Origin of the sequence: Pseudomonas sp. PDM22 (genome assembly GCF_014851965.1) — a bacterium.
Taxonomy (GTDB): Bacteria; Pseudomonadota; Gammaproteobacteria; order Pseudomonadales; family Pseudomonadaceae; genus Pseudomonas.
Genome location: NZ_JACVAR010000013.1, coordinates 1 through 105,437 on the forward strand (window position 1 = coordinate 1; position 105,437 = coordinate 105,437).

The following is a 105,437-nucleotide window of genomic DNA, read 5'->3' on the forward strand; positions in this document are numbered from 1 at the left end:
TAGCCCCAGAAGACTCTGGCAGCGGCTAACAGCCTGTGGTCGATATCGTCGCATGCACCTTCGGGGCTCAATTCCAAATGCACCTCTGGTGTAAGCCCTTTGCTGTTTTCACACAGCCTGGACCCATAGCGGACGCACGCAGGCGGCTCGCCCAAGGCTGCGTCGGTATATGCCCGCTTCTGGCGGGAAACGGACGTCCGCAATGTGACCTGCTGTAGCCAGAGTTCACCTGCTCAGCCCAACTGCCCTAGTCTCCCTAATTCCACCAGCGTCTCGACAACGCACTTGACCTTCGGCCGCAAATGGGCCGCCCTTGGCCAGACCGCATGGACGTCGATCAGATCCTGGGTGAATTCATCCAGTACTGTCACCAGACGCCCTTCGGCGATGTGTTCTCGTACCAGTGACTCCGGAATCTGGCACAGCCCCAGACCGGCAAGCGTTGCGTCGACAATCGCATCTCCGTCACCGAGCTGGTGCGTCGCCGGAGGGCTGAATCGTTGTGCCGCCCCCTCGATTGAAACCCGCCAGGATAAGGGCTGGTCGCGCCGATACCCTACGATACCCTGATGAAGCTCGAGGTCATCGAGAGTGACCGGGGTGCCGCGCTTATCGAGGTACTTCGGCGCGCCGCAGATCACCCAACGCTGACTGGTCAAGCGGCGTGCGATCAATTCAGTCGAGTCCTTCGGCTCCCCGAAACGGATCGCCAGGTCAACGCCTTCCTCGATCGGATCAATGAGGTGATCGGCAAATGTCATCGTGAAATGCAGATCGGGATACCGACACCCGATCTCCAGCAGAATCGGCATCATGACCTTGCGTCCGAAGACCACCGGCATGTCGATGCGCAGGCGACCGGATGGACTCATGGCACGGGCCCCCAGGCTGTTCTCGGCGGCGCCTATTTCCTCCAGGGCAGCGGAGCAGGCCGCGAAGTAAGCCTGACCGTCGGCAGACAATGTCACTCGCCGCGTCGTACGGAGAAACAGCTTTACCCCCAACCGCTCTTCCAGGCGGGCAATCGACTTGCCGACCGCAGATTTGGACACGCCCAACTGCGCAGCGGCGTCCGTGAAGCTGTGTGCGCGAGCCGCCACCACGAAGGTGGTGATTCCGCTCAACGATTCGATGGGGAGCATGGGAAGTCTCTGTAGACCTGAAGTCTACATAGTGACAATAAGTAGCGCGTTTATCGAGCTGAAAGTCATCCATAGAATCTCGAGCACGCGCTGGCCGGCTCTCCATCACCTGGTCGGCTCTCACTCGTTTATGGAGACACTATCAATGCCCCTCGCTATCTGGGCCCTCGCGATCGGAACGTTCGGGATCGGCACCACCGAGTTCGTCATCGCCGGGTTGTTGCCGGAAATGGCGGCCGAATATGGCATCACCATCCCACAAGCCGGGTACCTGGCGACCTCCTATGCACTGGGCGTCTTTCTCGGCGCACCGTTGTTGATCATTCTGGGCGGACAGCTGCCGCGTAAACGGATGCTCGCGATCCTGATGGTTCTCTTCGTCCTGGGAAATCTCATGACGGCCGCCGCGACGAGTTTCCCAATGGCACTGCTCGGCCGAGTGATTACCTCGCTGACCCACGGGGCCTTCATTGGCATAGGTTCGATCCTCGCCGCTGAACTGGTAGCTCCCAACAAACGGGTCAGCGCGATTGCCTTCATGTTTTCGGGTATGGCGCTGGCCACCCTGCTCGGTGTGCCTGCCGGCACCTGGTTGAGCCAGTTCATTTCCTGGCGGGCGACGTTCTACGCTATCACCGCTATCGGCATCATCGGCTTGCTAGCGGTGGTCTACATGATTCCCGATGTCGGCGGGAGCAAAGGTGCAAACGTTCGTCAGGAGCTGGCAGCGTTCAAGAACTCCAGGGTACTGCTGGCAATGGGTATCACCGTTCTCGGCCCAGCTTCGTTCTTCACCTCAATCACCTACATTGCGCCCATGATGACGGAAGTCGCCGGCTTCTCTGAGTCCGCAGTTGTATGGCTGATGATGGCCTTCGGCATCGGTCTGTTTGCCGGGAATTCTCTCGGCGGGCGCTTTGCCGATCGCTCACTGATGCCGCTGCTCTACATCACACTGCTCGCTCAGGCGATCGTCCTGTTCGTATTCGCTTTTACCGCTCACAGCCAGTGGATGTCCGTTTTGTGCATTGCGCTGATGGCGGGCTTTGGCTTCGCCACCGTGTCGCCGATTCAGAAGCTGGTTCTGGATAAGGCAGCGGCTGCGGGAGCTCCCACCCTTGCCGCCGCCGTGAACATCGGCCTCTTCAACCTGGGCAATGCCATCGGCGCCTGGGTAGGGGGCAGGGTGATTAGCGCGGGTTTCGGCCTGGTTGCCCCGAATTGGGCCGGCGGACTGTTGTCCCTCGGCGCTCTGGCACTGGCCCTGGTATCTGGCGTACTCGACAGGCGCGAAGCCATGGGCCTTCCGCAGCAGGCTTGATCGAGGATTGGCGAGGGCCTTCGACAGAGGGGGAGTGCCCTTTACTGCTGAACAAGTGTTCAGCTATAAGGGTATTTCTGAGCTCATGGCGCGCCGAGCGTCGGCGGAACACCACAGCTTTCTTCCCCAAGGGCGGTTAACTCCGCCTTTCCCAGCTCTTCGCTGAACCGGAGTGCCCATGCGTAACCAGCTCTTCAGAACTCGCATTACCGAGATGCTCGGGATCCCTCATCCCATTCTTTGTGGCGGTATGGGGCCTGGGGTGTCAGACGCCAACTATGTCGCGTCGGTGGTCAACGCAGGCGGGATGGGATTTGTGGTTGCTGCCGGCTTCCCCGATCTGGAGGAATTCCGCGAACAGCTTCGTCGGTGTCGCAGCCTCACCTCGGGCAAAGGGTTCGGGGTGAATCTCTACCTTTCTGGCCAGGCCGGCGCAACCGAGCGCTTGCGTCAGCAGATGAGGATTCTTGCCGAGGAAGAAGTCCTCTGTGTCGAGACATCGGGTGGTAGCCCGGAAGCTGTTCTACCGGCGCTGCAGGAAGCGGGCATCAAGGTTCTGCACAAGGTTCCGGCGGTTCGCTACGCGCGCTCAGCCGCGCGTCTTGGCGTGGATGCGGTGATCGTCGTTGGCAACGACTGCGGCGGCCATCCAGGAACCTACGGCATCAGCAGCATGGTTCAAGCCGCCCATGCACCGAAAGAGGTTTCCATCCCGGTGGTTATCGGTGGAGGGATCGGCACCGGAAGCCAACTGGCGGCGACGCTGTTGATGGGAGCCGAGGCCGTCCTGATGGGGTCGCGGATGCTGGTAGCCGAGGAGCTGTGGATTCACCGCCAGTACAAGGAGCGACTGGTGCAAAGCGATGGCACAGAAAGCATCATCGTGAAGACCGGCCTGCGGCAACATCACCGAGTCCTCAACAATGACAGCGCCAAGGCTGTTGCAGCATTGGACGCAGCGGGAGCGAGCGATTTCGAAAGCTATCGCCCTCACGTCATGGGAGCGCTGACCACTCAAGCCTACAAGACCGGGGATAGCCGCCAAGGCATGCTCGATTACGGCCCGTCGATCGTATTTGCCGACGCTGTGCAAAGCGTGGAAGCCATTTTTGACTCGGTGCTCGATGATGCGCGCCATGCGATGCGGCGCCTTGAAGGTCTGCGTTGCAATGGGTGAGCGAACACATCTCCAATCTGGGGTTTCAAGCTGCCAAGGAGTGGCGGGAGAATCCGACCCATAGCGGACACTGGCAGCTCAGACCGGAAGCCCCATTTTTGGGATTGGCCCGAAGCGGTCAGTGCTTCTGCTCTACAAAATGGTTTGACTGCCACGCAAATCGGCGCTGGACCGAACGTGTATCTCCGTCCGGACAACTCTGTTCAGTGAGTTTGAACTCGAGCGTTGTCTTGGAAGTACCTTCGTTCTCCACGTTGACGGAGTCGATGTTAGCTGCCACACCGTTAAGCACACGTTCACCACACATGCCGACCCCTGGGTCTTGCTTCACGTAGAACAATTCTTCCAGCTCAAACGCTTTCCCTTCCTTTTTGGGCTTGAGGTAGAGCACTTCGTAGATGGCGTCCCAATCTCCTCCATGCAGGCTATCGGTCCGAAGGAGTGCAAAATGTTTCTTGTTAGGGCCGTCAAACTCAAGCGGAACTGAAAGATTTTCCCTGCGATACCGATCTGCGAAGGCGTATGTACCATTGCTGGCGTTGAAATAGTACAAGCCCTGCAAGACCCGGCCGGTGTCGATTAGCGTGACCAGAAACTCTCTATCGTTGAGACGGAAGCAGAGCGTGGGTTGGCGCTCGTCCGAATGGGGGAGGTAGAAGTCATTCAATTTGCGGAAGGGGGGCGTGGTCAGGGCCGTTTCGCACGGTTGAAACCAGGAGCCGGCATTAGCGGTACTTGAAAGCAGCAGCATTGATACGACTACTGCGCGAGTAAATCCCTTCATGGTCGTTATCCTTTCTGACCTAAAGTCCCAAGAAGCAGAACATCGACTTCCGCACAGCAAGACGCGTAGCAAGAGATCATAGCCGTGAAAAGGGGGAATCAGTTCCATCTCCGAGCGTCCGCTTCTGGCCGTTATCTGCCTGCTGAACCGGCTATGTATTGTCAGATCAGGACTCTGGAAAGCGCAGCCATGAAGCTCGGTTACTGACATGGACATGCTTCTGTCTGGCCGGTTCGAAGGTGCTGTCCAGCGTGCCAAGGGCTATGGAAATCCAATCGGAAAACTCCCCTTGGCTCGTTGACCAGAACAGCGAAGAACCACAGTTGGAGCAGAACTGACGCAGCGTACCGACCGACGACGAATAGGATCGGATGCCCTCCGCACCAGCCAGAATTCGCAGATCCCCGCGCGGCACGCTGCCGTAGCTGGCAAAGGCCGCTCCGTGGCTTTTTCGGCATTGGCTGCAATGGCAATGGCTGACAGCCTTGGGTGCCGTGGTCGCTGCATACCTGACCGAGCCGCACAGGCAGCTCCCCTGGAAAGTTTCATCCATGTTGTTCGTCGTTCCTTGATGAAGGCGGCAGCTGGACTGCGCCCTGGGTGCAACAGATGGAATGCCGGTCTGTCGAGGGGCGGCCATACGGGCAGCAGAGGGCACTCAGTGGAGGGTGGGGAAGCGCACCTTCACCAGCTCCTGCGCCTGCCAGGTCATCTGGTCGAGCAGGCGGTCGCGTTTCTTCTCGGCCTCGCGCATCGCCTTGCTGCCGTTCTGCTTTACCAGGTAGGTGTGGATCTGCCGCACTTCCTTGGACTGGTAGATCGGCGCCAGGTCCTGCACGGCGACCATGCCGTCGGAGCGGTGGGCGCGGGTGTTCATCAGCACATGCGGCCCCTGAGCGGCGAGGACCTGGAAGCCCATCGCCTCGAAGACCGGCACCTTGCCCGCCGCGCAGGCCAGTTCGGCGTGGGGGCGGTGTGCGGTCATCTTCTGCAGCATGGCGCGGGCCATGCCCCGGCGGCGGTGGCTGGCCTGGACGGCGAGGTAGGCCAGGGTGCAGGCCCCGGCGTCGTCCTGGCTCGGCAGGTAGAGGGCGAAGCCGAGCACCTGCGACGGGTCTTCGTCGTCGAGGGCGAGGATCAGGCGTGCGGGACTTTCCGGGGAACCGTCCATGGCCTGCAGGTACAGGTGTACCTCGAAGCCGATCACATACTGGTACAGCTGGAACAGCGGGTTGCTCGGCGTCAGCGGCACCGGACTGATGTCGCTGAAATAGTCCACCACCATCTGCAGCACCTGGCTCTTCAGGGATTCGGGAGGAGAGGTGTCGAGGATGGCGAGGGTGAACATCTGCAGCGGGCTCCGGGAAATCGGTGTGGGCGCCATTGTAACCTCCGCAGGCGCCGACCGATTCATCCGCCCGGCATTCAGCCCTGCCAGCCGCCACCGAGGGTCTTGTACAGGGTCACCCGGTTGACCTGCTCGGACAGCTCCAGGGTGATCTGCGTCTGCTGCGCCGAGTACAGCGAGCGTTGTGCATCGAGCACCTCGAGGAAGCTCTGCGAGCCCTGCTTGTACAGCGCCAGCGACAGGTCGTAGCTCTTCCTGGTGGCCTGGGTCAGGCTGCGCTGGGCGTTGAGGCGTTCGCTGATGTGGCCGCGTACCGAGAGGGCGTCGGCGACTTCGCTGAAGGCGGTCTGCAGGGTCTTCTCGTACTTGGCAACGTCGATGTCGCGGGTGATCTTTGCCGCGTCGAGGCTGGCGCGGTTGCTGCCGGCGTTGAAGATCGGCAGGTTGATCGACGGGGCGAAGCTCCAGGCGCGGCTGCCGGACTTGAACAGCCCTGACAGCTCGCTGCTGGCACTGCCGCCGCTGGCGGTCAGGGTCACGCTGGGGAAGAACGCCGCACGCGCGGCGCCGATGTCGGCGTTGGCGGCCTTGAGCGTGTGCTCGGCGGCCAGTACGTCGGGGCGGCGTTGCAGCAATGTCGAGGGCAGGCCGGCGGGAACATTGACCAGCAGCGCGGCGTCGAGTTTCGCATCGCCCGGCAGCAGGCTGTCGTCGAGGCGCTCGCCCACCAGCAGCTCCAGTGCGTTGCGGTCCTGCTCGACCTGGCTCGCGTAGTTGGCCGCGTCGGCGCGCGCCGACTCCACGGTGCTCAGCGACTGCGCCAGGCTCAGTCCGGACTGGCCGCCCAGGCCGTGGCTCTGCTGTGTCAGCTCGTAGGTCTTCTGCTGGCTGGCGTAGGTTTCTTTCGCCAGGCTCAGCAGTTGCTGGTCGGCGGCCAGGGTCATCCAGGCGCTGGCGACTTCGGCCACCAGGCTGATCTGCGTGCTGCGCCGGGTCTGCTCCAGGGACAGGTAGTCCTCCAGCGCGGCGTCCTTCAGGTTGCCCAGGCGACCGAACAGGTCCAGCTCGTAGCTGCTCACGCCGAGGCCGACGCTGTACTGACTGCTGACCGCGTTGCTGCCATCGGACACCGAGCGCTGGCGGGTGCCGTCGGCGGTGGCGGAGACCGCCGGGAACAGCGCCGAACGCTGGATGCGGTACTGCGCCTGCTGGTACTCGACGTTCAGCGCTGCGACGCGCAGGTCGCGGTTGTTGGCCAGGGCGCGGGCGACGGTGTCGCGCAGGCGGGCATCGACGAACAGCTCGCGCCAGGCGATATCGGCGCTGGCCTGGCCGGCCGGGGTAGCGGTGGACCACTGGCTGGCCACCGGGGCGTTCGGGCGTTGATAGTCGGGCGCGAGGTTCACGCAGCCGCCGAGCAACATCGCCAGGACCAGGGGAATCGGGGAAAGACGCATCAGGCTTCTCCTGCAGCGGTGACGTCGCGGGTGGCATTGCGGCGCGAGGCCACGCGCTGCACCAGCACATAGAACAGGGGGATGAAGAACAGGCCGAGCAGGGTGGCGGCGAGCATCCCGCCGAGCACGCCGGTGCCGATGGCCTGGCGTCCGCCGGCACCGGCACCGCTGGAGAGAGCCAGCGGCAACACGCCGAGGATGAAGGCCAGGGAGGTCATCAGCACCGGGCGCAGGCGCACCCGCACCGCCTCCAGTGTGGCCGCCAGCAGGTCCTGGCCGCGCTCGTGGTTCTCCTTGGCGAACTCGACGATGAGGATGGCGTTCTTCGCCGCCAGGCCCACGGTGGTCAGCAGGCCGACCTGGAAGTAGACATCGTTGGACAGCCCGCGCAAGCCGGTCAGCAGCAGCGCGCCGAGGATGCCCAGCGGCACCACCAGCATCACCGCGAAGGGTACCGACCAGCTCTCGTACAGCGCGGCCAGGCAGAGGAACACGAAGAGGATGGAGATGGCGTAGAGCAGCGGCGCCTGGTTGCCGGCGAGGCGTTCCTGGTAGGACTGGCCGGTCCAGGCGTAGCCGATGCCTTCGGGCAGCTGGGTCATGATCTGCTCCACCGCCGCCATGGCGTCGCCGGAGCTGACGCCGGCTGCCGGTTCGCCCACCAGCTCGTAGGAGCCGAAGCCGTTGTAGCGCTCCAGCAGCGGCGAGGCGGTGCTCCAGCGGGTGCTGGTGAAGGCCGACAGCGGCACCATGGCACTGCTGGAGTTGCGCACGTACCAGTCGCCGATGTCCTCGGCCTGCATGCGCTTGTCGGCATCGCCCTGGAGGTAGACCTTCTTCACCCGGCCGGCGTCGAGGAAGTCGTTGACGTAGCTGCCGCCCATGACTGCGCTCAGGGTGTCGTTGATGTCACCGGAGGCCACGCCCATGGCGCCGGCCTTGCGGTCGTCGATGTCGACGTTGAGCTGCGGGGTGTCCTCCAGGCCCTGGGCGCGCACGTTGGCCAGGCGCGGGTCCTTGGCCGCCAGTTGCAGGAAGGTATCTCGGGCCTTGAGCAGCTCGGCGTGGCCGAGGCCGGCGAGGTCCTGCAGCTGGATGTCGAAGCCGGAGCTTTCGCCCAGGCCCTGGATCGCCGGCGGCGAGATGACGAAGACGTTGGCGTCGAGGATCTTCGACAGCGCCATGTTGGCTCGACGGGCCACGGCAGCGGCGCTGTGTTCGTCGCCCTGGCGCTCGCTCCAGTCCTTGAGCTTGATGAAGCCGCGCCCGGAGTTCTGCGCGTTGCCGCCGTTGCCCAGGCCGCGCACGGTGAGCACCGAGGCGACTTCCGGCTGCTGCAGCATGTACTGCTGCACCTCGCGGGTGACGTCCTGCAGGCGCTCGTCGGTGCCGCCCACCGGCAGGGTCATCATCATCATGAGCATGCCCTGGTCCTCGTCGGGGAGGAACGCGGTGGGCAGCTTGTGGAACATCACACCCACGCCGCCCAGCACCAGCGCATAGATCACCAGCGCACGCAGCGGCCGCGCCAGCACGGCGCCGACGCCGCGCTGGTAGTCACGCGAGCCGCGCTCGAAGGTGCGGTTGAACCAGCCGAAGAAGCCACGGCGTGGTTCGCCGTGCTTCGCATCGGGCTTGAGCAGGGTGGCGCACAGCGCCGGGGTGAGGGTCATGGCGACCAGCACCGAGAGCGCCATGGCGGCTACCATGGTCACCGAGAACTGCCGGTAGATCACGCCGGTGGAGCCGCCGAAAAAGGCCATCGGCACGAACACCGCCGAGAGCACCACGGCGATGCCGATCAGCGCGCCGCTGATCTCGCCCATGGACTGGCGAGTCGCTTCGCGGGGCGACAGACCTTTCTCGGCGATGATCCGCTCGACGTTCTCCACCACCACGATGGCGTCGTCCACCAGCAAGCCGATGGCCAGGACCATGCCGAACATGGTCAGTGTGTTGATCGAGTAGCCCATCAGTGCGAGCACGCCGAAGGTGCCCAGCAGCACCACCGGCACGGCGATGGCCGGGATCAGGGTGGCGCGGATGTTCTGCAGGAACAGGTACATGATGAGCACGACGAGGGCGATGGCCTCGAACAGCGTCTTGACCACTTCCTCGATGGAAATCTTCACGAAGGGCGCGGTGTTGTAAGCCACTTCGCTGCGCAGTTGCAGCTTGCTGGGGAAGAATTTCGCAAGCTCCTCGAGCTTGGCCTGCACGGCTTCGGAGACGTCCAGCGCGTTGGCGCCGGTGGCCAGGCTCACTGCCAGGCCGCCTGAGGGCCGGCCGTTGTGTTCGGCGACCACGTCGTAGCTTTCGCTGCCTAGCTCCACGCGCGCCACGTCCGCCAGGGTCACCACCGCGCCATTGCTGGAGTACTTGAGCACCAGGTCGCGGAACTGCGCGGCGGTCTGCAGTTTGCTGCGCGCGCTGATGGTCGCGTTGAGCTGCTGGCCGGGGCGGGCGGGCAGGGCGCCGAGCTGGCCGGCGGAGGTGTCGACGTTCTGCGCGGTGAGCGCGCTGCTGACGTCCGAGGGCATCAGCGAGTACTGCTTGAGCTTGTCCGGGTCGAGCCAGATGCGCATGGCGTAGCTGGAGCCCAGGGTGGTGACTTCACCCACGCCGTTGACCCGGCTGATCTGGTCGTACAGCGTGCTGGAGATGAAGTCGCTGATGTCGGTGGCGCTGACCTCGGGGTTGTCCGAGACCAGCGAGACGATGATCAGGAAGTCGCTGGCCGAGTTGCGGATCTCGATGCCCTGTTGCTGCACGGTTTCCGGCAGGCGCGCCTTGGCCTGCTCCAGCTTGGTCTGCACCAGCATCTGCGCGGTGTTGACGTCGGTGCCGGCCTCGAAGGTCAGGGTGATGGTGGCGCTGCCCGCCGAGCTGCTGCTGGATGACATATAGGTCAGGCCGTTGAGCCCGGTCATCTGCTGCTCGATGACCTGGGTCACCGAGTCTTCCATGGTCTTGGCCGAGGCGCCGGTGTAGGTGGCGTTGAGGCTGATCTGCGGCGGCGCGATGTTGGGGTACTGCGCCAGCGGCAGCTGGTAGATGGCGAGGATACCGCCGAGCATCACCAGGATGGCGATGACCCAGGCGAAGATCGGCCGGTCGATGAAGAAGCGTGCCATGGCTTGGGCCTCAGTCGGTGCTGTCGTTGCGGGCGGTCAGGCTGGTGTCGCCGGCCTTGCCGTTCTTCCAGTCAATGGCCTGCACCGGCTGGCCGACGCGGACCTTCTGCAGACCCTGGACGATCAGCTGGTCGCCATCCTCCAGGCCCTTGCTCACCCACCAGCGGTTGCCCACGGCACGGTCCAGGGTCAGCTCGCGCTGCTCCACCTTGCCGTCCACCACGACCAGCGCGGTAGCGCCGCCGCGTTCGTCACGACTGACGCCCTGCTGCGGCACCAGGATAGCGTCCGGTTGCACGCCCTCCTGCAACGTCGCCTTGATGTACATGCCCGGAAGCAGCAGGCCGTCGGGGTTGGGCACCAGGGCGCGCAGGGTCACGCTGCCGGTGCTCTCATCCACGCTCACGCCGTTGAAGGTGAGGGTGCCGTCGTGGGCATAGGTGCTGCCGTCCTCCAGCTGCAGGCTGATGCGCGCGGCGTCTTTCTCCTCGGCGCGCGTAAGCTTGCCTTCGGCCAGCTCGCGCTTGAGGCGCAGCAGGGTGGTGCTGGGCTGGGTGAAGTCGACGTAGATCGGGTCGAGCTGCTGCACGGTGGTCAGCGCGGTGGTCTGCTCGGCGGTGACCAGCGCACCGGCGGTGACCGACGAGGTGGACGTGCGACCGGCGATGGGCGCATTGATCTTCGTGTAGCCGAGGTTGATCCGCGCGGTGCGCAGCGCGGCTTGCGCCGATTGCAGGCTGGCGCGGGCTTCGAGCAGCGAGGCCTGGGCGCTTTCGTTGTCCTCGGCGCTGATGGCGTCGATCTTCACCAGCTGCGCGTCGCGCTTGGCTTTCAGCTCGGCCGCCTTGAGCGTGGCGCGTGCCGAAGTGACGCTGGCCTCGGCCTGGGCGAGGGCGGCCTCGTAGGTCTGCGGGTCGATCTGGTAGAGCGCCTGGCCGGCCTTCACCGTCGCGCCTTCCTCGAACAGGCGCTTGAGCAGGATGCCGCCCACCTGCGGGCGAATCTCGGCGACCAGGTGCGCGCTGGCGCGGCCGGGCAGGGTGGTGCTCAGGGCCTGGGGCGCGCTGGCGACGTGGTACACCGCGACTTCCTGCACGGGCAGGGTGGGGGCGGCGCTCTCATCGCGGCAACCGCCGAGGACGAACAGGCCGGTGCCCAGCAACAGGGCACGCGACAAGGGGGAAAACGAGGGGAAGAAGGAGGACATCCGTGGGACTCCGGACCGGAATGATTTTCACGATCCAGGCTGCTCGGCAAATGTGCAGCCATTGTGCAGAAAAGTGGGAGATTGCCCGTGCTGCCTTGCCCCATGCGGGGTGCCGCGCTTCAATGACGGCAGTTTCGATTGCCCCGGCGGTGCCATGAAAGTCAGTCTTTCCAGCAAGTTCTTCCTGGCCATGCTCGCGGTGTGCGCCTTCGCCGTGCTGGGCATGGTGTTCGCCGCCTACCTGAGCCTGAAGTACGGTTTCCTCGGCTACCTCAACCAGCAGGCCGAGGAACGCATGGAGCGTATCGTCCCGCGCATCGAGCAGGCCTACGCGCAGAACGGCAGCTGGGACTTCATCCGCCGCGACCAGGACCAGTGGTTCGAACTGCTGCGCCCGGACGACATCAAGGACGACAAGACCTTCGACCCCAGCCTGCTGACCGTCTCCGACCTCACCGGTGCCTTCGTCCGCTTCGCCCTGCTGGACGAGCAGCGCAAACCGATCATCGGCTACCGCGCCGCCGCCGGCGACATGCTGCTGCGGCCGATCAACTTTGAAGGGCGCGTGGTCGGCTGGATGGCCCTGGCACCGCTGCAATCGGTGACCAGCGTCGGTGACCGGCGCTTCCAGCTCAACCAGCTGCGCTCCAGCCTGCTGGTCGGCCTGGCCTGCCTGCTGGGCACCGCGATCATCGCCTGGTGGCTGAGCCGCGCGCTGCTGCGGCCGATCCGCGAGGTAGCGCGCGCCACGCACCAACTGGCCGCCGGCGACTATGCGATCCAGGTGCCGGTGCGTTCGCAGGACGAAGCCGGGCAACTGGCCGGCGACTTCAACCGCATGGCCACGACCCTGGCCGGCAACGAGCGCATGCGCCGCGATTTCATGGCCGACATCTCCCACGAACTGCGCACGCCGCTGGCGGTGATGCGCGCCGAACTGGAGGCGATGGAGGACGGCATCCGCCCGCTGGACGCCACCGCGTTGCGCTCGCTGCAGGGCGAGGTGGGCGCGCTGACCAAGCTGGTGGATGACCTGTTCGACCTGTCCCTGGCCGAGGTCGGCGGGCCGACCTACCGCCGCGAGCGCATCGACCTGCGCGTGCTGCTGCCGGTGGTGGCCGAGGCCTTCCAGGCGAGCTTCGCCGAGCGCGGCCTGACGTTGCGCGTGGAACTGCCGGAGCAGCCGTTGTGGGTGCTGGGCGACGAATCGCGCCTTGGTCAGCTGCTGCACAACCTGCTGGAAAACAGCCGCCGCTACACTGACAGCGGCGGCCAGACGGTGCTGCGCGCGGTGCACGACGGCGAGCGGGTGCTGGTGCAGTGCGAGGACAGCGCGCCAGGTGTGGACGCGGCTTCGCTGGAGCGCCTGTTCGAGCGCTTCTACCGTGCCGAACGGTCGCGCAACCGCGCCAGCGGTGGCACCGGGCTCGGGCTGGCGATCTGCCGGGGCATCGCCGAGGTGCATGGCGGCAAACTGAGCGCCAGGGCCTCGGCGCTGGGCGGTTTGCTGCTGACACTGGAACTCCCGGTCGCCGGAGGTGAAGCGTGAGCCAGGGACAGATCCTGCTGGTGGAAGACGAACCCAAGCTGGCCGCGCTGGTGGGCGACTACCTGCGTGCCGCGAGCTTCGAGGTGGAACATATCGCCGACGGCCAGGAGGTGGTCCCGGCGGTCCGTGGCAAGCACTACGACCTGATGCTGCTCGACCTGATGCTGCCGGGCCGCGACGGCCTCGACATCTGCCGCGAGCTGCGCGGCTTCAGTCGCCTGCCGATCATCATGATGACCGCCCGTGTCGACGAGATCGACCGTCTGCTCGGCCTGGAGCTGGGCGCCGACGACTACATCTGCAAACCCTTCTCGCCGCGCGAGCTGGTGGCGCGGGTCAAGGCCGTGCTGCGGCGTACCGGCACCCAGGCGTCGAGCTTCGGGCTGGAGCTGGATGCGCGCACCTTCCACGCGCGCTACCAGGGCATCGCGCTGGACCTCACGCCGGTGGAGTTTCGCATGCTTGCCGCGCTGGCGGCGCGGCCGGGGCAGGTGCTGTCGCGCGACCAGCTGATGAACCACATCTACCAGGACCACCGGGTGGTCGCCGACCGCACCGTGGACAGCCACGTGAAGAACCTGCGGCGCAAGCTGACCGCCATCACCCCGGCGGTCGATCCGATCCGCTCGGTGTACGGCGTCGGCTACAGCCTGGAGTGCGAGTAGACCGGCGGGCAGATCGCGACTTGTTTTCCGGCCATCCGGGTCAATGCTCCATCGGGTCGCCAGCGGCCAATCGCCTGGCGGCAGGCAGGCCGATGGGCGAGCTTCCCTGCGCTTGATATGCATCAACCGGACTTCGCCCCGGCCGAGCACACTGGTCGGGTCGGCCGGTTGCCGCGATCCAGCGGTCCGCGCCGTCTCCGGCCATGTGCACCCATGGCGCATTCCGAGCAAGGAGAAAGAGCGATGGCAATGATGAAAGCGGCGATCTTCGTGGAACCCGGGCGAATCGAACTGGCGGACAAGCCCATCCCGGAAATCGGCCCCAACGACGCGCTGATCCGCATCACCACGACCACCATCTGCGGCACCGACGTGCACATCCTCAAAGGTGAATACCCGGTGGCGAAGGGGCTGACCGTCGGCCACGAACCGGTGGGGATCATCGAGAAGCTCGGCAGTGCCGTCAAAGGCTACCGCGAAGGCCAGCGGGTCATCGCCGGGGCGATCTGCCCGAACTTCAACTCCTATGCCGCACAGGACGGCGTGCCCTCGCAGGACGGCAGCTACCTGATCGAGAGCGGCCGCTGCGCCTGCCACGGCTACAAGGCCACCGCCGGCTGGCGCTTCGGCAACCTGATCGATGGTACCCAGGCCGAGTACGTGCTGGTGCCGGATGCCGAAGGCAACCTCGCGCCGATCCCGGACAGCCTCACCGACGAACAGGTACTGATGTGCCCCGACATCATGTCGACCGGCTTCAAGGGGGCCGAGAACGCCAACATCCGCATCGGTGACACCGTGGTCATCTTCGCCCAGGGGCCGATCGGCCTGTGCGCGACGGCTGGCGCACGCCTGCTGGGGGCCTCGACCATCATCGCGGTGGATGGCAACGCACACCGGCTGGATATCTCCCGCAACATGGGCGCCGACGTCACCCTGGACTTCACGCAGTGCGACGTAGTGGAAGAGGTGATGAAGCTCACCGGCGGCCGCGGCGCGGATTCATCCATCGAGTGCCTGGGCCTGCCGAGTACCTTCGAACAGGCGATGAAAGTGCTCAAGCCGGGCGGGACCCTGTCGAGCCTGGGCGTTTATTCCAAGGACGTGCAGATTCCGCTGTCCGCCTTCGCCGCCGGCCTGGGCGACCACCGCATCAACACCGCGCTGTGTCCCGGCGGCAAGGAGCGCATGCGCCGGCTGATGAGCATCATCGAGTCGAACCGCGCCGACTTCGGCTCGCTGGTGACGCACCACTACGCGCTCGACAACATCGTCGAGGCCTACGACCTGTTCGCCCACCAGCGCGACGGCGTGCTGAAGATCGCCATCAAGCCCTGAAGGGGACACGGGGATGAACTTCTGCACGCAGAGGTCATCCCCTCGGCGTTCAGCCCGAATTGCGCAGGGCAGGGCAAATCCAGTATTGTTGAGAACGATTATCATGTTTAACAAAACTGGACGTTCATGGACAGCGAGCGGGCATTCGAAAGGGATGTTGAGCGGCTTTACATTGCCCACCATGGCTGGCTGAAAGGCTGGCTGCGTCGCCGCCTGGGCGAGCAAGCCGATGCCGAGGACCTGGCCCAGGACACCTTCGTGCGCGTGATGCGTTCGCGCAGCGCCATCGCCGACCTGCGCCAGCCGCTGGCCTACCTCGCCACCATCGCCAACAGCCTGCTGATCAACCGCTGGCGCCGCCAGGCGGTCGAGCGTGCCTATCTGGAAGCGCTGGCCGCGCGGCCTGAGGCGGTGGCCCCTTCGGAGGAAGAGCGCCTGCTGCTGATCGAAGCGCTGGTGGAGATCGACGAACTCCTGCAGGGCCTCGCGCCGCAAGTGCGGGAAATCTTCCTGATGTCGCAACTGGACGGCCTGACCTACCCGCAGATCGCCCTGCGCCTGGAGCTGAGCGTCAACCAGGTGCAGAAGGCGATGAGCAAGGCCTTCACCGCCTGCTACGCGTGCCGGTTCGAATGAGCGCCATGTCCCGCGACGGCGATTCCCGGCCGATTTCCGATGTCATCCGCGACCAGGCGATTGCCTGGTTCACCCTGGCTCAGTCGGGCTGCATGAGCGAGGCCGAGCAGCGCCAGTTGCTGCTCTGGCGTGAGGCCGACAGCGAGCACGAGCGTGCCTGGCAGCGCCTGAGCAGCATCCCGCTGGGCCTGCAGCGCCACGCCGGGCGGCTGGCCGACCCGCTGCTGCGGCAACTGGCCGGGCGCCGGCACTACGACGAAATGGACCGGCGCAAGGCGCTCAAGGTGCTGGTCGGCTTCGGCCTGCTCGGTGGCCTGGCCTGGCAGGGGCGCGATACGCCCTGGGTGCAGGGCGCCATGGCGGATTACCACACCGCAACCGGCGAACGTACGCAGCGCACGCTGCCTGATGGTACGCAGCTGTGGCTCAACACGGCCACGGCGGTCGATCTGCATTACACCGACCGCGTTCGTGAGCTGCGCCTGCGTTACGGCGAGATCGAGATTCTCACCGCCCGCGACAGCGCCGGGCGGCCGTTGCGGGTCGTCAGCGGCGACGCCGTGCTGCAACCGCTGGGCACGCGCTTTCGCGTCCGTCGCGAGAACGACGGGCGCGGCACTCTGCTGGCGGTGACCCAGGGCCGTGTAGCCGCCAGTTCCCTGGCCGGCGGCGAGGCGAGGGTGATCGAGGCTGGCTCGCAAGCCCGCATTGGCGCGGCCGGCGTCAGCGCTCCGCAGGCGCTGGATGTGAACGACGGCGCCTGGGTCGACGGCTACCTGGTGGCCGAGCGCATGCGCCTGGCGGACTTTCTCGCCGAGCTGGATCGCTATCGCCCCGGCCTGCTGCGCTGCGACCCCGCCGTTGCGGGCATTCGCCTGAGCGGCTCCTACCCGCTGGGCGACACCGACCAGGTGCTGGCGATGCTGCAGGACAGCCTGCCGGTGCGCATCCAGCGCCGCACGCGTTACTGGGTGACGGTGGGCCCGCGTTAAAGCGGTGAAGACCGCCAGATCGCGCCAATGAAAATAATTCTCGAAAAGTCGGCAGGTTTTTGTTTCTCGCTTGGCCTAGGGAGAAATCCCTGCTCGCACCTGCGGGCCAACAACGAGAAACGGACCCCCTGCCCATGACGCTTCACCCCATTACCCGCGCCCTGCGCCAGTCGCTTGGTCTGGCCCTGCTGTCCTGCTCCACGCTCACCCTGCTGCCGGCCATGCCGGTGCAGGCCGAATCCACCGCTACCCGCACCCAGCAGTACGCCATCCCCGCCGGCCCGCTGGACCAGGTGCTCGGCGAGTTCGGGCGCCGCGCCGGCATCCCGATCTCGGTGAATGCGGGCCTGACCGAAGGCAAGCGCAGTGGCGGGTTGAACGGAGAGTACGGCGTCGAGGACGGCTTCGCCCGCATCCTGTCGGGGACGAATCTGACGGTGCGGCGCCTGGACAACGGTGGCTACGGCCTGGTGCCGGCGCCGTCGGACGCGGTGCTGGAGATGGATGCCACCACCGTCTCCAGCCAACTGCTGGACCCGACCACCGAGGGCACCAACTCCTACAGCGCCCGCGCGGTGAGCATCGGCAAGGGCGCGCACAGCCTGCGCGAGACGCCGCAGTCGGTCACCGTCCTGACCCGCCGCTACATGGATGACCAGAACATCACCACCATCGATCAGGCGATGGAGAAGACGCCGGGAATCGCCGTGTACGAGTCGCCCATGGGCGGCAAGTATTTCTATTCCCGTGGCTTCATGATGCAGGGGCAGTACCAGTACGACGGCGTGCCGCTGGATGTCGGTGGCGAGTACGTGCAGGCCAACAGCTTTTCCGGGGACATGGCCTTCTACGATCGCGTTGAAGTACTCAAGGGCGCGGCGGGCATGATGAAGGGTTCGGGAAGCTCCACCGGCGGGGTGAACTTCGTCCGCAAGCGTGGCCAGGGTGTGCCGCAAACCAGGCTGTCGCTCTCGGCCGGCTCGTGGGACAACTATCGTGGCCAGGTGGATGTCGGTGGGCCGCTCAACGAGTCCGGTACGCTGCGCGGTCGCACCGTGGTGGCGTTGCAGGATCGCCAGTATTTCTACGATGTCGGCAAGCGCAACGACCAGATTCTCTATGGCGCGCTGGATTACGACGTCAGCCCCGACACGACGCTGGGCCTGGGCGTCGCCTACGAAAAGCTCGACGCGACGCCCTGCTGGCACGGCCTGCCGCGCTACAGCAATGGCAAGGACCTGAAGCTCAGTCGCTCGACCTGCCTGGGCGCATCCTGGAACAACTGGGAGAGCGAGCGCACCACGCTGTTCGCCGATCTGTCCCAGCAGCTGAATGAGGACTGGGCCTTCAAGTTCGCTGGCGTCTGGACGCACAACGACCAGAACATGAAATACGCTCTGTCCGAGACCTCAGGCGGCGTTGCGCCGGGCGCGACCTCGGCGCCTTCCTCGGTGTATTCCGGGCTGTTCGACTACGACCAGACCGACTATGGCTTCGATGCCTACCTGGATGGCAAATTCGATGCCTTCGGCCTGCAGCACGAACTGACAGTCGGCGCCAACGCCAGCCGCGCCAAGACCCATGACCGCTGGGCATTGATCAACATGTCGAGCCTCTTGGGCGCTACCCAGGACCCGTTCCACCCCAACCCGCACATTCCCGAGCCGGCGGATGATTTCTATGCCCCCAACTCCTACCGTGGCGGCCCGATTCCCACCGAGTCGGACACGAGGCAGTTCGGCACCTACGCCACCCTGCGCCTGAAGCTCGCCGAGCCGCTGACCTTCGTCCTTGGCTCGCGTGTCAGCTGGTATCGCAACAGCCGCGATTCCTACACCCAGGCCTGGGACTACTGGCAGCACGACCGCAGCCAGGAAAACGGCCAGGTCACGCCGTTTGCGGCGCTGATCTACGACCTCAACGACCAGTGGTCCGTCTACACCAGCTACGCGGATATCTTCCAGCCGCAGAGCACCTACACCGACGAGTCCGGCAGCCCGCTGCAACCCAAGACCGGGGCCAGCTACGAACTTGGTATCAAGGGGGAGTTGCTGGACGGCCGCGTCAACACGGCACTCAACCTCTTCCGCACGGTCGAGGAGCATCGCGCGGAAGCCAACTACGACACCACCTGCCTCGGCTCCTCCGACGGCTACTGCTACACCGACGTAGGCAAGGTCCGGGCGCAAGGCTTCGAGGCGGAAGTCAGTGGCGAGGTCATCGACCGGCTGCAACTGCTGGCCGGCTACACCTACACCCAGACCAAGTACCTCAACAGCGCTGAAGAAAACCCGCAGGAACCGACCTTCACCACCACCTATTTTCCGCGCCACCTGTTCCGCGCCTGGGCTGACTACCAGCTGGCCGGGGAACTGGATCGCTGGAACGTGGGCGCGGGTGTGACGGCCCAGAGCGACGTATCCGTGCGCAGTGGGAACGTCACGTCGGTGCAGTCGGACTACGCCATCTGGAATGGCCGCCTGGGCTATCGCATCGACGACCACTGGACCGTCGCGCTCAACGGCAACAACCTGTTCGACAAGAAGTACTACCAGAGCGTGGGGGCCGTTTCCTGGGGCAACTTCTACGGCGAGCCGCGCAACTTCATGGTCACGCTGCAGGGTGCTTTCTGACGCGGGGGCTGAACCCGGGTCATGCGCTGTATTGACCTCAACCTAGGTTGAGGTCCTAGAGTCCGTCCGGGCCTGCCTGCCGCCGCTGTTTCCGGCGGCGGGCCGGCGCATTCGGCACATGACCGCACAAGGACCCGGTATGGACACCCACACTTCACTGATGATTTTCCAGGCCACCTGCTTCCTGGGTTTCAGTCTCTGGCTGAGCATCGCACTGATCAACAACCTGCACGCCTTCTCCAGCTCGGTCGCAGCGGTCGGCGCGACCATGGCGATGGCGCCGCTGCGCCAGCCTCCCGCCATCGACTTCCCCTTGCTCGCGCGCGCACTGGCCTCGCCGGCGCTGCATCGCCTGGCGCTGATCGTCGTCGTCCTGCTGCAGGCGGTTGCGGTGCTGGCTGCCTGGGCTGGCTGCTACGAGCTGCTGCTGGGCGACGGCGTCGACGCCGCCAGGCCCTGGCTGAACCTCGGCCTCAGCGCGGCGCTGGCCTTCCTCTTCGCTATGCTGCTGGGCGGCCTCTGGTTCGGCTACTGGATCCGCCAGGAGGGGCTGCAGCTGACGCACCTGGTGCTGGTCGTCTGGGTGCTGCTGAACTTTCTCGTCCTCAACCTTCGCTGGAACTAGCCGGGACGGCTGCTACGCGAAAGCCCCCTCGACGCGATTGCGCCCGGCAGTCTTGCCACGGTAGAGCGCGCGGTCAGCCTGCTGCAGGTACTCGTCGAGCGCCTGCGTGCCGGTGAAGGCTTCCGAGACGCCGATGGTGGCGGTGCAGCGGATCGGCTGGTCCGGCGTCGCGCCCGGTACTTCGCTTTTTTCGATGGCCGCGCGGGCGCGTTCGGCCAGTTGCAGGGCGCCTGTCCTGTCCATGTCCAGGCCGACGAGGACGAACTCCTCGCCGCCCAGCCGGCACGTCAGGTCGCCTTTGCGAGCGGTGGCCTTGAGCACCTGGGCCACATGAGACAGCACGAGATCGCCGACCTTGTGGCCGTGGTTGTCGTTGATCTGCTTGAAGTGATCGATGTCCACGATCAGCAGGTAGGCAGGCCCGGCGTTGCGGGAGCGGAAGTGCGCTTCCAGCCCCTCGACCAGCCCGCGGCGGTTCAGTAATTGCGTCAGCGGGTCATGGGCGGCCATGGTGCGCAGCTCATCCGTCAGGCGCCGCAGCACCAGCCAGACGGCGCAGGGCGGCAGCACGGTGCCGAGGAATGACATGTAGAGGTAGAAGACTTTCTGGAAGCCGCTGTTCATGTCCAGCGCCGCCAGCCCGTCTTGGAGGATCATCACGAACTTCGCGGCGTTCAGCGCACAGATGCCGCCAATCAGTACGGCGAACACGATCATCTCGACGCGCAGGTCCCGGGCGACGTTCTGCCGGGCATAGAGCACTGCCACGGCCATGCCCAGGAACAGCAGGGCGCACGAGCCCGCCAGCAGCGCGTGCCGCGCTTCGCTTCCGAGGGTGGATTGCACCGTGAGCTGCAGCGCCGTGTAGAGGGCAGCCAGCGTGAGCAATGGCCGCCACACGGCGGTCGGTCGATCGAAGAAGCGCAGGGCGCCAAGGACGTAGGCGACAGGGGCGCAGAGGGTCATCGTGTGGTTGACGACACTCATCGCCCCCCAGTGCGCCGGGCCGCCGAGCAACTGCAGGATGTAGGCGAGCCCCAGCAGGAAATTGCCCAGGGCGAAGACTTCCATGCCCATTTTCTTGCCGTTCAGCCGGGTGCTGATCAGCAGGAACATGACGCTGAAACAAAGCAGGTGCACGCAGAGCATGCTGAGGATGACAGTGGTGACCATGGGTTCGCGTCAGTGAAGGCGTAGCAAAGGGAGCCGGGCAGCGGAGCTGTGGCGGGCGCGGACCCGGCACTCCAGGCCGCCTCTGGCGTACTCGGCGGAGTCGTTCGGGGCCAGGGCACCTAACCATATGTGTAGCGGGAAGGCAATCCGCCAGCACGGTATGCCAATGGAGGTGGTTCTCACGAGTCTGTCGACAGTCCGGACCGGGGGCTACAGTTCACTGTCGAGGGCGATACCGGGGGATGGGCCAGGAACCGGGACGTTCCGAGCAGTCAGAGCCACTGACCCTGGAGAAAGGGCATGCCCAAGAAAATCATCATTTCCTTTGACGGGACCTGGAATACCCCGGACGCGAAGTCCGAGATCAAGGGCAGTAAAAGTACCAACGTCTGGAAGCTGCATGCTTCCATCCTTCCCGCGGACAGCAACGGCACCCAGCAGGCCAAGTGGTACGACAAGGGCGTCGGCACCGCGTGGTACGACCGCCTGGCCGGCGGGGCATTCGGCGTGGGGCTTTCAGAGAATATCCTCGACGGCTACCGGCAACTGGTCAGTACCTACGAGGCCGGCGATCAGGTCTATGTGTTCGGCTTCAGCCGGGGCGCCTACACGGCCCGCAGCCTGGTGGGGCTGATCCGGAACGCCGGGCTGCTCAAGCCCGAGCACATCAACCTGACGAACGAGGCCTACGGGCTCTACCGCACCCGCGACGAGGGCGCCGACTCCGAGCGCGCCAGGCTGTTCAGGGGCAGCTTCTCGCGGGAGATCACCATCCACATGCTCGGCATCTGGGACACCGTGGGCGCGCTGGGCGTGCCGCTGGAGTCGTTCGACTGGTTCAACAAGGCCTACTACGAATTCCATGACACCGAGCTCAGCTCGATCGTGCACAACGCCTTCCACGCATTGGCCATCGACGAGTGGCGCAAGAATTACCAGTGCACGCTGTGGGACCCCAAGAGCAAGCCCAACCAGCGGGTGGAACAGGTGTGGTTCTCCGGCGCCCATGCCAACGTCGGCGGCGGCTATGCGGACAACAGCCTGTCGGATATCGCGCTGGTGTGGATGATCAACAAGGCCATCGAGTGCGGGCTGGCGGTGGACACCGGCAAGACCCCGAGCCTGCCCACCACGACCCTCCCCATCACCAACTCCTACAAGGAGTTCCTCGGCGGCGCCTACAGCCAGTTCACCCAGCCGCATTACCGGGATATCGGCAACACCTCGTTCGGCCAGGAGGCGATCGACCCGAGCGTGGAGGAACGCCTCAAGCACGACGCCCAGTACAAGCCGAAGAACACCGTGGGTGGACATCTCACCGGCAATTTCACGCCGGTGGGCAAGATTCGCTGAGGGAGAGGGCGTACCGGGAGGGTCGCCTCAGCGCTTTACGCAGACGAACAATGCGTTGCCCGAGGTGCCCTCCCAGGGCGTGATGCGCTCGTAGTCGTGCTCGAAGACCTGCACCTCGAAGAGCGGCTCCAGCAGGTGCTGCAGCTCGGCGAAAGTCAGGGCGACCATGGCGTGTTCGTCCTGCCAGGCCTGGGTCTCGCCGGCGCTGGTCTTCTCGATGCTCAGGCGTAGCGCCTGGCGCTCGCCCGCGCCGCCGTAGTACCAGCCCGAGCCGAAGATGAACTGGCTACCCTCGTGGTCGACCGAGTGGCGCACGAAGGAGCTGTTGTCGATCAGCGCCTTGTCCACGCTGTTGAAGCAGAACACGCCGCCGTCCGCCAGTGCCTGGTGCACGCTCGCCAGGCACGCCTGCAGCTCTGCCACGCCGGGGTTGTAGTGGATCGAGTAGAGGAAGCAGGTGATCAGGTCCAGCGGCTCGTCGACGCGGAAACTCGCCATGTCGTGGCAGCTGAAGCTTGCCTCGGGGCAGCGTTGCTGGGCGATGTCCAGCATCGGCTGGTTGATGTCCAGCCCGGCGCTCTGGTAGCCGAAGTCGAGGAAGTGGCGCACGTGCGGCCCGGTCCCGCAGGCGAGGTCCAGGTGCCGGCGCCCCTGGTTGCCGAACAACCGGTGCAGGCGGCGCACGCAGTGGCTCTGCGCCTGGTAGTCGATGTCGGCGCACATCAGGTCGTAGTAGGAGGACAGGTCGGTGTACAGCGCGTTGGAGGACATAGGCAGCCAGACAGGGAGTTCGCCGGAGGTTTCGGCGCGGCATGGTACATCAGCCGTGGGTCTTCTCCGCTGAAATCGGACTGACGCGAAAGCCCCGTCCCGCACGAGCGGGGCGGGGCTGTCCGGCGCTGGCTGTCAGTAATCCCAGAAGCCGGCGATCCAGCGGAAGGCTTCACCGTCGATGGCCACGCGCCCCACCGAGGGGAAGGGCAGGTGGGTGGCGACGAACAGTTCGCCACTGGCCGCCGCCTCGCGCAGCAGGCGCACCCGCACGTGGACCGACTCTTCCGGGTCGTGTTCGAAGCCGTTGTGCCATTCCGGATGGTCGAAGGCCACCGGGAACAGTGCATCACCGGCAAAGGTCAGGCGCTCGCCGGCAGAGTCGACGTAGACGATGCAGTGGCCGGGGGTGTGGCCGCCGGTGAGCTTCGCCACCACGCCCGGCGCTACCTGGAGCTCGTCCTCGAAGATGTGCAGGCGGCTCTCGTAGTGGGCCATGAACTCGTTGGCGGTGCGCCGCAGGACGTCCGGTACCGGCTGCGGCATCTCGGTCAGGCTGAAGTCGGGGATCTTCCAGAAATCGACTTCGGTGGCCGTGACGTGGATACGCACCTCGGGGCTCAGGCCGTTCTTCACGGTGTCGGTGAGCAGCCCGCCGATGTGGTCCATGTGCATGTGGGTGATCACGATATCGGTGATCGACGACAGCTCGATGCCGGCATCCTTCAGGCGCTTGGGGAACTGCCCGGCGCGGGGGAAACCGGGGAACTGGTTGCCCAGGCCGGCGTCGACCAGGATGGTCTGCTCACCGCTGCGCACCACCAGCACGTTCAGTGCCCAGTCGAACATGTCCGGGCCCAGGTACATTTCCTTGAACCACGCCGCGCGCTCTTCCGGCGTGGCGTTGGTCGACATGGTTTCGGTCGGCAGCGGCAGCACGCCATCGCTGACCACCAGCACGTCGATCTCGCCCACGCGCAAGGCGTAGCGCGAAGGCACCAGTTCCTGGGCCGGGGTGGTGGCATCGGGCTGGGCGAAGGTATTCAGGTGCATGGTCATGGTGGTTCTCCTGTTGCTTGTTAGGTCGAGTCCATCAGGCGAGTGGCACTCCCTCGGAGCGAGGGAGTGCGGGCAGAGCAGCGATCAGGCCACCGGGATCAGCGGGTCGGCGGCGGCCAGGGCGGCGCGGCGGTCGGCGGCCGGCGGGTAGATCCAGACAGTGTTGATCTGCGTCTTGAGTTCCTTGGCCTCGGCCTTCACCAGCTTCAGCTGGCGGTCCCAGCCTTCGGTGTACACGGCGCCCCAGGCGCCCAGGTCGAGGCAGGTGACGTACTTGGGCTGGCGGTACTGGGTCGGGGCGACGCCCAGCAGGTCGGCGGCGGCGTTGTTGCCGGCGTGGCGTCCGAGGCTGATGGCGTGCTGGCAGGACATCGCGGCGAAGTTGCCGATGTCGTCGGTGGCGGCGTAGGCGACGTCGCCGGCGGCGAAGACGTTCTGCAGTCCGCGCACCTTGAGGTTGCCGTCCACGTGCAGGCGGCCCTGGCCGTCACGTTGGGCAGTCAGCTGTTCGGTCAACGGGCTGGCGCGGAAACCCACCGTCCAGATCACCGTGTGGCTCTCGATGTGGCGGCCGTCGGCGAGGGTCACGCCGTTGGCGTCCACGGAGGCGACCGTGGCGCCGGTGATCCATTCGATGCCCAGGCTGTCGGAGGCCTCGATGATCGATGGGCGGATGCCTTCGCCCATCACCGCGCCGATGCGCTCGCCGCGATCGACGATGACCACGCGGACGTCCTGGTCCTCACCCAGTACCGCACGCAGGCGGGCCGGCATTTCGGTACCGGTCTCGATACCGGTGAAGCCGCCGCCGGCGATCACCACGGTGTTGCGTGCGCGGCTGGCCGGCTGGTTGCGCAGCGACATCAGGTGGCTTTCCAGGTGCGCCGCCGATTCGATCTGGTCGACGTCGAAGGCATGTTCCTTCAGGCCCGGCACCGGCGGGCGGGACAGCTGGCTGCCGCTGGCCAGTACCAGGCGGTCGTAGCTCAGCTCGCCAGTGCGGCCGGTTTCGTCGCGGTAGCCGACCTTGCGGGACTGCTCGTCGATGCTCTCGGCGGTGCCCTTGACGAAGCGCACGCCCACGGCCTCGAACAGCTCGGTCAGCGGAGCGAACATGCTGTGCACATCGGGCTCGTAGAAGCGCGGGCGGATGCGCAGTTCGGCCTGCGGCGCGAGCAGGGTGATCTCCACATCGTTGTTGCCGTGCATGTCCAGCAGGCGGGCGGCGCTCAGAGCGCTCCACAGTCCACCGAAGCCCGCGCCAATAACCAGAAGTTGCTGTTTCATCATGTGCTCCTGACTCGAATGGATGAATTGCCTTGAAGTCACTGCTTCAAGTTCGGCGTGACGCTGACGGGTAGTTGCAAACTTCGGTTTGCGTTGTTCCGTCTGCAGTCGTCCGCTGTGAATCCATGCTAGGGAGGAGAACTTCCGGGCGCACTTCTACATCGGTGTGCGGGAATTACGCATGTGTGGAAGAGAACTATACGAAGGTATCGAGGGGGAGCCGCGCGAAGTACTTTGCAGGGCAGTAATCAGGGGGTGGGCAGTAACTTGGCGGGGGAGTTGCGCGTTCAGGATTTCAGCAGCAGGGCAGTCTCGATGCAGTCCAGCAATTGTTCGGCTTCGAACGGCTTGGGCAGGCAGGCGATCACGCCAGGCATGTCCGTGCTGATGCGCGGCCGCTCGCCGGGGTAGGCGGTCATGAAGATCACCGGAAGGTCCAGGCCACGGCTGCGCAGCGCTTCATAGAGTTCCACGCCGCACATGCCCGGCATCTGGATATCGGAGATCAGGCAGCTGGCCAGTTCCGGGCCGTCGGAGCCCAGGAACTCGCGGGCTCCGCCATAGGTGCGCGCCAGGTAGCCGGTGGCGCGCAGCAGGCCTTCCAGCGCGGTGCGAAGGGATTCATCGTCGTCGACTACTGCAATGACAGCCTTGTTGCGCATTTGCGTCTTTTGCATCCTCTGGGGCGCTCGTGGCGGCGCCTGCCGTACTTGCAAGATACGCCCTCGGACAAGGTGGAGAAGTATACCTAGGTATAGTCGGGCAACACCTGGGTATGGATATTCCGGCTGGCAGTCTGATCTCGATGATATTTGCGTCGACAAGTTTGTCGGAGCAATACCCAGGTATCGGTCCGGATAACCAACGGATGGTGATAGTGCACCCATGTACAACTGACTCAGCGGTTACGCCTGAATAATCTGCAATCACATCGCAAGCCTGGAGAAGTGAACGGGCCCAGCGAAAGGCTGTTCGAGAGCAACTTCACCAGGCGGGCTAACCCATGAACAGAAATGACCTGCGGCATGCCGATATCAACTTGCTGGTTGTCTTCGAAACCATGATGCGCGAGCGCAACGTGACCCGGGCGGGTGAACGCCTGTTCCTCTGCCAGACCACCGTCAGCAGTGCGCTGAACCGCTTGCGGACGATGTTCGACGACCCGCTGTTCATCCGCAGCGGGCGGGCGATGGAGCCCACCGCGCGGGCCGAGGAAATCCACGTGCGCCTGGGGCCTGCCCTGGAAGGTATCGCGCTGGCCCTGAGCTGCGCGCGGGAGTTCGACCCGCGCACCAGCGAAGAGACCTTCCACGTCGGGCTGTGCGATGAAGTCGAGTACGCGTTGTTGCCCCGGCTGATGCAGCAACTGCGCGCCGAAGCGCCGAACATCACCCTGGTGGTGCGCCGGGTGGACTCCTGGCAGCTGCCGCAACTGCTCGTCGCCGGGGACATCTCCCTGGGCATCGGCCAGGCCCAGGAGCTGCCGGCCAGCGCCCATTGCCGCAGCCTGCGCCCGGTGCAGCCGATGCTGCTGCGCGCGGATTCGGCGGCCGGGCCGGTGAGTCTCGACGAGTTCTGCCGCCGGCCCCATGTGGCGGTGTCCGCGCTGGGCAAGGTGACCGACGACGTCGACCGCGCGCTGGCGCGTCATGACCGGCAGCGCCGGGTGGTGCTGGCAGTGCCGCAGTTCAGCGCCTTGCCGGCGCTGCTGGCCGGTAGCGACATGCTCGCGATTGTGCCCGACTACGTGGCCCAGGCGATGGCGCGGGTGGAAGGCCTGCGTGCCGAGTACGCGCCGCTGCCGCTGTCGAGCCCGGACCTTTCCATGGCCTGGCGCGGCACCAGCCATGCCGACCCGCGTGAACGCTGGCTGCGTGGCTGCTTTGCCCGCTACCTGGAGCAGCAGCCGGAACGTTCGCTGGCGCTGGCCGTGGCTTGAGCGAGGCTCAGCGGCTGAAGCGGCTGCGGTAGTCGCGCGGGGAGATCGACAGGTGGCGCTGGAAGGTGCTGCGCAGCCGTTCCTCGTCGCTGAAACCGCAGGCGCGGGCGATCTGCCCGATGTTGCGCGAGGAGTTTTCCAGCAGGCGTTTCGCCGCTTCCAGGCGGAACAGTTCGATGGCTTTGGCCGGTGTGCGCCCGGTGCGTTCCTTGTACACGCGGGAGAAGTTGCGCAGGCTCATCTTCGCCTGCTCGGCGAGGCGTTCCACGGTCAGTTCCGGATCCCCCAGATTCTCCGCCAGCCACAGGTGCAGCTCGTCGAAGGCCGGGCTGTCCTGGGTCTGCAATTGCAGCAGGGTGCTGTACTGCGCCTGCCCGCCGGGGCGCTTGAGGTAGACCACCAGCTCGCGCGCCGCCTGCATGCTGACCTCGCGGCCGCAGTCGGCTTCCACCAGCGCCAGTGCGAGGTCGATGCCGGCGGTGACCCCTGCCGAAGTCCAGACCGCGCCCTGCTGGATGAAGATTGCGTCGGCGTCCACCTCCAGGGCCGGGAAGCGCTGTTGCAGGGTGTCGCACAGGGCCCAGTGGGTCGCCGCACGGCAGCCGTCGAGCAGCCCGGCCTTGGCCAGCAGGAAGGCGCCGCTGCACACGGAGGCCACCCGCCGCACTTTGGGCCCCGCGTGGCTCAGCCAGGCGGCCAGTTCACCGTGGCTGTCGAGGGTTTCGCCGATCTCCGGGGCGCCCGGGACGACCAGGGTGTCGACCTCGGCGAGGTCGAGTTCTGCCAGCGCGCTGGTGTCCACCGACAGTCCCTCGACGGTGCTCACCAGCCCGCCGCGCAGGCTTGCCGTCAGCAAGTGATAGCCGGGAAGGCCGCGCTGGGCCAATGCCTTGCTGGCGGCCCAGAACACGGTCTGGGCGCCGCTCAGGTCGAGCAGGCCCATCTGCGGGTAGGCGACGAAGGCGACGGTGATCGGCGTCGTTGCGGGGAGCGGGTAAGGAGGAGTGGAGGCACTTGCCATCGGGGTTCTGCCTGTTCGAGTGGCCGGGTTTCAGCGTTGCGCAGGTGTGGCCGATATTCAGGGGTTTCTGGCCTGGCGGCGCTTCGCTTGGCCAGGCTAGCCTTGCTCGCAGCAGCGTCATGGCGTACGCCATGGTGCGCGTTATGGCCAATATCCCGAAGGTACTGTTCCGGCCCCATGACCATTGGGCTGGCATTTTGCCGCGGGCCCCATCATGGACTAGATTTTTTGACCTGCACACCGCGAGTGTCGCGGTCCCCCAAGGAGGCAAGATGAGCTCGTCGGCGCATTCCAATCCGCCGCAAGGCCCGAAGGAGCCGGTGGTCTATGTGGTCGATGACGACGAGTCCATGCGCCTCGCCCTCGATGGCCTGCTGCGCTCCATCGGCCTGCAGGTGCAGACCTTCGATTCCACCCAGGCCTTTCTGTCCTTTGCCCGGCGTGACGTTCCCAGCTGCCTGGTTCTCGACGTGCGCCTGCGCGGCGAGAGCGGCCTGGCGTTCCAGGAGCAGATGGAGAAGAGCGGGGTGCGCATGCCCATCGTGTTCATGACCGGCCACGGCGATATCGCCATGACGGTCAAGGCCATGAAGGCCGGCGCCGTGGACTTCCTCGCCAAGCCCTTCCGCGACCAGGACATGCTCGACGCAGTGGCCAGCGCCCTGGCCCGCGATGGCGAGCGGTTGCAGGCCGAGCAGTCCGGCGCGGCGCTGCGCCAGGCGTTCGAGGCGCTGACCCTGCGCGAGCGCGAAGTGCTGCGCTTCGTCGTCGCGGGGTTGATGAACAAGCAGATCGCCGCCGAGCTCAACCTCAGCGAAGTGACCGTGAAGGTGCACCGTGGCCAGGTGATGAAGAAGCTGGCCGCGCGCTCGGTCGCCGATCTGGTGCGCATGGCCGAGGCGTTGGGCGTCGAGCCGTTGCAGCGGACGACCTGAAGGCCGTCTGCAATACAGTCGCTGACCGCCACTCGGGGGCAGCAGAATCCCTTCAGAGGTTGCCGAGCCGATGGCCAGCAAACAGAAGATCCTGTGGGACGACGGTGAGCGGGTGTTCTGCCGCGCTCGCCCATCCGGCGACGAAGGCGCCAGCGTGCTGCTGGTGCGCCCGGCCGCCGAACATCCGTTGCCCGCCACGCTGGAACGGCTGGCCCACGAGTACAGCCTGCGCGATGAACTGCACAGCGCCTGGGCACTGCGCCCGCAGGCGCTGCACCGCGAAGGCGGCAAGACCCGCCTGCTGCTCGATGACCCCGGCGGCGAGCCGCTGTCGCGCCTGCTGCGCCAACCGCTGGAAACCGGCACCTGCCTGCGCCTGGCCGTGGACATCGCCGTGGCGCTACGCCACCTGCACCAGCGCGGTTTGGTACACAAGGACCTCAAGCCCAACCACATCCAGGTCAACTGCACTGATGGCCAGGCACGCCTGACCGGCTTCGGCCTGGCCTCGCGGCTGCCGCGCGAGCGCCAGGCGCCCGAACCGCCGGAGACCATCGCCGGCACCCTGGCCTACATGGCGCCGGAACAGACCGGGCGGATGAACCGCTCCATCGACTCGCGCAGCGACCTCTATGCCTTTGGCGTGGTGCTCTACCAGATGCTCACCGGCACGCTGCCGTTCACCGCCAGCGACCCGATGGAATGGGTGCACTGCCACATCGCGCGCAAGCCGCTGCCGCCCGGCGAACGGGTTGCCGGCGTGCCACCGATGCTCTCGCAGATCGTCCTCAAGCTGCTCGCCAAGACCGCCGAGGAGCGTTACCAGAGCGCCGCCGGCGTCGAGCACGACCTGCGTCGCTGCCTGGACGACTGGCAGCGGAGCGGGCGCATCGAAGCCTTCAGCCTGGACGAGCAGGGCACGCCAGATCGCCTGCTGGTGCCCGAGAAGCTCTATGGCCGCGAGCGTGAGGTGGAGGTGCTGGTCGAGGCCTTCGCGCGCATCGTCGCCAGCAGCACGCCGGAGCTGGTGCTGGTGTCGGGCTATTCCGGGATCGGCAAGTCCTCGGTGGTCAACGAGCTGCACAAGGTGCTGGTGCCGCCGCGCGGGTTGTTCGCTTCCGGCAAGTTCGACCAGTACAAGCGCGACATTCCCTACTCGACGCTGGTGCAGGCCTTCCAAGGGCTGGTGCGCACGCTGCTGGGCAAGAGCGGCGACGTGCTGGAGGGCTGGCGCAGCGCGCTGCTGGAAGCGCTGGAGCCCAATGCCCGGCTGATTACTGACCTGATTCCCGAGCTGCGGCTGATCATCGGCGACCCGCCGCCGGTGCCCGAGCTGGAGCCGCAACAGGCGCAGCGCCGCTTCCTGCTGGTGTTCCGCCGCTTCATCGGCGTGTTCGCCCGCGCCGATCACCCGTTGGCGCTGTTCCTCGACGACCTGCAATGGCTGGATGCAGCGACCCTCGACCTGCTGGAAGACCTGCTCACCCATTCGGAACTGCGCCACCTGATGCTGGTGGGCGCCTACCGCGACAATGAGGTGGATGCCAGCCATCCACTGACGCGCAAGCTGCAGGCCATCCGCCAGGCCGGTGTGCGCATCGACGAGATACGCCTGGCGCCGCTGGCTCGCGCGCATATCGAGCAACTGATCGCCGAGGCCCTGCGCTGCCCGCCGCCGAGCATCGTCGCGCTGGCCCGGCTGGTGCAGGACAAGACCGCCGGCAACCCGTTCTTCGTCATCCAGTTCCTCCAGGCACTGGCCGAGGAAGAGCTGCTGACCTACGACCACGAGGCGCGGCGCTGGCGCTGGGAACCGGAGCGCATCCACGCCAAGGGCTTCACCGACAACGTCGTAGACCTGATGGTCGGCAAGCTCGCGCGGCTGCCGCTGGAGACCCGCCAGGCCCTGCAGCAGCTCGCCTGTCTGGGCAACGTGGCGCAGATCGATACCCTGGCGACCGTCCTCGACCTGCCGCCGGCGAAGGTCCACGCGATACTCTGGTCGGCGGTGCGCCAGGAACTGGTGGAGCGCCTGGAAGGCGCCTGCGCGTTCGCTCACGACCGCATCCACGAGGCAGCGTACTCGCTGATCGCCGAAACGGCCCGTGCCGAGGCGCACCTGCGCATCGGTCGACTGCTGGCCGAGCAGACGCCGGCGGAGCGGCGCGAAGAAGCGATCTTCGAGATCGTCGGCCAGCTCAACCGCGGCGCCCGGCTGATCGAAGCCCGCGCCGAGCGCGAACAGCTGGCCGAGTACAACCTGCTGGCCGGGCAGCGCGCCAAGGCTTCCAGCGCCTACAGCTCGGCGCTGGCCTATCTGCGCGCCGGCATCGAACTGCTCGACGGTGATTGCTGGCAGCGCCGCCACGACCTGTGCTTCGCCCTGGAGCTCAACCGCGCCGAGTGCGAATTCCTCACCGGCCAGCTGGTGCAGGCCGACGAGCGCCTCACCGCGCTGACGCCACGCGCAGCCACCACGGTGGAGCAGGCGGCGGTGGCCTGCCTGCAGATGGACGTGTGCCTGTTGCAGGACCGCAGCGACAGGGCGGTCGCCGTGTGCCTGGCCTACCTGGAGGCGGTCGGCATCCACTGGTCGGCGCACCCGGACGACGAGCAGGTGCGCGAGGAATACCAGCAGATCTGGACGCAGCTGGGCGAGCGCAGCATCGAACAGCTGATCGACCTGCCGCTGATGGAGGACGCCGCCTCCCTGGCGACCCTCGATGCCCTCGGCAAACTGTTCGCCCCGGCGCTGCAGAGCGACGCCAACCTGGCCAGCCTGACCATCTGCAAGGCCGTCAGCCTGAGCCTGGAACGGGGCAACTGCGACGCCTCCTGCATGCTCTATGCGAATGTCGGGCGCGTCGCCGGCCGCCGCTTTGGTGACTACGAAGCCGGCTACCGCTTCGGCCGCCTGGGCTGCGACCTGGTTGACCGGCGCGGGCTGAATCGCCATGAAGCGCGCACCTACCTGTGCTTCTCGATGTTCGTGGCGCGCTGGATGCGCCCGGTGCGCGAGTGCCGGGAGCTGCTGCGCCGGGCGTTCGTCGCGGCCAATCGCGTCGGCGACCTGGCCTACGCCGCCTACGCCGGCAACGGCCATATCGCTGATGTGCTGTTCCTCGGCGAGCCGCTGGCGCAGGTGCATGAGGAGGCCGGGCAGGGCCTGGCCTATGCGCAGAAGGTGCGCTTCGGCCTGGTGGTGGATTTCATCAGCACGCAGCTGGCGCTGATCCGTACACTGCGCGGGCAGACCCCGACCTTCGGCAGTTTCGACGATGAGCTGTTCGACGAGGCGCGTTTCGAAGCGCACCTGGACAGCACGCCGGGCCTGGCTCTGGCAGCGGCCAAGTACTGGATACGCAAGCTGCAGGCGCGCTGCATGGCGGGCGATCACGCGGCGGCCATGCACTGCGTGGCGCGGGCGAAGGCGCTGTTGTGGGTGGTGGAGACCTTTACCGAGGAGTCCGAGTACCACTTCCACGCGGCGCTGACGCTGGCTGCCACTTTCGATTCCGTGGCTGTCGATGAGCAACCTGAGCGCCTGCGAGAACTGGCCGTGCATCACGCGCAGTTGCAGGAGTGGGCCCGGCAGTGCGGCGAATCCTTCGCCTGTCGGGTGGCGCTGGTGGGCGCGGAAATCGCACGGGTCGAAGGGCGGCTGGTCGATGCCGAGCTGCTTTACGAAGAGGCCATCCGCCAGGCGCAGGACAACGGCTTCGTGCAGATCGAGGCGCTGGCTAACGAGCTGGCGGGGCGCTTCTACGGTGCACGCGGCCTGGCCAAGATCGCTCGCGTCTACCTGCAGGACGCGCGTTACGGCTACCTGCGCTGGGGCGCCGATGGCAAGGTGCGGCAACTGGAGGGGCGCCATCGCTACCTGCGCAACGAGGAGCCCGCGCCCGGCCCGACCGCGACCATCGCCACCCCGGTGGAACACCTGGATCTGGCCACGGTGCTCAAGGTTTCCCAGGCCGCCTCGGGGGAGATCGTCCTCGAGAAGCTGATCGGCATGGTGATGCGCACGGCCATCGAGCAGGCCGGCGCCGAGCGCGGTGTGCTGGTCCTCGCCGAAGCGGGCGAGCCGCGCATAGCGGCGCTGGCGACTGTCGGTGACGGCGCGATGCTGTTGTGCAACGAACCGATCAGCGCCGCCGCGCTGGCGGAAACGGTGCTCTACCAGGTGCTGCGCACCGGCGAGAGCCTGTGCCTGGAAGACGCCACGGTCGATCCGGGATTCACCACCGATCCCTATGTCAGCCAGCACGGCGCGCGTTCGATCCTCTGCATGCCGCTGATGAACCAGGCCAAGCTCACCGGTGCGCTGTACCTGGAGAACAACCTCTCGGCCGGCGTGTTCAGCCCGGCGCGGATCGCCGTGCTGCGACTGCTGGCCTCGCAGGCGGCGATCTCGCTGGAGAACGCGCGCCTGTATCGCGATGCCGCCGAGCGCGAGGCGAAGATTCGCCGGCTGGTGGACGCCAACATCATCGGCATCATCGTCTGGAGCGCCGGAGGCGAGATAGCCGAAGCCAACGACGCCTTCCTGCGCATGGTCGGCTACGAGCGTGACGACCTGCTTTCCGGCCGCGTGCGCTGGCACGACATGACCCCGCCCGAATCCCTGGCACTGAGCCAGGCGCACCTTGCCACGGCCATTCGGACCGGGCATGCGCAGCCCTTCGAGAAGGAGTACATCCGCAAGGACGGCAGCCGCGTGCCGGTGATCGTCGGCCTGGCGGCCTTCGAGGCCAGCCTGCAGGAGGGCGTGGCCTTCGTGCTCGACCTCACCGAGCGCAAGCAGGCCGAGGAGCGCGTGCGCGAGGGCGAACGGCGCTATCGCGAGGTGCAGACGGAACTGGCCCACGCCAACCGTGTGGCGACCATGGGCCAACTGGCGGCGTCCATCGCCCACGAGGTGAACCAGCCGATTGCCGCCACGGTGACCAATGCCAATGCCGCCTTGCGCTGGCTGGGTGCGCAGCCGCCGGAGCTGGGCGAGGTCAGCCAGGTGCTGGGGCGCATCATCAAGGACGCCAACCGCGCCGCCGAGGTGCTGGGGCGCATCCGCCAGCTGATCCGCAAGACCCCGCCGCAGAAGCAGCCGGTGGACGTCAGTGCGGCGCTGCGCGAGATGGTCGAGTTCACCCGTGGCGAGGCGGCCAAGTGCGGCGCCGTGGTGCGCGTCAGACTCGCTGACGGCCTGCCGGAAGTGGAGGGCGACCGGGTCGAGTTGCAGCAGGTGATGCTCAACCTGATCGTCAATGCCCTGGAAGCCATGGGCAGTGTGCCCGCCGGCGAGCGCCACCTGCTGGTCAGCTCCGAGTACGACGAGGGTGGCGTGCGGGTGAGAGTCTGCGACAACGGACCGGGGTTCGCCGAGAACAACGCGGACCTGATCTTCGCGCCGTTCTACACCACCAAGGCCACCGGCATGGGCATGGGCCTGTCGATCTGCCGCTCGATCATCGACAGCCATGGCGGTCGTCTCTGGGCCAGCGCCAACCAGCCTCGCGGCGCGGTGGTGCAGTTCACCTTGCCGGCGCATCCCGCAACGGACGCCTGAAAAAGCGAAAGGGGGCTTGACCTTGACACTAGCGTCAAGCCCCCAGAGTGCTCCCCATCGGAGGTCGACATGCAAATCGGAGAGCTGGCCTTGCGCGCCGGCGTCAGTACACGCGCGCTTCGCCACTACGAGTCGAAGCAGCTGATCGAGTCGTCGCGGCTGGACAATGGCTATCGCGACTACGCCGCGTCCATGGTGCAACGCGTGCTCTGGGTTCGCGAGCTGCTCGAGTGCGGCTTCAGCACCCGGCAGATCCATGGCTTGCTGCAGTACCTGGAGGAGGAAGAGGACAGCGAAGGCTTCCTCGCCTGCCTGCAGCAGCACCTGGAAAAGCTGGTGGCCCTGGATGCACTCCAGGCTCAGCTGGCCGAGCGCCGCGAACGTCTGGCAGAGAAGATCGAACGCTATCTGCCGCTGCAGGACGGCCTGCTGCGCGCTCCCGATCTGCGACCTCCTGAACGAGCCGATTCACAAGCCACGTTGGAGAGATGATGGGAAAGCTAAGCAACAAGGTCGCCCTGGTCACGGGCGGCAACAGCGGTATCGGCCTGGCCACCGCGCAACGGTTCGCCCTGGAAGGCGCCAAGGTGGTCATCACCGGGCGCCGTCGGCAAGTGGTGGAGGAGGCGGTCGGGCTCATCGGTGAAAACGCCGTGGGCATCTGCGCCGACGCCAGCCGGCTGGAGGACCTGGACGCCCTGTACCGGCAGATCGGCGAACGCTTCGGCCGCCTCGATGTGCTGGTCGCCAATGCCGGCGTCATCCGTCCGGCACCGGGCGATCAGGTCGATGAGCAGCAGTTCGACGAGCAGTTCGATATCAACGTCAAGGGCGTCTTCTACACCATCCAGAAAGCGCTGCCGCTGCTGCGTGACGGAGGCTCCATCGTGCTGGTGTCGTCCATCGCCCACCTGAAGGCGCTGGAGGCCCACGTGGTCTACGCGGCGACCAAGGCGGCGGTGCGCTCCTTTGCCCGCAGCTGGGCGGCGGAACTCAAGGGCCGCAACATCCGCGTCAACTGCCTGAGCCCCGGCCCGGTGCTGACCCCGATCATCGGCAAGATGGGTATCGGTGAGGCGCAGTTCGGTGAGTTCGAAAAGCAACTGGCGGGGTTGATTCCGCTGGGTCGGCTCGGTCGCCCGGAAGAGCTGGCAAACGCTGCGCTGTTCCTCGCTTCGGACGACAGCAGCTTCATCACCGGCGTCGACCTGTGCGTCGATGGCGGGCTGTCGCAGCTCTGAATGGAAAAAGCCCCGGGGCTCTGTGCCCCGGGGCTTTTCCTTGCAGCGGTGTCAGCCCTTGATGAAGGCCAGCAGGTCTGCGTTGATGGTGTCGGCGTGGGTGGTGCACATGCCGTGGGGCAGGCCGGGATAGGTCTTCAGGGTGCCGTGGCGCAGCAGCTTGATCGAAAGGCGCGCGGAGTCGTCGATGGGGACGATCTGGTCGTCTTCACCATGCAGCACCAGGGTCGGCACGGCGATCTGCTTGAGGTCCTCGGTGAAGTCGGTTTCCGAGAAGGCCTTGATGCAGTCGTAATGGGCCTTGGCGCCGCCATTCATGCCCTGGCGCCACCAGTTGTCGATCACCGCTTCGGAGACCTTGGCGCCCGGCCGGTTGAAACCGTAGAAGGGGCCCGCCGCGACGTCGCGGTAGAAGTTCGAACGGCTGGCGGCGAGTGCCTCGCGGAAGCCGTCGAAGACTTTCAGCGGCAGGCCGCCGGGGTTCTTCGCGGTTTGCAGCATGAGCGGCGGCACCGCGCCGATCAGCACCGCCTTGGCGACACGGCCGGCACCATGGCGCGCGACGTAGCGGGCAACCTCGCCACCGCCGGTGGAGTGGCCGATGTGCACGGCGTTCTTCAGGTCCAGGTGCGCCGCCAGTTCCGCCAGGTCAGCGGCGTAGGTGTCCATGTCATTGCCTTCGGCCGTCTGCGTGGAGCGACCGTGGCCGCGGCGGTCATGGGCAATCACGCGGTAGCCCCTGGCGAGGAAGAACAACATCTGGTTGTCCCAGTCATCCCCCGAGAGCGGCCAGCCGTGGTGGAACACGATGGGCTGCCCGCTGCCCCAGTCCTTGTAGAACAGCTCGGTGCCGTCGCGCAGGGTGAGGTAGCCCGAGCCTTGTTCCTTGCGGCGCGCGCCCGTTGCGGCCGGGGCCTGGGCAGCGCTCGCCTGGCCCGCCAGCAGGGGGACGGCCACTGCCAGGGTGGCGGCGGCTACACCGGCGCTCATCAGGGCGCGGCGGGTGGTTCCTTGGGTCTCGTCGGTCATGGTGAAAGCTCTCGTCAGGGGACCGCTCGCGCGGCGAATGGGGACCGGTCCGATCCGGGTTCGAAGCGACTTTTCCGATCGCCAGGAAGGCCGGATTGCCGGTAGGCAAACCCTATTCGCTGGCCGGTGGCCCTCACCATCGTCCATCGGTATCGCGCCACCATACTTAGGGTTCGCGGGACTGCACCGGAGTGTGTCGGAGCCGATCCGAGCGCCTGTTTCGAGAGGTGGCGATAGGGGTTGAGGCAATCTCGCGCGACAGCCGACCGGGTCGTCGGGTGCGTTCCGCACGGCCATTTTTTTCATTGGGCTCGAAGATATTTTTACTAATTTTCCTCGGCGACGAGCTCAAGCACCATGCGCCCCCATTCGAACAACAACGTCCTTCGAGGCGGCCAGCAGGAGTGCCCAGGTGCAAGCGTTCAACGAGTGGCGGCAGTGTTTTGCAGCGCAGACTTTCATCGACGACGCAGTGAACGGCGACTCCGGTTCTGCCGCGCGGGAGGGCCTGCGTTCGGCGCAACGCCTCCCGGTTTGCCCGGCCCCGCAAACCTGCCGGGTCGCCCCGAACGACCTCCGCTGAATTCCTCCCGCAGCGGCTGCCCGAAGCTTCGCTCCGGCTGAATCGCCGGGCGCCCGTCCGCTGCCCAGGAAGCCTCGGCCGGCATCACGCCGTTCCAGTCCAACGAGCGCCCGTCGCTCGCCGTCCATGAGTCAGCCATGAAAAAAACAACAAGCACGTCCGCTACTTCCTTGCCTGCCCATCAACCTCACGAGCCGTCTGCACGGTCCTTCCGCAAATCGCTGGGCATCCCGGCGCTGGTGCTCTTCGGCCTGGCCTACATGGTGCCGCTGGCGGTGTTCACCACCTATGGCCTGGTCACCCGCATGAGCCAGGGCCACCTGCCGACGGCCTATCTCTTCACGCTCGCCGCGATGCTGCTGACGGCCTACAGCTACGGGCGCATGGTGCAGGCGCACCCTTATTCGGGTTCGGTCTACAGCTACACGCGCAAGACCTTCGGCGCGGCATTCGGCTTTCTCGCTGGGTGGACGCTGCTGCTGGACTACATCTTCCTGCCGCTCTTGAGCTATCTGCTGATCGGCATCTACATGACCGACTATTTCCCCTCGGTGCCGCTGTCGGTATGGATTCTCGGGTCCATCGTCCTGGTGACCCTGCTCAACCTCGTCGGCATCGAATCCATCACCCGCGTCAACTGGGTGCTGATCGTCGCGCAGATGGTCTTCGTGGTGGTCTTCATCGCGTTGTCGCTGAGCCACCTGGAGGCTCAGGCAGAGCCCGTGCCGCTGGTCCAGCCCTTCTATGACGAGCACTTCAGCCTGCCGCTGGTGATGTCCGGCGCGGCCGTGTTGTGCCTGTCGTTCCTCGGCTTCGACGCCGTGTCGACCATGGCCGAGGAGACCCCCGAACCGCGCCGGCAGATTCCCGCGGCGATCATGCTGGTGACCCTGATCGGCGGCGTGCTGTTCATCGTCATGGCTTACTTCGGCCAGCTGGTATTCCCCGAGTGGCAGGCGCTCACCGATGCCGACTCGGCTTCGCTGGACGTGCTGCGCCGCATCGGCGGCGAATGGCTGGTGACCTTCTTCACCGCTACCTATGTGGCCGGCTGCTTTGCCTCGGCGATGGTGTCCCAGGCCAGCGTTTCCCGCGTGCTGTTCGCCATGGGCCGGGACGGTGCGCTGCCCCGCGTGTTCGGCAAGCTGGTGACGAAGAAGCGCGTGCCGGCCACGGCGATCCTGCTGATCAGCCTGCTGTCGCTGATCGCCCTGTTCGTCACCCTGGATACGGTCGCCAACATGATCAGCTTCGGCGCGCTGTTCGCCTTCTCCGCGGTGAACCTGGCCGTGATCAAGCACTATCTGGTCGACGAGCGCCTCACCGGCAAGGGCAACTACCTGCGCTACGGCGCGCTGCCGGCGGTGGGCTTCCTCAGCACCATCTGGCTCTGGTCGAGCCTGTCGGGCATGTCCTTCATGATCGGCTTCGCCTGGATGTGCCTGGGCCTCGTCTGCCTGGCCAGCGCCACGCGGATGTTCCAGCAGCCGCTGCCGGACCTGAACATGGCGGAGTGACCGCTGGCCTGCGCGAAGCCGGGTTTGCCCGGCTTCTTTCAAGCCAGCCCGATACTGGTTAAGGTGGCGCGACTTCGAGGAACCGTCCGGATCTCGCCATGAAACTGCATCAATTGCGCGCCCTGCGCACCATCGCCGAGAGCGGCAGCATCCAGGAAGCCTCGCGGCTGCTCGACGTCACCCAGCCGTCGCTGTCCAAGGCGGTGAAAGAGCTGGAAGGTGAGCTGGGCGTGCCGCTGCTGGTCCGCTCCAATCGTGGGGTGACGGTCACGCCTTATGGCGAGCGGCTGGTGAGCATGGCCCGGCTGGTCACCGAAGAAGTGCGCCGCGCGCGGGACGAGATCGATACCCTGAAGGGCGAGATGGCCGGCCGCGTGGCCATCGGCGTGTCGCCGGTGACGCCCAATCGCGCCTTCGCCAACTGCTTCCGGCGCTACCGCGAGCTGTACCCCAACGTGCAGCTGCAGATATTCGAGCTGCGTTCGGTGCAGCTGTTCGAAGGGCTGAAGGAAGGCCGGCTGGACCTGGTGCTGACCACCCAGCCGGAGGCGGAAGCTGGCGACGGGCAGGTCTGGCGCGAGTTGGCACCGCAGCCCTCGGCACTGGCCGTGCGCAAGGGGCATCCGCTGGCGGGGGCGCAATCGCTGCACGAGCTGCTGGACCTCGAATGGCTGCTTTCCGACCCGCTGGAAGTGGCCCTGGCCGGGCAGTTCTTCCGTGAGCGCGAGGTAGCGCCACCCAAGCGCATCACCGAATGCTCCTCGTCGCTGCTCTACCTGGAGCTGGCGGCCAGCACCGATGCGGTGAGCTTCTGGTCGCAGCGCATGCTCGGCCTGCCGATGGTGGCCCAGGTGCTGGAGCCCTTGCAGATCGCCGAGGCCACGCCAGTGGCGAGCATCTCTCTGGTTACCCGGCCGCAGGAGCTGATGACCCGCGAAGCCCTGTTGCTGGCCGAGGAAATGGTCGCCGCTTTCCGTGCGGAGCAGGCATAACCAGCCTCAATGCTCATGTGCAGAGATCATTACTCCGCGCTTTCGCGCTGATGCATCCTGCCGGCCGCCATCTGCCCCAGGAAACGGCCGGAGTCCCCATGAATGCATCGTCGTATTTCTCCCAGAGCTACGCCCAGGCGCGCAGCAAGTTCCTCGACGCCTGCGCGGCCGCCGGCCTGCTGGTGGAGTCCCACGTCCACCCGCTCACCGGGCGCGACGGCGAGACACTGGCGGTGGACGTCGCCCGTGAAGGACCGCTGGATGCCAAGCGCCTGCTGATCATCAGCAGCGGTTGCCACGGCGTCGAAGGCTTCTGCGGCTCGGGCGTGCAGAGCGCCCTGCTCGCTGACCCGGCATGGCGCGAGCACGCGCGCCGCAACGACTGCGCGGTGCTCTACCTGCATGCCGCCAACCCCTACGGGTTTTCCTGGTGGCGCCGCTGGACCCAGGAGAACGTCGACCTCAACCGCAACTTCCGTGACTTCACCCAGGCCGCGCCGCAGAACCCCGGCTACGCGCAGCTGGACCCGGTGCTCGCGCCCCGTCGCTGGCCCAGCCCGCTGGGGCGCCTGCGTCTGCTCGGCTACGCGCTGCGCCATGGTCGCTGGGAGTTGCAGAAGGCCATCTCGTCGGGCCAGGCCAGCCATCCCGATGGGCTGTTCTTCTCCGGCTCGCAGCCGACCTGGAGCAACCGCACCGTGCGTGAAGTGCTGCGCCAGCATGGCCGGCAATGCCGCGAAATGGCCTGGATCGATGTGCACACCGGCCTCGGCCCGAGCGGCTACGGCGAGTACATCTACTCGGGCGACCCGCGCCCGGAAGCGCTGGTCCGCGCTCGCGCTTGGTGGGGCGATGAAGTACGCTCGACGGAGGAGGGCAACAGCGTCTCGGTGAAGCTCAGCGGCAAGCTGGTGCATGCGGCGTTCGAGGAATGCCCGCAGGCGCTGCTGATTTCCATGAGCCTGGAGTTCGGCACCGTGCCCGGCCCGCAGGTCCTCGAAGCGCTGCGCGCGGACCAGTGGCTGCACCGCACGCCCGATGCGCCGGCGGCCAAGGTGCGGCGGATCAAGCAGCAGCTGCGCGATGCCTTCTATATCGACACGGACCAATGGAAGAGCGCGGTGCTGAGGCGCGCTCGGGACACGGCCTGGCGCGCGGTGGAAGGGTTGCGCAGTGAAATTCCGGCGGAGTTGCGTTCCCACCCTGCAGGTGGGAACGCCAGCGCTCAATAGGTGCCGCGCAGGGTCAGCATCAGGTTGCGCGGCTCGCCGTAGAAGTTCGAACCCCAGGCACTGTCTACTCGCTCGTAGTACTTGCGGTCGAAGAGGTTGTTGGCGGTGAGCGTAGAGCTCAGGTGCTCGTTGAACCGGTAACCGAGCTGGGCGGTGGAGACCGCATAGCCGGGCTGCACGAAGTCGGTGTCGTTGCGGGTGTAGAGCGTCTCGCTGACCACGCGGGTGCCGCCGGCCACATGGAAGCCCTTCAGCGTGCCGTCGAGGAATTCGTACTTCGACCACAGGTTGAAGTTGTGCTTCGGCGTGATGGTGCTGAAGGTGTCGCCGGAGCTCAGGCCGTTGTTCGGATCGTCGTCCAGCAGGCGGGTCATGGTGAAGGCATAGCCGGTGACGATGCTCCAGTTGTCGGTCAGGTTGCCGGTCAGCTCGGCTTCCCAGCCCTGGCTGCGCACCTTGCCCTGCGCCTCGTAGGCGTTCACCGGGCTGCCGGACCACTGGGCGCGGTTCTCGTCGTAGATGCGGAACAGGGCGACCGAGGCATTCAGGCGGCCGTCCATCAGCTCCTGTTTCAGGCCGACTTCGTACTGCTTGCCCTTGTGCGGCGCGATCATCTTCTCGCCGCTGGCGTCCGTCTCGCTCTGTGGCTTGAACACGCTGGTGTAGCTGGCGTAGGCGGCCAGGGTCGGGGTGAGCTTGTAGATCAGCGCGCCGTAGGGAATGACCTTGGCGTTGGTCTGGGTCGAGGGCGAACCGAAGTTGTTGAAGAAGGTGTTGGCGTTCTTCGCATCGGCGTCGTACCAGGTCACGCGGGAGCCGAGGATCACGTCCAGCTCGTCGGTCACGCTGAGCTTGGTGCGGCCGTAGAGGCCGTATTGGCGGCTCTTGGTGTAGTTGAAGTTGGTGTGCGGCATGTCCAGGCGCGGTAGGTCGTTGGCGCCGTCGATGCCGATCGGTACCTCGTCGGCATAGCCATCGTTGTCCAGGTCCACCGAGCCATAGGTGAAGGCCTTGTCCAGGTGCTGGTACTCGCCGCCGAGGGTGAGTTCGTGGGTGCGGCCGGCCAGGCTGAAGGGCTTGGTGACGAAGCTGTCCAGGCCCAGCGTCTTGATCCGCTCGTAGTACGAATAACGTGCCGCGTCGGCGGTCTGGGTATCGGGATTGACCACCCAGGTGGTCCAGCTGAATTCGCGCTGGGGCAGGCGTGCGTCGCGATAGGTCAGTGAGGTCTTCCACTGGCCACCGTTGTCAAGGGTGTGGTCGAGCTCGGAGAAGGCCTCCCAGGTCTCTTCCTTCATGCGGTTCCACTTCGCATCGACGTAGGTGGAGCGCGGCACGTCGAGCAGGGTGCCGTCGGCATAGGCCGGCAGGCCGAAGGCCGGAGTGGAATTGTTCTTCTGGTAGGCACCGCCCAGCGACAGGGTGGTGCTTGGGTCCAGGTCCATTTCCAGGCGCCCGTAGAACATCGGGCGTTCGTTCTGCACGTAGTCGACGAAGGACTTGTTGTGCTCATAGGCCATGACCGAGCGACCACGGATCGTGCCTTCGTCGTTCAGCGGACCGGTGACGTCGACCATGCTGCGGTAGCGGTCCCAGGAGCCGGCGGCCATTTCCCCGCTCAGGCCGAACGTTCCCAGCGCGCGCTTGCGCACCAGGTTGATGGTGCCGGCCGGCTCGCCGGACCCGGCGTACAGGCCACCCGGACCACGCAGCACTTCGACGCGGTCGTACATGGCCAGGTCGAAGCTGGTTGCCATGTCGCCCTGGCCGGTGATCTGCGACACCCCGTCGACCTGCACCTGATCGACCAGGAAGCCGCGCATGTACACGTCGTTGAGGCTGGAGCCGGTGTTGTAGGTCTTCACCGTGGCGCCGGTGACCTGACGCATCGCGTCCTGCAGGTTGTTCATGTTCTGGTCATCCATGCGCTGGCGCGTGATGACGGTGACCGACTGCGGGGTTTCCAGCAGCGACTGCTCGCCCTTGCCGATGGTGATGGCCCGGGTGGCATAGGAGTGCGAGCCTTCGGTGGTTGAGCCCAGGCTGCGACCGCTGACGGTAGTGGAGGAGAGGTCCAGTACGTCGGAGGAACCGCGGCGGACGATCAGCCATGCACCGCCCTGCTGACGGACGCCCAGGCCTGAGCCAGCGAGCAATTCGTCCAGTGCGCTGCTGAATTCGTAGTCGCCCTTGATGGCGGGGGCGGTGCGCTCCGCCACCAACTGGTCATCCATCGCCAGGGTCACGCCGGCGAGGTTCGCCAGTTGCTTGAGCGACGTCGCCAGGGACTGCCGGGGAAGGTCCAGCGCTACCGGCGCGGCGAACGCATTGAGGGAGATTGCCAGGGCGCTGGAGACCGCCAGGGACTTGAGGGAAATGGGCTTCATGGAAAAGCTCGTCAGGGACTGGGATAACCAATGACGGAGCTGCGCGAAGAAACCCCTACCTGGTGCGGATGAAAATCAGCGAGGAAGTAGCAGCGTGGCGCCGCCGCTTTGCTCGATGCGGATATCGGCCAGCTCGGGCAGCAAGGCGAGGAAGCTCTCCACATCGGCCAACTGGACCACCGCAGTGATCGATTGCGTGGCCGGCTGCAGTGCCTTCACCGGTGTTTCCCGGTAGCGCGACAGCGTGATGGCGATCTCGCCCAGGCTGGCTCGCTCGAACTGCAGATTGCCTTTGGCGAAGCTGAAGGCACTGATGGCCGAACGCTGCAGGGGATGCAGTTTTCCCCCAGCATCGAGCTCACCCACCTGGTCACGCTCGAGCACCATGCGCTGGCCGGCACTGGAGAACTCGACCCGTCCCTCGGCGACGCTGACGCGCACCTGCGGCTCCAGCCGCTCGACGACGAATCGCGTGCCGAGTACGCGTACCTGGGCGGCGCCGGCATCGACTACGAAGGGGCGCGAGGGGGCATGCTGCACGCTGAATATCGCGCGGCCTCGCAGCAGGAAAACCTGGCGGGTCGATTCGCTGAACAGGACATGTAGCCGGGTGTCGGCGTCGAGGAAGACGTCGCTGCCATCCTCCAGCGTGATGTGGCGTTGCTCGCCGATGCCGGTCATCAGCATCTGTTCACCCTGGCGGCTGCGCATCGACACCAGCCAACCGGCGGCGACGGCCAGCAGCAGGCCGCCCATTGCACCGTTGCGCACGAAGCGCCGGCGGCTCAGGTTCTCCATGGCGCCGGCCAGCGCCTGGGTTTGCGGGGTGCTCGAGAAGTTGCCCCAGAGCTCGCTGAAGGCCTGGTACTCACGGGCGTTCTGCGGGTCGGCGGCAAGCCAGCGGGTGAAGGCCTGGCGCTCGGGATGGTCGCCGGGCAGGTCCAGCAGACGGGTGAACCAGCGCGCAGCCTGGTGTCGGCTGCTGGTCATGAGGCCAGTTGCTCGCGGGCATCGCGCAGATTCAGCAAGGCACGAACGAGGTGGCGCTCCACCATGGAAATATTGATGCCCAGCATGCGGGCGACTTCCACCTGGCGGTGACCTTCGATCCGCACCAGCCAGAAGACTTCCCGGCAGCGCGACGGCAGGCACTCGAGAATGCGCTGGATGGCTACCAGACGCTGCTGCAGATCGGCCAGGTGTTCGGCGGAAGGCGCGAACTCGGCATCCTCACGGGTATCCATCCAGGGCTCGAGGTCCCCCTCCGGCAGGGGGTAGAAGCGCGAGGCGTCACGGTAGTGATCGATCAGGACGGAATGTGCGACTCGCCGCAGGTAGGCATTGGGCTGGTCGATGGCGGTGCGTTGGCTGGCAAGGACGAAACGGATGAAGGCGTCGTGCAGCACGTCATAGGCGAGCTGCATGCATTGGGTCTTGCGGCTCAGGCCCAGCAGGAGGTCGGTATAGGCCCAGCGCAGATTGATTCCGTTCCATTCCATGCTGCAGGCCTCATCAACCGTGGCTTCCAGTGTCTGGCGGCGGAGTCTACTGATTCATCCTGAGGCTGTAAATGCAATTGATTAGCATTTGATGTGATCGCGGCAGGCGGTCTGTGTCTCGCACCCGGTTACTTCTGGCAGGCGCAGGGCTGAGTTGGCTGCGTCCGCAGTGACAGCGACCCCGCCCCTGGCGCAGGTCGGGATGGAAAATCGGGCGCAAGCCAAAGGAGCTGGGGAACGCTTGCGCCCTGGCGGCATCAGGCGCCGCCGACCTTGTAAACGCTGATCAGCACTTCATGTTCGCTGACGCCGTCGATGGTGCCGACGAACACGTAGTCGTTGAGCCAGGCGTGGGCGCCGGGCTGGGTCCTGAACCTGGGCGAGGTGCGGCAGTAGAAGTCGCTTTCCTTCATATCGCGCAACTCCAGGCCCTTGGCCTTTTTCGCCAGTCCCGATTCGTTGAGGCGCCAGATGCCGCCGTTGTCGATGATGATGATCTGGCCGTCGTCGGTCTTCAGGCGGTACAGCGCGTTGATCAGCGTTACGCCGTCCTCGCGGGTCACCGACATGTCGGCGCCGCCGGGCACCACGCTGCCCTGCATACCCTGGCCGTTGAAGGTGCCGCCGATGATCGGGTAGTTGATGCGCTGGCCGTCCGGACCCTTGCCCATGTCCTCGCGCGGGCCGAGCTGGACGTCGATCTGCATGACCAGTTCGTGGGTCAGTCGATTGGGGATCTTTTCCTTGAGCTCGGCGGCCTGGGCGAGGGGCAGGGCGACGGTCAGCACCGCCAGGAAGAGGGCTTTCTGCAGACGTGAAGCGGCGTGTCGAATGGTCATCGATTCGAATCCTTTACGTGAGTGGTGCCGCCCCCGCCGGGCAGGGGCGGCGTGTCAATCAGAAGGGCGGGAAGGACGACAGCGGGTCATGTCGGCAGGGCTGCTTGAGCAGCGTGCCGCACTGGGGCAGGTCTTCCGGGATCTTCACGCCGCTCAGCTCGCCCAGGACCAGGCGCGAGGGATGCTGGGCGTCGTGGTAGACGCTGTTGCGGCTGGCCAGCGAGTAGTAGACGAAGCCGTAGCCGCCGGTGTTGGACGGGGCGTCGATCCAGATGCGCAGCTTCGAGCCCTTGCGGAACGGGTGGGAGAACGGTGGGATCTCCACCCGGCCCAGCGCCGGCACGTTGGGCAGCATCGGCTGGATGCCGTCCGGGTCGTTGAGTTGCTGCGGGCGCAGTTCGCTGGACTTGCTCTCGTCCAGCTGGCGGTTGGACATGCGCAGCCAGCCGCGCTGGACGAAGACTTCCTGCTCGTCCGGGCGGACCTCGGTGATGGTCACCTGCAGGTCGGTATCCGGGGCGAGGAAGGTGGACAGCCAGATGTCCGCGCTGGCGCTGCCATAGCTGAGGAAATCGCGCTCGAACTCGTCGCTGGTATAGGCAACGCTGCCTTGCTTCCACAGCGGGTGCTGCCAGCCCCAGGCGTGGTCCTTGAGGTAGGTGTTCACCTCCGGGCCGGGGATCGGGTAGATATACGCATCCGGCGCACCGGTTCCTTTGCCACCCTCGATCAGCTTGCCGTCTTCGCTCAGGGCGAAGCTCACCGGTTTCACCGGCAGCGGGTAGTGGTCACGGGCGATGCTCCAACCCGGACGCGCGGTCTCGTTGGGCTGGTGGCGGCCCTCGCGGTTGTCGGCGACGGTTTCCTGCCAGATCTCCAGGTGTTTGCTCTGTTCGAAGCCGTTCTGCTCGCCCTTCACGAAGTGGTCGAGGAAGGGGTAGAGCTTCTCCTGGCGGAAGCGCTCGGACTCATACAGGTTGTGCCCGCCGCTGGTCTGCAGCATCCACAGCTGCTTCGGGTCCAGGCGTTCCTGGTAGAAGCCTTCGCGCGCCAGTACGGCCTCGTCCTGCCAGGCCTGCATGGACAGCACCGGGACCTGCACCAGCTGCGCACGGTCGCGCGGTGCGCGCTGCTTCATCCACTCGTCATGCTGGGGGTGGCGGATCAGGTTGTACATCAGCGAGGACTTGACCACCTTGGCCTTGTTTTCCTCGACCTGCGCCAGGCAGCGCTGGTCACCTTCGCTCTGCGCGCTGGCCTTTACCGCGTCCCAGCGCATGTCGACGAACCAGTGCCACGACGTGGTGAAGCCCTGGTTGGGGACGCCGCCGAGGGACCAGCTGTCGGTGTAGGCGTCACCCAGGATCATGCCGGGGGCGATGGCCTTGAGGCCCTGTGGGCGCTCCGAGGCGGTCATCAGTTGCGACATGCCCGCCCAGGACCAGCCGAACATGCCGACGCTGCCGTTGGACCAGTTCTGCTGCGCGGCGAATTCCACGGCGCTGCGGCCGTCGGTGCCGTATTCCGGGCCGAGGAAATCGAAGCTGCCCTGGGAGCATCCGGTGCCGCGGGCCTGTACGCCCATCACGGCGTAGCCGCGCTCGACCAGGTCCTTGTCCATGGCGACCGAGAAGGTCTCGTTGTCGGCCAGGTAGGCCGAGCCGCCGATGCTGCCGGAGTCGTAGCCGCTGTAGCGGACCAGCACCGGGAACTTGCCGTCGCCCTTGGGCAGCAGCACGGAGTAGCGCAGTTCGGTGCCGTCGGCGGTCTTGATGTAGCCGGTCAGGCGTTTGCCCCAGAAGGGCTGGAAACTGCGGTCCGACGGTGGCGGGCCGTCGCCCATGGGCGGCTGGGTGCTGCAGCCGGCCACCAGCAGGGCCAGGCTCAGGACGCCCAGGCTCAGGGGGCGTACGAGGGCTTTCTTGTACATGTCTAACCTCGGATCGTGGTTCGCGTCGGGGCGTGCCGTGGCACGCCGGGTTCAGTCGGGTTCAGTCGGGTTCAGAAGCGCTTGCTGGCGGAGAAGACTACGGTGGCCTGGCAGTCGCCGCCCTTGCCGAAGTTGTTCTTGCACTCGGCTTCGGAGAGATCGGTGTCGATGTAGGCGGCCTTCCACTCCAGGCCGTAGGCGCGTTTGATCAGTGCCACGCCCCAGTCGCTGTAGCCACTGCGGTAGTCGCCGCTGCCCGAGCGCCAGGCCTGTTCGTCCGACGTCCAGGTGTGGCCATAGCGTACGTTGAGCTTGGTCTGCCAGGGCAGGTAGAAGTCGTACTCGGCCCAGCCGATGGTGCGCTCCTTCGGCCGCGTGGTGATGGCTGCGGTCCTGGGCAGCACGCCCCAGTCGATCAGCTGGTCCACCTGCTTCGCAGCGGCGGCGCGGGCGGGTGGGTTCTGCAGGTCGTCGGCGTATTTGATGCCGATGGTGGCGTTGCGGTAACCCAGGGTGCCGATCCACTCGCTGAAGTTGATCCAGCTGTCGCCGGGGTATTCGTAATTCACCCAGGTCAGCGAGAAACGCGTGTTCTCAGTGATCGGCCGGGCGATGCCGACGTAGTAGTCCCACTCGCGGTTGCTCTGGGTGCCCATCTCGACGTTGGTGGTGAAGACGCCGGCATACAGGCCGCTGATCTTGTGCACCAGGGTCGCGGAGGTCAGCAGGACGGGGCCTTCGTCCTGATCCAGGGACAGGCCGCCGACGCGGTAGTCGCTGGCCAGGCCGACGTTGACGTCGAGGAAGGTTTCCGGGGTCAGGTCGATCGCCTGGGCCTGCAGGGCCAGGGCCAGCAAGGCGATGCCGGACAGGCCCGATACGACGGGGTGGTTCATGGCTGGTTCTGCTCCGTTGTTGTGATTGAAATGGCAGAAGTAAGCGGTGCTCTGCTTTGTTGTTCTTGTGGGGAGCACCCGCGCGGTGGCGCTTTCTCCGGGCCGCACGAAGCCGCTGGCGCGAACGATACGGTTCGGCCCGGGAGCGTCGTGGTTGGGGAGGGGGTGACTCGGCGTCGCTTTTTTACGGGGTCACGCTCGGGTTTTCGGTTCTCCTGTTCGGGTGCCTTGTGTGGAATGGGTCAGTGGATACGGAAACACTCGATCTGTACGCGGTTGGCCGCCGGGTAGCTGACCTGCCCGACAAACAGGTGGCGACTCATCCAGGCGTAGCGCGCATCCTTGCTGTGAAAGCGCGGCGCGCAATGACAGCGGTAGTGCTGCGGGTCGATCGGCCAGTGTTGCGCGGCCAGTTGCACGCCGGCTTCGCTCAGCACCAGCAGGCCGGTGTTGTGCACCTCGATGAGCGTGCCGTCGTTGCACAGCAGGCTGTAGCGGGCGTCCAGTTCGCCGCAGCCGTCGTGGCGCTCCAGGTAGTAATCGGCGCCGCCGGGCGGGATGCATCCGGCGAAGCCTTTGCCATCCGGATTGCTGCCGGTGAAGCGGCCGCCCAGTATCGGATAGTCGATGCGCCGGCCCTGCGCGGTCGCACCGCGCAGCAGCTCGTCGCCGATCTCCACGTCCAGATGCAGCGTCGGGTGCAGTCCTGGTTCAGACACTGGAGCGAATCCGGTTCCAGATCCGCGTCAGCTGGCGCAGCGCCTGCTTGTGCGGCGGCTCGGCCTGGAACAGCAGGTGGCGCTGGTCATCGGGCACGAACAGGTCGTGGTCACCGAGCAGCTTCGGGTCCACCAGCGGCAGGCTCGCCGGAGTCGGGTTGGGATAGCCGATCTGGTTGGTGACCCGGGCGATCACCTCCGGGCGCAGCAGGAAGTCGATGAAGGCGTGGGCCTGGGCAACGTTCTTCGCCCCCTTGGGGATCACCATGTCGTCGGACCACATCAGCGTGCCCTGGCGCGGCAGGGCCAGGCGGATGTCGTTGCCGTTGTCCGCCGCGTGGGCCATGTTGCGCGCCGCGAGCATGCCGCCGGACCAGCCCAGGGCCACGCAGATGTCGCCGTTGGCGAGGTCCTGCGGGTACTTGGCGGAGTTGAAGTAGCGCACGTAGGGGCGGATCGACTGCAGCACCTTCTCGGCCCTGGCGTAGTCCTCGGGGTTGCTGCTGTTCGGGTCCAGGCCCAGGTAGTGCAGGACGATGGGGATGACCTCGTTGGCGCTGTCGAGGAAGGCCACGCCGCACTTGGACAGCCTGGCGATGTTCTCCGGCTTGAACAGCAGGTCGTAGTCGCGCATGTCACTGTCGCTGCCCAGGGCGGCGTCCACCTTCGCCTTGTTGAAGCCGATCAGCGTGGTGCCCCAGAGGTAGGGCACCGAATAGCGGCTGCCCGGGTCCAGGGGTTCGCGCTGGCGCATGAAGCTGGCGTCGAGGCCGGAAAAGTGCGGCAGGCTCTGGCGCTTGAGCGGCTCCAGGGCGCCGGCGGTGATCAGCTGCGGCACCTGGCTGCTGCTGGGGAAGGCCAGGTCGTAGCCGGCGGTGCCGGTGAGCAGGCGCGCCTCGAGGGTCTGCGGGCTGTCGAAGACGTCGTAGATGATCTCCACGCCGGTCTCGTCCCTGAACTGCTGCAGCACGTCCTTGGGCAGGTATTCGATCCAGTTGTAGATGCGTAGCTGGCCGCCCAGTTTTTCGGCTGTCTCCTGGGCATGGGTCCCGGCGGCGAGGCTGCCGAGCAGCAGGGCGGCGGCGCAGTTCTTCAGCAGGCGGTGCATGGTGGTCTTCCGTGTGAGCTGGGTTGGGCGCATGGCGTCGGGCCTCAGAGAGCAGCGGCGAGGGCGCGGATCAGGCGCAGGCTGTCGAGGTCCAGCACGCTCTCTGCTTCGGGAAGCGAGGACTGCTTGACGATTACCACCTGGCGCTCGAAGTCGATATACAGGGACTGGCCGTGGATGCCTACCGCCAGCAGCGCTTCGCCCGGATACACGTACCACTGGCTCTTGTAGGTGGCGCCGGGGCTCCACTGCGAGAACACCTCGTTGGCGGCGTAGATGGCCGGGTCGCCACCGGCCAGCACGGCCTCGATGGCCTTCCCGGAGAGCAGCTGGCGGCCGTTGGCGCGGCCGCCGCGCAGCACCATCTCGCCGTAGCGCGCCATGTCGCGCAGGGTCGCGTTGAAGCCAGCGCCGGCAACGTTGCGGCCCCAGGGGTCGGCGACGAAGAAACCGTCGCGTTCGCAGCCCAGGCCCTGCCACACATCGCGCAACTGCTCGGCGCAACTGCTCCCGCTGGCCCGCTCCATCACCCAGGCCAGCGCCTCGGTGGTGGCGGTCACATAGTGGAAGAAGCCGCCGTGCTCGCCGCTCTTGCGGGTGGCGGGGAGGTATTCGTAGAGCGAACCGAAAGCCTGCACGCCGAGCGGCGGCGGGGTCAGGCCGCAGGCGTAGCCGAACTGCGAGCTGCCGGATGCGGGGTCGTCGTAAACCTCCTGGTAATCGATGGCCACGGCCATGTCGAGCAGCTGGCGCACGGTCGCGTCGCCGAAGGCGCTGCCGCGCAGTTCGGGCACGTAGTCCAGCGCCAGGCGACGATCGTCGAGGCGGCCGTCTTCCACCAACTCCTGGGCCAGCAGGCCGACCAGCGACTTGGTGACCGAGAACATGATGTGTCGTTTGTGCGCTTCGTGGCCGTTGAAATAGCGCTCCTGCACGACCTCGCCGTCCTTCATCACCAGCCAGCCATCGGTGCAGGTGGCCTGCAGATGTTCCTCCAGGCTCACACGGCGGCCGCTGGCGCCTTCGAAGTGGAAGTCATCGAGGCGTACCGCGCCGCGCTGCAACGCAGAGGGTGCCTGATCCCCGCGCTCCACACTGACGCTCGGGCGGATGCGCCCCAGGTTGTGGAAGGCCCAGCGGTTGTACGGCGGGCGCATGAAGTTGTGCCAGGTGACGAGTTGCTCCGGCGCCGGCGGAAAGCCCTGCATCAGCGTGGGTTGCGCAGGATCGGCGGCGGCGTAGGCGCTGGCCAGTGCCTGGTCGAGTTCGGCGGTCATGGACTGATCTCTTGTTGTCGTGGTGCGGTGTGGTGGTACAAGTTTTTATCGATGTAAAAACTTATAGTCAAATAAAATATTTGATCGGAATTGAAAATATCCTAGAATCAGCCACTTGCAGCGTGACGGTCACCGACAGAGGGAGGAGGGCAGTTGAGCGGATTGCGGGAAAGGCAGAAGGAACAGCGGCGCGATGCGATCACCGCAGCGGCGCTGGCGCTGTTCGAGGCACAGGGATTCGCGGCCACTACCGTGGAGCAGATCGCCGGTCAGGCCGGGGTGTCGACGCCTACGGTGTTCAACTACTTCGGCAGCAAGCAGGACATCCTCCTGGCCGTTGTCGAGCGCGCCGACCGCCAGGCGGTGACCGAGGCCCGGCTGCAGATGCCGGCCTTCGACAATGCAGTGGACGCCATGTGCCACCTGGAGTCGCTGATCGTCCGCCACGAGCTGCAGGTGCTGCCGATCTCCATCTGGCGCGAATTGCCTCCGCTGGGGCTGATGGCCACGCGGCCGGAGGCGGTGGCTACGCTCAATGCCCATCTCGCCGGCGAGATCGCCGTGCTGCTGCGTGACTTGCAGGCGCGCGGCCTGCTCAGTGCGAAGGTGGACGTGGAGTTCGTCGCCTGGTTCCTCAACGACTACTCCTCGATGCTGTTCATGCGCCTGGTGCAGGACGAGAAGCCCGACCTCGCCGCCCACAGCGCACGGGTGCGCCAGCTGACCCAGACCCTGTTCGACGGCCTGGCACCCTGATTCGACGTTGACGCTGTCGTGACTCGTCCATATCGTTAATCGTGTTAATCAATTATCACGCGGAACGAGACTGAACATATGGCCAGCGTCATCCACCTCGAAGTCAGCTGGGGCGATTGCGACCCGGCGGGCATCGTCTTCTATCCGAACTATTTCGCCTACTTCAACCGTGCCACCGATGCCTTCTTCGGCGGCCTCGGCGTGCCCCTGGGCGAAGCCATGAAGCGCCACGGTATACTCGGCTGGCCGATGCTGGAAACTCGCTCGAAGTTCCTCAAGCCCAGTAGATTCGCTGATCTTCTGTCCATCGAAACCGACCTGGTGCGCCTCGGGCGCAGCAGTTTCGCGTTGCGCCACCGGCTGCGCGGCGCCGATGGCGAACTGCGTGTGGAAGGGCATGACGAGCGTGTCTGGGCGCGGGACGAAGCGGGCGTACTGCGCGCTGAACCGATTGCTCCCGCCGTCCGCGAACGGCTCATGGCGGTGTTGGCGGTTTGTGAAAATAGTTAATTGACATAACTATATTTCCCGCATAGCTTGTTTTCCACCAAGCACAACAAGAGCAAAAGGTGAGACATGAACAAGTACGAAGGCCGCTGGCAGACCGTCACCGTTGAAGTGGATGCCGGCATCGCCTGGGTCACCCTGAACCGTCCGGAGAAGCGCAACGCCATGAGCCCCACGCTCAACCGCGAGATGCGCGACGTACTGGAGACCGTCGAGCAGGACGCCGATGCCCGTGTGCTGGTGCTGACCGGCGCCGGCAGCGCGTGGACTGCGGGGATGGACCTCAAGGAGTACTTCCGCGAAGTGGACGCCGGCCCGGAAATCCTCCAGGAACGCATTCGTCGCGACGCCTCCGAATGGCAGTGGAAGCTGCTGCGCCTGTATTCCAAGCCGACCATCGCCATGGTCAACGGCTGGTGCTTCGGCGGTGGCTTCAGCCCGCTGGTGGCGTGCGACCTGGCCATCGCCGCGGACGAGGCGGTGTTCGGCCTGTCGGAAATCAACTGGGGCATCCCGCCGGGCAACCTGGTGAGCAAGGCCATGGCCGACACCGTGGGCCACCGCGAGTCGCTGTACTACATCATGACCGGCAAGACCTTCGACGGCCGCAAGGCAGCGCAGATGGGCCTGGTCAACCGCAGCGTGCCGCTGGCTGAATTGCGCGACGCGGTGCTGGAATTGGCCGCCGACCTGCTGGACAAGAACCCGGTGGTGCTGCGCGCGGCGAAGAACGGCTTCAAGCGTTGCCGTGAGCTGACCTGGGAGCAGAGCGAGGACTACCTTTACGCCAAGCTCGACCAGGCCCAGCTGCGTGATCCGGAGCATGGCCGCGAGCAGGGGCTCAAGCAGTTCCTCGACGACAAGAGCATCAAGCCGGGCCTGCAAGCCTACCGCCGCTGAGCAGCCGCCGCGGGGCCCGTGCCCCGCGGCCAGAACAACGACAAGAGGAACGCTGCATGAACCAAGTCTCGCTGTTGATCGGCGGCCGCGCCTTGCCGGCCAGCGATGGTCGCACCTTCACCCGGCTCGACCCGCTTAGCGGCACCCCCGCCAGCGTCGCTGCCGCTGCCACCGTCGAAGACGCCGATGCCGCCGTGGCCGCCGCCGCTGCGGCCTTCCCCGCCTGGTCGGCGCTCGGCCCCGGCGAGCGCCGCACGCGCCTGCTGGAAGCCGCGCGGCTGATGGAGTCGCGCAGCGCCGAGTTCATCGCCGCGGGCGCACGGGAGACCGGCGCCATGGCCAACTGGTATGGCTTCAATGTGCACCTGGCGGCTGGCATCCTGCGCGAGGCCGCTGGCATGACCACGCAGATTCTCGGCGAGGTGATCCCCTCCGATGTGCCCGGCTCGCTGTCCATGGCCATGCGCCAACCGGCCGGCGTGGTGCTCGGCATCGCCCCCTGGAACGCCCCGGTGATCCTTGCCACGCGTGCCCTGGCAATGGCGCTGGCCTGTGGCAACACCGTGGTGCTCAAGGCTTCAGAGCAGTGCCCTGCGGTTCACCGGCTGATAGGCCAGGTGCTGCACGACGCGGGACTGGGCGACGGCGTGGTCAACGTCCTGAGCAACGCCCCGGCAGACGCCGCCGTGCTGGTGGAAAGACTGATCGCCAACCCGGCGGTGAAGCGCGTCAACTTCACCGGCTCGACCCGCGTCGGCCGAGTCATCGGCGAGCTGTGTGCGCGCCATCTCAAGCCGGCGCTGCTGGAGCTGGGCGGCAAGGCGCCGCTGCTGGTGCTGGACGACGCCGACCTGGACGCAGCCGTCGAGGCAGCGGCATTCGGCGGCTACTTCAACCAGGGGCAGATCTGCATGTCCACCGAGCGGCTGATCGTCGACCGGAGCGTCGCCGACGACTTCGTCGCGCGCCTGGCGAAGAAGGCCGCCAGCCTGCGCGCCGGCCATCCCGCCGACCCGGCTTCGGTGCTCGGCAGCCTGGTGGACGGCGCATCCGCGTTGCGCATTCGCGGGCTGATCGACGATGCCGTGGAGAAGGGCGCACGCCTGCTCTGCGGTGGCGACTTCGAAGGCGCGGTGATGCAACCGGCGCTGCTCGATGGCGTGACCGCGCAGATGCGCCTGTATGCCGAGGAATCCTTCGGCCCGGTGCTCTCGGTAATTCGTGTGGACGGCGACGAAGAGGCCCTGCGGGTGGCCAACGACAGCGAGTATGGCCTGTCGGCGGCGATCTTCAGCCGTGACCAGGCGCGTGCGCTGAACCTGGCGCGGCGCGTCGAGTCGGGCATCTGCCACATCAACGGGCCGACCGTGCACGACGAGGCGCAGATTCCGTTCGGCGGGGTCAAGGCCAGCGGCTACGGCAGCTTCGGCTCCCGTGCCGCCATCGACCACTTCACCCAGTTGCGCTGGATCACCCTGCAGACCGCGCCGCGCCACTATCCCATCTGACCGGCTGATTCGGGCTGCGGATACCAATGCCCGGCAGGACGCCGGGCAGAACAAGAACAATATTCCCGCCACCGCGCCGTTGGGCGCGGTGGCGTGCCTTTACGGAAGACGCTCTCATGAATGTCGCATCCAACTCCCCTGTGGGCTACCGGCGGGTCGCCATCGGCCATCCGCAGGTGGAGGTCCGCCGCAAGGCTGACGGCACCCTCTACCTGCGTGCCCGCGAAGCCCTCGCGCCGCTGCCCGAACGCCTGCTGGAACGCCTGCAGCACTGGGCTGCCGAGCGCCCGCAACAGACTTTTGTTGCGGCCCGTGATGACGCTGGCCAGTGGCGCCGCATCAGCTATGCGCAGATGCTCGACAGCACCCGGCGCATCGCCCAGAACCTGCTGGCATACGGGCTTGGCCCGGAGCGGCCGCTGCTGATCCTCTCGGGCAACGACCTGGAACACCTGCAACTGGCCTTCGCCGCGATGTACGCCGGGATTCCCTATTGCCCGGTGTCGCCGGCCTATTCGCTGGTGTCCCAGGACTTCGCCAAGCTGCGCCACATCGTCCAGTTGCTGCAGCCGGGGCTGGTGTTCGCCGCCGATGCCGGGCCCTACGCCCGCGCTATCGAAGCGGTGCTGGATGCCGAACTGCCGCTGCTGTTCGGTCGCGGTGATGTGCCGGGAAGGCGTTGCCGTCCTTTCGCCGAGCTTCTGGACGCGGACGATTGCAGCGCGGCGGATGCCGCGTTCGCGGCCACCGAAGGCGAAACCATCGCCAAGTTCCTCTTCACCTCCGGTTCGACCAAGCTGCCCAAGGCGGTGCCGACCACCCAGCGCATGCTCTGCGCCAACCAGCAGATGCTGCTGCAGACCTTCCCCGAGTTCGGCCGGCAGCCGCCGGTGCTGGTGGACTGGCTGCCGTGGAACCACACCTTCGGTGGCAGCCACAACCTGGGGATCGCGCTGTACAACGGCGGCAGCTTCTACATCGACGGCGGCCGGCCAACGCCGCAGGGCTTTGCCGAGACCCTGCGCAACCTCAAGGACATCTCGCCGACGGCCTACCTCACCGTGCCGCGCGGCTGGGAGGAGCTGGCCAGTGCGCTGGAGCGTGACGCTGACCTGCGCGAGCGCTTCTTCGCCGATATCCGGCTGTTCTTCTTCGCCGCTGCCGGGCTGTCCCAGGACATCTGGGATCGCCTCGACCGGCTGGCCGAAGCCCACTGTGGCGAGCGCATCCGCATGATGGCCGGCCTGGGCATGACCGAGGCCGCGCCGTCCTGCACCTTCACCACCGGGCCGCTGTCGGTGGCCGGTTATGTCGGCCTGCCGGCGCCCGGTTGCGAGGTCAAGCTGGTGCCGGTGGAGGGCAAGCTGGAAGCGCGCTATCGCGGGCCGAACCTGATGCGCGGCTACTGGCGCAACCCCGAGCAGAATGCCGAAGCCTTCGACGAGGAGGGTTACTACTGCTCCGGCGATGCGTTGCGTCTGGCGGATGAAAGCAACCCGCAGCTGGGGCTGATGTTCGACGGCCGCCTGGCCGAGGACTTCAAGCTGTCTTCCGGGGTATTCGTCAATGTCGGGCCGCTGCGTACCCGCGCTGTGCTGGCCGGGTCGCGCTATGTTCAGGACGTGGTGGTGCTGGCGCCGGACCGACCGGGCCTGGCGCTGCTGGTGTTTCCGCGTCTGGCCGAGTGTCGTTCGCTGTCCGGTCTGGGTCGGGAGGCCAGCGATGCCGAGGTGCTGGGCAGCGCGCGGGTGCGTGCCTGGTTCGCCGACTGGCTGGCGCAGCTCAACCTGCAGGCCACCGGCAACGCCAACTACTTCGGCTGGGTGGCGCTGCTGGACGAGGCGCCCTCGATCGACAAGGGTGAAATCACCGACAAGGGCTCGCTCAACCAGCGCGCGATCCTCGCTTCGCGTGCGGAGCTGATCGAGCATCTGTACCGCGGCGAAGACCCGAGGGCGATCAGCGCTTCCTGAGCCGGCGACAATCGAACGGGCCACCCTGTGCAAGCAGGGTGGCCCGTTGTCGTTTCGGGGAGAAAACCGCCGCGCCATGGGGCCCGACGGTTGGGGTTGCGGGTCAGTTGAACGCGGCGGGGCGCGGGTTTTCCAGCAGCACGGCCATACCCTGGCCACCGCCGATGCAGGCCGAGGCGATGCCGTAGCGCTGGCCGCTGGCGGCCATCTGGCGGGCCACGGTGTGTGCCAGGCGCAGGCCGGTAGCGGCCAGCGGATGGCCCAGGGCAATGGCGCCGCCGTGCCGGTTCAGGCGCTCGTCGTCCAGTTCCAGTTCGCGCTGCACGGCGAGCACCTGGGCGGCCTGGGCCTCGTTTATCTCGATGTAGCCGATCTGATCCAGGCGCAGCCCGCTGCCCTGCAGCAGGAGGCGAATCGCCGGGGCCGGGCCGATGCCCATCACCGCCGGGTCGACACCGATCACCGCTGCCGCGCGCAGGTGTGCCAGCACGGGGCGGCCCGCTGCGGCGCTGGTCGACATCAGCAATGCGGCCGCCGCGCCATCGACCACCGCGCAGCTGTTGCCGGCGGTCTGCACGCCTTCGGGATAGATCGCGCCCAGGCGCGCCAGGGCCTCGGCGGAGGTTTCGCGGATATGACTGTCCTGGGCGGCTTCAGCGTTGCGTCCGGACAGCTTCAAGTGGCGCGGCGCCAGGCCCGCCTGCTCGAAGGTCTGCTCGCGCACCTCCTCGATCTCCCCGGCGAACCAGCCGTCCGCCTGCGCCTGCAGGGCGCGCTGGAAGCTGCGCAGGGCGTAGGCGTCCACCTCCTCGCGGCGCAGGCCATGGCGGCGAGCGAGGTTCTCGGCGGTCTGCATCATGCTCAGGCTGACGGCCGGGTCGAACAGGGCTTCCCAGAGGAAGTCCTTGAACTCCACCGGCTGGCCGAGAGTGAAACCGCCGCGATGGCTGTAACTGGCGATGGGGTTGCGCGACATGGATTCGCTGGCCACGCAGAGCACACTGGCGGCCTGGCCGCGCTGGATCTGCTCGGCGCCCTGGCGCAGCAGTTCGAGCCCGGTACCGCAGATGCGCTGCACACCCAGCGCCGGCACCTGCTGCGGCACGCCGCAGTACAGGCCGATGTGACGCGGCAGCATGTAGGCGTCGAAGCTGGCCTGGGCCATGTTGCCAGCCAGCACGCTGTCGATGCCGGTCGGGTCAACTGCGCTGCGGCGCAACAGGCTGCGCCCGGCGAAGATGCCCAGGTCGGTGGGCGAAACGGCGGCGAGGGCGCCGCGATAGTCGATCCAGGGAGTGCGTACGGCTTCGACGAGCAGGGCATCGTCGAAGGCGCTGAAAAGTCCGGGCAGGTTCATGGTTTTCCTTGGGCAATGTGGCCCGTGGGCTCGCCCACGGAGGGAAGGGTTATTCGTGGGGCGGTCGGTGGCGCAGCAGCAGAATGATTCCCGCTGCGGCGATCAGCACGCCGGGCGCGGCGAGGCCCATCAGACCGGCAGTGCCGCTACCGCTGGCGAGCATCTGCCCGGCCAGCAACGGGCCGCCGATGGAGCCCAGGCGGCCGACGGCAACCGCCGAGCCGACGCCGGTGGCGCGGATGCCGGCGGGGTAAAACTGCGGCGCCAGGGCATAAAGCACCAGCTGCGCGGCCAGCACGAAGAAGCCGGCGGCGAAGCCCGCCAGCAGCATGCCGGCGAAGCCTTCGAAGGAACCCAGCGCGGCCAGGGTCAGCAGGATGCCGCCATAGATCAGCGCCACCAGCAGGGCCGGTCGCCAGCGATCCAGCAGCACGCCGGCCAGCACCGAGCCCAGCGCCATGCCCAGGTTCAGCAGCAGTTGTACGCTGCCGGCCTGGGGGCGGCTGAAGCCCTGGCCGATCAGCAGCGAGGGCAGCCAGTTGAGCAGCAGATAGACCACCATCAGGGTGAAGAAGCAGCTCAGCCACAGCAGCAGTGTCGGCACTGCCTGCCCGTTACCGAACAGGCCCTGTGCCATGCCCGTGCGTTGCCCCTCATCGACCTGATGCTGGTAAGCCGCCGATTCCGGCAGCCGCAAGTGGAGCAGCGGCGCTACCAACAAGGGCGCCCAGCCGCCAAGGTGGAACACCAGTTGCCAGCGCTCCGGCGTGGCGAACATGCCTGCCAGCGAGGCCAGCGCACCTCCCAGCGGCACGCCGCAATACATCAGGCTCACCGCCGTGGCCCGGCGGTCATTGCTGGCGGACTCGGAGGTGAGGGCGATCAGGTTGGGCAGCGCGGCGCCCAGCCCCAGGCCGGTCATGAAGCGCGCCAGCAGCAGGCTGTCGAGGTTCCAGCTCTGGGTGGTGAGTAGCGAGAACAGCCCGAACAGTGCGACGGCAACGGTCAGTACACGCTTGCGGCCGATGCGGTCGGCCAGCCAGCCGCCGGCGAAGGCGCCGGGCAAAAGGCCGAGGATGCTGGCGCTGAACACCCAGCCGAGCTGCGCCTTGTCCAGCCCGAAGTGGGCGGCGATGCCCGGGCCGGCAATGCCCGCCGACTGGATGTCCATGCCCTCGAGCAGGGCGACGATGAAGCACAGCAGGATGGTGAGTGGTGTGGCGGCGCTCGGGCGCGCTGCGGAAGCGGGTGTGGTATCGCTCATGCCGGGGATGCTCTTCTAGTTGTTGTTCGGCGGAAACTAGTTAATGCAATTAACTAGTTTTGCGATGCTAGGAGGCTTGGCGACATTCGTCAACGGCACGCTCCGCCCTCCGGCAGGGCCGGTGAACGGAGTCGGGCAAATAGAGGCGGGGAGTAGAGTGCCGGCTGGATCAGTCGGCGCCGTGGATCTTCTGCAGCAGAGCGAGCAGCTGTTCGCGCTCGGACTCGGAGAGGCGGGAGGTGGCGGCGAAGTCGCTTTGCAGGGCGACTTCCTTGAGCTGCCTGAGCAGCGTTTCGCCGGCCTTGCTGAGGAACAGGCCGTAGGAGCGCTTGTCCGGCTTGCAGCGCACGCGCACCGCGAGGGCCAGGGTTTCCAGCTTGTTCAGCAGCGGCACCAGTTGCGGTGGCTCCACGCCCAGCGCGCGCGCCAGGTCGGCCTGCATCAGCCCCGGGTTGCTGTCGATTATGGCCAGGGCGGTGAACTGCGCCGGGCGCAGGTCGAACCTTGCCAGCTCGTCCACCAGGTGCTGGAAGACGATCAGCTGCGCACGACGCAGGGCGTAGCCGACGTAGTTGTCCAGCGGAGAGGCCGGCGCGACGGCGCCTGCGCCCTGATCTTCGTCGCCCTCGGGGGCGCGGCTCTTCTTCGTCATGGCAATAAGGTTTCTTCTATTAACTAATTTGGGCGATTGTCGCACCACTTCTGCCGGCAGGCCAGAGCGCTTCAGTATTCCAGTTGATTGCGCTGCTCCTCGAACCAGTCGAGCACCGGCTGGCAGGCCGGGTGGGCGGCGCCGCTGTCGCGCAGCCAGAGGGCATAACGGCCGCCGGTTTTCAGCGCCTCGCCGAAGGGCACGATGAGGTCGCCGCGCTGCAGGGCGTCGTGGGCCAGCAGGCGGTCGGTCATGGCGACGCCCAGTCCGCGGGTGGCGGCGTCCAGCGCGAGGTCGTCGAGGTTGAACAGCATGTGCTTGAACGAAGTCGGCGGCAGTGCGGCCTGGGCGCGCAGCCACTGCGGCCATTCAAGGCCGCCGCTGGAGGCGTGGATAAGCGGGTGGCGCGCCAGCTCTTCCAGCGAGCGCGGCGGCGCCTGGCCGTCATCCAGGCGTGGGGCGCAGACCGGGATCAGGTATTCGTCATACAGCGGCATCAGCGTGCGGCCCTGCGGGTCGCTGCCGCTGGGCAGGTAGAGCACGTAGGCGTCGCAGTCGCCGCCGTCGTCCACCACTTCGCCGCCCACCGTCTCGATGGACAGGCACAGCTCCGGGTGCCGCGAGTAGAAGGAGCTCAGGCGCGGCAGCAGCCAGCGTACCGCCAGCGAAACGAAGATGCGGATGCGGAAGGGCCGCTCCGCCGAGGCAGGGGCGAGGCGCTCCTCCAGGCGCAGCAATTGCTGGAGCATGCCTTCGGCCACCGCGTGCACCTCGCGGCCGGCGTCGGTCAGCGCCACCTTGCGGCTGGTGCGATCGAACAGCGGCACGCGGTAGTACTCCTCCAGTTGCTGCACCTGTCGGCTGATGGCGCTCTGGGTCAGGTGCAGCTGTTTCGCGGCGGCCGTGAAGCTGCCGGAGTCGGCGACCTGTACCAGCGCCTGCAGGGCCTGCAGAGAGGGAACGCGAAGCAGTTTGTCCATGACCCTTCCGTGCGCGATCTATGCGAGATAGGAATACGAGGATGAAAAATGAGCGTTGGTGCGTCCAGCGCAACTGCCCGTAGATTCTGACCATGACGCGCCATCGGGGAAATCGCTTGGATACGCCCGGCGCATGGATTGTGAAGGAGTGCCTGGCAATGAACAATCACTGTGGCTGGATCGCCCTGGCGGGCGAATTGCCCGCGCGGCCGACGCTGAGCGGCACCCAGCGGGCGGACTGGCTGATCATCGGTGGCGGCATCACCGGATTGTCCGCGGCCCATGCGTTGGCGGCGCGATTCCCGCAGCAGCGCGTGGTGTTGCTGGAGCGCCAGCGCATCGCCCAGGGCGCCTCGGCGCGCAATTCCGGGTTCGTCGTGGCCCATGAACTGCCTGCCGCCAGCGAACGCCTCGGGCAACCCGGCCACGCCGCGTACCAGGTCGCCTCGCGCATCGGCATCGCAGCGGCGCAGGAAGTCCGCCAGCGCATCGCCGGGCTGGGCATCGACTGTGAGCTTTTCGAAGACGGCTATCACTTCGCCGCACACCGGCCCGAGCACCTGGGCGATGTCGACGGTATCCTCGCCACGCTGGCCTCGGTCGGCGCCAGCGCTCGCTACTACGAAGGCGCGGCGCTGGAGCAGCGGCTCGGCAGTGGCTTCTACGCGCGGGCCATTCACTGCGCCGGTGGTAACGCGCTGCTGCAACCGGGGCGCTATGTGAAAGGCCTGGCGGAGAACCTGCCGGAGTCGGTGGAAGTCTTCGAGCAGAGCGGCGTGACCGACCTGCGCCGCAGCGGCCAGGGCTGGGTGGCGGGTACCGGGCAGGGCGAAGTCCATGCGCCGCAGGTGCTGGTCTGCCTCGGCGCCTTCATTGCCCGCGCCGGCCTGCACGACAGCGGCGCCTTCCCGCTGGAACTGAGCGCGAGCATTACCCGCCCGCTGGACGAGCCGCGCTGGCAGTCGCTGTTCGGCGAGCGCCAGTGGGGCGTGCTCGCGCCGTTGCCGGGCGGCGGTACCGTGCGCCTGCTGCCGGGCCGCCGGCTGCTGATCCGCAACACCGTCGAATACCGCCATCGCGACCTCGACAACCACGCGCTGGCCGAGCGCCGTCGCCGTCATCTGAGCGGTTTGCGGAAGCGTTTCCCCGGCATCGTCGAAGCCGACATCGCCTACAGCTGGACCGGCCACCTCAGCGGCACCCGTTCTGGCGAGCCGTACTTCGCCCGCGTCGACCAGGGCTTGCACGCGGTGGCCGGCTGCAACGGCTCGGGCGTGGCGCGCGGCTCCCTGTGGGGCCGCCTGCTGGTGGAAATGGCCGCGGACGACAGCTCGCCCGTGCTGGCCGACGTGCTGGCGCAGGCCAGCCCCGGCTACCTGCCGCCCAGCCCGTTCTTCGATATCGGCGCCTCGTTGCGCATGGCCTGGGAAGTGCGCCGCGCACGCGCCGAGGCCTGATCCATCGCTTTACCCACGCACGCAATCCATGAAGACCATCTCCAGAAAACTATTCCCAAGAACAAAAAAACCGAGGGCAGCATGATCAATCGTTCCAAGACTCTGGCCAGCTTCACCCTGGCAGGCCTCGCACTCGCAGCAGTGACCGGCACCACCCAGGCGGCGCAGACCGTCACCATCGCCAACTGGAGCGGCTACATCGCCGAAGACACCCTGGCGAACTTCACCAGACAGACCGGCATCCAGACCACCTACGACCTCGTCGACAGCAACGAGACCACCGAAGCCAAGCTGATGACGGGAGCCAGCGGCTACGACCTGGCCAGTCCGTCCAACCACTTCCTGCCGCGCCTGATCAAGGCCGGCGCCATCCAGGAACTGGACAAGAGCAAGCTGCCCAACTGGAAGAACCTCGACCCCAAGCTGATGAAGATCCTCGAGGCCAACGATCCGGGTAACCGCTATGCCATTCCCTACCTCTGGGTGACCGTCGGCATCGGCTACAACGAGGACAAGATCAAGGCCATCTTCGGCAATACCGACGTCACCCACAGCTGGCAGCTGCTGTTCGATCCGAAGAACGCGGAGAAGCTCGCCCAGTGCGGCATCGCGGTGATCGACAACGCCACCCAGATGGTGCCCATCACCCTCAAGGTGCTCGGCCGCGACCCGGCGAGCCAGAACCCGGACGACTTCAAGGCCGCCGAAGCCGCGCTGCAGGCGGTGCGCCCGTCGATCCGCTACTTCCACCAGTCCAAGTACGTCAGCGACCTCGCCAACGGCAACATCTGCGTCGCCATCGGCTTCAGCGGCGACGTGCTGCAGGCCATGACCACCGCCAGGCAGGCCGGCAACAACGTGAAGATCGGCTACAGCCTGCCGCGCGAAGGCAGCACCATCGCCGTGGACACCGTGACCATTCCCAAGGGCGCGCCACACCTGGACAACGCCTACGCCTACATGAACTACCTGCTGCAACCGGAAGTGATCGCCAACATCAGCAATGCCGTGCAGTACCCCAACGGCAACGCCGCCGCGACCCAGTACGTCGACGCGGAGCTGCGCAGCAACCCGGCCGTCTACCCGCCGCAGGAAGTGCTCGACACCCTGTTCCCGATCAAGACCCTGTCGCCGTCCGGGATGCGCATGAGCACCCGCCTGTGGACCCGCGTGATGAGCGGCAAATGACCCAGCCCAAGGACCTGCGCCGCCACGCCCTGGTGGTCGGCGCCGGCGTGGTCGGCCTGGCCACCGCGCTGCAACTGCAACGCCGCGACCTGCGCGTGACCCTGCTGGACCGCAATCCGCCGGGCCTGGCCACCTCGTTCGGCAATGCCTGCACCTTCGCCACCTACTCGGTGGAACCGGTGGCCACCCCCGGCATCTGGCGCAAGGCGCCGGGCATGCTGCTGCGCCCGGACAGCCCGCTGGCGATCCGCCCGGCCTACCTGCCGCGCATTGCGCCCTGGCTGCTGCAGTTCCTGGCGGCCTCGCGGCGTGACCGGGTGGAAGCCATCGGCCACGACCTCAACACCCTGCTGCGCCCCTGCATGGGCGCATGGCAGGGGCTGTTCGACGAGGCAGGCGCCAACGACCTGATCCGCCACGACGGCTCGCTGTACATCTTCGAAGCCCACGAGCGCAGCGATGCGCAAGCCATGGTGGATTACCACCGGCGCTTCGAGGTGCCGATCCGCTTCGTCGAGGGCTCCGAACTGCGCGAGCTGGAACCGGCGCTCAACGCCCGCGCGAGCTGCGCGGTGGAGCTGCCCGGCGTGAGCCGCACGCTCGATCCCTATGCGCTGAGCCTGCGTCTGTTCGAGCGCTTCCTCGCCAGGGGCGGCGAGTTCCGCCGTGGCGAATTGCTGGGCCTGGAACCGGCCGGGCAGGGCAGGGATGCGGTGAGCGCGCAGCTGACGAGCGGGGAACAGCTGGCCGCCGACCGCGTGGCGCTGTGCACCGGCGCCTGGTCGCGGACTTTGGTGGACCAGTTGGGAGACAGCGTGCCGCAGGACACCGAGCGCGGTTACCACGTGCTCTTCGGTCACGCCGGGCAGGTGCTCAATCGCCCGGTGTGCTGGGGTGCCGGCGGCTTCTACATGACGCCCATGGCGCAGGGCCTGCGCGTGGCCGGTACGGTGGAATTCGCCGGGCTGGAAGCGTTGCCGAGCCCGGCGCGCTACCGCTACCTGACCCGTGGCGCGCGGCGCTTCCTGCGCCTGCAGCACGAGTCGGTGTCGCAGTGGATGGGCTTCCGTTCCTCGGTGCCGGACAGCATGCCGGTACTCGGCCCGTCCCGGCGCCTGCCGCAGGTCTTCTACAACTTCGGCCATGGCCACATCGGCCTGACCCTCGGCGCTATCACCGGCCAGCTGCTCGCCGAGCAGGCCAGTGACGTCGTCACCAGCGTACCGGTGACGCCCTTCCTCGCCAGCCGCTTCGGCTCTCGCTGAAGCACTGGCATTCACCCCGGACAACAGGAGATCACGACATGCCCCAGCTGACCCTTGTCGCCCCCCGCGGCCATGCCATGCGCAGCGTGGGCCTGATGCTGTTGTCGATGTTCTGTTTCGCGGTGGTGGATGCGCTGGCCAAGGTGGTGGCGCTGAAGTATCCGGCCAACGAGGTGACCTTCTTCCGCATGGCCTTCGGCGTGCTGCCGGCGTTTCTCCTCTGCCTGCGCGGCCGGCCGCTGGTGCAGCGCTGGCGGCAACTGGACGTGCGCGGCCAGAGCATCCGCGCGGTGACCCTGCTGGGCTCCTCGGCACTCTTCTTCGCCGGGCTGCCTTACGTGGCGCTGAGCGAGGCCATCTCCATCGCCTATTCCGAGGCACTGCTGGTGATCGTGCTGGCGCCGCTGCTGCTGGGCGAACGCCTGCTGCCGCGCAATGCGCTGGCGGCTGTGCTGGGTTTCGTCGGTGTGCTGATGGTGGTCAAGCCGGACAACGCCGAGGCCAGTCTGGTCGGGCCGGGCCTGCTGGTGGCCAGCGCCTTCTTCGGCGCACTGTCGATGATCCAGATCCGCCGCATCCGCGAGACCGACGATTCCACCACCACGGTGCTGTACTTCACCGTGGTCGGCACCCTGGTCACCGGCGCCACGCTGCCGTTTTCCTGGAGCACGCCAAGCCTGCCGGACCTCGGCTTCATGCTCGCCCTCGGCCTGCTCGCGACCCTCGGCCAGCTGCTGTTCACCATCGCCGTGCGCCGCGCCCATGCCGCCACGCTGGCGCCGTACACCTACACCAGCATCATCTGGGCGAGCCTGTTCGGCTACGTGATCTGGGGCGAGGTGCTCAGCCTGCTGTCGCTGGTCGGTATCGTGCTGATCGTCGGCAGCGCAGTGGTCGTGGCGGTGCTGGAGCAGCCACCGGAAGGCTCGGTGGTCTGATTTTCCTGCTTCCCACCCGGCGCGATGCGCCGTTTCACGAGAGAGATTGCATGCAACACAAAGCCGTACTCGACCAGACCGACGTCACCCGCATCGTCGCCGCCGCTACCGATGAAGCCCGGCGCCAGGGGTGGGCGGTGTGCATCGCCGTGGCCGACGATGGCGGCCACCCGCTGGCGCTGGTGCGCCTGGACGGCTGCGCCCAGGCCAGCGCCTACATCGCCACCGAGAAGGCGCGCAGCGCGGCGATCGGCCGGCGCGAAACCCGCGAGTACGAGAACATGGTCAATGGCGGCCGCACGGCCTTCCTCAGCGCGCCGTTGCTGACCTCCCTCGAAGGCGGCGTGCCGATCCTGGTGGGCGGGCAGGTAGTGGGCGCGGTCGGCGTTTCCGGCGTCCGCGCGGAACAGGACGCGCAGGTTGCCAGAGCGGGAATCGCCGGGCTCTGAGGTACACCATGGATTTCCCCTGTAGGAAGGGCGGGGGCGCCTAGACCATGCTCGCGAGCGCGGACAAAGTCCGCGTCCACTACAGGACGCCATTGCCAACCCCTGTGTGGGAGCGGGCTTCGTCCGTGATGCTGTTGCGCTCGGGCTGTCGCAGGCATGGCCAGCTCCTACACCCGGCGCCGAACGCCAGCGCCCCTGTAGAAGCGGACTGCCATCCGGCGCGATGCGAGACCAGGGCACCGCCTCGACTACCGGTCAGAATCCGGCCTGCCAGTCTGGTACCATGCCGCGCCGGTATGCCAGCTGGCGCGTGATGCCCCCGCGTCTGGCGATGCCCGCTTCCTTTCGTTCCCACTCTGCTGCAAACAGGCCGCATCGATCGGAAAGCTCCCCTGCACGGCAGGAGCGATGCGCTTTCCACCGGGTCGATGGGGACCTTCTGGAATCCCGATGCACGATCCGATCAAACTCAAGGACCACCAGCAGGAGGCGACGCTGGTCAACCGCCGCCTGATCGCCTGCGGCGCGTTCGTGGCCCTGATGAGCGTGACCCTGGTGGCAAGGATGTACTTCCTCCAGGTCACCGACTACGCGACCAACGCCACCGTCTCCGAGAACAACCGCATCCACGTCCTGCCGATCCCCCCGGAGCGTGGGCTGATCTTCGACCGCAACGGCAAGGTGCTCGCCGAGAACCTGCCCAGCTTCAACCTCACCCTGACCCGCGAGCGCGCCGGCAATTCCCAGGTGGTGCTGGACCAGGTGACCGATATCCTCCACCTGAGCCCCGAGCAGCGCCTGCAGTGCGACAAGGCGCTGAAGAAGAGCCGCCATCCCTTCGAGCCGGTCGCCATCCTGCATGATCTGAGCGAGGAGCAGATCGCCCTCATCGAGGTCAATCGCTACAAGCTGCCGGGTATCGATGTGGATGCCGAGTTCGTCCGCCACTATCCCTACGGCGAGCACTTCGCCCATTCGGTCGGCTTCGTCGGGCGGATCAACGAGCGCGAGGCGGCGCGGCTCGACAGCACCGAATACCGGGGCACCGAGTACGTCGGCAAGACCGGTGTCGAACACTTCTACGAGCCGCAGCTGCACGGCCACGTCGGCTACGAGGAAGTCGAGACCAATGCGCAGGGCCGCGTCATGCGCGTGCTGAAGAAGGTGCCCCCGGTGGCCGGCGAGAACATCGTGCTGGGCCTGGACGTGGACCTGCAGGTGGCCGCCGAAAAGGCCCTGGGCGATCGCCGTGGCTCGGTGGTGGCGCTGGACCCGAACACCGGCCAGGTGTTGGCGATGGTCAGCAACCCGAGCTTCGACCCGAACCTGTTCGTCAACGGCATCAGCTCGGCGCAGTACGCGCAGCTGCGCGACTCCATCGACCGGCCGCTGTTCAACCGGGCGCTGCGCGGGCTGTATTCGCCGGGCTCGACCATCAAGCCGGTGGTGGCCATCGCCGGGCTGGATACCGGCACCATTACACCGGCCACGCGGGTGTTTGATCCGGGCTACTTCCAGCTGCCCAACTACGACCACAAGTACCGCAACTGGAACCACAGCGGCGATGGCTGGGTGGACCTGGACACGGCCATCAAACGCTCCAACGACACCTACTTCTACGACGTTGCGCACAAGCTCGGCATCGACCGCATGCACGACTACCTGACCCGCTTCGGGTTGGGCAGCAAGGTGTCCATCGACATGGCCGAGGAATCCCCGGTGCTGATGCCGTCCCGCGAGTGGAAACGCGCCACCCGGCGCCAGGCCTGGTTCCCCGGCGAGACGGTGATCCTCGGTATCGGCCAGGGCTACATGCAGGTGACGCCGCTGCAGCTAGCCGAAGCGACCTCGCTGATCGCCAGCAAGGGCGCCTGGCATCGTCCGCGGCTGGCCGAGTCGGTGGGCGGTGAAGACGTGGTCGACAACAACCCCATGCCCGACATCCACCTGGGCAATCCCCACGACTGGGATGCGGTGAACTACGGCATGCAGCTGGTGATGCACGATCCGGGTGGCGGCGCGCGGGCCGCAGGGCAGGGCGCGCAGTACCGCATTGCTGGCAAGAGCGGCACCGCGCAGATCGTCGCGATCCGCCAGGGCGAGCGCTACAACCGCCTGAAGACCAAGGAGCGCCACCGCGACAACGCGCTGTTCGTCGGCTTCGCCCCGGCGGCCGAGCCTTCCATCGTGGTCTCGGTGACCATCGAGAACGGCGAGGCCGGCGGGCGCGTAGCCGGGCCGGTGGTGCGCGAGATCATGGATGCCTGGCTGCTCGATGCGGACGGCAAGCTCAAGCCGCAGTACGCGGTGCCGGCCGAGACGGCTTCGGGCAAGCACGCCTGAGGTCTGCCGCACCCGACCCGGCGCACGGGCCGGGTGCGGTGTGGTCGGTCAGGCTTGCGCCGTTTCCGTCAGCGCCGCCTGCACCAGGGCATGCAACTCGGTGCCCGGATGATCGGCGTGCCAGTCCTTCAGCTCGCGGCGCATGGCCGGCGTCCAGAAGTTCTGCAGGTGCTGCTGCACGCCGTGGACCGCCAGGGCATGGTCCGATTCGGTGGAGAAGTACTGGCCGATCTGGTTGGCCATCTTGATCAGGTTCTCGACGCTCATCGACGGACCTCGGCTCTTTCCTGGTGACGGCGCTCCTTGAGCAGGCGCCGCTGTTCGTCACTGAACGCCTGGTAGCGCTTCTGCCATTCCGAAGGCTGGAACACGCGCACCACCTCCACCGCCGTGACCTTGTATTCCGGGCAGTTGGTGGCCCAGTCGGAGTTGTCGGTGGTGATCACGTTGGCGCCCGATTCAGGGAAGTGGAAGGTCGTGTAGACCACTCCCGGCGCCACGCGCTCGCTGACCCTGGCGCGCAGCACCGTCTGCCCGGCGCGGCTGCCCACGCCGACCCAGTCGCCATCGCTGATGCCACGGCTCTCGGCGTCGCTGGCGTGGATTTCCAGGCGGTCTTCCTCGTGCCAGGCGACGTTGTCGGTGCGCCGGGTCTGCGCGCCGACGTTGTACTGGCTGAGGATGCGCCCGGTGGTGAGCAGCAGCGGGTAGCGGGCGTTGACCTTCTCCTCGGTGGGCACGTAGCCGGTGAGCATGAAGCGCCCCTTGCCGCGCACGAACTGCTCGATGTGCATGGTCGGGGTACCGTCCGGTGCGGCATCGTTGCACGGCCACTGCAGGCTGCCATGGCGGTCCAGTTCGGCGTAGCTGACGCGGGTGAAGGTCGGCGTCAGGCGGGCGATCTCGTCCATGATCTGCGAAGGATGGGTGTAGTTCATCGGGTAGCCCAGGGCATTGGCCAGGGCCACGGTGCCTTCCCAGTCGGCCTTGCCGCCGAGGGGCTCCATCACCTTGCGCACGCGGGAGATGCGCCGCTCGGCGTTGGTGAAGGTGCCGTCCTTCTCGAGGAAGGAGCTGCCCGGCAGGAATACGTGGGCGAACTTGGCGGTTTCGTTGAGGAAGATGTCCTGCACCACCACGCATTCCATGGCGGAGAGGGCGGCGGTGACGTGCTGGGTGTTGGGGTCGCTCTGGGCGATGTCCTCGCCCTGGCAGTACAGCGCCTTGAAGGTGCCGCCCAGCGCCGCTTCGAACATGTTGGGGATGCGCAGGCCGGGATCGGGCTGCAAGGTCACGCCCCAGGCCTGTTCGAACTGGCTGCGCACGGTCTCGTTGGAAATGTGCCGGTAGCCGGGCAGCTCGTGGGGGAAAGAGCCCATGTCGCACGAGCCCTGCACGTTGTTCTGGCCGCGCAGCGGGTTCACCCCGACGCCCTCGCGGCCGACGTTGCCGGTGGCCATCGCGAGGTTGGCGATGCCCATCACCGCGGTGCTGCCCTGGCTGTGCTCGGTGACGCCCAGGCCGTAGTAGATCGCCGCGTTGCCGCCGGTGGCGTAGAGGCGCGCGGCGGCGCGGATTTCTTCGGCAGGTACGCCGCACACCGGGCCGAGCACTTCCGGGGCGTTCTCCGGCAGGCTGACGAAATCGCGCCAGCGGATGAAGTCGCCGGCCTCGCAGCGCGCGTCGACGAAGTCCTGCCTGACCAGGCCTTCGCTGACGATGACGTGGGCCAGGGCATTGAGCATGGCGACGTTGGTGCCGGGGCGCAGTTGCAGGTGCAGCTCGGCGCGGGCGTGGGGCGAGTCGACCAGGTCGATGCGCCGCGGGTCGATGACGATCAGCCGGGCGCCCTGGCGCAGGCGGCGCTTGAGCTGCGAGCCGAACACCGGGTGCGCATCGGTGGGGTTGGCGCCCATCACCAGCACCACGTCGGACTGCATCACCGAGTCGAAGCTCTGGGTGCCGGCGGACTCGCCCAGGGTCTGCTTGAGGCCGTAGCCGGTAGGCGAGTGGCAGACCCGCGCACAAGTATCGACGTTGTTGTTGCCGAACGCCGCGCGCACCAGTTTCTGCACCAGGTAGGTTTCTTCGTTGGTGCAGCGGCTGGAAGTGATGCCGCCGATGGAGTCGCGGCCGTATTTCGTCTGGATACGCCGGAACTCGCTGGCGGCGTAGGTGACGGCCTCGTCCCAGCTGACTTCCTGCCACGGGTCGCTGATGTGCTGGCGGATCATCGGCTTGGTGATGCGATCCGGGTGCGTGGCGTAGCCCCAGGCGAAGCGGCCCTTGACGCAGGAGTGGCCGTGGTTGGCCTGGCCGTTCTTGTCCGGGACCATGCGCACCAGCTGGTTGCCCTTCATCTCGGCGCGGAAGGAGCAGCCCACGCCGCAGTAGGCGCAGGTGGTAATGACGGCACGCTCCGGCTGGCCGATCTCGACCACGCTCTTTTCCATCAGCGTGGCGGTGGGGCAGGCCTGTACGCAGGCGCCGCAGGACACGCATTCGGAGTCGAGGAAGTTGTCGCCGCCGGCCGCCGCCACGCGGGACTCGAAGCCGCGCCCTTCGATGGTCAGGGCGAAGGTGCCCTGGGTTTCCTCGCAGGCGCGCACGCAGCGGTTGCAGACGATGCACTTGCTCGGGTCATAGTCGAAGTAGGGGTTGGAGACGTCCTTCTGGTCCTTCAGGTGGTTGGCGCCGTCGTAGCCGTAGCGCACCTCGCGCAGGCCGACCTGGCCGGCGACGGTCTGCAGTTCGCAGTTGCCGTTGGCCGAGCAGGTCAGGCAGTCCAGCGGGTGGTCGGAGATGTACAGTTCCATCACGTTGCGCCGCAGGTCCGCCAGCTTCGACGTCTGCGTGCGCACCACCATGCCTTCGCTCACCGGCGTGGTGCAGGAGGCCGGGTAGCCGCGCATGCCGTCGATTTCCACCAGGCACATGCGGCACGAACCGAAGGCCTCCAGGCTGTCGGTGGCGCAGAGTTTCGGGATGGTCGTGCCGAGCAGGGCGGCGGCGCGCATCACCGAAGTGCCGGCGGGCACGCTGATCTCGCGGCTGTCGATGCTCAGGCTGACCTGCACGTCGCTGTCGCGCGCCGGTGTGCCGAAGTCGATGTCGCTGGCGCTGCCAGCAGACGAGGAGGGATCGAAGTAGTTGATCACTGGTCGGCCTCCGAAGTCGCCAGACCGAAGTCGGCGGGGAAGTGCTTGAGGGCGCTGGCCACGGGGAAGGCGGTCATCCCGCCGAGGGCGCAGAGCGAACCGTATTGCAGGGTGTCGCAGAGGTCGGTGAGCAGTCGCGCCTGTTCTTCGCGCGCGCTGATGTCGGTGGCGGCGATCAGCCGCTCCACCACCTCCACGCCACGGGTCGAACCGATGCGGCAGGGCGTGCACTTGCCGCAGGATTCCTCGGCGCAGAACTGCAGGGCGAAGCGTGCCATGCGCGCCATGTCCAGGCTGTCGTCGGCCACCACCACACCGCCGTGGCCGAGCATGGCGCCAACCGCGGTGAAGGCTTCGTAATCCAGCGGGGTGTCGAACTGCGCCGGGGGCACCCAGGCGCCCAGCGGGCCGCCGACCTGCGCGGCCTTCAGCGGGCGGCCGCTGGCGGTGCCGCCGCCGTAGCCTTCCACCAGCTCGCGCAGGGTCAGGCCGAAGGCGCGCTCCACCAGCCCGCCGTGACGGACGTTGCCGGCCAGCTGGAAGGGCATGGTGCCCAGCGAACGGCCCATGCCGAAGTCGCGGTAGAACGCTGCGCCCTTCGCCAGGATGATCGGCACCGAGGCCAGGGTGAGCACGTTGTGCACCAGCGTCGGCAGGCCGAACAGGCCCTGCAGCGCGGGCAGCGGCGGCTTGGCGCGGACCACGCCGCGCTTGCCTTCCAGGGAGTCCAGCAGGGCGGTTTCCTCGCCGCAGATATAGGCGCCGGCGCCGACGCGCACCTCCAGTTCGAACGCGCGGCCGCTGCCGCAGACGTCTTCGCCGAGGTAGCCGGCGTCGCGGGCGAGCTTCAGCGCCTGGTTGAGGGTGGCGATGGAGTCCGGGTATTCCGAACGCACGTAGAGGTAGCCCATGGTTGCGCCGACGGCGAGGCCGGCGATGGCCATGCCCTCGATCAGCAGGAAGGGGTCGCCCTCCATCAGCATGCGGTCGGCGAAGGTCCCGGAATCACCTTCGTCGGCGTTGCATACCACGTACTTCTGGCTGCCGGCCGCCTCGCGCACCGTGCGCCACTTGATGCCGGCGGGGAAGGCCGCGCCGCCGCGGCCGCGCAGGCCGGAGTCGAGCACCGCGGCGACGACGTCGGCGCCGTCCATGCCGATGGCGCGGGCCAGGCCTGCGAAGCCGCCGTGGGCGCGATAGTCGTCCAGCGACAGCGGCCGGGTGATGCCGGCGCGGGCGAAGAGCAGGCGCTGCTGGCTCTTCAGGTAGGGCAGTTGTTCCACCAACCCGAGAGCCAGCGGATGGCTGGCCGGGTCGCCGGAAAGCGCGTCGAGCAGGGCCGGCACGTCGTCGACCGTGAGCGGGCCGAAGCCCAGCCGGCCGACGTCGCTGTCCAGCTCCAGCAGCGGCTCCAGCCAGTAGAGGCCACGCGAGCTGGTGCGCTGGATGTCCAGCGGCAGCTGGCGGCGCTCGGCCTCGGCGACCAGGGCGTCGGTCACTTCGTCGGCGCCCACTGCGCGGGCCACCGAATCGCAGGAAACGAACAGCTTCAGCATGCGGCGTCCTCCCGGCAACCGTTCACCAGTTCGCGCAGGCGTTCGGCGGTGAGGCGGGCATGCACTCGGCCGTCCAGTTCCAGCGCCGGCGAGCAGGCGCAGGCGCCCAGGCAGTAGACCGGGCGCAGGGCGATGCGGCCGTCGGCGCTGGTGCCGTGGTCGTCCAGTTCGAGCTGCTCGCGCAGCTGCGCGGCCAGGGCTTCGGCGCCCCGGCTCTGGCACGACTCGGCGCGGCACAGGCGCAGCGTATGGCGGGCCGGCGGCGCGCTGCGGAAGTCGTGGTAGAAGCTGATCACCCCACGCACCTCGGCGACGCTGAGGTTCAGGGCGTGGGCAATTTCCGGAAGGGCATCGTCGGGGATGTAGCCGACGCAGTCCTGGATGGCGTGCAGCACCGGCAGCAGGGCGCCGGGCATGGCCTTGAGACGTTCCAGCACATCGTGGATCAGGGGCAGGTGAAGCGAATCATCAGGCATACAGCGCACCTCGACATCGCGGGCGCCTGCGATGGGCGGCGGCCCGGAATCCTTCGGCGGCGGCGTACCGGCGGGTCTGCGTGGTCCTCCGGGGCGCCATCGTTCTTATGGGGTGTTGCCGTCCGGCCAGGCATCTTTGCGTGCCTGGTCCTCGACAGTAGGAAAGATTGCCATCCCTCTGGATTAGGGATAGCACTCGAACGACCCTGCGCATCCTGAAACCGACAAGGGACCCAAACCGCCACCTTGTCCGCTCAGAGCCCCCTTGTTGGCCGGTAATGCCCTCGGGCGTGGCCGCTGCCCGGCTTAACCTGCCAGCTACCCATGACAACAAGAATCCGCGCCGTCGCCGCGCGCGGGAAGAAAAGGGGAGCACCATGCATAAACCCGCAACACCCTGGCTTGCGCTTGCCTTGCTGGCCCTGACCGGCCTGCTCGGCGGCTGTGGCGACGATGCCGCGCCGCCGGTGGCCCGCAACGCTGCCGTCCTGTCGCCCGCTGATCCCGCGCTGGCGAAGATCTATGACAGCAGCTGCAAGCTCTGCCACGCCAACCCGGCCTCCGGAGCGCCGCAGACCGGTGACGCGAAGGCCTGGCAACCGCGTGTCGCCCAGGGCGCCGACAGCCTGCTGGACCACAGCATCAACGGCTTCAAGGGCATGCCGCCGATGGGCATGTGCATGCAGTGCTCGGAGGAGGAGTTCCTCGCGCTGATTTCCTTCATGTCCGGCCAGTCGGTCCAATAAGCGCGGGGTTCCTTCGATGCCAATTCATCTCACCCGCCGTCAACTGCTGCAGAACGCGGGCATTGCCGGCGCATTCATGGCGCTGTCGAGCAGCCCGCTGGCGGCCGAGCTGGCCCGTGCGCCGCGACTGATTCCCTGGCGCAACTGGTCCGGCGGGCAGAGCTGCCTGCCGGCGGCGCGCCTGGCGCCACAGAGCCTGGACGAACTGGTCCAGGTCATCCGCCAGGCCCAGGGCAAGGTCCGCCCGGTGGGCTCGGCGCATTCCTTCAGCGCCCTGGTGCCCACCGACGGTACGCTGGTTTCGCTGGCCTATTTCAACGGCCTGCTCGGCCACGATGCCGACACGCTGCAGGCGGAATTCGCCGCCGGCACGCCGATGTCGCTCATGGGAACGGCGCTGAAGGAGATCGGCCAGGCGCTGCCGAACATGTCGGACATCGACTACCAGACCCTGGCCGGGGCGATCTCCACCTCGACCCACGGCACCGGGGTTGGCTTCGGTTCCTATTCCTCCCACGTCGCCGGCTTGCAACTGGTGACCGCCAGCGGCGAGGTGCTGGACTGCGACGCCCAGCGCCATCCCGAGGTGTTCAACGCCGCACGGGTGTCCCTCGGCGCCTTCGGCATCGCCACCCGCGTGCGTCTGCAGAATCGCGCGGCCTTCCGCCTGCACGAGCGGCAGTGGATCGCCAGCACCGAAGAGCTGCTGGAGGACGTGGAAAAGAACACCCGCGAGAACCAGCACTGGGAAATGCAGGTGCTGACCCATTCCGACTACGCGCTGTCCATCGCCCTCAACGAGACCACCGACCCGGCAACGCCGCCGCTGGACCCGGCCAAGGAGGGCGGCAACGAGTACGTGAGCATCATCGAGGGCCTGGACAAGTACGGCAGCGATTTCCCCGCCGCGCGACGCTTCCTGCTCAACAGCCTGCGCCACATCGCCAGCTTCGACGACCGCATCGGCGACTCCTACGACGTCTTTGCCAACGTGCGCAACGTGCGCTTCAACGAGATGGAGTATTCGGTCCCGGCCGAACACGGCCCGGCCTGCCTGCGCGAGATCCTCAAGCTGATCAACGACAAGGACCTGCGCACGTGGTTCCCCATCGAGTACCGCTACGTGAAGGCCGACGACATTCCCCTGAGCATGTTCGAGGGCCGCGACAGCTGCTCCATCTCCGTGCACCAGCACTACAGCATGGATCACCACAACTTCTTCGCCGCCGTCGAGCCGATCTTCTGGAAGTACGCCGGCCGGCCGCACTGGGGCAAGCTGCACACGCTGAACGCGCGCACGCTGCAACCGCTGTATCCGCGCTGGAAGGAGTTCACCGAGGTGCGCCGCGAACTGGACCCGCAGGGCAAGTTCCTCAATGCCCACCTGTCATCGATCCTGGGCGTGGCCTGACAAGGAAGAAAAATCCATGAAACGACGCAACTTCATCGTCGGCGCGGCGGGGGCGGGCGTCCTGCTCGCCGGTGCCGGCGCCTGGCTGCGCCCGAGCGACCACGGCGCGCCCTATGACGACTACTTCGCCCGGCTCAACCGCGAGCTGCGCGAGCACGGGCCGATGCGCCCGGTGATGCTGATCGACCTCGATCGTCTGGATCACAACGTCGACGTGGTGATGCAGTCGGTGGCCCGCACCGGCAAGCACCTGCGTGTGGTGGAGAAGTCCCTGCCGTCGCCGCAACTGCTCGACTACATTGCCAGGCGCGCCGGCACCCGGCGGATGATGTCCTTCCACCAGCCCTTCCTCAACCACGACGCCGAGCGCTTCCCCGATTCCGACCTGCTGCTGGGCAAGCCACTGCCGGTGGGCTCGGCGCAGCAGTTCTACGAGAACCTGCGCGGCCCCTTCGACCCGACCACCCAGCTGCAATGGCTGCTCGATACCCCTGAGCGCCTGCAGCAGTACCTGGCGCTGGCACAGGGACGCAATACCCGGCTGCGGATCAACATCGAACTGGACGTCGGCCTGCACCGGGGTGGCGTGGCCGATCATGAAACCCTGGGCAGGATGCTCAGGATCATCGGCGCCAACCCGCAGCACCTGGAGTTCGCCGGCTTCATGGGCTACGACCCCTTTGTCGGCATGGGCGTGCCCGAGGTCCTCGGCTCCTCGGAGGAGCTCTTCGCCAAGGTGATGACCCTCTACGACGGCTTCGTCGACTACGCCCGCACCCAGCACCCGACGCTGTGGAAGCCGGGCCTGACGCTCAATACCGCCGGCAGCCCGAGCTACAGGATGCACGAGAACGAACGCACCAGCACCGAGGTATCGGTGGGCTCGGCGCTGGTCAAACCGACCCACTACGACCTGCCTTCGCTGGTGGACCACCAGCCCGCTGCGTTCATCGCCACACCGGTGATCAAGAGCACCGGCCCGGTGCAGATTCCGGCGCTGGATGACAAGTCAAAGCTGTTCTCCTGGTGGGACCCGAACCTGCGCGAGACCTTCTTCGTCTATGGCGGCAACTGGATGGCCGAGCCCGAATCGCCCCGTGGCCTGCAGTTCAACGGCCTGTACGGACGCAGTTCGAACCAGGAGATGGTCAACGGCTCCAGCGCCGTGGGCCTGAAGGTGGACGACCAGATGTTCCTGCGGCCGACCCAGTCCGAGTCGATCCTGCTGCAATTCGGCGACCTGCTGGCGGTGCGGGGAGGGCGCATCGTCGAGCAGTGGCCGGTCTATAGCTGACTGGCGCAGCGCCGGCGCAAGATGGGGAGTCTTGCGCCGGCAGCTGTTTCAACGGCTGCCTGTAATATTCTGTTACGCCCGCTCTTGGCGGGCCTGCGAACGCGTTATGATGCGGCCATCGTGCGCCAGCCACATAACAAGAATCGCCGGCGCCCCCGATCGAGAGCAGCCTGCATGCCCAGTACAAGCATCGATGCGCAATACGACCTGGCCCTGGTTTCGCCCTTCCTGCTGCAGACCCTGGCCGAGGTCGCCGGTGACGAAGGCGTCAGCGGCGAGCGCCTGTGTCGTGGGCTCGGCTTCACCGCCGAGGAGCTGCAGGACCCGGACCAGCGCGTTACCTACCGGCAGACGGTGGCGATGATCCAGCGTGCCCTCGCGGCACTGCCTGAGCGTGGCCTGGGGCTCTGGGTCGGCCACCGCAACGTGCTGGGCACCCTCGGTTTGCTGGGCCATGTGCTCTCCCTCTGCAAGAACCTGCGCGATGCCTTCGAGCTGGGCCGCCGTTTTCAGCACACCACCGGCGGCATCGCGGTCTGCAACCTGATCGAGGGGCCGCAGGAGAGCTTCATCGAAGTGGAATGCCGGCTGCCCTTCGCCGACATCCAGGTGTTCGCCGTGGAGGAGTTCTTCGCCAGCCTGCTGGTCTACAACCGCACCCTGATCGGGCCCCAGTTCCAGCCCCTGCGCTTCGAGTTCACCCACGCCGCGCCGGCCTATGCAGCCGAGTACCGCCGCCTGCTCGGGCCGAACCTGCAGTTCGGCTGCCTGCACAACCGCGTGGCCATCGCCAGCCACTGGCTGGATGTGCAATTGCCCAGCCATCATCCCGTCGCCCTGCGCCAGGCGCTCAGCCTGCTGGAGGCGGAGTCCGCTCCGGTACAGCAGAAGACCGGCCTGCTGGAAACAGTGGAACGCGCCATCGCCCGCGACCTGGCCCACGGCAGCCCGATCGACAAGGTCGCCAGCGAGCTGAACATGAGCAGCCGGACCTTGCGTCGTCGCCTGAGCGAGCACGGCATCACCTTCGATGCGTTGCAGGACCAGGTGCGCCACGCCCGCGCAATGAGCCTGCTGAACAACCCGGAAATGCCCATCGAGCGTATCGCCGAGGCGCTTGGCTACAGTGACGTGCGCGGCTTCCGCCGCGCCTTCAAACGCTGGACCGGGCTGAGCCCGTCCGCCTGCCGTGACGAGGTCGCTCCGGCGCACTGATGCGCCATGGGGTGATTACATTGACACGGCACAAGGGCGTTCCTGGCCCGGGCAGTTAAGGTCGAACTGCCCAAACAACGAGGAGCACAGCATGTACGAGCACGTACTGGCCGCCGTCGACGGCAGCCCCGTTTCGTTCCGAGCCCTGGCCGAAGGCGCACGGCTGGTCCGCATGAGTGGCGGTGAACTGCACGTCATCACCATCGTCGACCGTCCGCTGGGACACCTGCCTTATTACGCCAAGTACTATGACGCCGAGGCGCTGCAGGCCGCCGCGCTCAAGGCTGCCGACGACATCCTGAGCAAGGCTCGGGAGGTGGTCAGCGAGTACGCCGCACCCGCTAGTTACCAGCGCGTCACGATGGAGACCACCGGTGAGGAAGTGGCTGACCGCATCGAGGCCGAGGCCGATGCCGTCAAGGCCGACGCCATCGTCATGGGCACCCACAGCCGCCGTGGTGTGCATCGTCTGATGCTGGGCAGCGTGGCCGAAGGCGTGCTGCAGTCGAGCAAGCGCCCGGTGCTGCTGGTACGCGATCAGTAGGCGCGGCTGGGGCCGGCTGCGGGTAGCCGGCATTGCCTTTCGTCGTCCAGTGCGGCGAAGCCTTCGCCGTCCCCGGCAAGCCCTCGGGAAATCGGCTGTACTGGATAGTCCCGATCCCTGCGCGACAGGAGGTGCTGCCATGACCCGTTCCCTGTTCACCGCGATGCTCGCGGCGACCTTCCTCTTCGCCTCGGTCGGGACCGCCTGGGCCACCGAGCAGGGCAACCAGCGCCGCCAGGCGCGGGATGTGCGCCAGGAAACCCGCCAGGATGCCCGCCAGACCAAGCAGAACTGCCGTGCCGCGGACCAGCAGTACAACGCCCAGTGTCGGCAGGACAAACGCCAGACCAAGCAGCAGGGGCGTGAGACCGCGCGGGACATCAAGTACTGAAAGCGCCAGAGCGCGAAGTGCCGCACGGTGGATGGCCGGGCGGCTGCTACGCTCGGTGTAGCCACGCAGCCATGAAGGAGCGGCATGCGTGTTCCTGTACTTGCCCGCAAACCCCGAACGCAAACACCCTGACGCAAGGAGTCGCCTGATGAGTGTGTCCCGTTGGATCTGCCTGTCCCTCGCCGCTGGCGTGCTGGTCGGCTGCCAGAGCCAGAAGAACGATGAGCTGAGTTACCAGTACGACAGCACCGAGTCGGTTGCCAAGGGTGTGCCGGGCGGCGCGATGACCGAGACGGAGGAGATGCAGGCCAGCGTCACTGCCATCGATCGCAGCAAGCGGACCTTCACCCTCAAGGATGACCACGGCAACAGCCGCACCCTCCAGGCGCCGCCGGAGATGCGCAACTTCGACCAGCTCAAGGTGGGTGACAAGGTCCGCGCCATCGTTGCGCTGGAGCGCCTCGTCTTCCTGCGCGAGCCGGGCCAGGAAACCGGCAGCGGCGGCGCCGGGCTGCTGGCTACGGCGCAGCCGGGCAGCAAGCCGGGCATGCTCGCGGCCGACACGGTGGAAATCACCGCCACCGTCAAATCCATGGACACCGCCAAGCGCACTGCCACCCTGCAGTTCGCCGACGGCAGCCAGCACACGGTCAAGGTCCGCCCCGACGTGGTGATGAAGCCCGAGTACCTCGGCCGCCAGCTGGTGATGCGGGTGACCTCCGCCGTCGCCGTCAGCGTCCAGCCGCAGTAGGGCGTCCGTTCAGGGCTGGCTCTCCAGCGGCGAGGGCAGGTGGAGCACGATCTGCGCATCCTTGACCACGTCCAGGCGCAGGATGCGCGCCGCGCCCAGGCCATCGAGCAACTGGCTCAGCGGCCCGCCGTTGCGGGCAAGCCGGACGTTGCCGGGCAGCAGCTTCTGCGCGTAGGCCAGGGTGTTGCTCTGCACGCGCGTCTGGTGCCAGCGGCCATCGACCTGATGGACCATGGTGGCAGTGCCCAGGCGCGATTGCGGGGTGGCGATCTCCAGCGCCGGCAGCGGCGCCTGCAGGACGAGGTCGGCTTTGCCGTCGGGCCCCTGGATGCTGGCCGACACTTCGCTGCCGATCTTCACTTCGATACCGGTGCGCCATTTCGGCAACTGGTAGCCATGCACGCCGCGCACCCGCGCGATCTCGGTGGAAACCGGCAGGGCCAGCACATGGGCGACGAAGCTGCGGCGGCGCACGGCGTCGAACAGTTCCAGGGCATGGCTGCCCCTGGCGCCCGGCCGGCGGATGACGATGGCGACCGAGACTTCATCGTACGGGTCGTTGTCGCACACCGAGTAGGAGAAGAAGGTCAGCGCCACCAGCCCCTGGCCGGGCAGGGCGCGCAGCGGTTCCAGCGGCACCGGCAGTGTGGCGCGCAGGCGGTCGATGGGCGCCAGGAACAGCAGCTGGATGCTGCTGGTGCGGTAGTAGAAATTCGGCGCCCAGGTTTGCCCGACGCGCGAGGCGACCATCTGCTTGGGAATGCGCCGGAAGTAGTCGATGTTGCCGGCGGCGGGGTCCTTCGCTACCTCGTTCAGGTCCGGGTTCATCCGGTAGCGGTCGTAATAGCCGCCCTCGATCACTTCAACGCTCTGGGTGCCGAACTCGACTTCCTTGAACCGCGCCTTCATCTGCTGACCTCTGCTTGACCCTGGTGGGAGCCGCCCAGTGTTACGAGCCGGGCGGCGGATGGGCTTACCCTAAGTTTAAAGTTAACTTTAATGTCAAGCGGGTTGCTGCGGGGCCGGTGGGTTGCGTATCGGGGGCACTGCAGATAGCTCGCGTCTGCTTCACCGGCTGGCATGGACGTTCCATTGTAGGAGCGCGCCATGCCCGCGATCGCGCGCATGGCGCGCTCCTACAGGCACGTCGTCAGTGGGCGCAGGCCTCAAGGCATTGCTGTGCTCTGCGCTGGTCCGGTGAGTCGAATCCCTCGGTAAAGCGCTGGTAGACCGGCTCCAGCAGTTGCCGCGCGGCCTGCTGTTTGCCCTGCGCGCTCCACAGCTTCGCCAGGCCGGTGGCCGATCGCAGTTCCCAGGCCTGTGCGCCTTGCTCCTGTGCCAGCGTCAGGGCGCGGGTCAGCAGGGTTTCGCCGCCGAGCAGGGATTCGCGGTCGCCGCGCGCCAGCAGGGCGACCGCTTCGTTGCGCAGGATTTCCGGTGCGCACCAGCCGGCCGCGCCGGTGCGTGCGCGCATCAGCTGGGCCTGATCGGCAGGCAGGGGGCGACCGCCGAGGGTCTGCACGATGTCGCGCACCAGGCCGACGGCAGGTGCCATGGCGCCGGCTGTTTCATCGAGTTGCATGGCCCACGCATAGTGCCGCGCCCAGTCGGTGAACAACGGCACGCGGTGGCGCTCGGCAACCTCGATCATCTGCCGCACGCGGCTGCGGGCCTTGTCGAACTCGCCGTTGTAGAAGGCGATGACGCAGCCGGCCACCGCAAGGCTGTAGGCGATGGAGGCGCTGTGGTCGATCTCGCAGGCCAGCTCGATGGCCTGTGTCGCCATGCGCTCTGCCTGCTCGGGAAAACCGCGTAACCAGAGCGTGCGCGCTTGTGTCGCCAGGGAGGCAACCTGCTGGTCGTACTGCACGCCCAGGCAGGGGGCGAAGCGGTTGGCCCGGCGCTGCTCCTCCAGACGCCGCAGCACTTCATCGCCGACGGCCTGGGCGCGTACCTGGTTGCCCGAATAATGCAACGCCAGCACCTTCAGGCGCAGGGCGCTGGTGGCAAGCATTTCGCCCTGGCCATCGCTCAGCCGGTCGAAGTGCCGGCTCTGCTCGGCCGCCTGCTGGTACTGGCCGGCCCACAGCAGCACGGCCAGGCCGCCGGACAGCGCGGTGAGTTCACCGTTGAGGTCGCCGATCTGCTGGGCGAGGTAGCGGGCGTTCTGGAAGGCTTCGTCCGCCTGGCTATTGCGCACGTCGTGGTAGGTCGTGTTGCCCAGCGCCAGTTCCAGGCGCATGGCCAGTGGCAACGATGAAGCGGATTCGGCGCTGAGCAGGCCGAGTGCCGCGCTCACATAGGGGCCGTATTCGTGCAGCAGTGACAGCTCCTGCCAGAGCGGCGCCGAGCAGGCCGCGAGGTGAATGGCCTGGGTGTGCCGGACCTCCGCGTGCAGCCCCCAGTCGAGGGCCGCGCGAACCTCGGCGAGCCATGGCGAATGTTGCTTGAGCCAGCCCAGCGAGGCGGACCTTTCCCAGTCGTTCTGCGCGGCCTGCATCGCGCTCTGGCACAGCTGCAGGTGGCGTTCGCGGGCCTCGTGCAGCTCGCCGGCGGCCTGGAGTTTCTCCAGCGCATGCAGGCGGGTCGGTTCGAGCAACCGGTAGGTGACTTCGTCGCTGCGAATCTCGGTGGTCAGCAGCGACTTGGCGGTCAGCTGGTTCACCAGCACGAAAGCCGCACCCAGGTCCGCCGGCTGGCCGAGGACGGCGGCGATGGAGTCCAGGGTGAAGCTGCCGCGGAACACGCTCAGGCGACGCAGGCAGTATTGCTCCGCAGGGCGCAGCAGTGTGTAGCTCCAGTCGAGCATCGCGCGCAGGTGTTCGTGGCGGCTGGGCGATTCATCGGACTGCAGCGGCAGGTCCAGGTAGCCGTCCTGCAGCAGCGCGTCGATGCCGCCGTCGGCTTGGCCCAGGTGGCCGGCGGCCAGTTCCAGCGCCAGCGGAATGCCCTCCAGGCGTCGGCAGATTTCGCCGACGCGGGGGAGGTCTTCGGGGCGGAATTCGAAGTCCTCGTGGGTCCCCTTGGTCCGCTCGATGAGCAGTGCGACGGCGGGGTAGGCGAGGGCGTCCTCGACGCTGCCGACCTGCGCCGGCGGGCATCCGAGCGGCCGTAGCGGCAGAATGTATTCGCCGGTGGCGCGCAGGCTCTCGCGGCTGGTGGCGAGGATGTGGATCTGCGGCGCGTGGCGCAGCAGGCACTCGACCAGGTGCGCGGCTGCCTCGATCAGGTGCTCGCAGTTGTCGATGAGCAGCAGCATCTGCCGGTCGGCGACCTGGCGGCAGAGATGTTCCAGCGATTCGCCGGCCAGTCCCGGAATGCCCAGCGCGCCGGCCAGCGTGCTGTTCAGCGGCCGCGCATCCTGCAGTTGGGTGAGGTCGAGCATGCGGATGCCGTGGGGATACCGGCCGATGAAACGCTCCGCGGCCTGCAGGGCGAGGCTGGTCTTGCCGATGCCGCCACAGCCCACCAGGCTGACGCAGCGACGTCGCGGCAGCTCGGCGACCAGGCGCTCCAGTTCGGCCTCGCGGCCCAGCAGGCGGTTGCGCCGGGGCGGCAGGTTGTGATCCGCCGACTGGCTGTCATCGGGGGCGGGCGTCGCCTGCGCCGACGCCGTCAGTGGCTCGACGAAGCTGTAGCCGCGCAGGGCGATCGTGACGATGAAGCGCCGACCGTTCTGGCCGTCGCCCAGCGCCTTGCGCAGGGCGGTCATGTGGACCCGCAGGTTGCCTTCGTCGATGTCCTGGCCGGGCCAGGCGCGGGCCAGCAGCTCGCGCTTGCTGACCACCTGGCCGGCGCGCTCCAGCAGTGCCAGCAGGATGTCCAGCGCGCGTTGCCCCAGGCGCAGCGGGCGGCCGGCTTCGAGGATCACGCGGGATGCGGGATAGATCTGGTAAGGGCCGAAATGAAGCACGGTTTCGACCGTGGCCGCGGGCTCGGGAGTCATCGTCTGGTAGTCGCTTTCGCACGCTGGGGGCAGATTGCGTGCCGGCCCGGGCGTCAGCCCTGGTGGCACAGGTCCATCGACTCTGCGGTCGATTGGCCATTCTTCTGTGAACGGTAATCAGGGTAAACGACGGCTCGGCGTTGAGCCATCCTGCGCCGGGCGTGGCGTTCTGCCGGCGGGCTTAATAACGATTAACGCCGGGCCAGCTGCCCCGCTGCCCAACGAGACCAGCCCGGCGCAACGCGTCGTTCGGACTTTTGCCCTACAGGCCCCGCTGGGCGAGGCCCGGCGGCTGATCACAGGTACTTCCACGGGGGTGGCGAGCGACAGGGCAGCCCCTGGAAACCTTTGCTCGCGAGCGTCGAACCGCTGCTTTTGTTCTGCTGCGGATTAATGCGGTTTAACCAGCTTTAACTCGCCGGTACCCCTGCACCCACAAAGAATGGTTCGCAGACCGCAGGGGAGAGACCAGCATGCTTCAGAGACTCATCAGCCAGATTCCAGTGGACGCCCCCAAGCGCGACCTGGCCCCCTGGCAGAAGGAGCGTGCCCAGGCGCTGCTGCTCAAGCATCTGGACAGCGGCATCACGGTCAGCGACCTGGCCGCCGCCTGCGCACTGTCACGCAGCGACTTCACCCGCAAGTTCAAGGTCACCACCGGCCATTCGCCCCAGGCCTGGATGCGAATCCAGCGGGTGGAGAAGGCCAAGCAACTGATGCGTGAATCGACCTTCCCGCTGGCGGAGATCGGCCTGCAATGCGGCTTCTGCGACCAGGCGCATTTCTGCCGGATCTTCTACCGCATCGAAGGCGTCACGCCGCTGAGCTGGCAGCGACGCTTCTTCGATGGAGTGCGCGAATCCACCTGGCGGCACGCGGGTTAGCCCGATCACCCGGCGGCATCTTTGTGATAGATCGTTCTGTAAATGGAACGCTTGAAGCGAATTTTGCCATCTGGTGGATCAAGGGTGTCGAATTTAATCTTTGTTCCATGCAGTGACGCACTGCAAACGAGTCCAAACCTTCCCGGCCCAGCCGGCACCCACTGAAAGCAAATCGAGGATTTCACCATGACCAACGCCACCTACAACCGCCTGGACAAAGACAACGCCGCCGTACTGCTGGTTGACCACCAGGCCGGTCTGCTCTCGCTGGTCCGCGACATCGATCCGGACAAGTTCAAGAACAACGTGCTGGCGCTGGGCGACCTGGCCAAATTCTTCAACCTGCCGACCATCCTCACCACCAGCTTCGAAACCGGCCCCAACGGCCCGCTGGTTCCCGAGCTGAAGGCACAGTTCCCGGACGCGCCGTACATCGCCCGCCCTGGCCAGATCAACGCCTGGGACAACGAGGACTTCGTGAAAGCGGTGAAGGCCACTGGCAAGAAGCAGCTGATCATCGCCGGCGTGGTGACCGAGGTCTGCGTGGCGTTCCCGGCGCTGTCGGCCCTGGCGGAAGGCTTTGACGTCTTCGTGGTGGCGGACGCGTCCGGCACCTTCAACGAGATGACCCGCGACGCCGCCTGGCGCCGGATGGAAGCGGCTGGCGCCCAGCTGATGACCTGGTTCGGCGTAGCCTGTGAGCTGCACCGCGACTGGCGCAACGACATCGAAGGCCTGGCTGCACTGTGCTCCAACCACATCCCGGATTACCGCAACCTGATCACTGCCTACAGCACCCTGACTGCTGGCAAGTAATCGCACGCTGAAATGAAAAAACCGGAGCCCTGGAAGGGGCTCCGGTTTTTTATTGGCGTTCGTACGGTGCTCTCCTGCGGAGGCGGAGCCTCTCCGTGACCGTAGATTCCATTCACATCGAGGCCGCGGCGAGGCACGACCGTAGGATGGGTGGAGCGCAGCGATACCCATGCTGGCGGCGCACCGGATTTGATGGGTATCGCTGCGCTCCACGCCATCCTGCGAGAACGTTCGCCGGGAGGGGCGGCAGAGTGCGGGACGCGATCCAGCTCACGCCCCAGGGCTAATGAATCACTTGCTGAAGTCGTCGGCGCTGTGTCGCTCCGGCAGGGCGTCGTCGCCCCAGGTGCGGTTGACCCGGCGGCCACGCTGCACCGCCGGGCGAGCGGCGATCTCGTCGGTCCAGCGGCGCACATGGGTGTAGCTTTCCACGTCGAGGAATTCAGCCGCCTCGTACACCTGGTTGTTCAGCAGTGCGCCGTACCAGGGCCAGATCGCCATGTCGGCGATGCTGTATTCGTCGCCAGCGATGTAGCGGTTCTCGGCGAGCTGGCGGTCGAGCACGTCGAGCTGGCGCTTGACCTCCATGGCGTAGCGGTTGATCGGGTACTCGTACTTCTCCGGCGCGTAGGCGTAGAAGTGGCCGAAGCCGCCGCCGAGGAAGGGCGCGCTGCCCATCTGCCAGAACAGCCAGTTCAGCGTTTCGGTGCGCTTGGCCAGGTCCCTGGGCAGGAAGTGGCCGAACTTCTCCGCGAGGTACACCAGGATCGAGCCGGATTCGAAGATGCGCAGCGCCGGCTCGACGCTGGTGTCCAGCAGGGCGGGGATCTTCGAGTTCGGGTTGATCTCGACGAAGCCGCTGCCGAACTGGTCGCCGTCGCCGATCTTGATCAGCCAAGCGTCGTACTCGGCGGCGCTCACGCCCAGCTCCAGCAGTTCCTCCAGGAGGATGGTGACTTTCACGCCATTGGGCGTAGCCAGCGAATACAGCTGCAGCGGGTGCTTGCCGCGCGGCAGTTCCTTGTCGTGGGTCGGGCCGGCGATGGGCCGGTTGATGCTGGCGAAGGCGCCGCCGTTGCCCTTGTCCCAGGTCCAGACGCGGGGTGGAGTGTAGGTATCGTTCGCCATCGTGAGTTCTCACCTTGTGGGTTGAATGCCATGGATGCTAACCGCCGGGTCTGCGTTGCGTCAGCCGATTTTCGGGCGGCTGTTGCTGGGCGAACAGTACGCCTGTGCATGCGCAGCCGGTTGTTAGCATATGCATAAACGATATTAAAAATTAGTTGATGCATGGTTTGAGATTATAAAAGAATCGCCGCTCAGTCCAACGGCGAAGCTCTGAAACGGCGCTTTCGCTCTGCCGCGTCGTATCGAGAGCCCGATGTCCGTCCAAGCTGCTTGTGTCCCGTTCCTCCGCCTCGAAGGTGTCGGCAAATCCTTTGCCGAAAACTGCGTGCTGGTCGATCTGGGCCTGGAAATTCGCCCCGGCGAGGTCCTTGCCCTGCTCGGCGCCAACGGTGCGGGCAAGTCGACGCTGGTGAAGATCATCGCCGGCTCCCATGGCCACGACGCCGGGCAGTTGCTGATCGACGGCCATGAGGTTCATTTCACCTCGCCCCACGACGCCCGTCGCCACGGCATAGTTGCCGTGCATCAGCAGGTGGAGCAGGGTGTGGTGCCCGGCCTGAGCGTCGCCGAAAACCTCCTGCTGGACGAGCTCTGCGGCGCCGCCGGCTCCCTGATCTTCCGTCCGCGCGAGGCACTAAGGCGCGCAGCTGAAATCGCCGCCGGCCTGCAACTGCACCTGCCACTGCAGGCGCCCATCGAAACCCTCGGCACCGCCGAACGGCAACTGGTGATCCTGTCCCGCGCGCTGGCGCTGAAACCGCGCCTGCTGATTCTCGACGAGCCCACTGCATCGCTGTCGACCGTCGAGGCCGAGCGTCTGTTCCATCTCATCGACCACCTGCGCGAACGCGGCGTGGCGATCCTCTACATCTCCCATCGGCTGTCGGACCTGCAGCGCGTGGCGGACCGCGCGCTGGTCCTGCGTGACGGCCGCCTGGTGGGCGAGTTCAGTGCACCGCTGGATCTCGGCTCTGCCGTGGAATCCATGCTCGGCGCCGCGCTGGGTGCAGTGCAGTTGCAGCCGCTGGAGCGCGGCGAGACGGTGTTGTCCCTGCGCGACTGGCAGCTGGAAGCTCACAGCGCAGCATTCGACCTGGACCTGCACGAAGGCGAAGTGGTCGCCCTGACCGGCCTGCTCGGCGCCGGCAAGAGCGAGATCGCCGAAGTGCTGTTCGGCCTGCGCCGCCATCACGCCGGATCGATCCGCCTGGATGGCCGCGACTGGCTGCCCCGCACGCCGCGCGAAGCGATTGCCGCCGGCGTGTTCTTCGCCGCCGAGGACCGCGCGCGCAACTCGCGGGTACCGGGCTTCTCGGTGCGAGCCAGCATGACATTGCCGTTCCTGCGCAGTTTTACGCGCTTCGGCTTCGTCGATCGCACGGCCGAGCGCGCCAAAGTCGCCGAGCAGATCGAAGCGCTCGGCATCAAGGGGCCCGGCCCCGAGCATCCGCTCGAACTGCTCTCCGGCGGCAACCAGCAGAAGGTCATCCTCGCCCGCTGGCTGCTGGGGCAGGGCCGCGTGCTGATCCTCGACGAGCCCTTCCAGGGCGTCGACGTGCGCGCCCGCCGCGACATCGGCCAGCGCATCCGCGCCAGCGCCACCGGCCGCGCCACGCTGGTGATCTGCAGCGACCCGGACGAAGCCCTGGAAATCGCTGACCGCATCCTCGTCGTGCGCGACGGCGCGGTGGTCGCCGAGCTGCCCCGGCACGACCTGCAACGCAGCGAAATCGTCGCCCATTTCACCCCATCCAACCCTTCACGCCAGGAAGCTGCGCGTATCTAGAAAGGAGCCGTGCGTGTCCAGAACTGCCGTGGGCAGCCCAGCGACGTCGCCCGTCGCACGCTTGCTCGACTTCCTCATCCATTACGCGCTGCTCTTGCTGCTGGCCCTGCTGGTGCTGGTGTTCGCGCTGCTGGAGCCGGCCTTCCTGCGGGTCGGCAACCTGTTCCTGGTGCTGCAGTCGGTGTCCATCGTTGCGCTGCTCGCGCTGGGTGTGACCCTGAGCATGGCCGTGGGCGGGCTGGACCTGTCCATCGGTGCGGTCGCCGCGCTGAGCCTGATGAGCGCCAGCTACGTGATGGTGGTGCTGGACTGGGGCCCGCTCGCGGCGATCCTCATCAGCCTAGGCCTCGGCACCCTGGTGGGGCTGCTCAATGGCTGGCTGATCGTGCGCATGCGCGTGCCGGATATTCTCGCGACCCTTGGCAGCATGTTCCTGGTAGTCGGCGTGCAACTGATCCCCACCGGCGGCCGCTCCATCGCCGTCGGCATGACCCTGCCCAACGGTGACGAAGCGCCGGGCGCCTTCGCCGGCTGGTTCATCGCCCTCGGCCGCGCGCAGTTGTGGGACCGCGTGCCGGTGCCCGTGGTGATCATGCTCGGCTGCGCGCTGCTGGTCTGGCTGTTCCTCGAGCGCACGCGGCCGGGCCGGCTGTTCTACGCCATCGGCGGCAACGAGCAGGCCGCGCGCCTCGCTGGTGCGGCGGTGGAGCGCTACAAGCTGCTCGCCTACGTGCTCTCGGCGCTGCTCGCTTCACTGGGCGGATTGCTGCTGGCGGCGCGCCTCGGACGTGGCGACGTCAGCTCCGGCAACGGGCTGGTGCTCGATGCCCTTGGCGCTGCGCTGATCGGTTTCGCCGTGCTCGGCGCGCAGAAGCCCAACGCCTTCGGAACCCTGGTGGGCGCGGTGCTGGTCGCGACCCTGCTCAATGGCCTGACCATGCTCAACGCGCCGTATTACGCCCAGGATTTCGTCAAGGGCGCCGTGCTGGTCTCGGCCCTGATGTTCACTTTCGGTCTGGCCCGGCGTGGGCGCTGATCGCACTTTCTCGGAGATTCAACGGATGAAATTCACCCCCGCCAAAACCCTGCGCGCGCTGTTCGCCGCCGGGCTGTTGTTGTCCGGCGCAGCCAGCGCCGTCGCCGCCGGGCTACCCGGTGCGCCCGCACCCTTCGACAAGGGCGGCGTGCAGATCGCCCTGGTCGGCTACCTGTTCTCTGGCGACTTCCCCGAGGCCTATCTGCGTGGCGTCGAGAAGCAGGCCAACGCGCTGGACGTGAAGCTGCGCGTGTTCGACGCGCGCCAGCAGGCGGCCACCCAGCGCGAGATGCTGGAGCAGGCCATCGACCTGGGCGTGGACGGCATCATCGTCCAGCTCGGTCTCGCCGAAACGCTCAAGGACTCCATCGACAAGGCACTGGCCAAGGGCATCAAGGTGGTGACCTTCGACGTCGACGTGAACGACCCGCGCATCACCCGCGTCGAGCAGGACCACCGCGAGCTGGCGCGCCTGGCGCTCAAGCAGGTACTGCAGGATAACGGCAACCAGTTTGACGCTGGCTACGTGTACATCGACGGCTTCACCCCCATGGAGCGCCGCGATGAAATCTGGCGCCAGGTGAAAGCCGAGAACCCCGGCATCGTCGAGAAGGCGCGCTTCGGCACGCTCAACGCGCCGATCGCCAACTCGGTGGCCGACCAGGCCAGCGCGGTGCTGCGCGCCAACCCGGATATCACGGTGTTCTTCGCACCCTTCGACGAGTTCGCCAAGGGCGTGAAGATCGCCGTGGACGAAGCCGGGCTGGGTAAGCAGGTAAAAATCTACAGCGCCGATATTTCCACTGCCGATATCCAGATCATGAAGGAGCAGGGCAGCGCCTGGAGCGCCACCGCCGCGGTCAACCCGGAAGTGGCCGGCGCCATCAGCGTGCGCAGCCTGGCGCTGCGCATCGCCGGGGAGAATCCGGGCGAGCAGGTGCTGGTGCCGCCGACCCTGATCACCCGCCAGCAATTGCTCGACCTCGACGTGAAGAACGTCCGTGACCTGGCGCGCAAGGTGCCCGCCTTCGGCGAGGCGCAGAAGGTGGCGCAGGCGCCGTGGATTCCGCTGGCGAACTGAAGCATGAGCCTGCACGACAAGGCCCGGCGCCTGAAGAAGGCGCGCTCGCCGGCTGGCGACCCGCGTTATGGCGAGCGCCTGCCTCCGGGTCAGGTGCTGACCGAGCGCTTCCCGATCCTCCACGAAGGCGAGGTACCCGAATACGACCGCGTGACCTGGCGCCTGCGCCTGTCCGGGGCACTGTCCAGAACGCTGGAACTGAGCCTGGACGACCTGCTGGCGCTGCCGCAGCGCGAGCTGGTCTGCGATATCCATTGCGTCACGCGCTGGTCCAAGTTCGACACCGCGTGGCGCGGTGTGCACCTGTCTGACCTGCTCGCGCACTACGGCGTGGAACCGGCCGGGCAGTTCGTCATGGCCTACGCCGACCATGACTACGAGACCAACCTGCCTCTGGAACACCTGCTGCGCCCTGACAGCCTGCTCGCCACGCATTACGCCGGCGAGCCGCTGACCCCGGTGCACGGCTGGCCGCTGCGGCTGGTGATCGCCGGGCGCTATTTCTGGAAGAGTGCGAAATGGCTGCGCGAGCTGGCATTCAGCGACAGCGACCGCCTCGGATTCTGGGAGCGCAATGGCTTCCACAACGAGGCTGATCCGTTCCGCGAGGAGCGTTTTTCCGGCGAGACGCTGGATATTCCCGAGGACGAATGGGAGCGCAAGGCCTTTGATTGACGGGCGTCGCTGTTGCTGGGCAAACACTTTGAGCTGTTGCTCGGCGAACACCGTAACCAGTTATAAACAAAGCATTTTTTATTCGTTTGAAAGCATTCTGCCACTGGCTAGGATGACGCCTTCCCCATCTGGTCAGGGATGACCGGCGATACCGAGAGCCGCGCCTTTTCGCTCATCACGAAGAGAGACCGGCCGTGACACCTGGAGCGCTTTCCCGAGCACTGTTTTCTCCATCCTGAGGGGAACAGTCGCTCGCGGTTTCCGGACTTCCGACACCAACCGCTCGAGCCCATCAGAAAAACACATCAGCGGAGTTCCGGACTCGCCGCCAACGGCGAGTGGCGCTCTTTAAGCGAGACAGGAGTACTTCGCGTGTTATCCCGTTCCCTCATTGCCGTTGCGGTGGCCTCGGTCATCGCCCAGTCTGCCGCGCACGCCGACGAAACACCGTCGACCTCCGAGGCCACCACCAAACTCGAAACCGTGCTGGTCACCGGCACCCGCGGCAACAACCGCACCCTGCTGGATTCCCCGGTGCCGGTGGACGTGCTCACCGCGCAGGACCTCAAGTCCACCGGCGCTGTCGGTGGCGAGCTGGGCCAGGCCCTGGCGACGCTGCTGCCGTCCTTCAACTTCCCACGGCAGTCCAACTCCGGCGGCGCCGACCACGTGCGCGCCGCCCAACTGCGCGGCATGAGCCCGGACCAGGTGCTGGTGCTGATCAATGGCAAGCGCCAGCACACCTCGGCGCTGGTCAATGATTCCTCGAAGATCGGCCGTGGCACCGCGCCGGTGGACTTCAACTCGATCCCCATCAGCGCCATCAAGCGCATCGAAGTGCTGCGTGACGGCGCCGGCGCGCAGTACGGCTCCGACGCCATCGCCGGGGTGATCAACATCATCCTCGACGACGCCCCCGAAGGCGGCGAGGTGACCACCAGCTACGGCGCCTACCACACCCACCAGGACGCCATCGACAAGACCACCACTGACGGGCAGAACTCCTACACCGCCGCCAAGGCCGGCACGCGCCTGGGCGAAGACGGCTTCGTCCGTGGCGGCGCCGAGTTCATCAACCGCGAGCCGACCAACCGCGCCGGCTACGACGGCTTCGCCGATACCCCCGGTCAGCGCAACTACGTGATGGGCGATGGCCTGGCGCGCGACGTCAATGCCTGGTTCAACGGCGACCTCGCGCTGGGCGGCGGCAAGCTCTACTCCTTCGGCCTGTACAACGAGCGCCACACCACTGGCGCGGAATTCTACCGCTACCCGGACGAGCACCCGGAGATCTACCCCAACGGCTACCTGCCGCAGTCCCTGGGCGACAACACCGACCTTTCCGCCACTCTCGGCTACAAGGGCCTGATCGCCGACACCTGGGACTACGACGCCAGCGTCACCCACGGCCGCAACCGTTTCGAATCCTCGACCCGGCGCACCCTCAACGCATCGCTCGGCGAGGACACGCCAACGCGCTTCGATACCGGCGACTACGAGCTGCGCCAGAGCGTCGCCAACCTCGACCTCAGCCGCGAGCTGAGCCTCGCCGGGCGACCCTTCGTGCTCGCGGTCGGTGGCGAGTACCGCTACGAAAACTACATCACCACCGCCGGCGACGAAGCCTCCTACTACGGCGTTGGCGCGGACGGCGCCAACGGCCTGCGCCCGAGCGAAGAGGTGGACATCGATCGCAACGTCTTCGGCACCTACGTGGACCTGTCGGGCGATCTCACCGACAAGTTCTTCGTCGACGCCGCCGCGCGCTGGGAACGCTACGACGACGCCGGCAGCAAGCTCACCGGCAAGCTCAGCGGGCGCTACCAGCTGACCCCGGTGCTGGCCCTGCGCGGGGCGGCCTCCACCAACTTCCGCGCGCCCTCGCTGGCCCAGGTGGGCTTCCAGAACACCACCAGCAACTTCGGCGACGGCGGCACGCTTACCGATATCCGCGTGCTCTCGGTGAACGACCCGATCGCCCGCGCGCTGGGCGCCGAGAAGCTCGACCCGGAGACCTCGAAGAACTTCAGCCTGGGCCTGACCGCGCAGCTGAACGAGCGCTTCGACCTGTCCTTCGACGTGTTCCGCATCGACGTCGATGACCGCATCACCCTGTCCCAGCGCATCGGCAGCGACGCCATGGAGCAGTTCATCCAGGACAACTTCGGCGTGGCCGGCGTGCATGACGTGAACTTCTTCACCAACGCCGCCGACACCCGCACCGATGGCGCCGAGCTGGTGCTCAACTACCACCAGCCCTTCGTCGGCGGGCAACTGGGCGTGACCACCGCGTACACCTACAACCACACCAAGGTACGCAGCACCAAGGGCACGCCGCAGCAGCTCTCCAACCTCGGCATCGGCGAGGACGCACTGGTGGGCGTGGAGGAGCGCAACACCCTCACCGATGCCGCGCCCAGGGACCGCTTCATCCTCACCACCACCTGGAGCGATGCGCAGTGGAACCTGCTCGGCCGTCTGACCCGACAGGGCGAGACCACCCGCGTGTTCGACTTCGGCGACGGTTACCACCCGGAGCAGACCTACGGCGCGGTCTGGCAGCTGGATGCCGAGGTGGCCTACAAGTTCACCCCGCAGTTCAGCCTGGCGGTGGGCGGCAACAACCTCACCGACAACTACCCGGAACGCTCCAGCTCGGAGATCAACTACGGCGGCAACCTGCCGTATGACGTGCTCTCGCCGATCGGCTCCAACGGCGCGTACTACTACGCCCGCGCGAGCTATTCGTTCTAGAGGCAGTCGTTCTGGTAGCTGGCGTTCTGACCGGGCCGCCTTGCGGCCCGCTTACTTTTGCGGAGCCGACTCATGGCTGACAATTTTGCCGCTGACAGGCCAGCCGGCCCGCGCCGGCACCTGGGCGCCGTCCACGCGCTGCTGCTGACGCTGGGCATGGTGATCACCAGCGACATCCTGAAAACCGCGCCCACCGTGGCGCTCAACGTCGGCCAGGAACATTTCTACCTGGTGTGGGTGCTCGGCGGCGTGCTGTCGATGGTCGGTGCGCTGTGCTACGTGGAGATGGCCTCGGCCTTCGCCCATCCCGGCGGCGACTACCACTTCCTCGAGCGCGCCTACGGGCAGCGGGTGGGCTTCCTGTTCGCCTGGTCGCGCTTCGCCATCCTGCACACCGGCTGGATTGCGCTGATGGCCTTCCTCTTCGCCGATCACTTCAGCGCCTTGCTCGGCCTCGGCCGGCTGGGCAACGTGCTGCTGGCGGGCGGGCTGGTCAGCGCGTTGGTGGCGCTCAACCTGATTGGCTGGCGGGTCAGCCTCGGCACCCAGGCGGGGTTGGTGGCGCTGGTGGCGGCGGGTTTCCTCGGCATCTTCGGCGCCGGCCTGTGGCTGGAGTGGCGCGGCTTCGTGCCGCCCGCTGTAGTGCCGGTAGAGCCGGAGCAGGTGGGTGTTGCCGGTTTCTCCGCCGCGTTGATCTACGTCTTCCTCGCCTTCGGTGGCTGGAGCGATGCAGCCACGCTGTCGGCGGAGCTGCGCGACAACCGCCGGGGCATCTTCACCGCCATGCTCGGCGCGCTCGCCGCCTTGCTGCTGATCTACCTGGCGCTGAACTGGGCGTTCATTCGCGGGCTGGGCTTCGATGGCCTGGCCGCCAGCGGCGCGCCGGCACTGGAACTGCTCGGGTTGGCCTTCGGTGCGCCGGGCATCGGCCTGATCATGGCGGTGGTGGTGGTGTCCGCCGTCGCCAGCATCAACTCCACGCTGATCGTCGGTAGCCGCACGACCTACGCCGCCGCGAGGGATGTACCGGCACTGGCCGTGCTCGGTCGTTGGGACGTGCGCCACGGTGTGCCACGCGCCGCGCTGCTGGCGGAGGGCGTGGTAGCGCTGCTGCTGATCGCGGTCGGCGGCTGGAGTGGCCATGGCTTCAACACCATGGTCGAGTACATGACCCCGGTGTACTGGCTGTTCCTCAGCCTGAGCAGCGTGGCGCTGATCGTCCTGCGCCGCCGTCACCCGGAAGTGCCGCGGCCGATCCGCGTCCCGCTGTACCCGTGGCTGCCGCTGGGCTTCCTCGCGGTGTGCCTGTACATGCTGTATTCCAGCGTCGCCTATGTCGGCTGGGGCGCGTTGCTCGGCGTGGGCGTGCTGGCGCTGGGCGCGGTGCTGCAACTGCTCCTGCGCCCACGGGTGGCGCAGGCGGAAGGCTGGTCGGAGGAGGGCGTGTGATGCGCGCAAAAGCACTCTGGCGCAATGCCGCCGTGGCTGTACTGTTGGCCGCGCTGGTCGGCCTGTGGCTCAACGAGCCGTCAGCCAGCGCCAGTGGTGAAGCCAGCGGCCGACGCATGCTGCGCACCGAGTTGTACCTGGAAGCGGTGGAGCTGGCGCAGTGGGAAGACTTCCTCGCCCGCGAGGTGACGCCGCGCTTCCCCGACGGCCTGAGCTGGCTCGACCTGCACGGCCAGTGGCGCGGCCCCAGCGGCGGGCCGGAGAAGCTGCCGTCGCGGATGCTGATCCTCATCCACGCCGACAACCCCTACACGCGCCAGGCACTCACGGATATCGGCGCGCACTTCAAGCAGCGCTTCGGCACGGCGGTGCTGCAGGTCAGCAGCCCGGTTCGCGCCCGCGACCCGGACTGGACGCCGCAGCGCCTGGACAACCCTCAGCTGTCGCGCTGAAGCCCGGCCTCGATCAGGTCGAGCATGTAGCGCGGCAGGGCGAACGCTGCCTGGTGCACCTCGGGGGTGTAGTAGCGGGTCACCAGGCCACTTTTCGCGAAGCGCTGGCGCAGGGTTTCCAGGTCGGTGCGGCGCACCTTCTCGCTGTTGGACGCCCAGCCGAAGGCCATGCTGCCGCCGATGTAGGTCGGTACCGCCGCGTGGAAGAAGCCCCAGTCGGCGAAGGTATCGGCCAGCCGCCGCGCCGTACCGCCCAGTTCCTCCGGCTGGAGGAAGGGCACGCCGTTCTGCGTGGCGAGGATGCCGCCGCTGCCCAGGCGCAGCTGGCAGTTGCGGTAGAAGGCGTCGGTGAACAGGCTGGCCGCCGGGCCGCCCGGATCGGTGGAATCGCAGAGGATCAGGTCGAAGGTCTCGCGGCTCTGCGCGAGGTACTCCAGGCCGTCGGCGTAGATCAGCTGCAGGCGCGGATCGTCCAGCGCGCCAGCGCAATGCAGCGGCAGCAGCTCGCGGCACAGTTCGACCACCTGCGGGTCGATCTCCACTGCGACTATCTCCTCGATGCCGGCGTGACGGACGATCTCCCGCAGGATGCCGCCGTCGCCCACGCCGATCACCAGCACGCGGCGCACCGCGCCATGGGCGAGGATCGGCACATGGGCGAGCATCTCGTGGTAGACGAACTCGTCCGCCTCGGTGGTCTGCACCACGCCGTCCAGCGTCAGCACGCGGCCGAAGCGCCGGTTGCGGAACACCTGCACCTCCTGCTGGCCGGTGTTGCCCTGGTAGATCGGCTCGTCGACGGTCAGCGCCTGCGCGTAACCGTCATGCAGCGACTCGCGGAATTCGCCCATCAGAAGGAAACCTGCGCCGGTTGCGACAGACGCAGCACGGAGAGGTCCCCGGTGATGCGCTTCCACGCCAGGCGGATCGCCTCGATGTCCTTGCCGCGCGCGGCAGTGTCTTCATGCAGGATCACGATCACCTTGGTGCTCAGCCGCTCCGGTTCCGGCGCGCCGTGGTCGCGCCACTGGCCGTAGGCATCGTAGGCGGTGAAGCCATCCGGGAAGCGCGGCGTCACCTCCTGGTCGAGGAACTGCCGCCAGCGCTGCTCGCTGATTTTCTCCTTGCCGCTCTCCTGGCCCAACGCGAAGTACAACTCGGTGCGCAGCCACTGCGCCTGCGCCGGCCGGGTCGGGTCGCCCTGCAGGGTCGAGGTCGCGGGGTCGGTGGTATGGACGGAAGAAGCGGGCGGGGTGGCACAGCCGAACAGCGCCAGTGCGAGGCTGGCGGCGAGCAGATGGCGGAGCATGGGACTTCCTTGCGGTGATGAGGGTTGAACCAGATCGCCACTATAGGATGTCGGCTGTTATTTCCTTAAATACTGAAAAAGCATTCTCATATGCTTATTTAAGAGTCTTGTCGAGAAGGCAGCGAGCTCTCTAGGACGGGCTTCAGCGCCAGGAATGGTTTTTTCAGGGGCTGGTTAGATTCAATATTCACTACGGTTCTTTGCTCAGCACTGGATGAGATATCCATGTTGCTGAAATAGCGGCTTTCAGTTCGAGCGTGTTCGCTATAGCGCCAGTTTTGAAAGCATTGCGAACAACATCTCCGACATCGAATCCTAATCGCGGGTCGACACTGCAAAACCCGCCGTTCCCTCGCCATCTTGTCCCTCCGCCGCGCCTTCCTAGAATCGGCCCCATTCGCAGCACTTCATTCCAATCGATTCAGGGAGCCCCACCATGATGAACGCCATGCAGATGCCGATGAACACCAACGCCATGATGCCGATGATGGGCATGCCCATGATGATGGCGACCATGGAATGCGAGATGCTCGACGACGGCATGATGTGCCGGATGAAGCCGGCCATGGGCATGGAAATGGCCATGTTCCGCAACAGCGCCGAGATGATGGCGATGATGATGAACTGCGGCATGCCGATGATGATGCACTGCGGCAACATGATGATGATGGGCATGTCCCAGTCCGCCATGGCCATGATGCCGATGATGGGCATGATGAACCCGATGATGCAGATGCCGATGATGGGTATGAACATGGGCATGCCCGGCATGAAGTGCATGATGGAATGCTCCATGCAGGGCGACATGATGATGTGCAAGATGATGCCGATGCAGGGCATGAACATGGAGATGTTCAAGAACTGCTGCATGCTGATGAACAAGATGATGGAATGCGGCATGCCGATGATGATGAGCTGCAACGGCATGCCCATGATGTGCTGCACCTGCTGATCGCAGGGCGCTGAAACGAGAAGGCCCGGCGGGGGAACATGCCGGGCCTTTTTTATTGCCTGGATTCAGTGACTGGGGCGGGCTCAGTCCAACCGCTCCGCATATGGCGTCACCAGGTACGCCACCGCCTCGCTGTCTGCGGTTATGGGAAAAATTAATTTATTAATATGGAGAAGGTTTAGCGGGCAGGAGGCTGAAAAATATATCTATCTGGCCTCAAGCTGTCAGTGCAAAAAAAACGGTGGTTATTCATATTAACCCGCAAATCCCCCAAAGCCTGCATTGCGAATTGGTAGTTCTCTTCTTAAGCGACCGGTCTGCTGATTCCGGAAGGTCAGACTAATTCTGAATATCTTCTGCCGGAATCAAAGGCAGCTTCATATATTGTTGTACTTCCTTTTCCAGTATCTCATAGGGGGTTCTGACTTGCGTCATTAGCTCAGACGATAGCTTTTGACACTCCTTTGCTTTGCAGTCGCCCTGAGAATCATTCTCCCAAACTCTTTGATTTTCAGAGAATAAAGCGCTAGCGCTGAGCATTAAAGGCTTTTCATGGCCATTCCCCTGGTAATAAAGTTCCGTAGAATATTTGACCAGTTCGTCATTGAATAACCACCATCTCTCAGTTCGGTTTGGGAGTTTAGAGCCTATAGGGTATGTTGTGTCCTTTCGCAGTCGGATGGCAAATTCTTTATATGATCCATACTGAGTCAAGGATGCATAAGCGCCCTCAGCATTACGTTGATACCAGCGACTCATTCCTTTTGTAACAGGTAATGCCCCCCACTGGCTTTCTACCGAAGCTGTTGTGCTGAAATCGATGCTTGCCTGTGCAGCGGCAATACTGGCTTTAGTCACGTGGTCAGGATTTGCTTTAGACCCTTTCGTGAAGTTCTGATAAATAACTGGGCAATACTGATGAGCAAGGCGAGTCAAAATAAACCTTGAATCGTTTGTCACCCGGACTGCCACAGGAATTGATACGTCAGGAAACCCATAAGGTGTTGATAAAAATAAACAATCCTGCTGGGTGGTTTCCGGATTTTTTTGAGTTGAACTATTAGGGTGCGCCAGATATTCGAACATCAGATCATTTTTAGTATGATCTCCTGTTTTCTCGGGAGCCAAATTTTTGACAATATCCAAATATCCTTGCTGGTGATAAATAACATTAGGTGAGATGAAGACAGATATCCTACTTAATAGATAGCCGCCTGCGAGCGCTTGTGGAATATCCGCACCTATCACACCAACTCTTTCTGGTTCCGGGAGCAACGGCAAGGTGACAGAGTCGTTGATCGAGTCATAATCAAATCCTGGGCTAAAGACTGGCGCAACACCCGGTATATTTTCAACCAGCCTGAATTTTGATGTTGTTTTTGTATAAGTGGCGACCACTTTTGCGCCAGCAGAGATATTATCTAAAACTGATTTGTTTTCTTGTGTGCTGAGGAATGAGATGTAGATATCCTTAATGGAGAAGGTGAAGTGAAACGAATTGCCGTGCACTTCTGCATAGGTGTCCCTTCCCATAAATGTCAAGATTATTGAAAGCGAAGCAAATGCGCCAATAACAAATCTACCAAGTAAGTCGGCTGAATTTAAATAGATTTTCACTTGTGGTCTCGATCGCTGATTCAATATGAGAATTCTTAAATTCGCCCTGGGAGGTAAAGGGGGTATATTTATTTCTCTACTCTAAAATTAGTTCTGTTTAGGAGTGGAGTTTGAAAAATAAAGCTGTCCCCTTTTCTCTGGTAAAGGCGAGGTTGACCTTGGTCTGGGAAAGCGAATCCAGCGGTGCCGGGTGCGCGGCGGGGTACCCACCGTAACCAGTCACCTCCAAGCAAAACGTCCAGACCACAACTCCCTTATGCATCGCCGTAGAAACTCCACTCCACGGTTTCATTAGTCAGGGTGGTTTTGTCCTTCAGCGGCCAGGGGCGGATGATGAAACGCTTGACGTCCCAGGTGGGGAAGATGTCGCCCTCCTTGAACAGGCGGACGGTATCGGTCTTGACGATGCTGCGCTCGGCGGACCAGAGCACACGCCAGTAGCCGGCGCGTGGGCACGGCTGGCCGCTGTGGCAGATATGGAAATCGGTGGCGCGGATAAACGCCTGGGAACCGGGTAGTGGCTTGCCGGTAGCGGGGTCGAGGCCCTTGGCCTTGGCCAACTGCTCGATCAGCGCTTCGCTGGGCTTGGGGGGCGGGATATTGGCCTCGCGCTCTTCCAGCCATTTCAGCTTGCCATCCCAGGGCGGGAGCTTGGCCGGCGGCAGAGGAACGATCTCGTTGATCTCGGGAACCTTTGGAGAGGCGTACGAGTAGTCACCCAAGATTTTTCCGATTTTTTCGTAACGTGTTGCTCGTTCTAGGTCTTCTTTTAGACCAAGATAATAAAGCTCATTTGAAGAGAGCGGACTGCGAAAACCATTTTCCAAATAAGATGCCGAGCTTTCATTTCCAGCAGCCACACCAAGCTGGAATGAATCAAGTGCAGCAGGATAGTTACCATCTTCTTGAAAATATATACCTAAGGCAGAAGCAGCCTTGCCTTGCCCTTGCTCAGCAGCACAGCGATACATCTGCATTGCGATAGCAGGAGCTATATCGCTCGGCTCCAACTTCTCGCCAACATAGTATTGTGCGTCAGCACTCCCCTCGTCAGCAGCTTTTCGATAGTACCGTAACGCCATCTCCGGGTCCCTCTTCAGACCCGCGGCGCCCCTTTGCAGAAAGAGACCAACGAAAAAATATCCACTGGCAACTTGCACGTCGATCAGTTGTTGGCTCATGCGTAGATGCTCATCGCCGCTGATTTGGTAGTGATTACGTAATGCGCCATTTTGTAGGTTTACGTTGGCCTTGCTGTGGCCATTCTCCGAAGCTATGCGATAGAGCCGTTCGATCTGTGCGTCCACCATCTTGTTCTGCTTGAGTTGATTGTTTCTCTCCAGCCAACGGGCATATTGGAAAACTACATCGCTATCGGCTGAAGGGTCTGGAAGCTTCTCACGCTTACAACTGAACGCCAGGTTTGCCTTTATATTCGAGAGTGAATCCATAGCATTCCCCTTAATCGACGAAATTACGGTATTATTTGCCCCGCCACAGGCGACCAGCACCAGGCTGGTCATCAGAAGAATCTGGCGCATCAATCTTTATTGCTCAGTGTGGGTTCGTCGTAACGAAACTCAATGAGAGAGGAAATAGGTCCAACCATCTTTCTCTTGTTCTTTTGACGCCTATTATTCTTTCCAATTATGTCTTCCCAAGACTTGAACGCCTTAGCCGGATCATCCTGCGCACCTTTTTTATCTGTATGTAAATCCCACAACTCCCGCCGCATCCGCTTACTCACGTCATACCGCTCATGGGCAATATTCAATTCACTGTCCACCTGCATGCTGCGGGTATTGATATTGGCCGAGCCGTGGGTGGTGAAGACGTCGTTGACGATCATCAGCTTGGAGTGGATGTACACCGGCATCCAGGGTTTGCCCGGCGGAGAGTCCGGGGCCACCAGGGAGCAGACGTGGATTTTCAGGCCGGGGCGCTCTTCGAATCCGTAGGGCTTGGCGGCGTCCTCGCCGGGTAACGGATCGTCGTCGGTGATGGTGGGTTCAAGCGGCGTCTGTGCGTCCGAATCAGCCTTTCGCGGTTTGGCTCGCTCATCCACCACGGGCTCACCCCGCATCAGCTTGGTGACCTTGGGAATGGTGTCGGCCCGGCCCAGGGCGTCGAGCATGCGCTGGGTATTGACGGTGCCAGGGCCGATGCCCTCTTCGTTGGCGTTGGTGACGACGAACAGGTGCAGGGCGCCATGCTTGCCGGGGTCGCGTCCATCGGCTGTCTGCCGCGCGGCCGTCTGGAGGATGGCGTCGGCCAATGGCGGGCAGCGGAAGTACTGGTTTTCGATGTAGATGTACTGGGTGGCGTTGTTGATCGCCCGCAGGTAGAGGCGCTCTATGTCACGCTTGTTTTCCTGGGCCTGGGTTCGCAGAAGCTGCGCCATGACCAGATCGCTGCCTTCTTCGCAGCGGTCGAAGGGAAGCTGCTCTGCAACCTGCATCGCCTGCCGCGCTTCGATCAGGTCCTCGCCGGTTTCCTTTTCCCACGCGGTGGCGAAGTTGTGATGCAGGTGTTCCAGTATCGGGCCGCGGACCTTGCTGGAAATATCCTGGCGGGGCCATTTGCCACGCGGTCCCTCGTTTGGCTCGTGGGGCTTGCCGTTGGGGTCCTTGGGGTCGACAGGGCTCTTGAGGTCGCCGCTGGGGCGCCGCTTGGAGGAGTGCGCACTGGTGTCCCAGTAGGCATCGAGCATGTTGTGGCCCATGACGAAGCCGACGGCCTTGTCGGGCAGTTCGTAGTCGACCAGTACGGTTTTCTGGTGGTGAGTGGGCGCCGCGAAGTAAGAGAAAAGTGTCGAGGTGCTGATGCCGGGGTCTAGCGCCTGATTGGCCGCGCGCCAGGCAATCTCCACCCGGTCGGCGAAGCCGAAGCCACGGCTGACGAAGACCGGGAGCCCTTTACCTACCCGGCCCTTGGCGGTCCAGCCGGAGGCCGAACATTCGGCGAACCATTCACGGTCCTTGGCATACTGCTCTTCCGTTGCTGTCTGTCCTTCACGATCCCAGAGTTGCGGCCCCTTGCCCGGCAGGTTGGCTTCTCCCGCGAAGCCGGCCGCGTTGAAAGGTGCCTCCCAGCCCAGCACGCGCACCTGCATGTCCTTCTCCGCCGCCTTTTGCTTGAGCAGGTCGCCAATCGACGGGCTCTTGCCGTCGCGGATGAAGTACATGGACGGCTGGAAACCCCAGCAGATGATGTCGATGGACTTCTCGGCCTTGGCGATAGCCTCGTGGACAGCCCTGAAGGCTTCTTCGCCATTGATCAGGTATTGATAGAGCGCGGGTACCGGATGGTATTCGGTGCGGCGCATGAACCAGGGTGAAATGCAGGTGGCTTCGTTGCTGTGTTGGAGAGCCACCGGGACAGTGATTTCAAGTTTTTCGCATTGACTCATGGCTGTTCTCCTTCGCGGCCGGCCAACAGGTTCAGCAACCGTGCATACAGTCCTCTATCGTCCACATGCTTGATGGGCTGCTTCACGCGCGGGTCAGTTTCGGAGGGGTGGTTCTGCAGGCCACGGTTGGCAAGCTCGCCGCTCGTGGCATTGCGGTAGTCGGTGGGGACAGGAATCTGATAGCTCACGCCACTGCTGGTCTCGAGCCGATAGTTCCGGGTGACGACCTGATGATCGAGCGCTATATGGCCTGTCTCATCCAGAACGCCTTCCTGCAGCAACGCACCATCGGCATAGAGCTTGTAGGGCATGCCGGCCCACGCCAGCTGGGGCGCATTGGGCGTTTGGGGAATGTTGATGCGCAGGCGTTCCACGGACTGGAGCTTCGGATACTCAGGATGGGTCGCCGACATGCTGGCGGGACCGCGCAGGGAAAAGTGCGCGGCCTTGATGTCGAAGTCGCCGCGGGTGCCCGATTCGATGCGGTACGGGTCGAGGGTGATGTAGCTGCCGCCTGCGTTGAGGGTGATTTTCTTCTTCGCGACGATGTGCACCTCATCCTCGGTGCTGGTGATTTCCAGCCCCTGGCGGGCCAGCAGTTCCAGCTTGTCGTTCTGCGCCTGGATGATGACCGGGCCCTGGTTGGCGAAGAGCTTCATGCCCGCCTTGCGCACGAACAGGCCGATGCTCTGGCCCACCGCTG

General features: G+C 65.9%; 86 protein-coding genes. 46 read left to right on the forward strand and 40 right to left on the reverse strand.

Features of this window, described 5'->3' with window-relative positions:
• Positions 1 to 233: 233 nt before the first annotated feature.
• Positions 234 to 1,142 carry a LysR family transcriptional regulator gene (locus IB255_RS29975; RefSeq protein ID WP_192211254.1) on the reverse strand — a complete coding sequence of 303 codons (909 nt, stop codon included), beginning with the start codon at positions 1,140 to 1,142 and terminating at the stop codon, positions 234 to 236.
• 145 nt (positions 1,143 to 1,287) lie between these two features.
• Here IB255_RS29975 and IB255_RS29980 point away from each other — a divergent pair, with 145 nt between their 5' ends.
• Both IB255_RS29980 and IB255_RS29985 read left to right on the forward strand, forming a co-directional pair.
• Positions 1,288 to 2,463 (forward strand): MFS transporter, encoded by a 1,176-nt coding sequence (locus tag IB255_RS29980; RefSeq protein ID WP_192211255.1) that lies wholly within the window; start codon positions 1,288 to 1,290, stop codon positions 2,461 to 2,463.
• Between the two features lie 178 nt (positions 2,464 to 2,641).
• A complete protein-coding gene (locus IB255_RS29985; RefSeq protein WP_192211256.1) occupies positions 2,642 to 3,640 on the forward strand; it encodes an NAD(P)H-dependent flavin oxidoreductase in 999 nt (332 codons plus the stop codon).
• 118 nt (positions 3,641 to 3,758) lie between these two features.
• On the opposite strand, the gene IB255_RS29990 is transcribed toward IB255_RS29985, so the two are convergent.
• The 6 genes from IB255_RS29990 to IB255_RS30015 form a co-directional block, all read right to left on the reverse strand.
• Positions 3,759 to 4,424 (reverse strand): hypothetical protein, encoded by a 666-nt coding sequence (locus IB255_RS29990; RefSeq protein ID WP_192211257.1) that lies wholly within the window; start codon positions 4,422 to 4,424, stop codon positions 3,759 to 3,761.
• Positions 4,425 to 4,590: 166 nt separating this feature from the next.
• Positions 4,591 to 4,977, reverse strand: coding sequence for a GFA family protein (locus tag IB255_RS29995; RefSeq protein ID WP_192211258.1), 387 nt, complete (start codon positions 4,975 to 4,977; stop codon positions 4,591 to 4,593).
• A gap of 105 nt (positions 4,978 to 5,082) precedes the next feature.
• A complete protein-coding gene (locus IB255_RS30000) occupies positions 5,083 to 5,772 on the reverse strand; it encodes a GNAT family N-acetyltransferase (RefSeq protein ID WP_192211259.1) in 690 nt (229 codons plus the stop codon).
• 77 nt (positions 5,773 to 5,849) lie between these two features.
• Complete coding sequence (locus IB255_RS30005) at positions 5,850 to 7,229, reverse strand: efflux transporter outer membrane subunit (protein ID WP_192211260.1); 1,380 nt, start codon at positions 7,227 to 7,229, stop codon at positions 5,850 to 5,852.
• Entirely contained in the window at positions 7,229 to 10,363 is a 3,135-nt protein-coding gene (locus IB255_RS30010) for an efflux RND transporter permease subunit (protein WP_192211261.1), read from the reverse strand. Before IB255_RS30010 ends, IB255_RS30005 begins: the two co-directional genes overlap by 1 nt.
• Before the next feature lie 10 nt (positions 10,364 to 10,373).
• Positions 10,374 to 11,570, reverse strand: a complete 1,197-nt coding sequence (locus IB255_RS30015) for an efflux RND transporter periplasmic adaptor subunit (protein ID WP_192211262.1) — start codon at positions 11,568 to 11,570, stop codon at positions 10,374 to 10,376.
• Positions 11,571 to 11,724: 154 nt separating this feature from the next.
• On the opposite strand from IB255_RS30015, the gene IB255_RS30020 reads away from it, so the two are divergent.
• The 7 genes from IB255_RS30020 to IB255_RS30050 all read left to right on the forward strand — a co-directional run bounded on the left by IB255_RS30020 (position 11,725) and on the right by IB255_RS30050 (position 20,008).
• Positions 11,725 to 13,119, forward strand: a complete 1,395-nt coding sequence (locus IB255_RS30020; protein WP_192211263.1) for an ATP-binding protein — start codon at positions 11,725 to 11,727, stop codon at positions 13,117 to 13,119.
• Positions 13,116 to 13,784 (forward strand): response regulator, encoded by a 669-nt coding sequence (locus IB255_RS30025; RefSeq protein ID WP_081518435.1) that lies wholly within the window; start codon positions 13,116 to 13,118, stop codon positions 13,782 to 13,784. The genes IB255_RS30020 and IB255_RS30025 overlap by 4 nt, the downstream gene beginning before the upstream one ends.
• A gap of 243 nt (positions 13,785 to 14,027) precedes the next feature.
• Positions 14,028 to 15,122, forward strand: coding sequence for an NAD(P)-dependent alcohol dehydrogenase (locus IB255_RS30030; protein ID WP_081518434.1), 1,095 nt, complete (start codon positions 14,028 to 14,030; stop codon positions 15,120 to 15,122).
• Positions 15,123 to 15,248: 126 nt separating this feature from the next.
• Positions 15,249 to 15,758 (forward strand): sigma-70 family RNA polymerase sigma factor, encoded by a 510-nt coding sequence (locus tag IB255_RS30035; protein ID WP_192211264.1) that lies wholly within the window; start codon positions 15,249 to 15,251, stop codon positions 15,756 to 15,758.
• Positions 15,755 to 16,750, forward strand: coding sequence for a FecR domain-containing protein (locus tag IB255_RS30040; protein ID WP_192211265.1), 996 nt, complete (start codon positions 15,755 to 15,757; stop codon positions 16,748 to 16,750). The genes IB255_RS30035 and IB255_RS30040 overlap by 4 nt, the downstream gene beginning before the upstream one ends.
• Before the next feature lie 134 nt (positions 16,751 to 16,884).
• Positions 16,885 to 19,383, forward strand: coding sequence for a TonB-dependent siderophore receptor (locus tag IB255_RS30045; RefSeq protein ID WP_192211266.1), 2,499 nt, complete (start codon positions 16,885 to 16,887; stop codon positions 19,381 to 19,383).
• A gap of 139 nt (positions 19,384 to 19,522) precedes the next feature.
• Positions 19,523 to 20,008 (forward strand): DUF2165 family protein, encoded by a 486-nt coding sequence (locus IB255_RS30050; RefSeq protein WP_081518430.1) that lies wholly within the window; start codon positions 19,523 to 19,525, stop codon positions 20,006 to 20,008.
• Between the two features lie 12 nt (positions 20,009 to 20,020).
• Here the strand turns inward: IB255_RS30050 and IB255_RS30055 are convergent, their stop codons facing one another.
• On the reverse strand, positions 20,021 to 21,181 hold the full coding sequence (locus tag IB255_RS30055; RefSeq protein WP_192211267.1) for a GGDEF domain-containing protein: 1,161 nt from the start codon (positions 21,179 to 21,181) through the stop codon (positions 20,021 to 20,023).
• Positions 21,182 to 21,481: 300 nt separating this feature from the next.
• On the opposite strand from IB255_RS30055, the gene IB255_RS30060 reads away from it, so the two are divergent.
• Positions 21,482 to 22,534, forward strand: a complete 1,053-nt coding sequence (locus tag IB255_RS30060; protein ID WP_151187522.1) for a DUF2235 domain-containing protein — start codon at positions 21,482 to 21,484, stop codon at positions 22,532 to 22,534.
• A gap of 27 nt (positions 22,535 to 22,561) precedes the next feature.
• Here IB255_RS30060 and IB255_RS30065 read toward each other — a convergent pair whose 3' ends face one another.
• The 4 genes from IB255_RS30065 to IB255_RS30080 form a co-directional block, all read right to left on the reverse strand.
• Positions 22,562 to 23,305 (reverse strand): class I SAM-dependent DNA methyltransferase, encoded by a 744-nt coding sequence (locus IB255_RS30065; protein ID WP_192211268.1) that lies wholly within the window; start codon positions 23,303 to 23,305, stop codon positions 22,562 to 22,564.
• A gap of 135 nt (positions 23,306 to 23,440) precedes the next feature.
• Complete coding sequence (locus tag IB255_RS30070; RefSeq protein ID WP_151187520.1) at positions 23,441 to 24,364, reverse strand: MBL fold metallo-hydrolase; 924 nt, start codon at positions 24,362 to 24,364, stop codon at positions 23,441 to 23,443.
• An 84-nt stretch (positions 24,365 to 24,448) separates the two neighbouring features.
• Complete coding sequence (locus IB255_RS30075; protein ID WP_081518425.1) at positions 24,449 to 25,651, reverse strand: NAD(P)/FAD-dependent oxidoreductase; 1,203 nt, start codon at positions 25,649 to 25,651, stop codon at positions 24,449 to 24,451.
• Positions 25,652 to 25,938: 287 nt separating this feature from the next.
• Complete coding sequence (locus IB255_RS30080) at positions 25,939 to 26,328, reverse strand: response regulator transcription factor (protein ID WP_167523207.1); 390 nt, start codon at positions 26,326 to 26,328, stop codon at positions 25,939 to 25,941.
• A gap of 326 nt (positions 26,329 to 26,654) precedes the next feature.
• On the opposite strand from IB255_RS30080, the gene IB255_RS30085 reads away from it, so the two are divergent.
• Entirely contained in the window at positions 26,655 to 27,590 is a 936-nt protein-coding gene (locus tag IB255_RS30085) for a LysR family transcriptional regulator (protein ID WP_192211269.1), read from the forward strand.
• Between the two features lie 7 nt (positions 27,591 to 27,597).
• Here the strand turns inward: IB255_RS30085 and IB255_RS30090 are convergent, their stop codons facing one another.
• Positions 27,598 to 28,611: a GlxA family transcriptional regulator gene (locus IB255_RS30090; RefSeq protein WP_192211270.1), complete on the reverse strand. Its 1,014-nt coding sequence runs from the start codon at positions 28,609 to 28,611 to the stop codon at positions 27,598 to 27,600.
• A gap of 272 nt (positions 28,612 to 28,883) precedes the next feature.
• On the opposite strand from IB255_RS30090, the gene IB255_RS30095 reads away from it, so the two are divergent.
• From IB255_RS30095 to IB255_RS30110, 4 genes are all read left to right on the forward strand, one after another.
• Entirely contained in the window at positions 28,884 to 29,546 is a 663-nt protein-coding gene (locus tag IB255_RS30095) for a response regulator transcription factor (protein ID WP_151187517.1), read from the forward strand.
• A gap of 70 nt (positions 29,547 to 29,616) precedes the next feature.
• Complete coding sequence (locus IB255_RS30100; protein ID WP_081518420.1) at positions 29,617 to 35,112, forward strand: AAA family ATPase; 5,496 nt, start codon at positions 29,617 to 29,619, stop codon at positions 35,110 to 35,112.
• 69 nt (positions 35,113 to 35,181) lie between these two features.
• Positions 35,182 to 35,604 (forward strand): MerR family transcriptional regulator, encoded by a 423-nt coding sequence (locus IB255_RS30105; RefSeq protein ID WP_081518419.1) that lies wholly within the window; start codon positions 35,182 to 35,184, stop codon positions 35,602 to 35,604.
• Positions 35,604 to 36,353 (forward strand): SDR family NAD(P)-dependent oxidoreductase, encoded by a 750-nt coding sequence (locus IB255_RS30110; RefSeq protein WP_081518418.1) that lies wholly within the window; start codon positions 35,604 to 35,606, stop codon positions 36,351 to 36,353. Before IB255_RS30105 ends, IB255_RS30110 begins: the two co-directional genes overlap by 1 nt.
• A gap of 51 nt (positions 36,354 to 36,404) precedes the next feature.
• Here the strand turns inward: IB255_RS30110 and IB255_RS30115 are convergent, their stop codons facing one another.
• Positions 36,405 to 37,382: an alpha/beta fold hydrolase gene (locus IB255_RS30115; RefSeq protein WP_081518417.1), complete on the reverse strand. Its 978-nt coding sequence runs from the start codon at positions 37,380 to 37,382 to the stop codon at positions 36,405 to 36,407.
• A gap of 720 nt (positions 37,383 to 38,102) precedes the next feature.
• On the opposite strand from IB255_RS30115, the gene IB255_RS30120 reads away from it, so the two are divergent.
• The 3 genes from IB255_RS30120 (at position 38,103) to IB255_RS30130 (ending at position 41,706) form a co-directional block, all read left to right on the forward strand.
• On the forward strand, positions 38,103 to 39,482 hold the full coding sequence (locus tag IB255_RS30120; RefSeq protein ID WP_081518416.1) for an APC family permease: 1,380 nt from the start codon (positions 38,103 to 38,105) through the stop codon (positions 39,480 to 39,482).
• Positions 39,483 to 39,580: 98 nt separating this feature from the next.
• Positions 39,581 to 40,474, forward strand: a complete 894-nt coding sequence (locus tag IB255_RS30125) for a LysR family transcriptional regulator (protein ID WP_081518415.1) — start codon at positions 39,581 to 39,583, stop codon at positions 40,472 to 40,474.
• Between the two features lie 98 nt (positions 40,475 to 40,572).
• Entirely contained in the window at positions 40,573 to 41,706 is a 1,134-nt protein-coding gene (locus IB255_RS30130; protein WP_081518414.1) for a M14 family metallopeptidase, read from the forward strand.
• Here IB255_RS30130 and IB255_RS30135 read toward each other — a convergent pair.
• From IB255_RS30135 to IB255_RS30175, 9 genes are all read right to left on the reverse strand, one after another.
• Positions 41,700 to 44,093 carry a TonB-dependent siderophore receptor gene (locus IB255_RS30135; RefSeq protein ID WP_081518413.1) on the reverse strand — a complete coding sequence of 798 codons (2,394 nt, stop codon included), beginning with the start codon at positions 44,091 to 44,093 and terminating at the stop codon, positions 41,700 to 41,702. The genes IB255_RS30130 and IB255_RS30135 overlap by 7 nt on opposite strands.
• A gap of 75 nt (positions 44,094 to 44,168) precedes the next feature.
• Positions 44,169 to 45,083, reverse strand: a complete 915-nt coding sequence (locus IB255_RS30140) for a FecR family protein (protein ID WP_081518412.1) — start codon at positions 45,081 to 45,083, stop codon at positions 44,169 to 44,171.
• On the reverse strand, positions 45,080 to 45,592 hold the full coding sequence (locus tag IB255_RS30145; RefSeq protein ID WP_081518411.1) for an RNA polymerase sigma factor: 513 nt from the start codon (positions 45,590 to 45,592) through the stop codon (positions 45,080 to 45,082). The genes IB255_RS30140 and IB255_RS30145 overlap by 4 nt, the downstream gene beginning before the upstream one ends.
• Positions 45,593 to 45,849: 257 nt before the next feature.
• Complete coding sequence (locus IB255_RS30150) at positions 45,850 to 46,431, reverse strand: DUF3237 domain-containing protein (protein WP_081518410.1); 582 nt, start codon at positions 46,429 to 46,431, stop codon at positions 45,850 to 45,852.
• 58 nt (positions 46,432 to 46,489) lie between these two features.
• Positions 46,490 to 48,361, reverse strand: coding sequence for a CocE/NonD family hydrolase (locus IB255_RS30155; RefSeq protein ID WP_081518409.1), 1,872 nt, complete (start codon positions 48,359 to 48,361; stop codon positions 46,490 to 46,492).
• 71 nt (positions 48,362 to 48,432) lie between these two features.
• Positions 48,433 to 49,257 (reverse strand): TorF family putative porin, encoded by an 825-nt coding sequence (locus tag IB255_RS30160; RefSeq protein ID WP_081518408.1) that lies wholly within the window; start codon positions 49,255 to 49,257, stop codon positions 48,433 to 48,435.
• Between the two features lie 242 nt (positions 49,258 to 49,499).
• The gene (locus IB255_RS30165) at positions 49,500 to 49,976 is read right to left on the reverse strand and encodes a DUF3237 domain-containing protein (RefSeq protein WP_081518407.1); all 477 of its coding nucleotides are present in this window, start codon (positions 49,974 to 49,976) and stop codon (positions 49,500 to 49,502) included.
• Positions 49,969 to 51,084 carry an extracellular solute-binding protein gene (locus IB255_RS30170; RefSeq protein WP_168190515.1) on the reverse strand — a complete coding sequence of 372 codons (1,116 nt, stop codon included), beginning with the start codon at positions 51,082 to 51,084 and terminating at the stop codon, positions 49,969 to 49,971. The genes IB255_RS30165 and IB255_RS30170 overlap by 8 nt, the downstream gene beginning before the upstream one ends.
• A gap of 44 nt (positions 51,085 to 51,128) precedes the next feature.
• Positions 51,129 to 52,361: a serine hydrolase domain-containing protein gene (locus IB255_RS30175; protein ID WP_081518405.1), complete on the reverse strand. Its 1,233-nt coding sequence runs from the start codon at positions 52,359 to 52,361 to the stop codon at positions 51,129 to 51,131.
• 153 nt (positions 52,362 to 52,514) lie between these two features.
• Here IB255_RS30175 and IB255_RS30180 point away from each other — a divergent pair, with 153 nt between their 5' ends.
• The 5 genes from IB255_RS30180 to IB255_RS30200 all read left to right on the forward strand — a co-directional run bounded on the left by IB255_RS30180 (position 52,515) and on the right by IB255_RS30200 (position 58,005).
• On the forward strand, positions 52,515 to 53,117 hold the full coding sequence (locus IB255_RS30180) for a TetR/AcrR family transcriptional regulator (RefSeq protein WP_081518404.1): 603 nt from the start codon (positions 52,515 to 52,517) through the stop codon (positions 53,115 to 53,117).
• 78 nt (positions 53,118 to 53,195) lie between these two features.
• Entirely contained in the window at positions 53,196 to 53,627 is a 432-nt protein-coding gene (locus IB255_RS30185; protein ID WP_081518403.1) for an acyl-CoA thioesterase, read from the forward strand.
• Positions 53,628 to 53,693: 66 nt separating this feature from the next.
• Positions 53,694 to 54,524: a p-hydroxycinnamoyl CoA hydratase/lyase gene (locus IB255_RS30190; RefSeq protein WP_081518402.1), complete on the forward strand. Its 831-nt coding sequence runs from the start codon at positions 53,694 to 53,696 to the stop codon at positions 54,522 to 54,524.
• 56 nt (positions 54,525 to 54,580) lie between these two features.
• Positions 54,581 to 56,032, forward strand: a complete 1,452-nt coding sequence (locus IB255_RS30195; protein ID WP_081518401.1) for an aldehyde dehydrogenase — start codon at positions 54,581 to 54,583, stop codon at positions 56,030 to 56,032.
• A 116-nt stretch (positions 56,033 to 56,148) separates the two neighbouring features.
• On the forward strand, positions 56,149 to 58,005 hold the full coding sequence (locus IB255_RS30200; RefSeq protein WP_081518400.1) for a feruloyl-CoA synthase: 1,857 nt from the start codon (positions 56,149 to 56,151) through the stop codon (positions 58,003 to 58,005).
• A gap of 103 nt (positions 58,006 to 58,108) precedes the next feature.
• Here IB255_RS30200 and IB255_RS30205 read toward each other — a convergent pair whose 3' ends face one another.
• The 4 genes from IB255_RS30205 to IB255_RS30220 form a co-directional block, all read right to left on the reverse strand.
• Positions 58,109 to 59,362: a thiolase family protein gene (locus IB255_RS30205; protein ID WP_081518399.1), complete on the reverse strand. Its 1,254-nt coding sequence runs from the start codon at positions 59,360 to 59,362 to the stop codon at positions 58,109 to 58,111.
• 49 nt (positions 59,363 to 59,411) lie between these two features.
• Positions 59,412 to 60,626, reverse strand: coding sequence for a 3-(3-hydroxy-phenyl)propionate transporter MhpT (mhpT, locus tag IB255_RS30210; RefSeq protein ID WP_081518398.1), 1,215 nt, complete (start codon positions 60,624 to 60,626; stop codon positions 59,412 to 59,414).
• Between the two features lie 169 nt (positions 60,627 to 60,795).
• Positions 60,796 to 61,278 carry a MarR family winged helix-turn-helix transcriptional regulator gene (locus tag IB255_RS30215; RefSeq protein ID WP_081518397.1) on the reverse strand — a complete coding sequence of 161 codons (483 nt, stop codon included), beginning with the start codon at positions 61,276 to 61,278 and terminating at the stop codon, positions 60,796 to 60,798.
• Positions 61,279 to 61,349: 71 nt separating this feature from the next.
• Positions 61,350 to 62,258 (reverse strand): LysR substrate-binding domain-containing protein, encoded by a 909-nt coding sequence (locus tag IB255_RS30220; RefSeq protein ID WP_081518396.1) that lies wholly within the window; start codon positions 62,256 to 62,258, stop codon positions 61,350 to 61,352.
• Between the two features lie 158 nt (positions 62,259 to 62,416).
• On the opposite strand from IB255_RS30220, the gene IB255_RS30225 reads away from it, so the two are divergent.
• From IB255_RS30225 to mrdA, 6 genes are all read left to right on the forward strand, one after another.
• Complete coding sequence (locus tag IB255_RS30225) at positions 62,417 to 63,715, forward strand: NAD(P)/FAD-dependent oxidoreductase (protein ID WP_081518395.1); 1,299 nt, start codon at positions 62,417 to 62,419, stop codon at positions 63,713 to 63,715.
• Positions 63,716 to 63,796: 81 nt separating this feature from the next.
• Positions 63,797 to 64,903 carry a polyamine ABC transporter substrate-binding protein gene (locus tag IB255_RS30230; protein WP_081518394.1) on the forward strand — a complete coding sequence of 369 codons (1,107 nt, stop codon included), beginning with the start codon at positions 63,797 to 63,799 and terminating at the stop codon, positions 64,901 to 64,903.
• Positions 64,900 to 66,168 (forward strand): NAD(P)/FAD-dependent oxidoreductase, encoded by a 1,269-nt coding sequence (locus IB255_RS30235; protein ID WP_081518393.1) that lies wholly within the window; start codon positions 64,900 to 64,902, stop codon positions 66,166 to 66,168. Before IB255_RS30230 ends, IB255_RS30235 begins: the two co-directional genes overlap by 4 nt.
• Before the next feature lie 38 nt (positions 66,169 to 66,206).
• Positions 66,207 to 67,106, forward strand: a complete 900-nt coding sequence (locus tag IB255_RS30240; protein WP_081518392.1) for a DMT family transporter — start codon at positions 66,207 to 66,209, stop codon at positions 67,104 to 67,106.
• 50 nt (positions 67,107 to 67,156) lie between these two features.
• On the forward strand, positions 67,157 to 67,555 hold the full coding sequence (locus tag IB255_RS30245) for a heme-binding protein (protein WP_081518391.1): 399 nt from the start codon (positions 67,157 to 67,159) through the stop codon (positions 67,553 to 67,555).
• Positions 67,556 to 68,005: 450 nt separating this feature from the next.
• On the forward strand, positions 68,006 to 69,898 hold the full coding sequence (gene mrdA / locus IB255_RS30250) for a penicillin-binding protein 2 (RefSeq protein WP_192211271.1): 1,893 nt from the start codon (positions 68,006 to 68,008) through the stop codon (positions 69,896 to 69,898).
• Between the two features lie 48 nt (positions 69,899 to 69,946).
• Here mrdA and IB255_RS30255 read toward each other — a convergent pair whose 3' ends face one another.
• From IB255_RS30255 to IB255_RS30270, 4 genes are read right to left on the reverse strand one after another with little or no spacing between them, the layout of a single operon-like run.
• Positions 69,947 to 70,165 carry a formate dehydrogenase subunit delta gene (locus tag IB255_RS30255; protein ID WP_081518389.1) on the reverse strand — a complete coding sequence of 73 codons (219 nt, stop codon included), beginning with the start codon at positions 70,163 to 70,165 and terminating at the stop codon, positions 69,947 to 69,949.
• On the reverse strand, positions 70,162 to 73,056 hold the full coding sequence (fdhF, locus tag IB255_RS30260; RefSeq protein WP_081518388.1) for a formate dehydrogenase subunit alpha: 2,895 nt from the start codon (positions 73,054 to 73,056) through the stop codon (positions 70,162 to 70,164). Before fdhF ends, IB255_RS30255 begins: the two co-directional genes overlap by 4 nt.
• A complete protein-coding gene (locus IB255_RS30265) occupies positions 73,053 to 74,612 on the reverse strand; it encodes a formate dehydrogenase beta subunit (RefSeq protein ID WP_081518387.1) in 1,560 nt (519 codons plus the stop codon). Before IB255_RS30265 ends, fdhF begins: the two co-directional genes overlap by 4 nt.
• Positions 74,606 to 75,088, reverse strand: a complete 483-nt coding sequence (locus IB255_RS30270; RefSeq protein WP_081518386.1) for a formate dehydrogenase subunit gamma — start codon at positions 75,086 to 75,088, stop codon at positions 74,606 to 74,608. Before IB255_RS30270 ends, IB255_RS30265 begins: the two co-directional genes overlap by 7 nt.
• A gap of 377 nt (positions 75,089 to 75,465) precedes the next feature.
• On the opposite strand from IB255_RS30270, the gene IB255_RS30275 reads away from it, so the two are divergent.
• The 7 genes from IB255_RS30275 to IB255_RS30305 all read left to right on the forward strand — a co-directional run bounded on the left by IB255_RS30275 (position 75,466) and on the right by IB255_RS30305 (position 81,440).
• Positions 75,466 to 75,834, forward strand: a complete 369-nt coding sequence (locus IB255_RS30275) for a c-type cytochrome (RefSeq protein WP_081518385.1) — start codon at positions 75,466 to 75,468, stop codon at positions 75,832 to 75,834.
• A 76-nt stretch (positions 75,835 to 75,910) separates the two neighbouring features.
• Positions 75,911 to 77,245 (forward strand): D-arabinono-1,4-lactone oxidase, encoded by a 1,335-nt coding sequence (locus IB255_RS30280; protein ID WP_412548140.1) that lies wholly within the window; start codon positions 75,911 to 75,913, stop codon positions 77,243 to 77,245.
• 85 nt (positions 77,246 to 77,330) lie between these two features.
• Positions 77,331 to 78,539: a DSD1 family PLP-dependent enzyme gene (locus IB255_RS30285; protein WP_412548141.1), complete on the forward strand. Its 1,209-nt coding sequence runs from the start codon at positions 77,331 to 77,333 to the stop codon at positions 78,537 to 78,539.
• 174 nt (positions 78,540 to 78,713) lie between these two features.
• Positions 78,714 to 79,754, forward strand: a complete 1,041-nt coding sequence (locus IB255_RS30290; RefSeq protein ID WP_081518382.1) for an AraC family transcriptional regulator — start codon at positions 78,714 to 78,716, stop codon at positions 79,752 to 79,754.
• A 91-nt stretch (positions 79,755 to 79,845) separates the two neighbouring features.
• A complete protein-coding gene (locus tag IB255_RS30295) occupies positions 79,846 to 80,298 on the forward strand; it encodes a universal stress protein (RefSeq protein ID WP_081518381.1) in 453 nt (150 codons plus the stop codon).
• Positions 80,299 to 80,437: 139 nt separating this feature from the next.
• Positions 80,438 to 80,689: a hypothetical protein gene (locus tag IB255_RS30300; RefSeq protein WP_081518380.1), complete on the forward strand. Its 252-nt coding sequence runs from the start codon at positions 80,438 to 80,440 to the stop codon at positions 80,687 to 80,689.
• Positions 80,690 to 80,837: 148 nt separating this feature from the next.
• Positions 80,838 to 81,440: a hypothetical protein gene (locus IB255_RS30305; protein WP_081518379.1), complete on the forward strand. Its 603-nt coding sequence runs from the start codon at positions 80,838 to 80,840 to the stop codon at positions 81,438 to 81,440.
• Between the two features lie 9 nt (positions 81,441 to 81,449).
• On the opposite strand, the gene IB255_RS30310 is transcribed toward IB255_RS30305, so the two are convergent.
• Positions 81,450 to 82,349 carry an acetoacetate decarboxylase gene (locus tag IB255_RS30310; protein WP_081518378.1) on the reverse strand — a complete coding sequence of 300 codons (900 nt, stop codon included), beginning with the start codon at positions 82,347 to 82,349 and terminating at the stop codon, positions 81,450 to 81,452.
• Between the two features lie 241 nt (positions 82,350 to 82,590).
• Positions 82,591 to 85,386, reverse strand: coding sequence for an ATP-binding protein (locus tag IB255_RS30315; RefSeq protein WP_081518377.1), 2,796 nt, complete (start codon positions 85,384 to 85,386; stop codon positions 82,591 to 82,593).
• A gap of 473 nt (positions 85,387 to 85,859) precedes the next feature.
• Here IB255_RS30315 and IB255_RS30320 point away from each other — a divergent pair, with 473 nt between their 5' ends.
• On the forward strand, positions 85,860 to 86,270 hold the full coding sequence (locus IB255_RS30320) for a helix-turn-helix domain-containing protein (RefSeq protein WP_081518376.1): 411 nt from the start codon (positions 85,860 to 85,862) through the stop codon (positions 86,268 to 86,270).
• A gap of 186 nt (positions 86,271 to 86,456) precedes the next feature.
• Complete coding sequence (gene ycaC / locus IB255_RS30325) at positions 86,457 to 87,086, forward strand: isochorismate family cysteine hydrolase YcaC (protein ID WP_024765864.1); 630 nt, start codon at positions 86,457 to 86,459, stop codon at positions 87,084 to 87,086.
• Positions 87,087 to 87,377: 291 nt separating this feature from the next.
• On the opposite strand, the gene yghU is transcribed toward ycaC, so the two are convergent.
• Positions 87,378 to 88,214: a glutathione-dependent disulfide-bond oxidoreductase gene (yghU, locus tag IB255_RS30330; RefSeq protein ID WP_081518374.1), complete on the reverse strand. Its 837-nt coding sequence runs from the start codon at positions 88,212 to 88,214 to the stop codon at positions 87,378 to 87,380.
• 253 nt (positions 88,215 to 88,467) lie between these two features.
• Between yghU and IB255_RS30335 the strand changes: the two genes are divergently transcribed.
• The 7 genes from IB255_RS30335 (at position 88,468) to IB255_RS30365 (ending at position 97,447) form a co-directional block, all read left to right on the forward strand.
• Entirely contained in the window at positions 88,468 to 90,000 is a 1,533-nt protein-coding gene (locus tag IB255_RS30335; protein WP_081518373.1) for a sugar ABC transporter ATP-binding protein, read from the forward strand.
• Positions 90,001 to 90,013: 13 nt separating this feature from the next.
• Positions 90,014 to 91,036: an ABC transporter permease gene (locus IB255_RS30340; RefSeq protein ID WP_081518372.1), complete on the forward strand. Its 1,023-nt coding sequence runs from the start codon at positions 90,014 to 90,016 to the stop codon at positions 91,034 to 91,036.
• 25 nt (positions 91,037 to 91,061) lie between these two features.
• Positions 91,062 to 92,117 (forward strand): substrate-binding domain-containing protein, encoded by a 1,056-nt coding sequence (locus IB255_RS30345; protein ID WP_081518371.1) that lies wholly within the window; start codon positions 91,062 to 91,064, stop codon positions 92,115 to 92,117.
• A 9-nt stretch (positions 92,118 to 92,126) separates the two neighbouring features.
• On the forward strand, positions 92,127 to 92,792 hold the full coding sequence (locus tag IB255_RS30350) for a sulfite oxidase-like oxidoreductase (protein WP_081518703.1): 666 nt from the start codon (positions 92,127 to 92,129) through the stop codon (positions 92,790 to 92,792).
• 372 nt (positions 92,793 to 93,164) lie between these two features.
• A complete protein-coding gene (locus IB255_RS30355; protein WP_081518370.1) occupies positions 93,165 to 95,546 on the forward strand; it encodes a TonB-dependent receptor plug domain-containing protein in 2,382 nt (793 codons plus the stop codon).
• 72 nt (positions 95,547 to 95,618) lie between these two features.
• Complete coding sequence (locus tag IB255_RS30360; RefSeq protein ID WP_081518369.1) at positions 95,619 to 96,995, forward strand: APC family permease; 1,377 nt, start codon at positions 95,619 to 95,621, stop codon at positions 96,993 to 96,995.
• Positions 96,995 to 97,447, forward strand: coding sequence for a DUF3574 domain-containing protein (locus IB255_RS30365; protein ID WP_081518368.1), 453 nt, complete (start codon positions 96,995 to 96,997; stop codon positions 97,445 to 97,447). Before IB255_RS30360 ends, IB255_RS30365 begins: the two co-directional genes overlap by 1 nt.
• Here the strand turns inward: IB255_RS30365 and speE are convergent.
• Complete coding sequence (gene speE, locus IB255_RS30370; RefSeq protein WP_081518367.1) at positions 97,432 to 98,298, reverse strand: polyamine aminopropyltransferase; 867 nt, start codon at positions 98,296 to 98,298, stop codon at positions 97,432 to 97,434. The genes IB255_RS30365 and speE overlap by 16 nt on opposite strands.
• Positions 98,298 to 98,756, reverse strand: a complete 459-nt coding sequence (locus tag IB255_RS30375) for a DUF3574 domain-containing protein (protein WP_081518366.1) — start codon at positions 98,754 to 98,756, stop codon at positions 98,298 to 98,300. Before IB255_RS30375 ends, speE begins: the two co-directional genes overlap by 1 nt.
• Positions 98,757 to 99,192: 436 nt before the next feature.
• On the opposite strand from IB255_RS30375, the gene IB255_RS30380 reads away from it, so the two are divergent.
• The gene (locus tag IB255_RS30380) at positions 99,193 to 99,708 is read left to right on the forward strand and encodes a hypothetical protein (protein ID WP_081518365.1); all 516 of its coding nucleotides are present in this window, start codon (positions 99,193 to 99,195) and stop codon (positions 99,706 to 99,708) included.
• A 339-nt stretch (positions 99,709 to 100,047) separates the two neighbouring features.
• Here IB255_RS30380 and IB255_RS30385 read toward each other — a convergent pair whose 3' ends face one another.
• The 4 genes from IB255_RS30385 to IB255_RS30400 form a co-directional block, all read right to left on the reverse strand.
• Positions 100,048 to 101,325 (reverse strand): hypothetical protein, encoded by a 1,278-nt coding sequence (locus IB255_RS30385; protein ID WP_139791578.1) that lies wholly within the window; start codon positions 101,323 to 101,325, stop codon positions 100,048 to 100,050.
• 254 nt (positions 101,326 to 101,579) lie between these two features.
• Positions 101,580 to 102,848: a sel1 repeat family protein gene (locus IB255_RS30390; protein WP_318652774.1), complete on the reverse strand. Its 1,269-nt coding sequence runs from the start codon at positions 102,846 to 102,848 to the stop codon at positions 101,580 to 101,582.
• 17 nt (positions 102,849 to 102,865) lie between these two features.
• Complete coding sequence (locus IB255_RS30395; RefSeq protein ID WP_081518363.1) at positions 102,866 to 104,734, reverse strand: phospholipase D-like domain-containing protein; 1,869 nt, start codon at positions 104,732 to 104,734, stop codon at positions 102,866 to 102,868.
• On the reverse strand, positions 104,731 to 105,437 hold a 707-nt coding region (locus IB255_RS30400), incomplete at its 5' end, for a DUF2345 domain-containing protein (protein ID WP_192211272.1). The genes IB255_RS30400 and IB255_RS30395, both read right to left, overlap by 4 nt.

Bases quoted from the DNA above. Each gene is read 5' to 3' on its own strand.
- IB255_RS29975 (WP_192211254.1), bottom strand. From the start codon at position 1,142: ATGCTCCCCATCGAATCGTTGAGCGGAATCACCACCTTCGTGGTGGCG.
- IB255_RS29980 (WP_192211255.1), top strand. From the start codon at position 1,288: ATGCCCCTCGCTATCTGGGCCCTCGCGATCGGAACGTTCGGGATCGGC.
- IB255_RS29985 (WP_192211256.1), top strand. From the start codon at position 2,642: ATGCGTAACCAGCTCTTCAGAACTCGCATTACCGAGATGCTCGGGATC.
- IB255_RS29990 (WP_192211257.1), bottom strand. From the start codon at position 4,424: ATGAAGGGATTTACTCGCGCAGTAGTCGTATCAATGCTGCTGCTTTCA.
- IB255_RS29995 (WP_192211258.1), bottom strand. From the start codon at position 4,977: ATGGATGAAACTTTCCAGGGGAGCTGCCTGTGCGGCTCGGTCAGGTAT.
- IB255_RS30000 (WP_192211259.1), bottom strand. From the start codon at position 5,772: ATGTTCACCCTCGCCATCCTCGACACCTCTCCTCCCGAATCCCTGAAG.
- IB255_RS30005 (WP_192211260.1), bottom strand. From the start codon at position 7,229: ATGCGTCTTTCCCCGATTCCCCTGGTCCTGGCGATGTTGCTCGGCGGC.
- IB255_RS30010 (WP_192211261.1), bottom strand. From the start codon at position 10,363: ATGGCACGCTTCTTCATCGACCGGCCGATCTTCGCCTGGGTCATCGCC.
- IB255_RS30015 (WP_192211262.1), bottom strand. From the start codon at position 11,570: ATGTCCTCCTTCTTCCCCTCGTTTTCCCCCTTGTCGCGTGCCCTGTTG.
- IB255_RS30020 (WP_192211263.1), top strand. From the start codon at position 11,725: ATGAAAGTCAGTCTTTCCAGCAAGTTCTTCCTGGCCATGCTCGCGGTG.
- IB255_RS30030 (WP_081518434.1), top strand. From the start codon at position 14,028: ATGGCAATGATGAAAGCGGCGATCTTCGTGGAACCCGGGCGAATCGAA.
- IB255_RS30035 (WP_192211264.1), top strand. From the start codon at position 15,249: ATGGACAGCGAGCGGGCATTCGAAAGGGATGTTGAGCGGCTTTACATT.
- IB255_RS30040 (WP_192211265.1), top strand. From the start codon at position 15,755: ATGAGCGCCATGTCCCGCGACGGCGATTCCCGGCCGATTTCCGATGTC.
- IB255_RS30045 (WP_192211266.1), top strand. From the start codon at position 16,885: ATGACGCTTCACCCCATTACCCGCGCCCTGCGCCAGTCGCTTGGTCTG.
- IB255_RS30050 (WP_081518430.1), top strand. From the start codon at position 19,523: ATGGACACCCACACTTCACTGATGATTTTCCAGGCCACCTGCTTCCTG.
- IB255_RS30055 (WP_192211267.1), bottom strand. From the start codon at position 21,181: ATGGTCACCACTGTCATCCTCAGCATGCTCTGCGTGCACCTGCTTTGT.
- IB255_RS30060 (WP_151187522.1), top strand. From the start codon at position 21,482: ATGCCCAAGAAAATCATCATTTCCTTTGACGGGACCTGGAATACCCCG.
- IB255_RS30065 (WP_192211268.1), bottom strand. From the start codon at position 23,305: ATGTCCTCCAACGCGCTGTACACCGACCTGTCCTCCTACTACGACCTG.
- IB255_RS30070 (WP_151187520.1), bottom strand. From the start codon at position 24,364: ATGACCATGCACCTGAATACCTTCGCCCAGCCCGATGCCACCACCCCG.
- IB255_RS30075 (WP_081518425.1), bottom strand. From the start codon at position 25,651: ATGAAACAGCAACTTCTGGTTATTGGCGCGGGCTTCGGTGGACTGTGG.
- IB255_RS30080 (WP_167523207.1), bottom strand. From the start codon at position 26,328: ATGCAAAAGACGCAAATGCGCAACAAGGCTGTCATTGCAGTAGTCGAC.
- IB255_RS30085 (WP_192211269.1), top strand. From the start codon at position 26,655: ATGAACAGAAATGACCTGCGGCATGCCGATATCAACTTGCTGGTTGTC.
- IB255_RS30090 (WP_192211270.1), bottom strand. From the start codon at position 28,611: ATGGCAAGTGCCTCCACTCCTCCTTACCCGCTCCCCGCAACGACGCCG.
- IB255_RS30095 (WP_151187517.1), top strand. From the start codon at position 28,884: ATGAGCTCGTCGGCGCATTCCAATCCGCCGCAAGGCCCGAAGGAGCCG.
- IB255_RS30100 (WP_081518420.1), top strand. From the start codon at position 29,617: ATGGCCAGCAAACAGAAGATCCTGTGGGACGACGGTGAGCGGGTGTTC.
- IB255_RS30105 (WP_081518419.1), top strand. From the start codon at position 35,182: ATGCAAATCGGAGAGCTGGCCTTGCGCGCCGGCGTCAGTACACGCGCG.
- IB255_RS30110 (WP_081518418.1), top strand. From the start codon at position 35,604: ATGGGAAAGCTAAGCAACAAGGTCGCCCTGGTCACGGGCGGCAACAGC.
- IB255_RS30115 (WP_081518417.1), bottom strand. From the start codon at position 37,382: ATGACCGACGAGACCCAAGGAACCACCCGCCGCGCCCTGATGAGCGCC.
- IB255_RS30120 (WP_081518416.1), top strand. From the start codon at position 38,103: ATGAAAAAAACAACAAGCACGTCCGCTACTTCCTTGCCTGCCCATCAA.
- IB255_RS30125 (WP_081518415.1), top strand. From the start codon at position 39,581: ATGAAACTGCATCAATTGCGCGCCCTGCGCACCATCGCCGAGAGCGGC.
- IB255_RS30130 (WP_081518414.1), top strand. From the start codon at position 40,573: ATGAATGCATCGTCGTATTTCTCCCAGAGCTACGCCCAGGCGCGCAGC.
- IB255_RS30135 (WP_081518413.1), bottom strand. From the start codon at position 44,093: ATGAAGCCCATTTCCCTCAAGTCCCTGGCGGTCTCCAGCGCCCTGGCA.
- IB255_RS30140 (WP_081518412.1), bottom strand. From the start codon at position 45,083: ATGACCAGCAGCCGACACCAGGCTGCGCGCTGGTTCACCCGTCTGCTG.
- IB255_RS30145 (WP_081518411.1), bottom strand. From the start codon at position 45,592: ATGGAATGGAACGGAATCAATCTGCGCTGGGCCTATACCGACCTCCTG.
- IB255_RS30150 (WP_081518410.1), bottom strand. From the start codon at position 46,431: ATGACCATTCGACACGCCGCTTCACGTCTGCAGAAAGCCCTCTTCCTG.
- IB255_RS30155 (WP_081518409.1), bottom strand. From the start codon at position 48,361: ATGTACAAGAAAGCCCTCGTACGCCCCCTGAGCCTGGGCGTCCTGAGC.
- IB255_RS30160 (WP_081518408.1), bottom strand. From the start codon at position 49,257: ATGAACCACCCCGTCGTATCGGGCCTGTCCGGCATCGCCTTGCTGGCC.
- IB255_RS30170 (WP_168190515.1), bottom strand. From the start codon at position 51,084: ATGCACCGCCTGCTGAAGAACTGCGCCGCCGCCCTGCTGCTCGGCAGC.
- IB255_RS30175 (WP_081518405.1), bottom strand. From the start codon at position 52,361: ATGACCGCCGAACTCGACCAGGCACTGGCCAGCGCCTACGCCGCCGCC.
- IB255_RS30185 (WP_081518403.1), top strand. From the start codon at position 53,196: ATGGCCAGCGTCATCCACCTCGAAGTCAGCTGGGGCGATTGCGACCCG.
- IB255_RS30190 (WP_081518402.1), top strand. From the start codon at position 53,694: ATGAACAAGTACGAAGGCCGCTGGCAGACCGTCACCGTTGAAGTGGAT.
- IB255_RS30195 (WP_081518401.1), top strand. From the start codon at position 54,581: ATGAACCAAGTCTCGCTGTTGATCGGCGGCCGCGCCTTGCCGGCCAGC.
- IB255_RS30200 (WP_081518400.1), top strand. From the start codon at position 56,149: ATGAATGTCGCATCCAACTCCCCTGTGGGCTACCGGCGGGTCGCCATC.
- IB255_RS30205 (WP_081518399.1), bottom strand. From the start codon at position 59,362: ATGAACCTGCCCGGACTTTTCAGCGCCTTCGACGATGCCCTGCTCGTC.
- mhpT (WP_081518398.1), bottom strand. From the start codon at position 60,626: ATGAGCGATACCACACCCGCTTCCGCAGCGCGCCCGAGCGCCGCCACA.
- IB255_RS30215 (WP_081518397.1), bottom strand. From the start codon at position 61,278: ATGACGAAGAAGAGCCGCGCCCCCGAGGGCGACGAAGATCAGGGCGCA.
- IB255_RS30220 (WP_081518396.1), bottom strand. From the start codon at position 62,258: ATGGACAAACTGCTTCGCGTTCCCTCTCTGCAGGCCCTGCAGGCGCTG.
- IB255_RS30225 (WP_081518395.1), top strand. From the start codon at position 62,417: ATGAACAATCACTGTGGCTGGATCGCCCTGGCGGGCGAATTGCCCGCG.
- IB255_RS30230 (WP_081518394.1), top strand. From the start codon at position 63,797: ATGATCAATCGTTCCAAGACTCTGGCCAGCTTCACCCTGGCAGGCCTC.
- IB255_RS30235 (WP_081518393.1), top strand. From the start codon at position 64,900: ATGACCCAGCCCAAGGACCTGCGCCGCCACGCCCTGGTGGTCGGCGCC.
- IB255_RS30240 (WP_081518392.1), top strand. From the start codon at position 66,207: ATGCCCCAGCTGACCCTTGTCGCCCCCCGCGGCCATGCCATGCGCAGC.
- IB255_RS30245 (WP_081518391.1), top strand. From the start codon at position 67,157: ATGCAACACAAAGCCGTACTCGACCAGACCGACGTCACCCGCATCGTC.
- mrdA (WP_192211271.1), top strand. From the start codon at position 68,006: ATGCACGATCCGATCAAACTCAAGGACCACCAGCAGGAGGCGACGCTG.
- IB255_RS30255 (WP_081518389.1), bottom strand. From the start codon at position 70,165: ATGAGCGTCGAGAACCTGATCAAGATGGCCAACCAGATCGGCCAGTAC.
- IB255_RS30265 (WP_081518387.1), bottom strand. From the start codon at position 74,612: ATGCTGAAGCTGTTCGTTTCCTGCGATTCGGTGGCCCGCGCAGTGGGC.
- IB255_RS30270 (WP_081518386.1), bottom strand. From the start codon at position 75,088: ATGCCTGATGATTCGCTTCACCTGCCCCTGATCCACGATGTGCTGGAA.
- IB255_RS30275 (WP_081518385.1), top strand. From the start codon at position 75,466: ATGCATAAACCCGCAACACCCTGGCTTGCGCTTGCCTTGCTGGCCCTG.
- IB255_RS30280 (WP_412548140.1), top strand. From the start codon at position 75,911: ATGGCGCTGTCGAGCAGCCCGCTGGCGGCCGAGCTGGCCCGTGCGCCG.
- IB255_RS30290 (WP_081518382.1), top strand. From the start codon at position 78,714: ATGCCCAGTACAAGCATCGATGCGCAATACGACCTGGCCCTGGTTTCG.
- IB255_RS30295 (WP_081518381.1), top strand. From the start codon at position 79,846: ATGTACGAGCACGTACTGGCCGCCGTCGACGGCAGCCCCGTTTCGTTC.
- IB255_RS30300 (WP_081518380.1), top strand. From the start codon at position 80,438: ATGACCCGTTCCCTGTTCACCGCGATGCTCGCGGCGACCTTCCTCTTC.
- IB255_RS30305 (WP_081518379.1), top strand. From the start codon at position 80,838: ATGAGTGTGTCCCGTTGGATCTGCCTGTCCCTCGCCGCTGGCGTGCTG.
- IB255_RS30310 (WP_081518378.1), bottom strand. From the start codon at position 82,349: ATGAAGGCGCGGTTCAAGGAAGTCGAGTTCGGCACCCAGAGCGTTGAA.
- IB255_RS30315 (WP_081518377.1), bottom strand. From the start codon at position 85,386: ATGACTCCCGAGCCCGCGGCCACGGTCGAAACCGTGCTTCATTTCGGC.
- IB255_RS30320 (WP_081518376.1), top strand. From the start codon at position 85,860: ATGCTTCAGAGACTCATCAGCCAGATTCCAGTGGACGCCCCCAAGCGC.
- ycaC (WP_024765864.1), top strand. From the start codon at position 86,457: ATGACCAACGCCACCTACAACCGCCTGGACAAAGACAACGCCGCCGTA.
- yghU (WP_081518374.1), bottom strand. From the start codon at position 88,214: ATGGCGAACGATACCTACACTCCACCCCGCGTCTGGACCTGGGACAAG.
- IB255_RS30335 (WP_081518373.1), top strand. From the start codon at position 88,468: ATGTCCGTCCAAGCTGCTTGTGTCCCGTTCCTCCGCCTCGAAGGTGTC.
- IB255_RS30345 (WP_081518371.1), top strand. From the start codon at position 91,062: ATGAAATTCACCCCCGCCAAAACCCTGCGCGCGCTGTTCGCCGCCGGG.
- IB255_RS30360 (WP_081518369.1), top strand. From the start codon at position 95,619: ATGGCTGACAATTTTGCCGCTGACAGGCCAGCCGGCCCGCGCCGGCAC.
- IB255_RS30365 (WP_081518368.1), top strand. From the start codon at position 96,995: ATGCGCGCAAAAGCACTCTGGCGCAATGCCGCCGTGGCTGTACTGTTG.
- speE (WP_081518367.1), bottom strand. From the start codon at position 98,298: ATGGGCGAATTCCGCGAGTCGCTGCATGACGGTTACGCGCAGGCGCTG.
- IB255_RS30375 (WP_081518366.1), bottom strand. From the start codon at position 98,756: ATGCTCCGCCATCTGCTCGCCGCCAGCCTCGCACTGGCGCTGTTCGGC.
- IB255_RS30380 (WP_081518365.1), top strand. From the start codon at position 99,193: ATGATGAACGCCATGCAGATGCCGATGAACACCAACGCCATGATGCCG.
- IB255_RS30390 (WP_318652774.1), bottom strand. From the start codon at position 102,848: ATGACCAGCCTGGTGCTGGTCGCCTGTGGCGGGGCAAATAATACCGTA.
- IB255_RS30395 (WP_081518363.1), bottom strand. From the start codon at position 104,734: ATGAGTCAATGCGAAAAACTTGAAATCACTGTCCCGGTGGCTCTCCAA.